94 protein-coding genes and 2 riboswitches (1 of these 96 only partly in view) are annotated in these 96,782 nt (G+C 74.1%); of the genes, 41 read left to right on the plus strand and 53 right to left on the minus strand.

Annotation, left to right across the window (positions count from 1 at the left end):
* Positions 1-739, plus strand: partial view of an alpha/beta hydrolase gene (locus SM418_RS28050; RefSeq protein WP_371944078.1) — the 3' portion only. It extends 296 nt beyond the left edge of the window; 739 of the gene's 1,035 nt are visible here — the last part of the coding sequence; the start codon falls outside the window, past its left edge; the stop codon is at positions 737-739.
* Positions 740-876: 137 nt separating this feature from the next.
* Here SM418_RS28050 and SM418_RS28055 read toward each other — a convergent pair whose 3' ends face one another.
* Positions 877-2,646: a glycoside hydrolase family 3 protein gene (locus SM418_RS28055; RefSeq protein WP_371944077.1), complete on the minus strand. Its 1,770-nt coding sequence runs from the start codon at positions 2,644-2,646 to the stop codon at positions 877-879.
* Between the two features lie 266 nt (positions 2,647-2,912).
* Entirely contained in the window at positions 2,913-4,109 is a 1,197-nt protein-coding gene (locus tag SM418_RS28060) for an AI-2E family transporter (protein WP_371944076.1), read from the minus strand.
* Between the two features lie 243 nt (positions 4,110-4,352).
* On the opposite strand from SM418_RS28060, the gene SM418_RS28065 reads away from it, so the two are divergent.
* Together SM418_RS28065 and SM418_RS28070 are read left to right on the plus strand one after the other, a co-directional pair.
* Entirely contained in the window at positions 4,353-4,769 is a 417-nt protein-coding gene (locus SM418_RS28065) for a YciI family protein (RefSeq protein WP_371944075.1), read from the plus strand.
* Between the two features lie 15 nt (positions 4,770-4,784).
* Positions 4,785-6,071 carry an RNA polymerase sigma factor gene (locus tag SM418_RS28070; protein ID WP_371944074.1) on the plus strand — a complete coding sequence of 429 codons (1,287 nt, stop codon included), beginning with the start codon at positions 4,785-4,787 and terminating at the stop codon, positions 6,069-6,071.
* Positions 6,072-6,123: 52 nt separating this feature from the next.
* Here SM418_RS28070 and SM418_RS28075 read toward each other — a convergent pair whose 3' ends face one another.
* The gene (locus SM418_RS28075; RefSeq protein ID WP_371944073.1) at positions 6,124-6,501 is read right to left on the minus strand and encodes a YybH family protein; all 378 of its coding nucleotides are present in this window, start codon (positions 6,499-6,501) and stop codon (positions 6,124-6,126) included.
* Between the two features lie 130 nt (positions 6,502-6,631).
* On the opposite strand from SM418_RS28075, the gene SM418_RS28080 reads away from it, so the two are divergent.
* Positions 6,632-7,069 (plus strand): acyl-CoA thioesterase, encoded by a 438-nt coding sequence (locus SM418_RS28080; RefSeq protein WP_371944072.1) that lies wholly within the window; start codon positions 6,632-6,634, stop codon positions 7,067-7,069.
* 33 nt (positions 7,070-7,102) lie between these two features.
* Here the strand turns inward: SM418_RS28080 and SM418_RS28085 are convergent, their stop codons facing one another.
* A complete protein-coding gene (locus tag SM418_RS28085) occupies positions 7,103-8,128 on the minus strand; it encodes an EamA family transporter (RefSeq protein WP_371944071.1) in 1,026 nt (341 codons plus the stop codon).
* Positions 8,129-8,243: 115 nt separating this feature from the next.
* On the opposite strand from SM418_RS28085, the gene SM418_RS28090 reads away from it, so the two are divergent.
* On the plus strand, positions 8,244-11,048 hold the full coding sequence (locus SM418_RS28090) for a hypothetical protein (protein WP_371944070.1): 2,805 nt from the start codon (positions 8,244-8,246) through the stop codon (positions 11,046-11,048).
* A 91-nt stretch (positions 11,049-11,139) separates the two neighbouring features.
* Positions 11,140-12,282 carry a helix-turn-helix transcriptional regulator gene (locus tag SM418_RS28095; RefSeq protein ID WP_371944069.1) on the plus strand — a complete coding sequence of 381 codons (1,143 nt, stop codon included), beginning with the start codon at positions 11,140-11,142 and terminating at the stop codon, positions 12,280-12,282.
* A 10-nt stretch (positions 12,283-12,292) separates the two neighbouring features.
* Here the strand turns inward: SM418_RS28095 and SM418_RS28100 are convergent, their stop codons facing one another.
* The 5 genes from SM418_RS28100 to SM418_RS28120 form a co-directional block, all read right to left on the minus strand.
* Positions 12,293-12,943 (minus strand): ATP-binding protein, encoded by a 651-nt coding sequence (locus tag SM418_RS28100; RefSeq protein ID WP_371944068.1) that lies wholly within the window; start codon positions 12,941-12,943, stop codon positions 12,293-12,295.
* Positions 12,944-13,328: 385 nt separating this feature from the next.
* Positions 13,329-13,529, minus strand: coding sequence for a DUF3040 domain-containing protein (locus tag SM418_RS28105; protein WP_371944067.1), 201 nt, complete (start codon positions 13,527-13,529; stop codon positions 13,329-13,331).
* Positions 13,530-13,586: 57 nt separating this feature from the next.
* Positions 13,587-15,161: a glycoside hydrolase family 10-like protein gene (locus SM418_RS28110; protein ID WP_371944066.1), complete on the minus strand. Its 1,575-nt coding sequence runs from the start codon at positions 15,159-15,161 to the stop codon at positions 13,587-13,589.
* A 196-nt stretch (positions 15,162-15,357) separates the two neighbouring features.
* Positions 15,358-16,308 carry a S1C family serine protease gene (locus SM418_RS28115; protein ID WP_371944065.1) on the minus strand — a complete coding sequence of 317 codons (951 nt, stop codon included), beginning with the start codon at positions 16,306-16,308 and terminating at the stop codon, positions 15,358-15,360.
* A gap of 170 nt (positions 16,309-16,478) precedes the next feature.
* Positions 16,479-17,279 (minus strand): SDR family NAD(P)-dependent oxidoreductase, encoded by an 801-nt coding sequence (locus tag SM418_RS28120; RefSeq protein ID WP_371944064.1) that lies wholly within the window; start codon positions 17,277-17,279, stop codon positions 16,479-16,481.
* A gap of 106 nt (positions 17,280-17,385) precedes the next feature.
* Between SM418_RS28120 and SM418_RS28125 the strand changes: the two genes are divergently transcribed.
* From SM418_RS28125 to SM418_RS28150, 6 genes are all read left to right on the plus strand, one after another.
* Entirely contained in the window at positions 17,386-18,066 is a 681-nt protein-coding gene (locus tag SM418_RS28125) for a spermine/spermidine synthase domain-containing protein (RefSeq protein ID WP_371944063.1), read from the plus strand.
* Positions 18,067-18,217: 151 nt separating this feature from the next.
* The gene (locus SM418_RS28130; RefSeq protein ID WP_371944062.1) at positions 18,218-18,805 is read left to right on the plus strand and encodes a biotin transporter BioY; all 588 of its coding nucleotides are present in this window, start codon (positions 18,218-18,220) and stop codon (positions 18,803-18,805) included.
* Between the two features lie 207 nt (positions 18,806-19,012).
* Entirely contained in the window at positions 19,013-20,248 is a 1,236-nt protein-coding gene (locus SM418_RS28135; protein WP_371944061.1) for an isochorismate synthase, read from the plus strand.
* Between the two features lie 22 nt (positions 20,249-20,270).
* The gene (locus SM418_RS28140; RefSeq protein WP_371944060.1) at positions 20,271-21,344 is read left to right on the plus strand and encodes a helix-turn-helix transcriptional regulator; all 1,074 of its coding nucleotides are present in this window, start codon (positions 20,271-20,273) and stop codon (positions 21,342-21,344) included.
* A gap of 84 nt (positions 21,345-21,428) precedes the next feature.
* On the plus strand, positions 21,429-21,911 hold the full coding sequence (locus SM418_RS28145) for a cation:proton antiporter regulatory subunit (protein ID WP_371944059.1): 483 nt from the start codon (positions 21,429-21,431) through the stop codon (positions 21,909-21,911).
* 11 nt (positions 21,912-21,922) lie between these two features.
* On the plus strand, positions 21,923-23,173 hold the full coding sequence (locus tag SM418_RS28150) for a cation:proton antiporter (RefSeq protein ID WP_371944058.1): 1,251 nt from the start codon (positions 21,923-21,925) through the stop codon (positions 23,171-23,173).
* A 39-nt stretch (positions 23,174-23,212) separates the two neighbouring features.
* Here the strand turns inward: SM418_RS28150 and SM418_RS28155 are convergent, their stop codons facing one another.
* Complete coding sequence (locus SM418_RS28155; protein ID WP_371944057.1) at positions 23,213-24,028, minus strand: Fpg/Nei family DNA glycosylase; 816 nt, start codon at positions 24,026-24,028, stop codon at positions 23,213-23,215.
* A 22-nt stretch (positions 24,029-24,050) separates the two neighbouring features.
* The gene (locus tag SM418_RS28160) at positions 24,051-25,100 is read right to left on the minus strand and encodes a fatty acid desaturase family protein (protein ID WP_371944056.1); all 1,050 of its coding nucleotides are present in this window, start codon (positions 25,098-25,100) and stop codon (positions 24,051-24,053) included.
* Between the two features lie 229 nt (positions 25,101-25,329).
* On the opposite strand from SM418_RS28160, the gene SM418_RS28165 reads away from it, so the two are divergent.
* Complete coding sequence (locus SM418_RS28165; protein WP_371944055.1) at positions 25,330-26,106, plus strand: tyrosine-protein phosphatase; 777 nt, start codon at positions 25,330-25,332, stop codon at positions 26,104-26,106.
* Positions 26,107-26,227: 121 nt separating this feature from the next.
* On the opposite strand, the gene menD is transcribed toward SM418_RS28165, so the two are convergent.
* The 3 genes from menD to SM418_RS28180 form a co-directional block, all read right to left on the minus strand.
* Positions 26,228-27,895 carry a 2-succinyl-5-enolpyruvyl-6-hydroxy-3-cyclohexene-1-carboxylic-acid synthase gene (gene menD, locus SM418_RS28170; protein ID WP_371944054.1) on the minus strand — a complete coding sequence of 556 codons (1,668 nt, stop codon included), beginning with the start codon at positions 27,893-27,895 and terminating at the stop codon, positions 26,228-26,230.
* A complete protein-coding gene (locus tag SM418_RS28175) occupies positions 27,892-28,845 on the minus strand; it encodes an o-succinylbenzoate synthase (RefSeq protein ID WP_371944053.1) in 954 nt (317 codons plus the stop codon). Before SM418_RS28175 ends, menD begins: the two co-directional genes overlap by 4 nt.
* A gap of 64 nt (positions 28,846-28,909) precedes the next feature.
* Positions 28,910-29,809, minus strand: a complete 900-nt coding sequence (locus tag SM418_RS28180; protein ID WP_371944052.1) for a 1,4-dihydroxy-2-naphthoyl-CoA synthase — start codon at positions 29,807-29,809, stop codon at positions 28,910-28,912.
* Positions 29,810-29,920: 111 nt separating this feature from the next.
* Between SM418_RS28180 and SM418_RS28185 the strand changes: the two genes are divergently transcribed.
* Together SM418_RS28185 and SM418_RS28190 are read left to right on the plus strand one after the other, a co-directional pair.
* Positions 29,921-31,084 (plus strand): AMP-binding protein, encoded by a 1,164-nt coding sequence (locus tag SM418_RS28185; protein WP_371944051.1) that lies wholly within the window; start codon positions 29,921-29,923, stop codon positions 31,082-31,084.
* Between the two features lie 259 nt (positions 31,085-31,343).
* Entirely contained in the window at positions 31,344-32,672 is a 1,329-nt protein-coding gene (locus SM418_RS28190) for an RNA polymerase sigma factor (RefSeq protein ID WP_371944050.1), read from the plus strand.
* A gap of 93 nt (positions 32,673-32,765) precedes the next feature.
* Here SM418_RS28190 and SM418_RS28195 read toward each other — a convergent pair whose 3' ends face one another.
* Together SM418_RS28195 and SM418_RS28200 are read right to left on the minus strand one after the other, a co-directional pair.
* On the minus strand, positions 32,766-33,659 hold the full coding sequence (locus SM418_RS28195; RefSeq protein ID WP_371944049.1) for an ABC transporter permease: 894 nt from the start codon (positions 33,657-33,659) through the stop codon (positions 32,766-32,768).
* A 2-nt stretch (positions 33,660-33,661) separates the two neighbouring features.
* Complete coding sequence (locus SM418_RS28200) at positions 33,662-34,645, minus strand: ATP-binding cassette domain-containing protein (RefSeq protein ID WP_371944048.1); 984 nt, start codon at positions 34,643-34,645, stop codon at positions 33,662-33,664.
* A 116-nt stretch (positions 34,646-34,761) separates the two neighbouring features.
* Here SM418_RS28200 and SM418_RS28205 point away from each other — a divergent pair, with 116 nt between their 5' ends.
* Positions 34,762-35,331: a MarR family winged helix-turn-helix transcriptional regulator gene (locus SM418_RS28205; protein ID WP_371944047.1), complete on the plus strand. Its 570-nt coding sequence runs from the start codon at positions 34,762-34,764 to the stop codon at positions 35,329-35,331.
* On the opposite strand, the gene SM418_RS28210 is transcribed toward SM418_RS28205, so the two are convergent.
* The 4 genes from SM418_RS28210 to SM418_RS28225 are packed head-to-tail and all read right to left on the minus strand — an operon-like array spanning position 35,283 to position 39,717.
* Positions 35,283-36,011 (minus strand): sirohydrochlorin chelatase, encoded by a 729-nt coding sequence (locus SM418_RS28210; protein WP_371944046.1) that lies wholly within the window; start codon positions 36,009-36,011, stop codon positions 35,283-35,285. The genes SM418_RS28205 and SM418_RS28210 overlap by 49 nt on opposite strands.
* On the minus strand, positions 36,004-37,194 hold the full coding sequence (locus tag SM418_RS28215) for a uroporphyrinogen-III synthase (RefSeq protein WP_371944045.1): 1,191 nt from the start codon (positions 37,192-37,194) through the stop codon (positions 36,004-36,006). Before SM418_RS28215 ends, SM418_RS28210 begins: the two co-directional genes overlap by 8 nt.
* Positions 37,178-37,570, minus strand: coding sequence for a nitrite reductase small subunit NirD (nirD, locus tag SM418_RS28220; protein WP_371944044.1), 393 nt, complete (start codon positions 37,568-37,570; stop codon positions 37,178-37,180). Before nirD ends, SM418_RS28215 begins: the two co-directional genes overlap by 17 nt.
* Before the next feature lie 56 nt (positions 37,571-37,626).
* A complete protein-coding gene (locus tag SM418_RS28225; protein ID WP_371944043.1) occupies positions 37,627-39,717 on the minus strand; it encodes a molybdopterin oxidoreductase family protein in 2,091 nt (696 codons plus the stop codon).
* 291 nt (positions 39,718-40,008) lie between these two features.
* Between SM418_RS28225 and SM418_RS28230 the strand changes: the two genes are divergently transcribed.
* Positions 40,009-40,506: an NUDIX domain-containing protein gene (locus tag SM418_RS28230; protein ID WP_371944042.1), complete on the plus strand. Its 498-nt coding sequence runs from the start codon at positions 40,009-40,011 to the stop codon at positions 40,504-40,506.
* Positions 40,507-40,578: 72 nt separating this feature from the next.
* Here the strand turns inward: SM418_RS28230 and SM418_RS28235 are convergent, their stop codons facing one another.
* The gene (locus SM418_RS28235) at positions 40,579-40,827 is read right to left on the minus strand and encodes a metallothionein (RefSeq protein ID WP_371944041.1); all 249 of its coding nucleotides are present in this window, start codon (positions 40,825-40,827) and stop codon (positions 40,579-40,581) included.
* A 188-nt stretch (positions 40,828-41,015) separates the two neighbouring features.
* Here SM418_RS28235 and SM418_RS28240 point away from each other — a divergent pair, with 188 nt between their 5' ends.
* On the plus strand, positions 41,016-42,389 hold the full coding sequence (locus SM418_RS28240) for a nitrate/nitrite transporter (RefSeq protein WP_371944040.1): 1,374 nt from the start codon (positions 41,016-41,018) through the stop codon (positions 42,387-42,389).
* On the opposite strand, the gene SM418_RS28245 is transcribed toward SM418_RS28240, so the two are convergent.
* Together SM418_RS28245 and SM418_RS28250 are read right to left on the minus strand one after the other, a co-directional pair.
* Complete coding sequence (locus SM418_RS28245; protein WP_371944039.1) at positions 42,350-43,048, minus strand: maleylpyruvate isomerase N-terminal domain-containing protein; 699 nt, start codon at positions 43,046-43,048, stop codon at positions 42,350-42,352. The two genes, SM418_RS28240 and SM418_RS28245, sit on opposite strands and share 40 nt — an antisense overlap.
* Before the next feature lie 167 nt (positions 43,049-43,215).
* Positions 43,216-43,632 carry a plectin gene (locus SM418_RS28250; RefSeq protein ID WP_371944038.1) on the minus strand — a complete coding sequence of 139 codons (417 nt, stop codon included), beginning with the start codon at positions 43,630-43,632 and terminating at the stop codon, positions 43,216-43,218.
* Between the two features lie 116 nt (positions 43,633-43,748).
* Between SM418_RS28250 and SM418_RS28255 the strand changes: the two genes are divergently transcribed.
* Positions 43,749-44,315: a TetR family transcriptional regulator gene (locus SM418_RS28255; protein WP_371944037.1), complete on the plus strand. Its 567-nt coding sequence runs from the start codon at positions 43,749-43,751 to the stop codon at positions 44,313-44,315.
* Between the two features lie 66 nt (positions 44,316-44,381).
* Here SM418_RS28255 and SM418_RS28260 read toward each other — a convergent pair whose 3' ends face one another.
* Genes SM418_RS28260 through SM418_RS28270 form a run of 3 tightly spaced genes read right to left on the minus strand, consistent with a single transcriptional unit; the run spans position 44,382 to position 47,193 of the window.
* Positions 44,382-45,023 (minus strand): LutC/YkgG family protein, encoded by a 642-nt coding sequence (locus SM418_RS28260; RefSeq protein WP_371944036.1) that lies wholly within the window; start codon positions 45,021-45,023, stop codon positions 44,382-44,384.
* Positions 45,020-46,429 carry a lactate utilization protein B gene (locus SM418_RS28265; RefSeq protein ID WP_371944120.1) on the minus strand — a complete coding sequence of 470 codons (1,410 nt, stop codon included), beginning with the start codon at positions 46,427-46,429 and terminating at the stop codon, positions 45,020-45,022. The genes SM418_RS28260 and SM418_RS28265 overlap by 4 nt, the downstream gene beginning before the upstream one ends.
* 35 nt (positions 46,430-46,464) lie before the next feature.
* Positions 46,465-47,193 (minus strand): (Fe-S)-binding protein, encoded by a 729-nt coding sequence (locus SM418_RS28270; protein WP_371944035.1) that lies wholly within the window; start codon positions 47,191-47,193, stop codon positions 46,465-46,467.
* Between the two features lie 274 nt (positions 47,194-47,467).
* Between SM418_RS28270 and SM418_RS28275 the strand changes: the two genes are divergently transcribed.
* Positions 47,468-47,671, plus strand: a complete 204-nt coding sequence (locus SM418_RS28275; protein ID WP_371944034.1) for a DUF5999 family protein — start codon at positions 47,468-47,470, stop codon at positions 47,669-47,671.
* A 96-nt stretch (positions 47,672-47,767) separates the two neighbouring features.
* Here SM418_RS28275 and SM418_RS28280 read toward each other — a convergent pair whose 3' ends face one another.
* The 3 genes from SM418_RS28280 to gcvP form a co-directional block, all read right to left on the minus strand.
* On the minus strand, positions 47,768-48,385 hold the full coding sequence (locus tag SM418_RS28280) for an alpha/beta hydrolase family protein (RefSeq protein ID WP_371944033.1): 618 nt from the start codon (positions 48,383-48,385) through the stop codon (positions 47,768-47,770).
* Between the two features lie 88 nt (positions 48,386-48,473).
* Positions 48,474-49,589, minus strand: a complete 1,116-nt coding sequence (locus tag SM418_RS28285; protein ID WP_371944032.1) for a tetratricopeptide repeat protein — start codon at positions 49,587-49,589, stop codon at positions 48,474-48,476.
* 215 nt (positions 49,590-49,804) lie between these two features.
* Entirely contained in the window at positions 49,805-52,675 is a 2,871-nt protein-coding gene (gene gcvP / locus SM418_RS28290; RefSeq protein WP_371944031.1) for an aminomethyl-transferring glycine dehydrogenase, read from the minus strand.
* A 61-nt stretch (positions 52,676-52,736) separates the two neighbouring features.
* A riboswitch (glycine riboswitch) is annotated at positions 52,737-52,848 on the minus strand.
* Positions 52,849-52,943, minus strand: a riboswitch (glycine riboswitch).
* Positions 52,944-53,223: 280 nt separating this feature from the next.
* Between gcvP and SM418_RS28295 the strand changes: the two genes are divergently transcribed.
* Entirely contained in the window at positions 53,224-55,701 is a 2,478-nt protein-coding gene (locus SM418_RS28295; protein ID WP_371944030.1) for a lysylphosphatidylglycerol synthase transmembrane domain-containing protein, read from the plus strand.
* Positions 55,702-55,704: 3 nt separating this feature from the next.
* Here SM418_RS28295 and SM418_RS28300 read toward each other — a convergent pair whose 3' ends face one another.
* The 8 genes from SM418_RS28300 to SM418_RS28335 all read right to left on the minus strand — a co-directional run bounded on the left by SM418_RS28300 (position 55,705) and on the right by SM418_RS28335 (position 61,662).
* Positions 55,705-56,301, minus strand: coding sequence for a MerR family transcriptional regulator (locus SM418_RS28300; RefSeq protein ID WP_371944029.1), 597 nt, complete (start codon positions 56,299-56,301; stop codon positions 55,705-55,707).
* A gap of 368 nt (positions 56,302-56,669) precedes the next feature.
* Positions 56,670-57,140, minus strand: coding sequence for a bifunctional nuclease family protein (locus SM418_RS28305; RefSeq protein WP_067886188.1), 471 nt, complete (start codon positions 57,138-57,140; stop codon positions 56,670-56,672).
* 142 nt (positions 57,141-57,282) lie between these two features.
* On the minus strand, positions 57,283-57,999 hold the full coding sequence (ftsR, locus tag SM418_RS28310) for a transcriptional regulator FtsR (protein ID WP_371944028.1): 717 nt from the start codon (positions 57,997-57,999) through the stop codon (positions 57,283-57,285).
* Positions 58,000-58,016: 17 nt separating this feature from the next.
* Positions 58,017-58,553 (minus strand): FHA domain-containing protein, encoded by a 537-nt coding sequence (locus SM418_RS28315; protein WP_371944027.1) that lies wholly within the window; start codon positions 58,551-58,553, stop codon positions 58,017-58,019.
* A gap of 312 nt (positions 58,554-58,865) precedes the next feature.
* A complete protein-coding gene (locus SM418_RS28320; protein WP_371944026.1) occupies positions 58,866-59,576 on the minus strand; it encodes a DUF881 domain-containing protein in 711 nt (236 codons plus the stop codon).
* Positions 59,573-59,905 (minus strand): small basic family protein, encoded by a 333-nt coding sequence (locus tag SM418_RS28325; RefSeq protein ID WP_371944025.1) that lies wholly within the window; start codon positions 59,903-59,905, stop codon positions 59,573-59,575. The genes SM418_RS28320 and SM418_RS28325 overlap by 4 nt, the downstream gene beginning before the upstream one ends.
* Before the next feature lie 132 nt (positions 59,906-60,037).
* The gene (locus SM418_RS28330; RefSeq protein WP_371944024.1) at positions 60,038-60,925 is read right to left on the minus strand and encodes a DUF881 domain-containing protein; all 888 of its coding nucleotides are present in this window, start codon (positions 60,923-60,925) and stop codon (positions 60,038-60,040) included.
* A 98-nt stretch (positions 60,926-61,023) separates the two neighbouring features.
* Entirely contained in the window at positions 61,024-61,662 is a 639-nt protein-coding gene (locus SM418_RS28335; RefSeq protein WP_371944023.1) for a LysE family translocator, read from the minus strand.
* 91 nt (positions 61,663-61,753) lie between these two features.
* On the opposite strand from SM418_RS28335, the gene SM418_RS28340 reads away from it, so the two are divergent.
* On the plus strand, positions 61,754-63,094 hold the full coding sequence (locus tag SM418_RS28340) for an aminotransferase-like domain-containing protein (protein WP_371944022.1): 1,341 nt from the start codon (positions 61,754-61,756) through the stop codon (positions 63,092-63,094).
* Positions 63,095-63,126: 32 nt separating this feature from the next.
* Here the strand turns inward: SM418_RS28340 and SM418_RS28345 are convergent, their stop codons facing one another.
* Together SM418_RS28345 and SM418_RS28350 are read right to left on the minus strand one after the other, a co-directional pair.
* On the minus strand, positions 63,127-65,625 hold the full coding sequence (locus tag SM418_RS28345) for a sugar phosphate nucleotidyltransferase (protein ID WP_371944021.1): 2,499 nt from the start codon (positions 65,623-65,625) through the stop codon (positions 63,127-63,129).
* Positions 65,622-66,308: a CDP-alcohol phosphatidyltransferase family protein gene (locus SM418_RS28350; RefSeq protein WP_371944119.1), complete on the minus strand. Its 687-nt coding sequence runs from the start codon at positions 66,306-66,308 to the stop codon at positions 65,622-65,624. Before SM418_RS28350 ends, SM418_RS28345 begins: the two co-directional genes overlap by 4 nt.
* Before the next feature lie 139 nt (positions 66,309-66,447).
* Here SM418_RS28350 and SM418_RS28355 point away from each other — a divergent pair, with 139 nt between their 5' ends.
* A complete protein-coding gene (locus SM418_RS28355; protein WP_371944020.1) occupies positions 66,448-66,969 on the plus strand; it encodes an NUDIX hydrolase in 522 nt (173 codons plus the stop codon).
* Here the strand turns inward: SM418_RS28355 and SM418_RS28360 are convergent.
* A complete protein-coding gene (locus SM418_RS28360; RefSeq protein WP_371944019.1) occupies positions 66,956-68,116 on the minus strand; it encodes a sensor histidine kinase in 1,161 nt (386 codons plus the stop codon). The two genes, SM418_RS28355 and SM418_RS28360, sit on opposite strands and share 14 nt — an antisense overlap.
* Before the next feature lie 88 nt (positions 68,117-68,204).
* The gene (gene tsaA / locus SM418_RS28365; RefSeq protein ID WP_371944018.1) at positions 68,205-68,627 is read right to left on the minus strand and encodes a tRNA (N6-threonylcarbamoyladenosine(37)-N6)-methyltransferase TrmO; all 423 of its coding nucleotides are present in this window, start codon (positions 68,625-68,627) and stop codon (positions 68,205-68,207) included.
* A 212-nt stretch (positions 68,628-68,839) separates the two neighbouring features.
* On the opposite strand from tsaA, the gene SM418_RS28370 reads away from it, so the two are divergent.
* A complete protein-coding gene (locus tag SM418_RS28370; RefSeq protein WP_371944017.1) occupies positions 68,840-69,421 on the plus strand; it encodes a TetR/AcrR family transcriptional regulator in 582 nt (193 codons plus the stop codon).
* A gap of 13 nt (positions 69,422-69,434) precedes the next feature.
* On the opposite strand, the gene SM418_RS28375 is transcribed toward SM418_RS28370, so the two are convergent.
* From SM418_RS28375 to SM418_RS28385, 3 genes are all read right to left on the minus strand, one after another.
* Positions 69,435-70,271: a metallophosphoesterase family protein gene (locus SM418_RS28375; protein ID WP_371944016.1), complete on the minus strand. Its 837-nt coding sequence runs from the start codon at positions 70,269-70,271 to the stop codon at positions 69,435-69,437.
* A 268-nt stretch (positions 70,272-70,539) separates the two neighbouring features.
* The gene (locus tag SM418_RS28380) at positions 70,540-71,043 is read right to left on the minus strand and encodes an anthrone oxygenase family protein (protein WP_371944015.1); all 504 of its coding nucleotides are present in this window, start codon (positions 71,041-71,043) and stop codon (positions 70,540-70,542) included.
* Positions 71,044-71,045: 2 nt separating this feature from the next.
* Positions 71,046-71,249, minus strand: a complete 204-nt coding sequence (locus tag SM418_RS28385; RefSeq protein ID WP_371944014.1) for a hypothetical protein — start codon at positions 71,247-71,249, stop codon at positions 71,046-71,048.
* A 45-nt stretch (positions 71,250-71,294) separates the two neighbouring features.
* Between SM418_RS28385 and SM418_RS28390 the strand changes: the two genes are divergently transcribed.
* Positions 71,295-72,230, plus strand: a complete 936-nt coding sequence (locus SM418_RS28390; protein ID WP_371944013.1) for an AraC family transcriptional regulator — start codon at positions 71,295-71,297, stop codon at positions 72,228-72,230.
* On the opposite strand, the gene SM418_RS28395 is transcribed toward SM418_RS28390, so the two are convergent.
* Complete coding sequence (locus SM418_RS28395) at positions 72,227-73,342, minus strand: carbohydrate kinase family protein (RefSeq protein WP_371944012.1); 1,116 nt, start codon at positions 73,340-73,342, stop codon at positions 72,227-72,229. The genes SM418_RS28390 and SM418_RS28395 overlap by 4 nt on opposite strands.
* Positions 73,343-73,660: 318 nt before the next feature.
* On the opposite strand from SM418_RS28395, the gene SM418_RS28400 reads away from it, so the two are divergent.
* The 6 genes from SM418_RS28400 to SM418_RS28425 all read left to right on the plus strand — a co-directional run bounded on the left by SM418_RS28400 (position 73,661) and on the right by SM418_RS28425 (position 77,782).
* A complete protein-coding gene (locus tag SM418_RS28400; protein WP_371944011.1) occupies positions 73,661-74,395 on the plus strand; it encodes a GntR family transcriptional regulator in 735 nt (244 codons plus the stop codon).
* Positions 74,396-74,407: 12 nt separating this feature from the next.
* Positions 74,408-75,847 (plus strand): PTS ascorbate transporter subunit IIC, encoded by a 1,440-nt coding sequence (gene ulaA, locus SM418_RS28405; protein WP_371944010.1) that lies wholly within the window; start codon positions 74,408-74,410, stop codon positions 75,845-75,847.
* 24 nt (positions 75,848-75,871) lie between these two features.
* Complete coding sequence (locus SM418_RS28410) at positions 75,872-76,174, plus strand: PTS sugar transporter subunit IIB (protein WP_371944009.1); 303 nt, start codon at positions 75,872-75,874, stop codon at positions 76,172-76,174.
* Entirely contained in the window at positions 76,171-76,608 is a 438-nt protein-coding gene (locus SM418_RS28415; RefSeq protein ID WP_371944008.1) for a PTS sugar transporter subunit IIA, read from the plus strand. The genes SM418_RS28410 and SM418_RS28415 overlap by 4 nt, the downstream gene beginning before the upstream one ends.
* A 112-nt stretch (positions 76,609-76,720) precedes the next feature.
* Positions 76,721-77,428 (plus strand): sugar isomerase domain-containing protein, encoded by a 708-nt coding sequence (locus SM418_RS28420; RefSeq protein ID WP_371966124.1) that lies wholly within the window; start codon positions 76,721-76,723, stop codon positions 77,426-77,428.
* A 96-nt stretch (positions 77,429-77,524) separates the two neighbouring features.
* A complete protein-coding gene (locus SM418_RS28425) occupies positions 77,525-77,782 on the plus strand; it encodes an EF-hand domain-containing protein (RefSeq protein ID WP_371944006.1) in 258 nt (85 codons plus the stop codon).
* Between the two features lie 52 nt (positions 77,783-77,834).
* Here the strand turns inward: SM418_RS28425 and pgi are convergent, their stop codons facing one another.
* On the minus strand, positions 77,835-79,481 hold the full coding sequence (pgi, locus tag SM418_RS28430; protein ID WP_371944005.1) for a glucose-6-phosphate isomerase: 1,647 nt from the start codon (positions 79,479-79,481) through the stop codon (positions 77,835-77,837).
* Between the two features lie 192 nt (positions 79,482-79,673).
* Here pgi and SM418_RS28435 point away from each other — a divergent pair, with 192 nt between their 5' ends.
* Together SM418_RS28435 and SM418_RS28440 are read left to right on the plus strand one after the other, a co-directional pair.
* Positions 79,674-80,474 carry an acyl-CoA thioesterase gene (locus SM418_RS28435; RefSeq protein ID WP_371944004.1) on the plus strand — a complete coding sequence of 267 codons (801 nt, stop codon included), beginning with the start codon at positions 79,674-79,676 and terminating at the stop codon, positions 80,472-80,474.
* Between the two features lie 93 nt (positions 80,475-80,567).
* Positions 80,568-81,947, plus strand: a complete 1,380-nt coding sequence (locus tag SM418_RS28440; RefSeq protein WP_371944003.1) for an NADP-dependent succinic semialdehyde dehydrogenase — start codon at positions 80,568-80,570, stop codon at positions 81,945-81,947.
* Between the two features lie 15 nt (positions 81,948-81,962).
* Here the strand turns inward: SM418_RS28440 and SM418_RS28445 are convergent, their stop codons facing one another.
* Together SM418_RS28445 and paaZ are read right to left on the minus strand one after the other, a co-directional pair.
* A complete protein-coding gene (locus tag SM418_RS28445; RefSeq protein WP_371944002.1) occupies positions 81,963-82,940 on the minus strand; it encodes an ornithine cyclodeaminase family protein in 978 nt (325 codons plus the stop codon).
* A gap of 105 nt (positions 82,941-83,045) precedes the next feature.
* A complete protein-coding gene (paaZ, locus tag SM418_RS28450; RefSeq protein WP_371944001.1) occupies positions 83,046-85,085 on the minus strand; it encodes a phenylacetic acid degradation bifunctional protein PaaZ in 2,040 nt (679 codons plus the stop codon).
* Between the two features lie 171 nt (positions 85,086-85,256).
* Here paaZ and SM418_RS28455 point away from each other — a divergent pair, with 171 nt between their 5' ends.
* The 4 genes from SM418_RS28455 to SM418_RS28470 all read left to right on the plus strand — a co-directional run bounded on the left by SM418_RS28455 (position 85,257) and on the right by SM418_RS28470 (position 88,769).
* Positions 85,257-86,816 carry an AMP-binding protein gene (locus tag SM418_RS28455; RefSeq protein WP_371944000.1) on the plus strand — a complete coding sequence of 520 codons (1,560 nt, stop codon included), beginning with the start codon at positions 85,257-85,259 and terminating at the stop codon, positions 86,814-86,816.
* Between the two features lie 13 nt (positions 86,817-86,829).
* Entirely contained in the window at positions 86,830-87,855 is a 1,026-nt protein-coding gene (gene mgrA / locus SM418_RS28460) for an L-glyceraldehyde 3-phosphate reductase (RefSeq protein ID WP_371943999.1), read from the plus strand.
* 67 nt (positions 87,856-87,922) lie between these two features.
* Complete coding sequence (locus tag SM418_RS28465; protein WP_371944118.1) at positions 87,923-88,426, plus strand: YbhB/YbcL family Raf kinase inhibitor-like protein; 504 nt, start codon at positions 87,923-87,925, stop codon at positions 88,424-88,426.
* Positions 88,427-88,430: 4 nt separating this feature from the next.
* A complete protein-coding gene (locus SM418_RS28470) occupies positions 88,431-88,769 on the plus strand; it encodes a DUF6343 family protein (RefSeq protein ID WP_371943998.1) in 339 nt (112 codons plus the stop codon).
* Positions 88,770-88,789: 20 nt separating this feature from the next.
* On the opposite strand, the gene SM418_RS28475 is transcribed toward SM418_RS28470, so the two are convergent.
* A complete protein-coding gene (locus SM418_RS28475) occupies positions 88,790-89,692 on the minus strand; it encodes a helix-turn-helix transcriptional regulator (protein WP_371944117.1) in 903 nt (300 codons plus the stop codon).
* 109 nt (positions 89,693-89,801) lie between these two features.
* On the opposite strand from SM418_RS28475, the gene SM418_RS28480 reads away from it, so the two are divergent.
* The 3 genes from SM418_RS28480 (at position 89,802) to SM418_RS28490 (ending at position 93,336) form a co-directional block, all read left to right on the plus strand.
* On the plus strand, positions 89,802-91,241 hold the full coding sequence (locus tag SM418_RS28480) for an MFS transporter (protein WP_371943997.1): 1,440 nt from the start codon (positions 89,802-89,804) through the stop codon (positions 91,239-91,241).
* 352 nt (positions 91,242-91,593) lie between these two features.
* Positions 91,594-92,604, plus strand: coding sequence for a glycosyltransferase family 9 protein (locus SM418_RS28485; protein ID WP_371943996.1), 1,011 nt, complete (start codon positions 91,594-91,596; stop codon positions 92,602-92,604).
* A 54-nt stretch (positions 92,605-92,658) separates the two neighbouring features.
* A complete protein-coding gene (locus SM418_RS28490; RefSeq protein ID WP_371943995.1) occupies positions 92,659-93,336 on the plus strand; it encodes an SDR family oxidoreductase in 678 nt (225 codons plus the stop codon).
* A gap of 55 nt (positions 93,337-93,391) precedes the next feature.
* Here SM418_RS28490 and SM418_RS28495 read toward each other — a convergent pair whose 3' ends face one another.
* From SM418_RS28495 to SM418_RS28510, 4 genes are all read right to left on the minus strand, one after another.
* Entirely contained in the window at positions 93,392-93,793 is a 402-nt protein-coding gene (locus SM418_RS28495; protein ID WP_371943994.1) for a DUF2267 domain-containing protein, read from the minus strand.
* Between the two features lie 326 nt (positions 93,794-94,119).
* Positions 94,120-94,485: a fluoride efflux transporter FluC gene (locus tag SM418_RS28500; RefSeq protein WP_371943993.1), complete on the minus strand. Its 366-nt coding sequence runs from the start codon at positions 94,483-94,485 to the stop codon at positions 94,120-94,122.
* The gene (locus SM418_RS28505; protein WP_371943992.1) at positions 94,482-94,958 is read right to left on the minus strand and encodes a fluoride efflux transporter FluC; all 477 of its coding nucleotides are present in this window, start codon (positions 94,956-94,958) and stop codon (positions 94,482-94,484) included. Before SM418_RS28505 ends, SM418_RS28500 begins: the two co-directional genes overlap by 4 nt.
* A 130-nt stretch (positions 94,959-95,088) precedes the next feature.
* Positions 95,089-95,583, minus strand: coding sequence for an SRPBCC family protein (locus tag SM418_RS28510; RefSeq protein WP_371943991.1), 495 nt, complete (start codon positions 95,581-95,583; stop codon positions 95,089-95,091).
* 160 nt (positions 95,584-95,743) lie between these two features.
* Between SM418_RS28510 and SM418_RS28515 the strand changes: the two genes are divergently transcribed.
* Positions 95,744-96,529 (plus strand): SigB/SigF/SigG family RNA polymerase sigma factor, encoded by a 786-nt coding sequence (locus SM418_RS28515; protein ID WP_371943990.1) that lies wholly within the window; start codon positions 95,744-95,746, stop codon positions 96,527-96,529.
* Positions 96,530-96,782 lie beyond the last annotated feature (253 nt).

The following is a 96,782-nucleotide window of genomic DNA, read 5'->3' on the forward strand; positions in this document are numbered from 1 at the left end:
GTACGCCTTCCACGGCGGCCAGGACGACTACACCTCGTGGACGAAGAACACCGACATCGAGGCGTGGGCGGCCAAGTACAACGTCATCGTCGTCATGCCCGAGGGGGAGAACGGCTCCTACACCGACTGGTACAACTACGGCAAGGGCGGGTCGCCCAAGTGGGAGACCTTCCACACCGCCGAGGTGCGCCAGCTGATGGAGCGCAACTACCACGCGGGCGCGCTGCGCGCGGCGATCGGGAACTCCTCCGGCGGGGCCGGAGCCCTGGCGTACGCGGCCCGGCATCCGGGGCTGTTCAAGTACGCGGCGTCGCTGAGCGGGATCGTGTCGATGCGCTCGATCGGGATCCCGGCGATGCTGATGTTCACCAACGCCAGCAACGGGCAGGACCCGTTCGCGATCTGGGGCGTCCCGTGGGCCGACGACGCCAACTGGCAGGCGCACGACCCCTACACGCTGGCGTCCCGGCTGCGCGGCACCGGGATCTTCTTCTCCGCCGGGACGACGGGCCGTCCGGGGCCGGGCGACCCGGACGTGGCGCCGTGGGACATCGGCCTGCTGAGCGAGATCGCCGTAGGCGCGAACAACAGGGACTTCCAGAAGCGGCTGGACGAGCTGAAGGTCCCCTACACGGCGCACATCTACGGCGACGGCCGCCACAACTGGCCCGCGTGGGTGCGGGAGTCGACGTTCGTCTGGCCGACGCTGATGAAGTCGATCGGCGCCCGGCGGGTGTGACGCGCACCTGATCGCGGGAAGCCTGGAGAGCACGGACCCGGCCCGGCCGGGGGACGGCAGCGGCTGCCGTCCCCCGGCCGGGCCGCCGTACGCAGAGGCCGTGCCCCTCGACGCCGTCCCCCCGGCGGCCGTCCCCCTCAGCCGCTGAGGCCGTGCCCGAACGGGTAGAGGACGGTGCCGGGCTCGTCGCGGACGGGGATGGTGACGGGCAGCCGGCCGCGCGGTTCCAGTTCCCCGAACAGGACCCCGGCGGCCGACCGCAGCGCCTCGGCGGTGTAGGAGTAGGTGGCCAGGTAGGTGGCGGCCTCGGGGAACCAGGCGATGTCGTAGGGGTCGCGGACGGCGATGACGACGACGGGTTTCCCGGTGGCGACGAGGGCGTTGACGAGGTTCATCTGCCCGGGACCGTTGTGGCCGGTTTCGCCGGAGATATCCCAGGCGCGGTTGGTGACGGCGACGACGAGGTCCTGGTCGCGCGCGGCGGCCACGGCCTCGTCGATCTGCGCCGGGCCCGGACTGAGGCCGGTCTGGCGGACGGTGGCGGTGGCGCCGCGCCGGGCGAACTCGGTGCCGATCGCGGCGGTGGTGGACACGCCCCATCCGGTGACCAGGACGTCGCGGGCTCCGGGCCGCACCGGCAGGACGCCCGCGTCGTTCTTGATCAGGGTGGTGGTGCGGTCGGCGGCGCGCTGCGCGGCGGCCAGGTGCGCGGGCGTCCCGACGACGTCGCCGACCCTGGACTCGTCGGCGTAGGGGTCGCGGAACAGGCCGCGCTTCTGCTTGAGCTCCAGGATCCGGTACACCGACGCGTCGATGCGCCGCTCGGTCAGCTCCCCGGACCTGACGGCGTTGACGACGGCGGCGAGCTGCCGAGGGAACACGCCGTTGCCGTCCTTGTCCGCGGGTGGTTTGAGCAGGACGTCCGCGCCGGCCTTGAGGGCGAGGACGGGGATGTTCTCGTCGCCGTACTTGTCGCGGACGCCCTGCATGTCGAGCGCGTCGGTGACGACGACGCCGCGGAAGCGCAGTTGCTCGCGCAGGATGCCGGTGAGGATGGGCCGCGACAGGGTGGCGGGGTCGCCGGACGGGTCCAGCGACGGCACGACGATGTGCGCGGTCATGATCGCCTCGGCGCCGTGGGCGATCGCGGCGCGGAACGGCGGCAGGTCCAGCCGTTCCCATTCGGCGCGGGTGTGGTCGATGTGCGGGACGCCGGTGTGGCTGTCGGTGCTGGTGTCGCCGTGCCCCGGGAAGTGCTTGACGGTGGCGGTCACTCCCCCGGACCGGTAGCCGCCGACCTGCGCGGTGACCATGGACGACACCAGACCGGGGTCGGAGCCGAAGGACCGGACGCCGATGACGGGGTTGGCGGGGTCGACGTTCACGTCGGCGTCGGGCGCGTAGTCCTGGTTGACGCCGATGGCGCGCAGTTCCCGCCCGGTGATGCGGGCGAGGGCGCGGGCGTCGCCGGTGCGGCGCCCGGCGGCCAGCGCCATGGCGCCGGGCGACTGGGTCGCGGGCGGCTGGACGCGGGCGACGATGCCGCCCTCCTGGTCGGTGGCGATCGTCGCGGGGACCGGGTGCGGGCGGGCCGCCGCGGCGCGCTGGATGCCGTTGGAGAACGCGGCGACCTGCCGCGGGTCGCGCACGTTGTCGGAGTAGTAGATGAACCCGCCGGGCTGGTAGCGGGCGACGACCTGGGCGGCGTTGTCCACCCCGTACAGCTTCCGGTTGGCGGCGACGGCCGCCGGGTCGGCGGTGTCGGCGGCGGTGCCGTAGACCTGCAGGACGAACAGCTGGGCGGCCTTCTCCTCAAGCGTCATCGACTTCAGGATCCGCAGCAGCGCCGGATCCGCGCCGTGCTCATCGTCCTCAGCGCGCGCGCCCGGCGCGTTCAGCGCGGTCATGGCGAGGATCCCCACGGTGAGGCCGGCGACCCACCGGCGGCGCCGGCCGGAAGGGGGACGGCGTGCATGTGAACGGCTTGTCTGCGGACGGGGCGTGCGGGCACGGTGCATGACGGCTCCCTCCGGCCCCCGAACTGCCCGGTGATCATGTTCCTTCCGGCACGCTAACCCGGCCGGGCGGACTCGTCCACGGCAAAGCTCGACGATGCGGCGGCGGGCCGCCGGCGCCGCCGGGGTCATGAGCGGCGGGGTCATGAGCGGCGGGGTCATGAGCGGCGCAGCCAGCGCCACCAGCGGGCGCCCTCCGGGTCGGGCACGGTGAGCGGATGGTCCTGCACCTCGTAGCGGCGGACGTAGGCGTCGGCGAACGCCTGCACGCTGGCGCCCAGCGGGACGCTCAGCAGCACCCCGACGGGCCCGGCGATCGCGGCGCCGGCGAGGACGAGCCCGAACGCGACCGCGGGATGCATGTCCAGGGCGCGGGCGGTGATGCGCGGATGCAGCAGATAGTTCTCCAGTTGCTGGTAGCCGAGGATGAACAGGAAGATCCACAGCGCCGTCGCCGGCGACACCGTCAGGGCGATCAGGATGGGGACGGCGCCCGCCAGGTAGGTGCCGATGGCGGGGATGAACTGCGACACCACGCCCACCCATACCGCGAGGATCGCCGCGTTGGGGACGCCGAACCCGGCCAGGGGGGCGTAGTGCGCTATGCCGGAGATGAGGGCGAGCAGGCCGCGCGAGTAGATGTAGCCGCCGGTCTTGTCGATGGCGATCTCCCAGGCGCGCAGCACCTCCCGCTGCCGCCGGGGCGGCAGCACGGAGCAGACCGTCCGGCGGAAGCGGGGCCCTTCGGCCGACAGGTAGAAGGTGAACAGCAGGACGCCGAGGCCTTTGAAGACGACGCCGAACGCGGTGGCGCCGATCCCCCATACGTTCTGGGCGAGGGACGACAGGTGCCGCGACAGGGCGCCGGTGACGGTGGGGAGCCGCTGGAAGAGGGTGTTCTGCGACAGGTGCGTCCCGAACGTGGCGTTGATCCATCCGATGAGCTCGTGGACGTATCCGGGGAACCCCTCGATGAGGTGGGTGGCCTGGGCGGCCAGCAGCGACCCGATGCCGCCGATGAACCCGGCGAGCAGCAGCCCGACGACCACGAACATCAGCCCGGTCGCGGCGCCGCGCCGCCACCCGTGCCGGGCCAGCCAGTTCACGGCGGGCTCGATCGCGAATGCCAGGAACAGCGAGATGAGCAGGAGCAGCAGCAGGCCCCGCAGCCGCGCCAGCAGCCACAGCACCGCCATGAACGCCAGGACGACCACGCCGGCCAGCATGAAGGCCTTGAGCAGCCAGGGCGGCATCCGCCGCGGCGGCCCGGCGCCGGGCCCCGCGGCGCCCGGGGCGGCGTCGGGCGGGACGTCGGCGGGCGCGTAGGCGGAGGTGTCGCCGGGCGGCTGCGGCATTCCCGCACGCTAACTGTCGCGCATCCCCCAATCCGGTCATCCCGCCCGCCCGGAGGGGCAACTTTTGCCGAGCCTTCACGGGCGCCGGGCGTTGAGGGTGCCGGGACGTTCACGGGTGCCGGACGTTCGGCCGACGCGGATCTCCGGAAAAAGTTCTGCGGGAGTGTTGATCCGCGGCGTCCTCGTTCGACCTGGGGATGAGAGGGTCCGGGACACGGGCCCGGACGACCAGGGAGCAGGACGATGAAGTACATGCTGATCATGCGCGCGACCGACGAGGCCTTCGCCGGGATGGCCGAGGTGGACGTCACCGAGATGATCGAGACGGTCGGCCGGTTCAACGAGGAGATGATCCGGGCCGGTGTGCTGCTGGCCGCCGAAGGCCTCGACGACGCGGCCGAGGGCGTGGTCGTCGACTACTCCGCCGAGCCGCCGGTGGTCACCGACGGCCCCTACGGGGAGACCAAGGAGCTGTTCGGCGGCTTCTACATCCTGAACGTGGCGTCCAAGGAGGAGGCCGTCGAGTGGGCCAAGCGGGCCCCGGCCGGACCCGGCTTCAAGACCGAGATCCGGCGGGTCACCACGATCGACGAGTTCCCGCAGGACAACGAGTGGATCAGGAAGGAGCGGGCGTGGCGCGAGGCCACCGGTCAGCTGTGACGGGAGTGGCCGAGGATGAGCGACCGGACCGGCCGTGAGGCCGTCGCCGCCGTGTGGCGGATCGAGTCGGCGCGGGTCGTGGGCGCGCTCGCCCGCTACACCGGCGACTTCGCGCTGGCCGAGGACCTGGCGCAGGAGGCCCTGGCGGAGGCGCTGGTGACGTGGCCGCGCGACGGGGTGCCCGCGAGTCCGTCGGGGTGGCTGCTGACCGTGGGGCGGCGCCGCGCGATCGACGCGTTCCGCCGCCGCTCGGCCCTCGACGACCGGTACGCCGCCCTCGCCCGCGGGCTGGGCGAGGGCGGCGCCGCCTCGGGGAACGTCCCCGCCGACCCGGCCCGCGACGGCGGGGACGTCCTGTGGGATCCCGACCGCATCGACGACGACGTGCTGGCGCTGATGTTCGTCTCCTGCCATCCGGTGCTGGCGCCGGAGGCGCGGGTGGCGCTGACGCTGCGCGTGGTCGGCGGCCTGACCAGCGACGAGATCGCCCGCGCGTTCCTGGTCCCGACCGCCACGGTGCAGGCGCGGATCACCAGGGCGAAGAAGACGCTGGGCGCGGCCCGGGTGCCGTTCGCGGTGCCGCCGGCCGGGGAGCGGGCCGCGCGGCTCGGCTCGGTGCTGAGCGTCATCTACCTGATCTTCACCGAGGGGTCGTCGGCCAGTTCCGGTGACGCGCTGATCCGCGCGGACCTTGCGGGCGAGGCGCAGCGCCTGGCGCGGGTGCTGGCGCGGCTGGTGCCGGACGAGCCGGAGGCGCACGGCCTGCTGGCGCTGCTGGAGCTGACCGCGGCGCGGTTCCCCGCCCGCACGGGGCCGGACGGCGAGCCGGTGCTGCTGGAGGACCAGGACCGGCGCCGCTGGGACCGGTCGGCGATCGGCCGGGGCCGGGCGGCGCTGGCCCGCGCGGAGAAGGCGGGCCGGGGCCTGGCCGCCTACGGGCTGCAGGCGGCGATCGCCGAGTGCCATGCCGTCGCCCCGTCGGCGGGGGCGACGGACTGGGACCGCATCGTGCTCCTGTACGAGGCGCTGGGCCGGCTGGCGCCGTCCCCGGTGGTCGAGCTGAACCGGGCGGTGGCGGTGTCGATGGCGCGGGGGCCGGGGGCGGCGCTGCCGATCGTGGACGGGCTGGCGGACGCGGGGGCGCTGGCGGGCTCGCACCTGCTGCCGACCGTCCGGGGGGAGCTGCTCACCCGCCTGGGCCGCACCGGCGAGGCGCGCGCCGAGCTGGAGCACGCGGCGGGCCTGTGCCGCAACGAGCGCGAGCGCGCGGTCCTGGAGCGCAAGCTCGCCGCCCTCCCCTGACCGCCCCGCCCGGCGACTCCGCCCGGCGACCCGGTCTGCCCGGCGGCCGCCGTCAGGCGGGGCCGCTGCCGGGCGGCGGGACGAATTCGGGCTGGTCCAGGACGCGGAGCCAGGCGCCGTCGGGCTGGCGGCGGACGACCTGGGCGCGGGCGCCGGCGCCGTCCCTGGGCGGGGTGGAGGTGAGCGCGAGGTCGCCGCTGATCAGGGTCGGCAGCGGCTCTTCGGGTTCGAAGCGGGGCCCGGCGGCCAGGACCTTCTCCCACATTTCGCGGATCGCGTCCCGCCCGACGGTCTGGGAGCCGGGCGGGTAGGCGAGCACGGCGCCGGGCTCGTAGAGGGCGGCGACGCCGGCGGCGTCGCCGGCGTTGGAGCGTTCGACGAACAGCCGCGTGATGTCCTCGGGCCGCATGGCCTTCTCGTATTCCGTCATGACTCTCCTCGTTTGTCCGGTCGTTTCACTCCATCGTGGTCGCCGTAACTCCAGAAGTCCAAGAGATAGAAATTCTCGGATACAGAAGCAACACTTATGCATACGTGCAGGATGAGGCAGGATGCCAGGTATGGGCGAGGTTTTCACGCATCGGCTGAGGGTGCGGTACAGCGAGTGCGACCAGCAGGGCGTGGTGTTCAACGGCCACTACCTGTTCTTCTACGACGTGGCGCTGACGGAGATGTGGCGCGCCCTGATCGGCGACTATGGGCAGATGGTGGAGCACGGCTACGACCTGGTGGTGGCGGAGGCGCGGATCCGCTACCGGGAGGGCGCGCGGTTCGACGACCTGCTGGACGTGTCGATGCCGGTCGCGCATCTGGGGACGACGAGCATGATCGTGCGGCCGGTGTTCCGGGTGGAGGGGCGTCTCATCGCCGACGGGGAGGTGCGGCACGTGTTCATCGACCCCGCGTCCAAGTCCAAGCGGGAGATGCCGGCGGAGGTCAGGTCGGCGCTGGAGCCCTGCCTGGACGGAACGGGGCAGGCCGCCGCCTCGCGGGGCTGAGTCCCCGCCGAGAAGGCCGCGGGCCCGCCCCGATCAGGGCGTCGCGAGCGGCAGAGGCGGCGGGGGTGTCTTGGGCGGGAGGGCGGGGCCGGGGATCGTGGCGCGCTGGGCGATGTAGGCGCCGGTCAGCACGATCGCGCCGCCGGTCATCTGCAGCGGGGTGAGGCGCTCGCCGAGCACGGCCCAGGCGATGAGGGCGGCGGCGACGGCCTCGGTGTAGCAGATCGCGCCGCCGACCTGCACCGACAGCCGCTGCAGGCCCGCGACGCCGGCGAGGTAGGCGAGGACGGTGCTGACGACCGCGATCCAGGCGACCAGGGTCCAGCCGGGCGCGGTGTGCCCGGCGACGGGGACCTGCGCGGGCAGGACGTCCCACGGCAGCGCCCAGGGGGCGGCGAGGCCGGCCAGCGCCAGCGCCGCGACGACGCTGCCGGCCGAGGTGATGGCGAGCGGGTCGACCCGCCCGGTGAGCCGTTCGACGATCAGGAAGTATCCGGCCTGGCAGGCGGCGGCTCCGAGCCCCGCGGCCAGGCCGACCGGGTCCAGGGACAGGCCCTCCCACACCCGCACGACCAGCGCCAGCCCGGTCATGGCGATCACGACGCCGGCGGCGGCCGCGGTGTGCACGGGGGCGCGGCGCACCACCCGCAGCCACCCCAGGACGATGACGGGTCCGCTGAACTCCAGCAGGATCGCCACGCCCACCGGCAGCCGGGACGCGGCGACGAAGAAGAGCGCCTGGCAGCCGGCGACGCCGGTCAGCCCGTAGAGGACCAGGGTGCGGGCGTGCGGCCGCAGTCCCCGCAGCATCGCGCGGCCCCGCAGGACCGCGGCGAGCGGGACCAGGACCAGCGCGGCGACCGTGATCCGCAGCCAGGCCGCCTGCAGCGGGCCGAGCCCGGCCTCGATGAGGGCCTTGCCGAACGGCCCGGACGTGCCGAAGCACACCGAGGAGACAACCGCGAGGCCGAGACCCGTCGCCCGGGTGCGCGCCGCGTCCATCGTCACCCCCGCCGCACGGTCCGCCCGCCCCGCGGCGAGCCATGACCATCCTGCCATAACAGTCATTACGGACGGAGTGGTGACCGGCGGCCGATAACCCCGATCGATTCGGGCCATCCGATTGATTCAGGCGATGCCGGACGGACCGCCCCGGGCGACTACTATTCGCCGGATGAGCTGGCAGGCGGCCGGGGCGGGGCCCGGCGGAACCGGAGGCGGCCCGAGCGGCGACCTGTTCGCCTCGGTCGAGGGCAACGTGCGCGAGCTGGTGGCCTCACCGTGGTGGCAGACCGCCCAGCCCGCCGACCGCGCGGCCCAGGTCGCCGCGCGGATGCTGTGGGGCGCCGGTGAATGGTGGCTCTACGGGGCGTGGGGCCGCTGGTACCGGTGCGGCCTGGACGGCGCCTGGCACCCCTGCCCGCCCCCGGCCGAGTTCGAGGACCGCCGCGTCGCCGTCCCCGCCCCCCGCGGCGCCGGGACCCCGCCCGTCCCGCCGCAGCTGTTCCCCACCGGCCCCGACCTGTCGGCCGGGCGGGTCGCGCCGCTGGGGTTCCTCGGGCCCGTCCCCGACACCGCCGTCGTCGCGCGCATCTCCCAGGCCCTCACCACCGCGCTGGCGGTCAACCCGCAGCAGTTCGCCCAGCGCGACCCGATGTTCCAGCCGGGCACGCCCAGCACCGTCGCCGCCGCGTGGGGCGCGCTGCTGTGGTGCGCCGGGTCCCCGGTGGCGCTGACCGAGCACCCGCTGATCGAGTCGTTCATCCCGTTCCTGACCACCTCCGCCGACCGGCTGCACTGGATGATGCCGCCCGACTTCGCCACCCTGGCCGGCTACTACGTGCACCGGCTCGGCGCCGGCGACGGCGGCGGCGCCGCCCACATCGCCCGCGTCATGTACGAGGTCGCCGCCGGGCTCCAGGCCGACCCCCGGTTCCGGCCCGGTGCCGACGCCCTCGCCGCCGTGACGGCCGCGTCGCTGCGGAGGGTCAACCAGGACATGGCGACCGTCCGGTACGGGCCCGACGCCGTCCTGCAGGAGTGGCGGCGCCGCTGCCCCGCCGAGTACGCCACCCCGATGCTCCGCGACACCGCGCCCGGCGAGTACCTGCGGCTGGCCCTGTACGACCTGCAGCAGATCGTCGCCGGGCTCACCGGTCCGCGCCCGGCCGCGCCCGGCCGCGGCCACGACGAGGTCCGCCGCGCCGGGATCGCGGTGCTGGCGGCCGACCTGCAGGCCGCGCCGGGCGCGCTGCCGGCGCTGCAGCGCTGGCTGGACCCCGACAGCGCCCGCACCCTGCAGGCCGTCCTGGCCGACCCGGCCAACCCGCTGCGGTCGCTGTGGCCGCGCGACGGGCGGCTGCCGGACGCGCTGCGCAGCGACGACGCCGACGCCCTCGCCGCCCTGCTGGCCACCACCTACACGCTCGGGCTGACGTGGTGCCGGCTGGCGCAGGTCCCGCCGCCGGCGAACGGGTTCGCGGTGCCGCAGGCGGTCGCCGCGGAGCTGACGTCCCCGGCGATGCACAGCCCACCGTCCACCGACGAGCTGTCGGCGTGGGACATCATCAAGGCCGCCCGCGCCCACATGGCCGCCGAGCGCGCCACGTCCGGCGCCGACCAGCCGGTCGCGCCGGTGCCCGAGCCCGCGCAGGACGCCCCCGGCCCGCCGCCCGCGGTGGCGCCCGTCCCGCCGCCCGCCGCGCCGGAGCCGTCCCACCGCGAGCAGCCCTCCCCTCCCCCAGCCCCCGCGCCGGCCGACCCGTTCGCCGCGGACGCGCCGCCGCCGAGGATCGCGCCCCCGCCTGCCCCTCCCGTGCCCGCTCCGGCGCCGCAACCGCAACCGGAGCCGGCGCCGGCGCCGCGGCTGGACGCGACGACCACCGACGCGCCGCCCGCTCCGGCGCACTACCCGCCTCCCGCGCCGGACCCGGTATGGCCGGTGGAGCCGCAGCACACGCAGCTGGACACCGACGCGTTCAAGACCCAGTTCGACCCCGGCCCGGCGTGGCCCGGTGCGGGCGCGCCCGCACCGCCGCCCGCGCCGGAACCGAGCTCCCGGCAGAGCGCAGCGCCGAACGTCCCGCCGGGTGCCGGACCGGCCCCGCACCCGGATCTGCCGCCCCCGCCGGCGCCGGTTCCCGAGCCGCCGCCCCCGCTGCCGGCCGCGCCCGTCTCCGAGCCGGACCCGCGGGTCGCCGAGGCCTACGGGATCCGGTTCCTGTGCGGCCCCGACGACATCGAGCGCGTCGTCACCGAGGTGCGGCGGCGCGGCAAGTGGGCGCGCCGGCTGCGCGGGCAGGAGGTGTCGAGCGCGTCGGCGCCGGCGCTGCTGCTGATCGGCGCCGCCTCCAGCGGACAGCGGCGGCTGGCCCGGATGGCCGCCCGCGCGCTGGCGGAGGTGGAGGCCTCCAGCGGCGAGGTCCACTCCGTCCACGCCGAGGACCTGCGCGAGCGCGGCCCCGACGGGCTGCGGGCCGCGCTGGAGGAGCACGCGGGCCACGTGCTGCTGCTGGACGGCCTGGACGGGCTGATCCTGGACGAGGCCGACGGCGCCGCTTACGCCTCGGTCCTGTACCGCACGCGGCTGGAGGGCGTCAACGACACCGCGCTGCTGGGCACGTGCGAGCCGGACCGCGTCGGGGAGCTGTCGGCGGCGTCGCCGGAGCTGACCGCGGACCTGCGCGCGGTGCGGCTGCCGGACCTGTCGGGCGCGGAGGCGCGGGCGGCGCTGGTGCGGCTGCTGGCCGGGGAGCGCAGCCTGCGGCTCGGCCCGGACGCGTGGGCGGTGGTGAACCGCGAGGTGGGGTCGCTGCGCCCGCGCGGGCGGCTGACCGGCGCCCGGCTCGTGGAGGCCTACCTGGACCGGGCCGCGACGCGGCATCTGGGCAGCGCGGAGGCGACGCAGGCGATCGGCAGCGCGCTGTCGCTGACGGCGGCCGACTTCGAGGGCCTGGCGGCGGAGCTGTCCGGCCGCTGACCGCCGCCCTCCCGGTTGTCGCCCGCGCGTAAGGGATTTGGGTCCCCGAGGCGCGGCGGAATGCCGGTGCCCCCGGGCCACGATGGGGGGCGTGGATCGCGTAGACCGGCTGCTGGCGCTCGTCGCCGAGCTTCGGGCGGCCTCCCCCGAGCCGCTGGACGCGGCCGTCCTCGCCGAGCGCCTGCGGGTCAGCGATCGGACCGTCCGCCGCGACCTGGAGCTGCTGACGCACGGCGGGCTGCCGGTGCGGGCCGAGCAGGGCCGCGGCTACGTCCTGCCGGCGCCGCCGGAGCCGGCGCCGCTGGGCGAGGTGGCGTCGCTGATGGGCCCGGTCCGCGGCACGCTCGCCGAGGCGGTCCGGACCCGCCGGATCGTCCGGCTGGCCTACACCGATCGGGCGGGGGCGCGCAGCTTCCGGGACGTGGAGGCGCACGGCCTGGTCATCGCGCCCTACGGGGAGTACCTGGTGGGGTGGTGCCGGATGCGGGACGGGCCGCGGATGTTCCGGCTGGACCGGATCGGCGCGGCGTTCCTGTCGGGCCGGGGCGCGGAGGTCCGTGATCTGGACGAGCTGCTGGCGGCGCTGCGGGTGCCGGTGCCGCGCCCGCCGGCGGAGCCGGGCCCGCGGGGCCCGGCCGATCCGGAGCGGGCTCGGGCGTGGACGCTGGACCGGCTGGAGTTCGTGCGGTCGCGGCTGCGCGACGCGGCCGCCGGGGCGCGCCGCCCGGCGGGTCAGCGCCGAGCGGGAGGGGGCGCGGGGGCGGCGGCGCTGCGCGGGGTGCTGGGGCATCTGGCGGAGTGGACGCGCTGGCAGGCGGCGGCGATCCGGTCGGCGGCGACGGGCGAGGAGCCGGTGCTGGCGGGGCGCCGCCCGGCGTTCCCGCCGGTGTTCGACCGGGAGCTGCCCTTCGACGCGCGGGAGCGGATGATCCAGGACGCGATGGCGCTGCGGTCGCTGGGGGAGGTGGCGCGCGACCTGGAGGAGGTGCTGGAGTCTGTGGGGCACTGGGCGGCGGGCTGCGACGACGCGCTGTGGGCTGAGGAGCTGCCCGACCCGCGGCCCTACGGCCCGCCGGGCCCGCCGCGGCCCCTGGCGGACCTGCTGGCGGGCTGGCGCGGGCCGCTCGCCCACATCGAGTGGCATCTGGACCGGCTCGGCGACGAGCCGCCGCTGCCGCCGGGCGACGACGAGGAGGGTGTCCGGGTCGTCGACCGCTGCCCCCTGCAGGCATGACGGCGCCGGGTCAGGGGGCGGGCGGGCCGCCCGGTTCGGCGGGCCGGGGCGCGGGCACTGCGGCGCCGTCCGTCGCAGTGTGGTCCGTCGCAGTGTGGTCCGTCGCGGTGTGGTCCGTCGCGGTGTGGTCCGTCGCGGCGCGGTCCATTGGGCTCTCGTCCCGTGGGAGGCCGGGTGAGGGTCGGCGGGCGACACGGCGGGTGAACCAGACGGTCTTGCCGGGTGGCCGCGGGCGGGCGCCGAAGCCGGTGGCGAGGGCGGCGACCAGGAGCAGGCCGCGGCCGGCCTCGGACCAGTCCAGGACGCGGGGCGGGCCGCCGGGGACGGCGGGTGCTGCGGGGTCGGCGTCGCTCACCTCGGCGGTGAGGAGGGGCCCGTCCAGGCGCAGGGCGAGGCGGACGGGCCCGGTGCCGTGGACGACGGCGTTGGTGACGAGTTCGTCGACCATGAGGACGATGTCGCCGGTGTCGGCGGGGTCGGTGACGTGCCAGTGCCGCAGGGTCCGGGCGGTGAGGTCGCGGGCGCGGGACGCGGCGCGGGCCTGGGCGGGCAGGTCCCACGCCGCCGCGGGGCCGCCCGCGCCGCCGTCCGTCCCGTCTTCCGCGCGGTCTGTGGTCGCGGTTTCTTCGGGCCGTTTGGTCCCGGTCCCGGTGCTCCTCATGGTGCTCTCCCCCGTTTCGTGTGGCTTGCCCGGCGTGCGGTCATAGTCAGGGACGCCTCTGGCCGTGGGGCGGTGCACGGGCGAAGGGAACCCTCACCCGGGGGTGAGGTGAACGCCACTCGCGGGGTGGCGGTGGAGGAGGCACCCGCCGGGAGCCGTTACAGTGGACGGGTCGGTGTGGCATGTGTCCCCCGGGCTCTACCTGACGCCTTCGGGGAATACCGCCGGTCCCATGCGGTCCGGGCTGGAGCTTCGTTGTGCCTTTCGCCGTGAGGCGACCACCACACCGGCTTGAACGCCGAGGCCCCGGCGAGATCTTCTCTCGCCGGGGCCTCGGCGTTCGCGTGCCGGGAGGGCGGGGGGACGGGGTGTTACAGGACGGCTGTTACAGGACGGCCGCAGCGACGCCGGCGCCGATGGCGGCGAGGACGATGATGACGGCGGCGGCGGTGAGGACGATGGTGCGGGCGCGGCGCCCGTGGGGGGTGCCGTGGCGGGCGAAGCGCTGGGCCAGCCGCGGGTCGTCCTCGCTCAGGCGGACCTCGATCTGCGTGAGGATCCGCTGCTCCTCCATCGACAGCGCCATGCTTCATACCTCCGGGGGGTGGTCAGATGACTGGTTCCTCCCCGCAGACCATGATCGTTATCCCTTCGGGGCGTCGACCGTTGCGCCGCGTCCGGGGGCGCTCTGGTGGTGTAGGCGGTCCAGGGCGGTGACGTAGTAGGTGTAGGCGCGGCGGGGTTCGGCGGCCGGGTCGAGGATGCCGCCGCCGCGGACGTCGGCGATGAGGCGGCCGGGGTCGACGGGGGCGCAGCCGGGGCCGGCGCCGTCCACGCGGTAGACGGCGTAGGAGGCGGCGCCCTGCGAGGGCCGCCAGGTGACGCGGACGCCCTTGCCGTCCCGGACGGCGGTGGTGCCCTGGACGGCCGGGGGCGCGGTGCCGCCGGGGCCGCCGGAGACGGGCCGCAGGGCCGGGCGCCGGTAGTGGTCGCCGCGCAGCCGGGCGGCGAACCCGCGGCGGTTGGCGGCGATGTCGGAGGCGCTGAAGAAGACGTCGCCGCGGACCTGCGGGTACTTGGCGTTCAGGGTGAGATGCCGCGACAGCTCGGCGGGGTTCTTCCAGGCGGCGTCGGCGCCGACGCGGTAGGCGGCCTGCCCGATCGTGAGCTGCACGGAGGTGCCCTTGACCTGCCCGGCCCACCAGGCGACGAGGCCGGCGTAGTCGGCGCGGGGGTCGCCGATCGGCCAGTACAGCTGGGGGGTGATGTAGTCGACCCACCCCTCCTTGATCCATTTGCGGGTGTCGGCGTAGATGTCGTCGTAGCTCTGCAGGGCGCGGGTGGGCGATCCGGCGGGGTCGTTGCTCTTGTTGCGCCAGACGCCGAAGGGGCTGATGCCGAACCGCACCCACGGCTTGGCGGCGTGGATCCTCTGCGACAGCGACTCGACGAGGGTGTCGACGTTCTTGCGGCGCCAGTCGCCGCGGTTCATGCCGTTCCCGTAGGTCTTGTAGGTGGCCTTGTCGGGGAACTCGCCGCCCTCGGGGTAGGGGTAGAAGTAGTCGTCGAAGTGGACGGCGTCGATGTCGTACTTGGTGACGACGTCCATGACGGCCTTGGTGGCCAGGTCCCGGACCTGCGGCAGGCCCGGGTCGTACCACAGGCCGGCGCCGTACTTGCGGACCCAGTCGGGGTGCTTGCGGGCGGGGCTCTTGGGCGACAGCTTCTTCAGGTCGTCCTGGCGCGACACGCGGTAGGGGTTGAACCAGGCGTGGAACTCCAGGTTGCGGGCGTGGGCCTCCTTCAGCATGAACGCCAGGACGTCGTAGCCGGGGTCCTTGCCCTGCTTGCCGGTGATCCACTGCGACCACGGCTCGTACGGCGAGTCGTAGAACGCGTCGGAGTTCGGGCGGATCTGGACGAACACCGCGTTCATGTTCATCGCGACGGCGGTGTCGAGGAGCTTGACGAACTCCTTCCGCTGCCCGTCGACGGAGCCGCCGGCGTCCTTGGGCCAGTCGATGCCGCCGACGGTGGCGATCCACATGGCGCGCAGCTGCCGGTCCCCGGAGTCGCCGGGCGCGGCGATCTGGGGGCATTCGGCCTTGGCGCCGGGCGGCACGGCCCCCCGCCCGCCGTCCTCCCGCTCCCCGAAGGCGGGGATGCCGCACGCGGCGAGCGCGCCCGCCGACACTCCCGCCGTGAGCGCCGCCGCCATTGCCCGGATCCTGGATCGCGATGCCATAGCGGCCCATTGTTACGCACCCGTTGCGATGCTCGCGCCAGAACACTGATGCCCGTGTGATCCCTATCCGTCCCCGTTCGTCCTGGTCCCCTTTCGTCCCTCCCCGCACCCTCCTGTGTCGGCGCCCCTGGGAGCGGAGCCGGAGGGCGGTTCGGAGGGCGGTGGACGGTCAGGCGGGTTCGGGGTCCAGTTCGACCGGCTCGGCTATGACGTCGACCATCGCGCCGTTGCGCAGGACCGTGATGGGCAGCGGACGGCCGATCGCCTCGGCGAACATCAGCTTCTGCAGCGACTGGGCCTGGGAGACCGGGGCGCCCCCGGCGGTGAGGACCAGGTCGCCGCGCCGCAGCCCGGCGCGGTCGGCGGGACTGCCGGGCACGACCTCGGCGACGCGCAGCGCGTCGTCCTGCCCGGTGCGGGCGCGCAGCGACGCCGGGACCGGGACGGGCGCGGCGGCCAGGCCGAGGAACGCGCGGCGCACCCGCCCGTCGCGGATCAGCGCGGCGATGATGCGGCGCGTGGTGGCGTTGATCGGGACGGCGAGACCGAGGCCCAGCCCGGCAACGGCGGTGCTGACGCCGACGACGCGGCCGCGGGAGTCGGCGAGCGCGCCGCCGGAGTTGCCGGGGTTGAGGGCGGCGTCGGTCTGGATGACGTCCTCGATGACGCGGACGGCGGTGCCCGCGCGGGTGGGCTGCGAGGTCGGCAGGGACCGGCCGAGCGCCGACACGACCCCGGCGGTGACCGACCCGGTGAGGCCGAGCGGGTTGCCGACGGCGACGACGAGCTGCCCGACGACCAGGGCGTCGGCGTCGCCGAGGGTGACCGGGCCGGGGACCCGGGCGTCGGCGCGGACGACGGCAAGGTCCGACAGGGGGTCGGTGCCGACGACGGTGAAGTCCGCGGTGGCGCCGCCGCCGAACGCGGCCTGCCCGCCGGGCGCGCCGCCGACGACGTGGGCGTTGGTGAGCAGGAACCCGTCGCCGGTGAACGCCACCGCCGAGCCGGTTCCCTCGCCGCGGCGGTGCCGGACGCGCAGCGCCGCCACGCGCGGGGTCAGCTCGCGCGCCACGGCCGACACCACGCGGGAGTAGGCGTCCAGCGGCTCGGTCTCCTCCATGACACCTCCCGGACGATTACATCGTTACACGGTAACCATCCGGGGTGAAGGGGTGTTCCCGGTCACGGCCGCGGGGCGCCCGGACCGCACGAGCCACAGCCACAGCAGCAACACAGCCGCACGTGATAGCTCACGGATGCCCGGCGCAGGGGCCCGCACCCCGGCCCGGTTCAGCGAAGGGTGGACAGGCCCCCGTCGACGTGGACGACCTGCCCGGTCACGTAGGACGCGCGGTCCGACAGCAGGAACACCGCCACGTCCGCGACCTCCCACGCCGTCCCCTGCCGGTGCATCGGGATGAGCCGCGCGACCCGGTCGCGGGCCTCGCTGCCGGCCGAGGCGTCCCGCCCCATCACCGTGTCGATCAGGCCCGGCGCCACCACGTTCGCGCGGATCCCGCGCGGCGCACCCTCCGCGGCGATGTGCCGCACCAGCCCCGTCAGGCCCGCCTTGGACGCGTCATAGGACGGGGACCGCGATCCCGGCTTCGTTCCGGCCAGGGAGCCGACGAACACCAGCGACCCGCCCGCATCCAGCGCCGGCATCGCCGCCTTGCCCACCAGGAACGGCGCCCGCAGGTTGACGTGCAGGACCCGGTCCCAGTCGGCCAGCGCCGTGCCCGCCAGCCCGTACCCGATCCCGATCCCGGCGTTGAACACCACCCCGTCCAGCCCGCCGAGCCCCTCCGCCGCCTGCGTCACCACGCGGTCGCACGACGCCGGGTCGGTGACGTCGGCCACGACCGTGCACGCCCGCCCGCCCTCGCCGGCGATCATCGCGGCGGTCTGCCCCGCAGCGTGCTCGTCGACGTCCGCGCACGCCACCGCCGCGCCCTCCCGCGCGGCCGACACCGCGATCGCGCGGCCGTTGCCGACCGGCGCGGCGGGATCGGCGCTGGGCCGCGTCCCCGCGCCGACGACCAGGATCCGGCGTCCGGCCAGCAGCCCGCCGGAGGGGCGAAGATCGGGCATGACCGGCACCGTAGCCGACACGCCGCCCAGCCCGCCACGACGTCCATAACAGCGGCCACTACAGCGGCCGCCACGGCGTCCGCTGCGGCGGGCTAGGGTGCGGGGCATGGGAACCGCCGCAGCCGGTGAACCGGTCGTGATCGAGCGCGCCCCCGGCGTCGGCGGCGAGCTGGTGCTGCGCCGCGCCGGCGACGACTACGAGATCATCAGCAACGGCGTGTTCCTCATGGACACCCGCAACGGCGAGTCCGAGCGGCTGCTGGTCCGCGCCTGCGTCCGGGGACTGGACGGCCCGGTGCGGCTGCTCATCGGCGGCCTCGGCGTCGGGTTCTCCCTCGCCGAGGCCCTCACGCTCCCCGGCGTGGCGCACATCACCCTCGTCGAACGCGAACACGCCGTCATCGGCTGGCACGCCTCGGCGCTGCGGCCCTGGTCGGGGGGCGCGCTCGACGACCCCCGCGTCACCGTCCGGTGCGCCGACCTCCTGGACGTCGTCGCCGATCCCGCCATCGGCCGCTTCGACGCCCTCTGCCTGGACATCGACAACGGCCCCGACTGGACCGTCACCCCCCGCAACGCCCGCCTCTACGCGCCCACCGGCCTGGACCTGCTCACGCGCCTGCTGACACCGCGCGGCGTCCTGGCCGTCTGGAGCGCGAACGCCGCGCCGGCGTTCGAGGCCCTGCTGCGCCGGCGGTTCGCCCGGGTGGAGGTCCACCCGGTGCCGGTGCCGCGCGGCGAACCCGACGTGATCTACCTCGCCGCGCGCCCCCGCCCCGCCGAGTGACCCTGGCACGGAACGGGCCGTCCCGGCCCTCCAGCGGCGTCCGGGAGGGGGCCGTACAAAGCGGGACGGGCCGTTTCTGTAGCCCGGGTGAAGCTCGCCGTAACCCCAGTTCGCTAAGTTTCGGCCTGACAACACCATTTTGGGAGGATCTGTGGCTACTGCCCACGCAACCCAGCGGCGCCCCGCCGTCCTGGGCGACCTGCTGCCCGGTTCCCTGGCCCGCGACGCCGCCCTCGTCGCCGGCGCCGCCGCGTTCGTCGGCGTCGCCGCGCAGATCGCCGTCCCGCTGCCCGGCACCCCCGTCCCGGTCACCGGTCAGACCTTCGCCGTCCTGCTCGCCGGCGCCGCGCTCGGCACCGGCCGCGCCGCCCTCGGCATGCTCGTCTACCTGCTCGCCGGGATGGCGGGCGTCCCCTGGTTCACCGACGGCACCTCCGGCGCCGGATTCCCGACCCTCGGCTACGTCATCGGATTCGTGGCGGCCGCCGCCGTCGTCGGGCGCCTCGCGCAGCTCGGCGGCGACCGCACCCCGCTGCGCACCATCGGCACCATGCTCGTCGGAACCGTCATCATGTACGCCGCCGGCGTCCCCTACCTGATGGCCGCCCTCGGCGTCGACCTCGCCAAGGCGATCGATCTCGGCATGACGCCGTTCCTCGCGGGCGACGCGCTGAAGGTCCTGCTGGCGGCAGGACTGCTGCCCGCCGCCTGGAAGCTCACCGGCGCCGCCCGCCGCTGAACCGCCGCACCCGCCCGTCCCGCCCCCGGCGCCCGCGCATGGGGACGGGACGGGCGGGCATAGGTGCCCGCACACGAGCGTCCCGTCATGCGCCGTCCCCATGCGCCGTCCACGGGCAGGCCGTGCGGGAGCGCTGTGGCGCACACCTCACCCCGCGCCTGCGCCCCAGTCGTTTGAACAGGTTCAAATCTGGCGTACAGTGGCCGTGTGAAGCTCGCCGTGACAGCACCGGACCGACTCACCGTCCGCACCGTCCCGATCCCCGACCCGGGCGACCTCGTCGCGCGGCTTCCGCACCCCTCCGCGCTCGCCTGGGTCCGCCACGGCCAGGGCATCGTCGGCTGGGGCGAGGCCGCCCGCCTCACCCTCCCCGGCGGCGACGACCGCTTCACCGCGGCCGCCCGCATCCTGCGCGACCTGTTCGGCGCCGCCGACGTCGACGACCCCGTCGCCGTGCCCGGCACCGGACCCGTCGCCTTCGGATCCTTCGGCTTCGACCCCAAATCCCCCGACTCCACCCTCATCGTCCCCCGCCGCGTCCTCGGCCGCCGCGACGGCCGGGCCTGGCTCACCACCATCGGCGACGACGCCGACCCGCTCACCCTCGCCAACCCGCCCCGGCCCCCCGCCGGCCTGCGCTGGAGCGACGGCGTCCTCCCCGAACGCGACTGGGCCGAAGCCGTCGCCACCGCCGTCGACCGCATCCGCGCCGGCCGCCTCGGCAAGGTCGTCCTCGCCCGCGACATCACCGCCCGCGCCACCGCCCCCATCGACGCCCGCGTCCTCCTCCAGCGCCTCGCCGCACGCTTCCCCGCCTGCTACACCTTCTCCTGCGCCGGCCTCGTCGGCGCCACCCCCGAACTCCTCATCCGCCGCACCGGGGACGACATCGAATCCCTCGTCCTCGCCGGCACCACCGCCCGCGGCGACACCCCCGCCGACGACCACGCCCGCGCCGCCCGCCTCTTCGGCTCCGCCAAGGACCGCGAAGAACACCGCTACGCCGCCGAAATGGTCCGCGACGCCCTCGCCCCCCTCTGCGCGCGGCTCACCGTCCCCGACCAGCCCGAACTCCTCACCCTCCCGAACGTCCTGCACCTCGCCTCCCCCATCCGCGGGCGCCTGGCCGCCGACCGCTCCGTCCTCGACGTCGTCGCCGCCCTGCACCCCACCCCCGCCGTCTGCGGCACCCCCACCGACATCGCCCTCGACCTCATCCGCGAGCTCGAAGGCATGGACCGCGGCCGCTACGCCGGCCCCGTCGGATGGGTCGACGCCCGCGGCGACGGCGAATGGGGCATCGCCCTGCGCTGCGCCGAGATCGACGGCACCCGCGCCCGCCTCTTCGCCGGCTGCGGCATCGTCGCCGACTCCGACCCCGACGCCGAACTCGCCGAAGCCCGCGCCAAGTTCCGCCCCATGCAGTACGCACTCCACGGCTGACCCCACCCGGCACACTGGGACCATGCGCGCGAGCCGGCTGCTGTCCCTCCTGCTGCTCCTGCAGACCCGCGAACGCATGACCGCCCGCGAACTCGCCGCCGAACTCGAAGTCTCCATCCGCACCGTCTACCGCGACGTCGAATCCCTCAGCGCCGCCGGCGTACCCGTCTACGCCGACCGCGGCCCCGACGGCGGCTACCGCCTCCTCGGCGGCTACCGCACCCGACTCACCGGCCTCACCGAAGCCGAAGCCGCCTCCCTCCCCCTGTCCGGCATCCCCGGCCCCGCCACCCAGCTCGGCCTCGGCGACGTCCTCGCCGCCGAACTCAAACTCCTCGCCGCCCTGCCGCCCGCGCTCCGCGACCGAGCCACCAGCATCCGCGAACGCTTCCACCTGGACGCGCCCGGCTGGTTCCGCACCCCCGACGACGTCCCCCACCTGCACGCCATCGCCGACGCCGTCTGGAACCAGCACCGCATCGAGGTCCGCTACCGCCGCTGGCAGCACCCCCAGCAGGTCACCCGCGTCCTCGACCCCCTCGGCGTCGTCCTCAAGGCCGGCTCCTGGTACCTCATCGCCCGACCCGGCACCCGACCCGAAACCCGGCCCGAAACCCGGCCCGACGGCGACCGGCCCGGCACCCCCGGCCCTCCGGCACCTGCCGCCCCCGCCGACCTGCGCACCTACCGGATCTCCCGCGTGCTCACCCTCCACACCCGCCCCGAGCGCTTCGAGCGGCCCGCCGGATTCGACCTCGCCGCCTACTGGACCGCCTACACCGAACGCTTCGAAGCCGACTCCTACCCCGAGCACGCCATCGTCAGGCTGTCACCCGACGGCCTCACCCGCGCCCCCGTCCTGCTCCCGCCCGCCATGGCCCGCGCCGCCCTCGACGGCGCCGCCGCACCCGGCCCCGACGGCTGGACCGAGGTCACCCTCCCCATCGAATCCGTCCGCCACGCCCACGTCGAATTCCTCAAACTCGGCGCCGACGTCGAGGTCCTCGCTCCACCCGAACTCCGCCGAATGATCACCGCGACCGTTCGCGCCCTCGCCACCCGCTACCACCCCGAATCCCCCCATCTGCGAGGATGACCCGCTGTACCCGGCATTACGCACCCGCGTGGCCCCGGTACCGTGACGAAAGACCCAGCACAGTGAGACGGAGGACGAAGCACCGTGGACGTCGAACGGACCGCTTTGCCCGGAATCGGCCTGCAGCACGTCATGACCACCGGCCGCGGCCGCCAACTCGGCGTCATCTCCCACCGCACCGGCCGCCGCGACCTGGTCATCTACGACAAAGAAGACCCCGACAGCTGCATCGCCACCGTCGCCCTCACCGCCGAAGAGGCCAACGCCATCGCCGAACTCCTCGGCACCGGACGCATCGTCGAACACCTCGCCGAACTCCACCGCCAGGTCGAAGGCCTCGTCACCGAACAGGTCCCCATCCCCGCGGGCTCCCCCTACGACGGACGCCCCCTCGGCGACACCCGCGCCCGCACCCGCACCGGCGCCTCCATCGTCGCCGTCGTCCGCGAAGGCGAGGTCCTCGCCAGCCCCCGCCCCGACTTCACCTTCACCGCCGGAGACACCGTCGTCGTCGTCGGCACCGGAGAAGGCACCGCCGCGGTCGCCCAGATCCTCACCAACGGCTGACCCGACCGCGCATGCACTCAGCCGTACAGCTCATCGAACTCGGCACCATCATCCTCGTCCTCGGACTCCTCGGCGCCGCCTCCGTCCGCTTCTCCATCTCCCCCATCCCCCTCTACCTCATCGCCGGCCTCGCCTTCGGCTCCGGCGGCATCCTCCCCCTCACCACCAGCGAGGAATTCGTCGCCATCGGCGCCGAAGTCGGCGTCATCCTCCTGCTGTTCAGCCTCGGCCTCGAATACACCGCCGGCGAACTCGTCGGCACCCTGCGCACCTCCGCACCCACCGGCTTCGCCGACCTCGCCCTCAACGCCGCCCCCGGCGTCGCCGCCGCCCTCCTCCTCGGCTGGGGCCCCATCGCCGCCGTCGCCATGGGCGGCATCACCTACGTCACCTCCTCCGGCATCACCGCCAAAGTCATCGGCGACCTCGGCTGGCTCGGCAACCGCGAAACCCCCGCCCTGCTCTCGGTCCTCGTCTTCGAAGACCTCACCATGGCCGCCTACCTGCCCATCCTCACCACCCTCCTTGCCGGCGCCGGACTCCTCGGCGGCGCCACCGCCCTCGCCATCGCCGCCGCCACCATCACCGTCATCCTCTACATCGCCCTCCGCCACGGAAAACTCGTCGAACGCTTCGTCGCCAGCCCCAGCGAAGAAGTCCTCCTCCTCAAAGTCCTCGGCCTCACCCTCCTCGTCGCCGGCGTCGCCCAGCAACTCCAGGTCTCCGCCGCCGTCGGCGCCTTCCTCGTCGGCATCGCCCTGTCCGGCTCCCTCGCCCACACCGCCCAGAAAGTCCTCGCACCCCTCCGCGACCTCTTCGCCGCCGTCTTCTTCGTCTTCTTCGGCCTCCACACCGACCCCGGCGCCCTGCCCCCCGTCCTCGGCATCGCCGCACTCCTCGCCGCCGCCGGCGTCCTCACCAAGATGGGCACCGGCTGGATCGCCGCCCGCCGCGCCGGCGTCGCCACCACCGGACGCCTGCGCGCCGGCGCCGCCCTCGTCCCCCGCGGCGAATTCAGCATCGTCATCGCCGGCCTCGCCGTCAGCGCCGGAACCAACGCCCGCCTCGGCCCCCTCGCCGCCGCCTACGTCCTCATCCTCGCCGTCGTCGGGCCCGTCCTCGCCCGCGGCACGGAACCCCTCGCCGCCAGACTCCGCTCGCGCCGCGCACAGCGCCGCGCCCCGCAGACCGACGACGACGTGCCGCTCCTCCCCAAACCCGCCCACACCGGCGACACCGATTCCGTTCCCACCATCACCTGACCGCCGAACGAGCACCCGGCAGACAGCACACGGCGGACGTCACACGGCGGACGGCTGGCACCCCGGACACCAGAACAGGTTCCGGGACGCCACCTCCGCCACCGCGACCGGCGTCCCGCAGAGCAGGCACGCCTGCCCCGCACGCCGGTACACGTACACCTCACCACCATGATCGTCCACCCGCGGCGAACGCCCCATCGCCTCCGGCGTGTGCTCCGGACGCACCGTATCGATCCGCCCCACCCGCACACCCTCCGCCATCAGCAGCACCAGATCGTCCCAGATCGCCGCCCACTGCCCCGCCGTCAGCCGCCGCCCCGGCAACCGCGGATCGATCCCCTGCCGGAACAGCACCTCCGCCCGGTAGATGTTCCCCGGCCCCGCCACCACCGACTGATCCATCAACAGCACCGCGATCGGCGTCCGCGCCCGGCTGATCCGCCGCCACGCCACCTCCGGATCGGCGTCCGCCCGCAGCGGATCCGGCCCCAGCCGGTCACGCAGCAGCTTCACCTCACCCGGCTCGAGCACCTCGCACGTGTTGGGACCCCGCAGATCCGCGAAATGCTCCCCGCCCGCCAACCGCAACCGCACCAGACCCACCGGCGCCGGCGCCGGCAGCGCCCCGAACCCGAACTTGCCGTAGATCCCCAGATGGACGTGCAACGTCAGGTCATCGTCGAACCCGAGCAGCAGATGCTTGCCATGCGCGTCCGCCTCCACCAGCACCCGCCCGTCCAACCGCAGCGCCCCCTCCGCGAAACGCCCCTGCGGGCTCGTGGCGGCGACGGCGAGACCGCCGAACATCCGCTGATGCTCGGCGGCCAGGCGATGAATCGTGTGTCCCTCGGGCATGGCCCGGAGCATAGTCCCGCCGCTACCGCAGCGGCTTCCCGATCTCCCGCATGTGACCAAGAGCCTGCCGGTACGACGCGACCAGCCCCGTCTCGGTGTAGCGCACGCCCACCGCCGCGCAGTGCTCCATCACCAGCGGTCTCACCCGCCGCAGGCTGCACCGCGGTATACCCGGGAACAGGTGATGCTCGATCTGGTAGTTCAGCCCGCCCATCAGCCAGTCGGTGACCACCCCGCCCCGCACGTTCCGCGACGTCAGCACCTGCCGGCGCAGATGCCCCCACCGCTCCCCCGGCCCCGGCATTGCCATCCCCTTGTGGTTCGGCGCGAACACCGCACCCAGATGCACACCGAACAGCGCGTGCTGAACCGCGATCAACGCCACCGCCTGCCCCACCGGGAGCAGCGTGAACGCCAACGCCAGATACCCCACCACGTGCGCCAGCAGCAACCCGCCCTCGACCAGCCGGTCACGCCGCGACCGGCCCCGCAGGAACAGCACGCTCCCCACCTTGAGGTTGACGCCCTCCAGCGTCAGCAGCGGGAAGAACAGCGCCGCCTGATGCCGCGCCACCCAGCGCAGCACGCCCCGCTTCCGCCCGGCCTGCTCCCGCGTCCACGCCAGCACGCCCTCCCCCACGTCCGGATCCTTGTCCACATGGTTCGGACTCGCGTGATGCCGGTTGTGCTTGTCGCTCCACCACCCATGCCCCATCCCGAGCAGCAGATTGCCCAGCAGCAGCCCGAGCCACCGGTTCCCCCGGGCACTCCGCGCGATCTGCCGGTGACCCGCGTCATGCCCGAGGAACGCCGTCCGCGCCGCCAGGACGGCGAGGGGAACGCCCAGCAGGACCGTCCACCAGCCGTCGCCCGCCCACGCGACCGCGGCCCACACCGCGGCGGTCGCGGCCAGGTTCAGCCCGATCGCCCGCGCGTAGTACCCGCGGCGGCGCTCCAGCAGCCCGCTCTCGCGGACCCGCCGCGCCAGCGGCGCGAAGTCGCTGCCGGAAGAACGCCCCGACGCTGCAGGCGAAACAGAGGGGGCGGACGGGGCGTGCAGGGTCGCGGGCATGGAGCCTCCATGGCGAGCAGAGGGAAACGACGAAACGACTACTCGAAAGCTACGGAGCTTAAGACCGGATGGTCGCCACGCTGCGGAGCCAACCCCGCTCTAGCTCGCAGGTCCCGGGTCCCCGCCGCCCCGGCCGGCGCATCACACCTCTCAGCCCACCGGAACGAGACCACCGCGACAGGGCCCTGCGTGGGAGAGCAGGAGCCACCGCCCTGTAAGGTCATAAGTCATGGACGATGGCACGCGGTGGATCGAATTGGACGGTGCGGTCAACGCCCGAGACCTCGGTGGGCTCCCCACCGCCGACGGCCGGACCACCCGGCGGGGGCGCGTGCTCCGCTCCGACAATCTTCAGGATCTCTCGGTCTCCGACGTCCGCCTCCTCCTCGACGACTACGCGCTGAAGAACGTCATCGACCTGCGCAGCGACGCCGAGGTGCGCCTCGAAGGCCCCGGCCCCCTCGCACGCACCCCGTCCGTGACCGTCCACCAGCTGTCGCTGTTCCCCGAAGGCGGCCGCCACACCGACGTCGCCGCGGACGTGGCCGCCGACGTCGACAAGGCGCTCCCCTGGCAGGACCGTTCCACCGGCCACTACCTCGGCTATCTCACCGACCGCGGCGACTCCATCGTCGCGGCCCTGCGCGTCATGACCCGCACCGACGGTTCGTCACTGGTCCACTGCGCGGCCGGCAAGGACCGCACGGGCGTCGTCTGCGCCCTCGCCCTGGACGTCGTCGGCGTCACCCGCGAGGCCATCGTCGCCGACTACGCCCAGACCGGCGAACGCCTGGAGGCCATCCTGCGCCGGCTGCGCGCCAGCGACACCTATGCCGCCGACCTCGACTCCCGTCCCCCCGACACCCACCGGCCCCACGCCGCGCTGATGGAGAAACTCCTCGCGCGGGTCGACGAGCAGTTCGGCGGGACGCTCGGCTGGCTGTCCGGCCATGGCTGGACGCCCGAGGACTCCGACGCCCTGCGCGAGCGTTTCCTCTCCGCCTGAGCCCTTCAGCTTGGCTGAAGGTTGTTGGTTGTTCGAGGGGTGGGTAGTGCTCAAACCCACCGCCTTTACGTTGTAAATTGAAAGCTGAAGTACAACGTGCCGGAGCCCGGCGCTTGCCGGTTCAGGTCAGGGTCGCGCGGACGGCCGCCTGCGCGGCCTTGCGGATGTCGGCGTGCAGGGACGCGTTCGCCTCCCTGTCGGTGCGGGCCTCGATGATCCGCAGCCCCTCCCCCGCCATCGCCTTCGGCAGGTCGCCCGCGGCCTCGAGCCGCCGGTACGGGACGCCGTGCGCGGCGGCGACCGTCTCCACGTCCACCCGGTGCGGAGTGCCGAAGACCCGCTCGAACGGGCCGTGCAGCGCCGCCTGCGGCAGCAGCGAGAAGATCCCGCCGCCCTGGTTGTTCACCACCACGATCGCCAGGTCGGGACGCCGGTCGTACGGGCCGACGATCAGCCCGTTCTGGTCGTGCAGGAAGGCAAGGTCGCCGAGCAGGGCGTAGGAGCGGCCGCTGTGCGCCAGGGCGGCGCCCATCGCCGTCGAGATCAGGCCGTCGATGCCGCTCGCGCCCCGGTTCGCCATGATCCGGATGCCGCGACGCGGGCGCATCACCTGGTCCAGGTCCCGGATCGGCATGCTCGCCGCGGCGAACAGCAACGACCCGCCCGGCAGCCCGGCGACCAGGTCACGGGCCAGCCGCGGCTCGCTCACCTCCGGCACCGCGTCCAGCACGGCGTCGACCGCCGCCGCGGCCGCCAGGTCCGCGGACCGCCACGATTTCAGCCACGCGTCGTCGCCCGACACCACCGGGATCTCCACCTCGGGAGCCACCTGCGTCGCCGACCGGACGGGGTCGGGCCAGTGCGCCAGATCCGGCGCCAGCACGATGTGCTCTTCCGCGCGGCGCAGCAGCGACAGCAGCGGGCGCGACAGCCCCGGCTTGCCCAGCGTCACCACCACCTCGGGACGGTGCCGCTCCACGAACTCCGGGACGCCCAGCAGGAAATGGTGCGACGACAGGGCGTGGTCGCCGTAGCGGGCGTTGCCGTTCGGCTCGGCGAGCACGGGCCAGCCGGCCATCGACGCCGCCGCCACGTACCGCTTGACGTTCGTGGCCCCGTCCCCGACCACGAGGACGCCGCGGCGGGTCGGCGGGACGTGCAGCACCGACCCGGGCGTCGCCGGGCGCACCTTCGTCCACGCGCCCGTCGCGTCCCCGTCCAGGGGCTCGCACCAGGTCTCGTCGCCGTCCGGGATCAGCGGCTCGCGGAACGCCGCGTTCAGGTGCACCGGCCCCGGCGAGGGCGCCCGCGCCGCCCCCCACGCCCGGCTGATCAGCGACCGCCAGTACGCCACCATGCCGGGACGGTTCTCCGGAACGCCGACCTCGGTGCTCCACCGCACCGCCGTCCCGTACAGCTTCACCTGGTCGATCGTCTGGTTCGCGCCGGTGTCGCGCAGCTCCGGCGGACGGTCGGCGGTCAGCACGATCAGCGGGACGCCCGACTCGTGCGCCTCGATCACCGCCGGATGGAAGTTCGCCGCCGCCGTCCCCGACGTGCACACCAGCGCCACCGGGCGGCCCGACCGCTTCGCCAGGCCGAGCCCGAGGAACGACGCCGACCGCTCGTCGATCCGCACGTGCAGCCGGACCCGCCCCGCCTCCTCGGCGGCGTGCAGCGCCAGCGCCAGCGGCGCCGACCGGGACCCCGGCGCCAGCACCGCGTCGGTCATCCCGCAGCGCACCAGCTCGTCGACCAGGACGGTCGCCAGCGCGGTCGCCGGGTTCACGGCGCCACCCCGATCACCGCCGGGCCGCCCAGCCGCTCCTGCGCGGCGATGGCCCGGCCCCGCCACCCGCCGGCGTCCGGCGCCTCCCAGCGGCGCAGCGCCTCCTCGTCCACCGCGGGCCGCCGCACCTCGATCTCGCCCGCCACCGGACGCAGCGGATCATGGACGACGTCGCCCTCCAGCAGCGACAGCGTCCCCAGCCCGCACGCGTACCGCAGCTCCGGCAGCGCGGCGGCCAGCGCCACCCCTGCGGCCAGCCCCACCGACGTCTCCACCGCGCTCGACACCACCACCGGCAGCCCGCACGCCTCCGCGACCCGCAGCGCCGCCGCGACCCCGCCGAGCGGCTGCACCTTCAGCACCGCCACGTCGGCGGCGCCGGCGGCCCGCACCTTCAGCGGATCCTCCGCGCGGCGGATCGACTCGTCCGCCGCGATCGGCACGTCCACCCGCAGCCGCACCCGCGCCAGCTCCTCCAGCGTCGCGCAGGGCTGCTCGGCGTACTCCAGCTCCCAGCGGTCCAGCGACCGGATCATCCGGGCCGCGTGGTCGACGTCCCAGCCGCCGTTCACGTCGATCCGCACACGACCGTCCGGCCCGATCGCGTCGCGGACGGCCTCGACCCGCGCCATGTCGTCGGCGTCGCTCTGCCCGCGCTCGGCGACCTTCACCTTCGCGGTGCGGCAGCCGGACTCCTTGGTCATCGCGAACGCCCGCTCCGGGCCGACCGCCGGGATCGTCACGTTCACCGGGATCCGGTCGCGGACGGGCTCGGGCCAGCCGTCGCGAGCGGCCTCCCGGGCGGCCGCCAGCCAGCGGGCGCACTCGGCCGGACCGTACTCGGCGAACGGCGAGAACTCCCCCCATCCGGCGGTGCCCTGGATCAGGACGCCCTCCCGCCGCGTCACACCGCGGAACCGCGTCCGCATCGGGATGGAGTAGACCCGCACCCGCTGACCCCCTGACCTGCCCGCCTAATCACGGTATTCCGGACGACACCGTGCCTTGGGTCCATTAGTAGTACCACGGGAAACGCGACCAATCGGGGTCGCGCTTCTCCAGGAACGAGTCCCGCCCCTCGGCGGCCTCGTCGGTGCCGTAGGCGAGGCGCGTCGCCTCGCCCGCGAACACCTGCTGCCCGACGAGCCCGTCGTCGATCAGGTTGAACGCGTATTTCAGCATCCGCTGCGCGGTGGGGCTCTTGCCGTTGACCTTCCGCGCCCACTCCAGCGCCGTCGCCTCCAGCTCGGCGTGCGGGACGACGGCGTTGACCATGCCCATCCGGTGCGCGGCCTCGGCGTCGTAGGCGTCGCCGAGGAAGAAGATCTCCCGGGCGAACTTCTGCCCGACCTGCCGCGCCAGGTACGCCGACCCGAACCCGCCGTCGAAGCTCGCCACGTCCGCGTCGGTCTGCTTGAAGCGGGCGTGCTCCCGGCTCGCGATCGTGAGATCGCACACCACGTGCAGGCTGTGCCCACCGCCCGCGGCCCAGCCCGGCACCACGCAGATGACGACCTTGCCCATCATCCGGATCAGCCGCTGCACCTCCAGGATGTGCAGCCGTCCGGCCCGCGCCGGGTCGATCGTCTCCGACGTCTCGCCCTCGGCGTACTTGTAGCCGTCCTTGCCGCGGATGCGCTGGTCGCCGCCCGAGCAGAACGCCCGGACGCCGTCCCTCGGCGACGGCCCGTTCCCGGTCAGGAGCACGCACCCGATGTCGCTGGACATCCGCGCGTGGTCCAGCGCCCGGTACAGCTCGTCCACCGTGTGGGGACGGAACGCGTTGCGCACCTCCGGGCGGTTGAACGCGATCCGCACCGTGCCCTGGTCGACGGCGCGGTGGTAGGTGATGTCGGTGAAGCCGAACCCCTCGATCTCTTTCCAGGCGTCCGCGTCGAACAGCTCCGAGACCATGTGTTCCTCTCCCTGAAGCGACCGCGTCGGCCGGGTCGCGGGCGGTCGTGACCCATTCAACCGCTCCCGTGTTTGAACGCGTTCAGCGGGGTCGTCTAGGCTGATGAGATCATGGATCGCCCACTGCACGCCGTCGTCCTGCCGCCCGGCCCCCGCCTGCTGCGGGCTCTGGCGGACGCCCTCGACGGCGGCCCCGCGATCTGCCCGCTCTCCCCCGATCTGCCGGAACCGGCCCTCCGGGATCTGCTGGACGCGCTGGCCCCCGACGCGGTCGAGACGCCGGACGGCATCGTCCCGCACTCCCCCCGCGAGGGGCACGCGCCCGTCGGCGCCGGCACCGCCGTGCTCATCGCCACCTCCGGCTCCACCGGCGCGCCCAAGTTCGTCGAACTGTCCGCCGGCGCGCTGCGGCATTCCGCCGCCGGCACCCTGGCGCGCATCGAGGCCGCGCCCGGCGACCGTTGGCTGTGCTGCCTGCCCACCAGCCACATCTCCGGCGTCCAGGTCCTCGTCCGCTCCCTCGTCGCCGGAACCCGCCCGGTCATCGCGCCGCGCTTCGACGCCGCGGCGGTCGCGGAGGCGGACGGCTTCCACGTCTCGCTCGTCCCGACGCAGCTGCGCCGCCTGCTGGACGAGGGCGCCGACCTGTCGCGGCTCGGCGCCGTCGTCCTCGGCGGCGCAGCCGCCGCGCCCGGCCTGCTCGCCGAGGCCCGCGACCGCGGCGCGCGCGTGTTCACCACCTACGGCATGAGCGAGACGTGCGGCGGCTGCGTCTACGACGGGACGCCGCTGCCCGGCATGCGGGTCGCACTCGGCGACGGCGGCCGGATCCGCCTGGCCGGCCCCTCCTTGTTCACCGGGTACCGACTGCGGCCCGAGCTGACCGCCGGGGCCAGGGACGGCGGCTGGTTCGTCACCCAGGACCTCGGCGTCGTCGAGGACGGCCGGCTCCGGGTCCGCGGCCGGCTCGACGACGTGATCAACACCGGCGGGGAGAAGGTCGTGGCCGGCGAGGTCGCCGCCGCGCTGTCGCGGCACCCGGCGGTCCGCGACGTCGTCGTGGTCGGACGGCCCGATCCCGAGTGGGGCGAACGCGTCACCGCCGTCGTCGTCCCCGCGGCCTCCGCCGCACCGGAGCTGCCGGACCTGCGCGCCTTCGTCCGCGAGACGATGCCCGCCTACGCGGCCCCCCGCGAGCTGGAGCTGGTGGAGGCCATCCCGCTGCTGGCCTCCGGGAAACCCGACCGTGCCCGCCTGCGCTCCGCGGCGCGCTGATGTCTGTGCTCTTCGTCACGCTGCTCTGGCCGGGCACCTTTACGCAGTAAGGTCGGGTCGGGACACTCCAGAGGTATGAAACGGTCCATTGCGGGCACCAGGGTCTTCTGGATCGTTCCTCCGCGATCCCCCGGGCGGGCCGCCCGTCCAACGGCGCCGGGAACAATGACCCGACCGTGCGACGTTCCGTTAAGTGCGTGCGCCAACAGCGAACACAATCCGCGCCGCAGTCACACACCGAAGGGAGGGGGGTGTCCCCATGCCGCGAAGCGCCGTCGAGACCCCGCTCACGGAGGCGGCGGGCCCCGCGCTCAACGAGCTCCTGGAGCGCGGCCGTGCCCAAGGGCGCCTCTCGCTCGACGAGGTGCGGGGGGCCTTCGAGAGCGCCGGGCTCAGCCCGGCCCAAGGCCGTTCCATCCTGCGCGAGCTCTCCGAGGCCGGCATCCGCCTGGCCGGCGAATCCGACACCGTCCGCAAGATGGCCGCGGCCGCCGACCACGACGGCGGCGAGACCGCCCAGGCGACGGCCCGTCCCGCCAGGAAGCGTGCCTCCCGCAAGCCGGCGGGCAAGGCCTCCGGCGAGGCCGCGACGCCCGCCGCGGACGCGTCCGCGGACGACGAGTTCGAGGTCACCGAGGTCGAGGCCGCCGAGACCCCGGCGGACCTGGACGACCAGTCGACCGCCATGGGCGACTCCGTCCACACCTACCTCAAGGCCATCGGACGCCGGCAGCTGCTCACCGCCGAGCAGGAGGTCGACCTCGCCAAGCGCATCGAGGCCGGGCTGTACGCCGAGCACAAGCTGGAGACCGCGAACCTCTCCCCCCGCATGCGCGCCGACTTGGAATGGGTCGCCGCCGACGGCCGCCGGGCCAAGGCCCACATGCTCGAGGCCAACCTCCGGCTCGTGGTGTCGGTCGCCAAGAAGTACTCCGACCGCGGCCTGTCGCTCCTGGACGTCGTCCAGGAGGGCAACCTCGGCCTGATCCGCGCCGTGGAGAAGTTCGACTACTCCAAGGGCTACAAGTTCTCCACGTACGCGATGTGGTGGATCCGCCAGGCCATACAGCGCGGCTTCGCCGACTCGGCCCGCACGATCCGGCTGCCCGTGCACGTGCTGGAGATGCTCAGCAAGCTGAGCCGCGTCGAGCGGGACATGCACCAGCGCCTCGGCCGCGAGCCCACCCCGGAGGAGCTGGCCGTCGAGCTGGACAAGAGCCCCGAGCAGGTCCGCGAGCTGCTGCGCACCAGCCGCCAGCCGATCAGCCTCGACTCCACCATCGGCGAGGACGGCGAGACCCGCATCGGCGACCTCATCGAGGACACCGACAGCCCCGAGGCGTCCGAGCTGGTCGACCGCCAGCTGATGGCCGACCAGCTGCGCCGCACCCTCGACATCCTGTCCCCGCGCGAAGCCAAGATCATGGCGATGCGGTTCGGGCTGTACGACGGGACGCCGCGCACCCTGGACGAGATCGGCAAGGCCCTCGGGCTGACCCGCGAGCGGATCCGCCAGCTGGAGAAGGAGTCGCTGTCCAAGCTGCGGCACCCCAGCAACGCCCGCCCGCTGCTGGACTTCGCCGTCTGATCCGTCCCGCACGGAGAAAGGCCCGCCCGACCGTCACGGTCGGGCGGGCCTTTCTCCGTCGCGCCTCGGTCGCGGCGGAGAAGTCGCCGGGCGTCAGTCGGCGCGGCGGAACTCCATGATGGCCACCGCCATCAGGCCGAACCCCATCCCCAGGATGATGACGATCTCCAGCCAGATCGGCACCGTCCAGCCGCCCCACGTGACGCCCGGGTCGAACGTGCGCAGCAACCGCGGCGGGACGTCCAGGTGCGAGAACACGACGTGCCGCATCGGGTCGACCGCGTAGGTGAGCGGATTGAACCGGGTCAGGACGCTCAGCCACGTCGGCAGTCCGTTCAGGGGGTACAGGGCGCCCGACAGGAACATCATCGGCATCATCGCCATCTGCATGAGGCCGAAGAACGCCTGCATCTGGGTGATCCGCGCCGCCATCATCACCCCGAACCCCGTCAGCGCGAACGCCCCGATGAACATCAGGCCGATCAACTGCAGCATCAGCATCGGGTTGTAAGGGACACCGGCGAGGGGCGCGAGCATCACGATCACCACGCCCTGCAGGGTCGCCACGAGCGCGCCGCCGATGCACTTGCCGATCACGAGGGCGCTGCGGCTCACGGGCGCCACGAGCATCTCGCGCAGGAACCCGAACTCCCGGTCCCACACGATCGACCCGGCGGAGAACATCGCGGTGAACATCACCGACATCGCGCACACGCCGGGATAGATGAACGTCTTCAGGTCGACGCTCCCGGCCGAGCCCCCGCCGCTGGTCACCAGGTTGGACAGGCCGGTGCCCATGACCAGCAGCCACAGCACCGGCTGGACCAGACCGGACACCATCCGCAGCTTGTCCCGCCAGAACCGGATCAGCTCCCGGTGCAGGACGATCTTCACGGCGCGCAGGTCCCGCCGCAGACCGCGCTCGGGCACCCGTACCCGGACGACCTCGGCGGCCGCGGCCTCCTCCTTCTCCGCCGTCCGCACCATCCTCACCTCCTCATCGCCCGCATGGCGACGCGCATCCGGTCGCTCCCCGAGGCCTCGGCGTCCCGGATCGTGGAACCGGTGAAGGACATGAACACGTCGTCCAGCGACGGGCGCGCCACGTTCACCGACCGGATCGGGACGCCCAGCTCGGCGAACAGCCGCGGCACGAACGCCTCGCCGGAGGCGACCGAGAACGTCACGGCGCCCTCCGAGACGACGGCCGCCAGGTCGAACCGGTCCTTGATCGCGGCGATGGCGGCCTCGTCGTCGTCGGTCTGGATCCGGATCCGGTCCTTGCCGACGCCGGCCTTGAGCGCCTCGGGCGTGTCGAGCGCGACGATCCGCCCCGAGTCCATGATCGCGATGCGCTCGCAGAACTCGGCCTCGTCCATGTAGTGCGTCGTCATGAAGATCGTGATCTCCTCCGCCGCCTGCAGCTGGCGGATGTACTCCCAGATCGACGCGCGGGTCTGCGGGTCCAGGCCGACGGTCGGCTCGTCCAGGAACAGCACCCGCGGCGAGTGCAGCAGACCGCGCGCGATCTCCAGCCGGCGCTTCATGCCGCCGGAGAAGGTCTGCACGAGGTCGCGGCGCCGGTCCCACAGATTGACCATCTCCAGCACCTGCCGGATGCGGTCGCCCGTCACCGAGCGCGGCACCCCGTACAGCTCGGCGTGGAAGCGCAGGTTCTGCTCCCCCGACAGGTAGCCGTCGAGCGTCGGATCCTGGAACACGAGCCCGATGTTGCGGCGCACGCTGTCGCGCTCGGCGACCACGTCGTGCCCCGCGACCCGCGCGCTGCCCGCGGTGGGGCGCAGCAGCGTGCAGAGCATGTTGATCGTCGTGGACTTGCCCGCGCCGTTCGGGCCGAGGAAACCGAAGATCTCCCCCGGCCGCACGGTGAAGTCGATCCCCCGCACGGCCTCCACGTCGCCGAACCTCTTGATCAGGCCGTCGACCTCGACGGCGGGTCCCCCGTCCGGCATCGGGCCTCCCTCCGCATGGAGTACACACCCATATTTTGGGCCATGCAACGGTAGGAGTACCCTATCTCTCACGTCAAGAGAGATAGGAAGCACCAAGCGACTCCGAGGAGCCGGACGTGACGGACCAGTCCGACCCGATGTTCGACTCGCCCACCTACCTGATGTTCGAGACGGTGCGGCTCGTCCGGCGGACCTCTGCGCGGATGTTCCCCGGCCAGCCGCGGCTACCCCACCTGCTCGTCCTGTGGTGCGTGGCGCGGTCCGGGCCGCTCTCGCAGCGCGAGGTCGCCGAGCGGCTCAGCATCGACCCCGGCGACCTGGTCGGCATCGTGGACGCGCTGGAGGAGGCCGGCCACGTCGAGCGCCGCCGCGACCCCGAGGACCGGCGCCGGTACGCGCTGGACGCCACCGAGGCCGGCCGGCTGTTCCTCGGCGAGAGCCTCGACGCGCGCGTCCGCCTCAACGAGCTCCTCTTCGAGCCGCTGTCCCCGCACGAGCGGCGGCTCTTCAGGGAGATGCTGCTGCGCGTCCTGGCCCACCACGACGACCGGTTCGCCGCGGCGCGCCGGCACACCGCCACGCGTCAGCGCGCGGAGGCACCGCAGGGTACGGAGGCTCGTCCGCGTACCGGGACGCGTCAGCGCACGGAGACGGGCTCGCTCATGCGCGACCGCGCCTCGTCGTAGCGGCCCAGGACGAGGCGGGCCGCCGCGTCGTGCGCCCCGATCGGCGCGGTCACCGCGTCGGCGCCGCACGATCGCATCCGGTCCAGGAACCGGCCGGGCGCCAGCAGGTACGACGCGACGACCACGCGTCCGGCGCCCTGCCGCCGCCGCTCCGCGACGGCCTCCTCCAGCGCGGGACCGCCCGCGGCGACGAATCCGTGCGTGACGGGCCGCCGCAGCCGCCGCGCCAGCAGCTGGACGGCGGCCCGCACGTCGGCGGCCCCCGCCGGATCGGCGGATCCCGCCGCGCCGAGGACGACGGCGTCCGTGCGGCGGGGCGGGACCCGGGTCTGCGCGCACTCCCCCAGGCGACGGGCCAGAGCCTCGGCCAGCAGCCGGTCGGGACCGAGCGGCCGGGCCGTCACCGCGCCGGGCAGCAGCCGCGCGGCGCGGTCCGGGATGTCGATCAGCGCGTGGTAGCCGCGCGCCAGCATCAGCGGCACGACGACCACGGGCCCGCCGCCCAGCCCGGCCGCGGCCTGCTCCAGCGAGGGCTCCGACAGCTCGCCGTACGCCTCCGCGACCGCCAGCCCGGGCCGCATCGCCCGGACCCGGTCGAGGAGGGCGCCGACGGCGGCGGGCCCGGCCGGGGCCCGCGTCCCGTGCGCGACGGCCAGCAGCGCCGGACGCGGGTCAGCCACCCGCGCCCGCCGCGAGCCGGTCGACGAGCCGCGGATCGCACGCCAGCCGGTAGCCGCGCTTGACGACGGTCTCCACGATCCCCGGCCTGCCGAGGCCGCGCCGCAGCCGCGCCACCGCCATCTCCACCGCGTGCTCGTCGGCCTGCGGCCGCGCCTCCCGGCCCCGGGGCACACCGTTCCCGGCCGGACGGCTCGGCAGCGCGCCGCACAGCTCCGCCCGCGACACCACGTGCCCGGGGCGCCGTGCGAGCGCTCGCAGGATCGCCATCGGCGCGGGCGCGATCGGCCGCAGCTGCCCGTCCAGCACGACGGCGTGCCCGCGCAGCTCCAGCGACGTCCCGCGCACCGACAACCGCCGCGACCGGCGCCGCGGCAGGTCCGTCACCAGGGCGCGGACGAGCGCGCCGAGCCGGGCGCGCTCCGGCTGGACGGTCGGGACGCCGTGCTCGGTGAGCGCCCGAGCGGTCACGGGCCCGACGCACGCCGCCACGACGTGGGTGCGCATGGCCTCCAGCAGGGCCTCCTCCAGCCCGTCCTCGGCGGCGACGGCCAGCGTCGCGGCGACCGCGGGCGCGCTGGTGAACGTGATCGCGTCGATCGTGCCCGCGACGGCCTGGCCGGCGAGCCGGCGCAGCGGCGACGGGTCCTCGATGCGCGACCACCGGTACACCGGGATCTCGATCACCTCGGCGCCCGCGGCGCGCAGCGCGCCGGTCAGCTCCGGCTGCCGCTCCCCGTACAGCTGGACGGCGACCCGCGCGCCCGCCAGGTCCTTGCCCAGCAGGTGCCGGGTCACCTCGGCGCAGCCCTCGGACTCCGGCGACCACGCCTCCCGGAGCCCGGCGGAGCGGATCGCGCCGCGCGCCTTCGGCCCGCGCGCCACGATCTCGGCCCCGGCGAGCCGGCCGACGAGGGCGTCCCGCAGCCCGTGCCCGTCCGCCGCCTCCAGCCACGCCCGGAACCCGATCCCCGTCGTGGCGACGACGTGGTCCAGCGGCCCTTCGGTGCACGCCCGGGTGGCCTCCAGCAGCTCGGCGTCGTCGGCGAGCGGGACCAGCCGGATGGCGGGCGCGAGCACGACCCGGGCGCCGCGCCGCTCCAGCAGCGTCGCGAGCTCCTCGTGCCGGCGGGCCGCCGTCACGCCGACGGCGAACCCGGCCAGCGGCTCACTGCCGGTGCTCATCGGGGAGCGCCACCTCCACCCGGTCCCCTGCGCGGCGGACCGGGAAGGCCGGCAGCGCCACCCTCGGATCGTCCAGGCACACCCCGGTCCGCAGGTCGAACACCTGCTTGTACATGGGGGAGGCCACGGTCGGCGTCCCGTCGCGGGTGCCGAGGATCCCGCGCGACAGCACGTAGGCGCCGCTGAACGGGTCGAGGTTCGACAGCGCGTACAGGGCGCCGTCGAAGACGCGGAAGACCGCGACCTGCGTTCCGTCCACCATCGCGCAGACACCGCGCTCGGGGATCAATCCGGCGTAGGAGCAGATGTCGAACCAGCGGGCCGCCGCCCGGCCCGCCCGGTCCCTGGCGATCGTCGCTTCGGGTGTCGTGGTCATGGTCAGATCCTCGGCACCGGCGGTTTCGCGGCTGGGTCCCCTTTGTCACCGGCGTGTTAAAAGGGACTCACTCCCACCCGGACGGCGCAGACCTTGAACTCCGGCATCCGCGACACCGGGTCCAGGGCCGGGTTCGTGAGCAGGTTCGCCCGTCCATCCCCCGCCCAGTGGAACGGCATGAAGACGGTGTCGCTGCGGATCGCGTCGGTCAGCCGCGCCCGCACGGTCACCGCGCCCCGGCGGCTCTCCACCCGCACCTCGGCGCCGTCCTCGATGCCGAGACGCTCGGCCAGGTCGGGATGCAGCTCGACGAACGGCCCCGGCGCGGCCTCCGCCAGCGCCCGCACCCGCCGGGTCTGCGCGCCCGACTGGTACTGCGCGAGGACCCGCCCGGTGGTCAGGTACAGCGGGTGGTCTTCGTCCACGTCCTCGGCCGGGCCGTGGTGCTCGGCCGGGACGAACCGGGCCCGCCCGTCCGGCGTGGGGAAACGGTCCAGGTAGGGGCGCGGAGTGCCCGGGTGGTCCGGGGACGGGCAGGGCCAGAACACCCCGCCCTCCGCCTCGATCCGCGCGTAGGTGATGCCGGAGTAGTCGGCGACGCCGCCCGCGCTCGCCCGGCGCAGCTCGCCGAACACCGTCTCCGGATCGGTGCTCCACTCCCCCGGCGCCTTCAGCCGCTCCGCGAGCGCCCCGATGATCTCCAGGTCGGTGCGGACCCCGGCGGGCGGGCGGGCGGCCCGGCGGCGGCGCAGCACGCGGCCCTCCAGGTTCGTCATCGTCCCCGACTCCTCGGCCCACTGCGCGGTCGGCAGCACGACGTCGGCGCGCCGCGCGGTCTCCGACGGGACGAAGTCGGCCACCACCAGCAGGTCCAGGGCGTCGAGCCGCTCCTCCACCTGCGCGGCGCGCGGCGCCGACACCACCGGGTTGGACCCGAACAGCAGCAGCGCCCTCGGCCCGCCGGCGGTGCCGAGCGCCGACAGCAGCTCGTGCGCCGACCGCCCCGGACCGGGCAGCACCTCCGGGTCGACGCCCCACACGGCCGCCACGTGCGCGCGGGCCGCCGGGTCGTCGATCTTGCGGTAGCCGGGGAGCTGGTCGGCCTTCTGCCCGTGCTCGCGACCGCCCTGCCCATTGCCCTGCCCGGTCAGGCACCCGTATCCGGAGCCCTCGCGGCCGGGCAGCCCGAGCACGAGCGCCAGGTTGATGAACACGCCGACCATGTCGGTGCCGCGCGCGTGCTGCTCGGCGCCCCGCGCGGTCAGCACGTGCGCGCGGCCGGCCCGGGCCAGCAGCCGGACCGCCTCCCGCATCGCGGGGACGGGGACGCCGGTGATCCGCTCGACGCGGTCCGGCCAGTACGCGTTGGCGACCGTCCGGACGGCGTCGAACCCGGTGGTCCGGGCGGCGATGTAGTCCTCGTCGGCCAGGCCCTCGGCGAGCGCCAGGTGCAGCAGCCCGTTCGCGAGGGCGATGTCGGTGCCGGGCACCGGCTGAAGGTGGAGGTCGGCCTGGCGGGCGGTGGCGGTGCGGCGCGGGTCCACCACGATGAGGGCTCCGCCGGCGTCCCGCATCTGCGCCAGGTGCCGCATGAACGGCGGCATCGTCTCGGCGGGGTTCCCGCCCGCGAGCAGGACGGCGCCGGACGCGGCCAGGTCGGTGACGGGCCCGGGCAGCCCGCGGTCCATGCCGAACGCCCGGCCGGACGCCGCCGCGGCCGACGACATGCAGAACCGCCCGTTGTAGTCGATCTGGGACGTGCCGAGCGCCAGCCGGGCGAACTTGCCGAGCTGGTAGGCCTTCTCGTTGGTCAGCCCGCCGCCGCCGAAGACCGCGACGGAGTCCGCGCCGTGCAGCGCCCGCAGCCGGGCGGCCTCGCTGGTGACGCGGTCGAGCGCCTCGTCCCAGGTGCAGGGCTCCAGCGGCGCGCCCCGGTCGCACCGCATCATCGGCGCTGTCAGCCGGTCGGGGACGGTCAGCAGCTCCGCGGCCGTCCAGCCCTTCTGGCACAACCCGCCGCGGTTGGCGGGCACGTCGTCGCGCGGCTCGATCCGCACGGCGCCCGCATCGGTGCCCGCATCGGCCTTGTGCAGGGTCATGCCGCACTGGAGGGCGCAATACGGGCAGTGCGTGGGAGTCCCGGTCATGCGCCGAGAGTCGGGGGGCGCCGTTTCGCTTGCGAGTCCCCGGTGTGACCCGGGCGTTAAATGCGCTTCACGCGGCGCGTCCACCGAGGTCAGGCCGCTGGACGGCGCACCGCTCCGAAGAATCTTGACGCGCGCGTGTCAAGCGTTGTCGATCCCTGTCATGCCCTATTCGTCATTTTTTATCCGATTACCGAACGGATTCGTGGTGGCCCGGGGATCTCACGGACGGATGCGGCCCCCGCCCCACTCCGGCCCCGATCGCCCCCCGGTGATCACGCCTAACCTCGGTACATGCCCGACCTTGCTTACTACGCCTCCCTGCCGCGCGCCCGCGGCGCCGCGGCGGCCCTGCTCCTGGACGATCTCGGGCGGGTCCTGCTGGTCAAGCCCACCTACAGCGAGGGCTGGTACCTGCCCGGCGGGGTCATCGAGGCCGACGAGTCCCCGCTGTCGGCGTGCGTGCGCGAGTGCGAGGAGGAACTCGGCCTCGTCCCGCGGCTGGACGGCCTGGCCTGCGTCGACTGGGGCTCGCCGCGCGACGACGGCGTCGACGCCGTCAACGTGTTCGTCTTCGGCGGCACGATCACCGGCGCGGAGATAGCGGCGATCCGGCTGCCGCCCGAGGAACTGTCCGACCACGTCCTCGTGGCGCCGGAGAAGATCCCCGAACTGGCCCCGCCGCACGTCTCCCGCCGGATGGACCCCAGCCTGCGGGCCATGGCCGACGGCCGCGCCGTCTACCTGGAGGACGGTCGCGCGCCGCGGTTCGGCATACCCCTCAGAACCTGACCGTCTCCCTCCTCAACCGGGACCCCTCCTGGGCCCCTCCTCAACCGGGACCCCTCCTATTCGGGGCCCCTCCTATACCGGGACCGCGTCCTGGATCTGGCGCGCGCCCTCCGGATCGGCGGCGCGTGCGCAGTGCGCGCAGCAGAAGAAGTGCCCGCCCACGTCCACGCCGTGCCCCATGATCCGGCACTGGCAGTGCTCGCAGATCGGCGCCATCTTCGTGACCGCGCACTCGAACGAGTCGAACGTGTGCACCTGGCCCTGCGCGTGCACTTCGAAGGCCATCGCGTAGTCGTTGCCGCAGACCTCACAGGTCGCCATCGGTCTCGCTCCGTTTCCCCCGCCGCTCGCGCTCACCTGCCTACCCGGCCTGCCCGGGTCTACCCCGCCTCACAGCCAGCGGGACGCGCTGTGCGGCGGAGTTATCACCGGCGTATGACCGGCCACACGCGCCCGAAACCCCGCCCTCCTACGTTCGCCTCGTCCGAACCGACCAGGGAGAGCGCCTGATGACCGTCACCACCGAAGCCGCGCGCGGGGACCGCGCCCGCCCGCCGAAGGGCCGCTGGATCGAGGACTGGCGGCCCGAGGACCCCGACTTCTGGGCGGCCGGCGGCGCGCGCGTCGCCCGCCGCAACCTGATCTACTCGATCTTCTCCGAGCACATCGGGTTCTCGGTGTGGACGCTGTGGTCGGTCCTCGTGCTGTTCCTCGGCCCCGCCTACGGCGTCGACCCGGCCGGCAAGTTCACCCTCACCGCCGTCCCCGCCCTCGTCGGCGGGGCGCTGCGCATCCCGTACACGTTCGCCGTGGCCCGGTTCGGCGGCCGCAACTGGACGATCTTCAGCGCGGCGCTGCTGCTCGTCCCGTCGGGGCTCGCCGCGTTCCTGGTCGAGCCCGGCGTCTCGTACACCACGCTGCTCGTCCTCGCGGCCGTCGCGGGCGTCGGCGGCGGCAACTTCGCGTCCTCGATGGCCAACATCAACGCGTTCTACCCGCAGCGGCTCAAGGGCTGGGCGCTCGGGATCAACGCCGGAGGCGGCAACCTCGGCGTCGCCGTCGTCCAGCTCGTCGGGCTCCTCGTCCTCGCCACCGCCGGCAAGAACCACCCCGGACTCGTCGCCGGCGTCTACATACCGCTGATCGTGCTGGCCGCCCTCGGGGCCTGGCTCCGCATGGACAACCTGGCGCACGCGCGCAACGACCGGCGGGCCATGCGGGCCGTCTGCAAGGACGCCCACACCTGGATCATGTCGGTGCTCTACATCGGCACCTTCGGGTCGTTCATCGGGTTCGGCTTCGCGTTCGGGCAGGTCCTGCAGGTGCAGTTCGCGGACGACTTCGACACCCCCGTCAAGGCCGCCTACCTGACGTTCCTCGGCCCGGCGCTCGGCTCGCTGATCCGCCCGGCCGGCGGACGGCTCGCCGACCGGCTCGGCGGCGCCGCCGTCACCTTCTGGACGTTCGTCGCGATGGCCGCGTCGGCCGGCCTCGTACTGGCCGCGTCCCTGCGCGGGTCACTGCCGCTGTTCCTCACCGGGTTCATCCTGCTGTTCGCGTTCAGCGGCGTCGGCAACGGCTCCACCTACAAGATGATCCCCGCCATATTCCGGGCCAAGGCCCGGCACGGCATCGCCGGCGGCCTCGACCCGGAGGCGGCCGAGCACGAGGCACGCCGCCTGTCCGGGGCGCTGATCGGCATCGCCGGCGCCGTCGGGGCGTTCGGCGGCGTCCTGGTCAACATCGCCTTCCGGCAGTCGTTCCTGAGCTCGGGGACCGGCGACGGCGCCTACCTCGCGTTCATCGCCTTCTACGCCGTGTGCTGCGCCCTCACCTGGCTGGTCTACCTGCGGGACCGCCCGGGGAGGCCGGAAGGCGTCTGACGGCCGGCCCGCCGCCTCGCCCGGCCGGGCCGGTCGTCGGGCTCCGGCCAGCGCGGCGACCGGCCCGAGGAGCGCAGCACCGCCTCCCACGAGTCCCCCGCCGCGAGCGGCAGGTGCGGGACGCCCCAGTGCCACGCCGAGACCAGCAGGTCGGGGTCGCGCGGCCGGTAGTCGGCGCCGGACGCGCGGGCCATGTCCCAGGCGTGCAGATGCCACTCCACGCACGCCGCGCCCGCGTGGTCGCCCACGGTGTACTTCGTGCCCCGGTAGATCAGATGGGTGCGGTCCCACATGTCCGGCAGCAGGTCGGCGTACGCCCCGGCCGACACCCCGAACGCCATGATGCGGTCGGGGCCCGGCTCGGGCGGCAGCACCGCGAGCTCGGTCGCGTTCTGCCGCGCCTGCTGCCGGATCAGCACCGCCGACGCCGCCTCCTGCGCGAACAGCGTCGCCAGCCGGCTGTCCGGCGCGTCCTGGAGGTACTCCAGGAAGTTCTCCGCGACGCACCGCAGGTGCCCGGCGAGATCGATCAGCCGCCAGTCGGCGCAGGGCGTCGGCACGTCCCAGTCGCCGGCGCCCTCCGCCAGCGCGCGGATCGCCTTCACGCCGTCCTGGTAGGAATCGAGTACGCGGCACCGGTCCGGCGGCGTGCGCTCCACGTGACATCCCCCAACGTCCAGAGCACCGTGTGCCCTCTCCGCCGGGACGCGTCCGCGCACGCAGTGGCGGCGGGCGGCGTCCCCGGCGTTCCCCGAGACGGCAGACTGTCAAAGTTCGGTGGCCGGTGCCACCCGGTGACGCTGTGTCGTCACACGTGCGGGACGGCTCAGCCGAGCGGGGCCGGAACCGTCTTGAAGCTCAGCCGGTGCGCCTCGCGGGCCGTGCGCAGCCGGTCGACCTCCTCGGTCCACGGGCGCACCGCCGGGCGCGCCTTCGCCTTGCGGTAGGCGATCTCGGCGGCGCGCCGCGCCTTGGCGTCCTGCGCGTCGGCCGAGTAGACCTTCGGGCCCATCGCGACCCGCTCGGACGCCTCGGCGGCGGCGAGCACCGAGGTCATCGCCCTGTCGAACGCGACCGTCAGCGCACGCAGCTCCGGCCCGGCGACGTCCGCGGCCTGCGCCTTGCGCAGCGCCCGCTCGGCGTCGCCGGCCGCCGCGAGCCGGTCCTCGTACTCGGCGGCCAGCCGCTGGTCGGCCTCGTACGGCTCCGCGACGTCCTTGCTCACCCGGCGGCCCAGCGGCATGGTGGTACTCCCTCGACGGTCTTCAATGCCTGATCCAGGTAAGCGTACGCGGGGTTCCGGCGTGTCGCGGCGGCGGACACCCGGCTTCGACCCTTTACGTAGTAAGGTCACGTCTCATGGTCCGGCAGCCCAGCATCAACGCCCAGCACCGCCCGCCGCTGTCCACCGAGCGGATCATCGAGGCGGCCCTGCAGATCGTGGACGGCCAGGGACTCGGCCGCCTCACGATGCGCCGCCTCGGAGACTCCCTCGAGGTCGAGGCGATGGCGATCTACCACCACCTCCCCCGCGGCAAGGAGCAGCTCCTGGACGGCCTCGTCGCGCACGTCGCCTCCGCCCCCGCCGAGGACACGCCGTCCCGGCCCTGGCAGGACGTCCTGCGCGGGTGGGCCGGCGACTACCGGGGACGCCTGATGGCGCACGCCGGGGTGCTCCCCCTCGTCGTCACCCGCCGCAACCCCGCCGCGCTCACCACCACGGTCGCGTCCCTGCGCGAGGTCATGCGGCGGGGCGGCATCGCCGAAGGCGCGGCCGCCGCTGCCGCGCACACCCTGCTCGGCTACGTGATCGGCCACACCGCCCTGGAAGTGCGCGGCACCAACGAGGACGGCGCCGACCGCGTCGTGGACTGGGAGGCGCGGTTCACCGCCGGGCTCGATCTCGTCATCGGCGGGGTGCGCTAGCCGTACTGCCCTGACTCAGCCGTCCGCTCAGCCGCCGTCCGCCCAGTCCTCCGCCCAGTCCTCCGCTCAGTCCTCCACGATGAGGATCTCCAGATGGAGGGGGCCGTGCACTCCCTCCACCCGGGCCGCCTCGATGCCGTGGGTCGCGGACGGGCCGCTGATCCAGGTGAGCGGCCGCGCCGGGTCCAGGCGCGTGACCGCCTCCGGGACCGTTCCCACGATCTGGTCGGCGTGGACCACGCACAGGTGGAAGCCGGGCACGAGCGTGAGCGCCCGCCGTCCCTGCGCGCGGCCGCCGTCCAGGACGACCGTGCCCGTCCGCGCCACCGCCACGGCGCAGCCGGTCACCACGCCGTCCACGGCCGCGAGGGCGTCGGCGTCGAGCGCCGGAGGGTCGGCGAGCACCCGGACGCCGTCCAGCTCGGCGAGCCACCCGAACGGCAGGTCCGCCGGGACGACGATCTGCTTGGCCTCCCGGCCCCACAGCGCGGCGGCCACCGCGGTGCCCAGCTCGTCCGCGCCGACGTGCCGCACCGCCGCCCGGTTGTCGGCCACCCGCTCGGTGAACAGGGCGAGGACGTCCGCCCGCGTCTGCGCCTCCGCCTCCGGCAGCCGGCGCGCGTAGCCGCGCGGCACCGGCGGATGCGTGCCGCGGGACCCGCCGAGCGCCTCGCGCACCCGCCGCAGCGTCTCCTCCCGCGCGGTCACGTCCGGCGCCCGTTCCACCAGGCGCGAAAGCTCTCCGCCGGCGGCGCCGGCAGGTCGCGGGCCTCGGTCCACTTGCCGAGCAGGCCGGGCAGCCGGCGGATCCGCCCGCCCCGCGACAGCAGCCGCGCCCACCGGGTGCCGCGCCGCAGCGCCGCCTCGTGCCGGCGCGGGTCGCCCATCGTCCAGGCCAGGCCGCGCATCAGCACCATCTCCGGCGTCGGGACCGGGCGCCGCCGCCGCGACTCGACCACCGCGCCGCGCAGGTGGACCAGCACCTCCGGAATGTCGATCTTCACCGGGCAGACGTCCGCGCAGGCGCCGCAGAGCGTGGACGCGTACGGCAGCGAGGCCATGGCCGCGCTCTCCACTCCGCGCAGCTGCGGGGTGAGGATCGCGCCGATCGGCCCCGGGTACACCGGCCCGTACGGCCGCCCGCCCGTGCGCTCGTACACGGGGCAGACGTTCAGGCAGGCCGAGCAGCGGATGCAGCGCAGCGCGGCGCGCCCGACCTCGTCGGCGAGCGCTCGGGTGCGGCCGTTGTCGAGCAGGACGAGATGGAACGCGCGCGGCCCGTCGCCCGGCGTCACTCCCGTCCAGGACGAGACGTACGGGGTCATCCGGTCGCCGGACGACGCGCGCGGAAGGAGCTGAAGGAACACCTCCATGTCATCCCACGTCGGGACGACCTTGTCGATGCCCGCGACGCAGATCAGCGTCTCCGGCAGCGTGAGGCACATCCGCGCGTTGCCCTCGGACTCCACCACCACGGCCGTGCCGGACTCGGCCACCAGGAAGTTCGCGCCGATGATCGCGACGCGGGCGCGCAGGAAACGCTCGCGCAGATGGGCGCGGGCCGCCGCGGCGAGGGCCTCGGGGTCGTCGGCCAGATCCGGCCCGGCGGCGGGCATCACGCGGCGGAACAGCTCCCTGATCTGGGCGCGGTCGCGGTGCGCGGCCGGTGACAGCAGGTGGGACGGCTCGTCCTCGCCGAGCTGGACGATCAGGTCGGCGAGCGCGGTCTCCCAGGCGGTCACGCCCATCCGGGCCAGCGCGCGGTCCAGGCCGATCTCCCGGACCGCCAGCGACGCCGACTTCACGACCTCCGTCACGTCGGCCGCCCGGACCAGGCCCGTGACGACGCGGCGCGCCTCGGCCGCGTCCGCGGCCCAGTGCACGGTGCCGCCCGCCTCGGTGACGGCCCGTTCCAGCTCCTCGAGATGGATGTCGAGGTTGCGGAGCGCGTCGTCCCCGATGGCGCGGCCGGCCTCCCGCAGGTCCTCCCAGTCGGCGGGCTCGCCGGACGCCGCGGCGGCCCGCTCGCGGAACGCCGCGGTCGCGCCGCGCAGGTTGCGGCGCAGGCCGGTGTCGGCCAGCGCGGGCCGGGCGGCGTCGGCGAACTTCGGCATCGGCAGCGGGACCGGCCCGCCCGGCGGGGCGCCGGTCACGAGGGCCCCGTCGCGGCGAGGATCTCCGCCAGGTGCATGGTCCGGACGCCGGCGCGCAGCCGGGACAGCGCCCCGCCGATGTGGGCGAGGCAGGAGTCGTCGACCGCGCACACCACGTCCGCGCCCGTGCCGCGGATGTGCCGCACCTTGTCGGCGACCATCGCGACCGACACGTCCGCGTTCTTCATCGCGAACGCGCCGCCGAACCCGCAGCACTCCCCCGCCGCGGGTAATTCGGCCAGGTCCAGGCCCCGCACCGCGCGCAGCAGCCGCCGGGGCCGGTCGCCGACCCCGAGCGTTCGGAGCGACTGGCAGGACGGGTGGTAGGTGACCCGGTGCGGGAAGTAGGCGCCGACATCGGTGACGCCCAGGACGTCGACGAGGAACTCGGTCAGCTCGTAGACGGCGATGCCCTCTGCGGCGCGGGCCAGGCCGGGGTCGCGGGACGCCCGCGCGATCCTCGGGTAGGCGTCCCGGACGGCGGCGGCGCAGGACGCCGACGGCGCGACCACGACGTCGCCGCCCTCGAACGCCCTGGTGTAGGAGCGGGCGAGGTCGGCCGCCTCGCGGTGGTAGCCGGCCGTCCAGTGGATCTGGCCGCAGCACGTCTGCCCGGGCGGGAATACCACTTCGTGGCCAAGACGTTCCAATAGGACGGTCACGGCCCTCCCCGTCTCGGGGAACAGCGCGTCATCGAAGCACGCGACGGACAACGCGACCCGCATCGGCCTCACTCCCCCTACGCCGCGACGGCGTTCCCCGCCCGCCATCGTAGGGCTTTCGCGCCCGTCGGCGTGTCGTTCTCCGGCCGATATCGCGTTGGAGGGACCCTGAGCCTGACACCTCGGAGTGAGGGTGATCACACCGTTCCGGTACTCCGGTACCAACGGACAACCGTCCCAACGGGCTATGGCCGGTCGGGGCGAACCACTCCACACTGGGGTGCGTCATTAAAGGAAAGAACCACGACCGACCAGTAGTTGAGACCGGAGGCACACGATGTGCCCGCACCAGCCGCCCTGTCCCTCGCACGACGCACCCGACCGCGACGCCGCCCGGACGCTGGCCGCCCACCCCGAGCAGGGGTGGAGCCTGCTGTGCAACGGCGTCGTGCTCTTCGAGGACACCGGTGAGCTGCTGCCCGACGGGGAAGTCATCGCGCCGCACCGGCCGACGGACCTGCAGGCGCCGTCCGCCGCTTGAGCGGTCTCCACGGGGGACTAGTTCAAACGGGTGATCATCCTCGGGGGCAACGCTCACTCCGCCCTTGACCTCTGGGCCCGCCGGGCCCAGAGGCACCTACACGAGGCCCGTCCGAACCGGACGGGCCGTCCACTTCCTCAGCCACGGCTCCGCCGCCCGGCCGACCGCGGCGGGGTCCTTGTTCAGGTCGTGCCGCTCCCCCGGCAGGACGGTCACCTGCGCCGCGTCCGCCGCGTCCGGCACGCCGAACGGGTCGCGGCCGCCGTTGACGACGAGGACCTCCACGCCCGCCGACCGCAGCTCGTCAGCCCGCGTCCTCTCCGGGTTGCGGGGCGGGTGGAGCGGGAACGCCAGCGCGACCACGCCCACCGCTCCGGCCGCCCGCGCCGTCCGGCACGCGACCCGCGCGCCGTTGCTCCGGCCGCCCTGGACGAGCGGGACGTCCCCGAACCGGTCCCGCAGCTTCCCGACGATCTCCAGCCACGCCGCGTCCTGCCTGGCGGGCGAGCCGGGCGCGCGGCGGCCCGCGAGCCGGAACGGCTGCGTGACCCGCGCGACGGCGCCGCCGAGCCCGAGCGCGGCCTCCCGGACGGCGAGCAGGTCGGGCGCTTCCACGCTCCCGTTCGACCCGTGCGTCAGGACCAGCAGGAACGCCGGGTCGTCCACCTGGTCGAGCGTCACCTCGGCGGGCCCCTGCGCCGTCACGACCTCCATGCGCCCACCGTAACCGCCCCCATCGATGATCTTTGCGGCGGCCCGGCCGCATCGCCCGCCTCACCGAGGTGATCGCGGCACGCGCCGGCTAGCCCTCCGGCCAGTTCGCGACGGTCGTGCCCATCGCCATGCGGAGCCGCTCGGCGAAGCTCTCGTGCAGGAGCGGGCCCCACGGGTAGCCGCTCGGGACCCGGACCGCCTCGCCGAGCATCTCGTGGGTCTCGTCCGACCGGCGCTCGGCGTACCGGACGGCGAGCAGCGCGTACATGTGGTCGAGGGCGCCGAACGCCTCGCCGGTGAGCGTGGGGAGCGTCCCCTCCGACACGGCCTGCTCGACGACCGGCTCCCACCACAGGTCGGCGTCGCCGTCCTCCTCGCCGAAGTCGCGGCGGAGCCTCGCCCGCACCTGCGGCGCGATGCCTGCGTCGGCCAGCCCGCGCCGCCACACCTCGCCCGCCTCGCCGCCGCGTCCCCGCAGCGGCAGCGTCCGGGCCAGCAGTTCGGTGGCCAGCGGACCGGCCTCCGGGTCGGACGGCTCCTCCGCCAGCGCCGCACCGAACGCGCCGATCGCCTGGTCGAGGTAGGAGATGCCGAGCGCGACGGCGAGCCGCGCGTAGGCGTGGGGAGCCGCGTCGCGGTCGATCAGCCGGAGCCCGGCGGCCAGGATCCGCTGGGCCCGCGCCGGGTCGCCGCGCTCCAGCAGCCGTTGCGCCAGGTCGTGCGCCGCGAGCGGCCCGTACTCGGCGTCCCCCGTCCCGATCGCGGCCTCCCAGTGCTCCCGCGCGGCCTCGAAGTCGCCGGCGTCGTCGGCGATCCGGGCGAGGGCCAGGTGGGCGGGCGGCAGGTAGGCGGGGCTGCCGAAGTCGACCACCGCGCCCCAGGCGGGCGCCGCCCGCTCCGGATCGCCGGCCCGCTCGTGCGTGAGCGCGAGATGGTAGGCGGCGCGGGGCCCGTACTCGGGGTCGGCGGTGGCGATCGCGGCCCGGTCGGCCTCCCTGGCCCGCTCCACCTCCCCGGCGTCGTCGAGGACGACGGCGAGCCCGAGGGCCGCCTGCGCCCGGCAGGGCGTCTCGCCCATGGCGAGCACCTTCTCGAACAGCGCCGCCGCCGGCCCGGCCTCACCGTTCTCGGCGAGGTTCCGGGCCTCCTCGCACATCTGCGCCGGGTCGTCGGATACGGACGTCTCGTCCGGCAACTCGCTCATCGGCCTCTGCCCTCACCCGGGTTCCTCGGAGTCCGCACAGAGCCTAGCGACGCACCACCCCGCCGTCCCGCGACGACACCCCGAAACCCCCACCAAGATCACATATCCATCCTCCGGCCGGCTGCCGCCCGGCCCGCTCGCCGGCCTCGCGAGGCGCACGTCCGAGATCCCGGCCGGCGGCGCCCCGGCTCAGCCGGCCGCGGACCTCGGACCGCTCAGTCCTCGAAGGCCTCGGGGGGAGGGCAGGAGCAGACCAGGTTGCGGTCGCCGTAGGCCTGGTCGATGCGCCGGACCGGCGGCCAGTACTTGTTCTCGCGCAGCGACGGGACGGGGTAGGCGGCCTCGTCGCGGGTGTACGGGTGCTTCCAGTCGTCGGACACCAGGCAGGCGGCGGTGTGCGGGGCGTTCTTCAGCGGGTTGTCCTCGCGGTCGTAGGCTCCGTCGGCGACCCGCTGGATCTCCCGGCGGATCTCGATCATGGCGTCGCAGAAGCGGTCGAGTTCGGCGAGGTCCTCGGACTCCGTCGGCTCGATCATCAGGGTGCCGGCCACCGGGAACGACAGGGTCGGGGCGTGGAAGCCGTAGTCGATGAGGCGCTTGGCGACGTCCTCGGCGGTGATCCCCGTCTCCTTGGTGATCTTGCGGAGGTCGGCGATGCACTCGTGCGCGACGAGGCCGTTCCGGCCGGTGTAGAGGATCGGGTAGTGCGGGCCGAGCCGGGCGGCGAGGTAGTTGGCGCCGATGATGGCGCCCTCGGTGGCGGCGCGCAGGCCGTCCGGGCCCATCATCGCGATGTAGGCCCAGGAGATCGGCAGGATGCCCGCCGAACCCCACGGCGCCGCGGAGATCGGGCCGACGCCGGTGTCCGGGCCGGCCTCCGCGCGCAGCGGGTGGTTCGGCAGGAACGGGGCGAGGTGCTCGCGGACGCCGATCGGGCCGACGCCGGGGCCGCCGCCGCCGTGCGGGATGCAGAAGGTCTTGTGCAGGTTGAGATGCGAGACGTCCGAGCCGAACTCGCCCGGACGGGCCAGGCCGACGAGCGCGTTGAGGTTGGCGCCGTCGACGTAGACCTGGCCGCCCGCCTCGTGCACGGCCGCGCACACCTCGGTGATCGAGTCCTCGAAGACGCCGTGCGTCGAGGGGTAGGTCACCATGATCGCGGCGAGCCGGTCACCGTGCTCGGCGATCTTCGCGTGCAGGTCGTCCAGCGCGACGTTGCCGCCCTCGTCGCACTTGACGACGACGACGCGCATCCCCGCCATGACGGCGCTGGCGGCGTTGGTGCCGTGCGCGGACGACGGGATCAGGCAGACGTCGCGGTGCTCCTCCCCCCGGGACGCGTGGTAGCCGCGGATGGCGAGCAGGCCGGCCAGCTCGCCCTGCGAACCGGCGTTCGGCTGGACCGACACCTTCGCGTAGCCGGTGATCTCGGCGAGGGCGTCCTCCAGCTCGCCGATCAGCTCGACGTAGCCGGCGGCCTGGTCGAGCGGCGCGAACGGGTGGAGGTTCGCGAACTGCGGCCAGGTGATCGGCTCCATCTCGGCGGTGGCGTTCAGCTTCATCGTGCAGGAACCGAGCGGGATCATGGAGCGGTCGAGCGCGATGTCCCTGTCCTGGAGGCGGCGCAGGTAGCGCAGCATCGCGGTCTCGGAGCGGTGCGCGTGGAAGACCGGGTGGGTCAGGTAGGGGCTCTCGCGGCGCAGCCCGTCCGGGATCGCCTCGGCCGCGCCGGCGGCGGGCGCGGCGCCGAACGAGGCCAGGACGGCGGTGACGTGCTCGGGCAGCGTCGTCTCGTCGCAGGCGATGCCGACCCGGTCGGGGCCGTCCGGACGCAGGTTGACGCCGCGCTCGCGGGCCGCCGCGACGACCTCGGCGGCCCGGCCGGGCACGCGGGCGAGGACGGTGTCGAAGAAGGCGTCGTGCACGACCTCGATCCCGCCGGCGCGCAGCCCGGCGGCGATCTCGGCGGCCCTGCGGTGCGCGCGCTGCGCGATCGCGGCCAGCCCCTCGGGGCCGTGGTAGACCGCGTACATGCTCGCCATCACGGCAAGGAGGACCTGGGCCGTGCAGATGTTGCTGGTCGCCTTCTCGCGGCGGATGTGCTGCTCGCGGGTCTGCAGCGCGAGCCGGTAGGCGGTCTCGCCGTCCGCGTCGACGGACACGCCGACGAGACGTCCGGGAAGCTGGCGCTGGATGCCCTCGCCGACCGCCATGTAGCCGGCGTGCGGGCCGCCGAACCCGTAGGGGACGCCGAACCGCTGCGCGGACCCCACCGCGATGTCGGCGCCGGCCTCCCCCGGCGGGCGCAGCAGCGTCAGCGCGAGCAGGTCGGCGGCCACGACCGCCTTGGCGCCGCGCCCGTGCGCCTGCGCGATGACGGGCGCCAGGTCGCGGACGGCCCCGGACGCGCCCGGGTACTGCAGCAGCACGCCGAAGAAGTCGCCGTCCGGCAGCCCGCCGGACAGGTCGGCGGTGACCACCTCGATGCCGAGCGGGATCGCCCGCGTCCGGACGACCTCGATCGTCTGCGGGAGCGTGTCGGCGTCGACGAGGAACGTCCCCGGCTCCCTGCGCTTGGACACGCGGTGCGCGAGGGCCATCGCCTCGGCCGCGGCGGTCCCCTCGTCCAGCATGGACGCGTTCGCGACGGGCAGCCCGGTCAGGTCGCCGACCACGGTCTGGAAGTTCAGCAGGGCCTCCAGGCGCCCCTGGGAGATCTCGGGCTGGTAGGGCGTGTACGCGGTGTACCAGCCGGGGTTCTCCAGGACGTTCCGCAGGATCACGCCCGGGGTGATCGTCCCGTGGTAGCCGAGCCCGATCATGGACGTCAGCACGGTGTTGCGGGACGCCAACTCGCGGAGCCGGTCCAGCGCGGCGGTCTCGCTCAGGGCGGGCGGCAGGTCCAGGGGGCGGGCCGTGCGGATCGAGGCGGGGACCGCGGCGTCGATCAGCGCCTCGGCGCCGGAGTAGCCGATGGCGGCCAGCATCCGGGCCTGCTCGTGCGGGGCGGGGCCGATGTGCCGGTCGGCGAACGCCGAGCGCGGGTGCTGCGGCGAGGCCACGGGGGCGTAGAACTGGGCGGTCATGGAGAGCCTCCTGGCTGCTGCGGTCGCTCAGGGCCACCGCCGGCACGCGGGCCGGCGGCCGGTCTCCCCCTCTGTCATCGGCACCTGAGAGCTTCACCCGCGCGGCGGGATTTCCCCTTCGGTGAGCCGCCTTTCCCCGCGCGCGGGGTTCGACGCCTGCTTTCCAGAGGTGCCTCGCCCGAGCGGTCCTTTTGCCTGAGAGGTTCCGGGGAGGTTGCCCCTTCGGCGCCCCACGCTGGCGGCGTGGGATCTCTCCCGCACAGGGTCGACGGCATGTCCTGGGACGAACCCTACCCAAAGCCGGGTCCGGACGATCGTCCCGGCCCCGGCCCGCGCCCGGACACGGGACCGATCCGACGACGCCGGACCCGTACCGGCCGGTACGATGTGCTCACTCACCTGGGAGAAGACGACCTCGGGCCTTGGGGGCGCGGATGGGGCTGCGGGGGGTGCACGCGACCGGCCGGACGCCGGAAGGGCACTCGACGGCGCGCCGCCGGTTCTGGGACGCTGATCACGATGACGGATGGCCGGGGCGGCGGTACGGCGTGACACGGACCCACGACGGCACGGTGCGCCCGCGGCACCGCGCGGGCGGCGGCGTGCCCGTCGACGAGCCCGCCCAGCCGGACCGGATCCGCCGGCCGTCCGACGCGATCAGGTTCGCGGGCTCGGTGGTCGGGCTGGCCGCAGTGATGCTGCTGGTGTCGATCGCGCAGCAGACCACGCACGGCCTGGAGAACGACATCGCGGAGGGCACCGCGCACGCGCCCCGGATGCTGCTCACGCTGGCGACGCTGGTGTCGAGCTTCGGGGTGCTGGCCGTCCCCATCGCGTTCGCCGTCGAACGGCTGTTGCGCAAGGACGGGACGCGCGTCGCGATCGCCCTGCTGGCCGCCGTGATCGCGTTCGGGATCACGGTGGGGCTGGACGACCTGGTGGTGCGGGCCGCGCCCGGCGGCGTGCTGGACTCGCTGATCTGGGGCGGCACGGAGACCGCCCCCGTGCACACCGACATCGCCCCCGTGATCGCGTTCGTCAGCGCGGTCGGGATGGCGGGGCGCACCCGCTGGCAGGCCGCGACCTGGACCATGATCGGGCTGGCGGCGCTGACCGGGCTCACCGCGTCCTACGCCTCCGTCGCCGCGCTCGCGGCCACCTACTTCCTCGGCCGCGCCATCGGCCACGGCACCCTGTACGCCGTCGGCACGCCGAACCCGCGGCCGCCGGGGGCGGCGGTCGTCGCGGCGCTGGAACGCCTCGGGCTGCGGCCGCAGCGGGGCGCGCGGCTGGACGAGCCCGCCGACGACACCGAGGACGGCCGCCGCTACGGCGTCGTCCTCACCGCCCGCGCCGACGAGGGATACGGAGCCCGGATCCCGGCGGGACGGGGCGCGCACGGCGACTGGGACCTGGAGGTCCGGGTCCTGGACCGCGACCAGCAGACCGCCGGGCTGCTCTACCGGATCTGGCGGCTGCTGCGCGTGCGCGCCGCGACGACCGGGCGGACGCTGCGCTCGCTTCGCCGGTCCCTGGAGCAGGAGTCGCTGATGGCGTACGCGGTGGAGGCGGCGGGCGTCCGGACCCCCCGGCTGGCCGGGACCTGCGAGGTCGGCACGGAGGCGGCGCTGCTGGCCTACGAGCACGTGCCCGGCCGGCGGCTCGGCGACGTCCCCGACGACGAGATCACCGACGGGCTGCTGACCGACGTCTGGCGGCAGTTCCGGTCGTTGCAGGGCGGCCGGCTCGCACACCGGAGGCTGCAGGACGAGGCGCTGCTGATCGGCGAGGACGGTCTCGCCTACGTCGTCGACCTGCGCACCGGGGAGACGGCGGCGGGCGACCTGGCGCTCCGGCTCGACCTCGCGCAGCTCCTCACCACGCTGGCGCTGCGGACCGGGCCCGAGCGTGCGGTGCGGACCGCCGCGTCCGTGCTGGGCGAGGAGGCGCTGGGCGGCGCGGTGCCGCTGCTGCAGCGGGTCGCGCTGTCGCGGGCGACGCGGCAGGCGCTGCGCCGCGACCGGGAGCTGCTGACCCGCATCCGGGAGCAGATCGTCCGGCTGAAGCCGGAGGTCGAGGCGGCGCCGGCCAGGCTGGAACGGTTCCGCCCCCGGACGATCTTCAGCATGGTGGCGCTGTCGGTCGCCGCGTACATCGTCATCCCGCAGGTGACCAGCCTGGACGTCGGCTACCTGGTGGCCACGGCGAGCTGGCACTGGGTCGTCGCCGCCGTCGGCGCGGCGGCCCTGACCTTCGTCGCCGCCGCGTTCATGCTGATGGGGTTCGTCCCGGAACGGCTGCCGCTGGGGCGGACCGTCCTGGTGCAGGTCGCCGCGTCGTTCGTGAAGCTGGTGGCGCCCGCCGCGGTCGGCGGCGTCGCCGTCAACACCCGCTACCTGCAGCGCTCGGGGGTGCGTCCCACCCTGGCGGTGGCGAGCGTCGGCGCGTCCCAGCTGGTCGGGATGGTCACGCACATCCTGCTGCTGGTCCTGTTCGGGTTCCTGACGGGTTCGACGGCGAAGGCGACACAGGATCTGGCGCCGTCGCGCACGGTCGTGATCGCGGTGCTGGCGCTGGGCCTGGTGGCCGGGCTGGCGCTGACGGTCCCGCGCGTCCGCCGGGTCGTCACCGCGCGGCTGAAGAGCATGTTCTCGGGCGTGGTGCCCCGCCTGGTGGACGTCCTGCAGTCGCCGAAGAAGCTGTGCACCGGCATCGGCGGCACGCTCCTGCTGACGCTGGCGTTCGTGCTCTGCCTGGACGCGTCGATCCGCGCGTTCGGCGGGTCGCTGCCGTGGACGACGGTGGTGCTGGTGTTCCTCACCGCGAACGCGGTGGGGTCGGCGGCGCCGACGCCGGGCGGTCTCGGCGCGGTCGAGGGCGCGCTGACGCTCGCGTTGACGATCTCGGGGCTGTCCGCGGAGACGGCGACGTCCGCGGTCCTGCTCTACCGGCTGTTCACCCTGTGGCTGCCGGTTCTGCCCGGCTGGGGGGCGTTCACCTACCTGCAGCGCAAGAAGGCGCTCTGAACGTCAGCCGGTGCGGCGGGCCCGCCGCCGGTTGGCGAGCTCATCGTGGGGGTGGCCGGGAGGGTCCGTGGCGGCCCGCTCACCGGGGAGCTCCGCGAGGCTGCCCTCCACCTCCTGCCACACGCGCCCGAGCGCTATGCCGAACACGCCCTGCCCGCCCTGGAGCAGGTCGACGACCTCGTCCGCCGAGGTGCACTCGTAGACGCTGACGCCGTCGCTCATCAACGTGATCTGCGCGAGGTCCTGCACACCGCGATCACGCAGATGCGTCACGGCGGTGCGGATCTGCTGCAGCGAGACGCCCGTGTCCAGCAGCCGCTTCACGACCTTCAGCACGAGGATGTCGCGGAAGCTGTACAGCCGCTGGCTGCCCGACCCGTGCGCCGCGCGCACGCTCGGCTCGACCAGCTTCGTCCGCGCCCAGTAGTCGAGCTGCCGGTAGGTGATCCCCGCCGCGGCGCACGCCGTCGGGCCGCGGTAGCCGACATCCTCCGGCGGCGCGGACACCTGCGTGTCGAAGAGCAGGCCCTGCTCTCCGGCACGGCGGGACGCCACGTGCCTGTCGGGGGTCGCCTTGCCCTCGCCGCTGCTCACCGCCACGCGGACCTCCGGCTTCTATCACCCCGTGGCGCTTCGTCAAGGGGGTTTGACGAATTACACCACGGGTGTTCCACCAGCACGGTAGGTGCCGGTCAGGGTGTGGTCAACGTTCACCGTCGGCGCGTCGCATGCCCGGATGAACCGGCTTCACGTGGGCAAACTGCGCACCTCCGCCACCCACCGAGTCCTACCCCGCAGCCCGCCCGCCAAAAACCACCAGGTCCAGGACATGCGGCATCAATTTACAACCCATCCCGCATTCCGCCCCACCGTCCCGCCGCGACCTGCCACGAGACGGTGGCGAGCACGGGACACGCGAGATCGTGGAAGTGGCTTGCCACGACCATACGTCTCCCGGGCACCGGAACCTATCCGGCGCGGCCGAAGTCCTCCGGGGAGATCGTGTCGAGGAACTCGCGGAACTTCTCGACCTCGTCCTCCTGCTCGTCGGGGATGGCGACGCCGGCCTCTTCGAGGACGTCCTCGCTGGCGAAGATCGTGGCGCCGGTGCGCAGGGCCAGGGCGATGGAGTCGGACGGGCGGGCGCTGACCTCGACGCCGTTGGAGAAGACCAGGTCGGCGAAGAAGATGCCCTCGCGCAGGGCCGTGATGTTCACGGTGCGGAGCTGGACGCTGAGGGCGTCCAGGACGTCGCGGAACAGGTCGTGGGTGAGCGGCCGCGCGGGCAGCACCCCCTGCTGCGCGAAGGCGATCGCGGTCGCCTCGACCGCCCCGATCCAGATGGGCAGGTAGCGATCGCCCTCCGTCTCCTTCAACAGGACGATCGGCTGATTGGAGGGCATCTCGACCCGGACGCCGACGACCTCCATCTGCTTCACTGCGGCTCCCTGCTGGTTCTCGCTGTCTCGATCACCACGTGCAGCGGATCGATTCCTGACCGAACCATGTAGCCAACGTACACCCAGGCTCGGACAGCTCGTCGCGCCGCGGGTGCGGGAAAATCCTCCGCGGCGCCCATGATCAGTGGTCGAGGCTTTCGCGGAGACCCGCGCTGACCAGGGCGGAGTGGAGTCTGACCGACAGCGCGGCGATCTCCCGGGCGGTCTCGGCGGCCTCCTCGTGCGCGCCGCGGCTGCGGCGGCGCAGCTGCGGCGCGACCATCTGCTCGATCAGCCCGACCTGCCGGTCGGCGGCGGCCTTGACGGCGCGCAGGTGCCGGACCTCGAAGCCGAACTCGCCGAGCGCGGCGGCGATCCGGCAGATGCCGAGCGCCTCACCCTCGTAGTGCGAGCCCCTGCGGCGGACGAGGCCGTACTCCTCCAGGCGGGCGAGGAGCGCCTCGTCGATGCCGGCGCCGTCCAGCAGCTGGCGGCGGGTGAGCCGGACGGCGGGGTCGGCCGCGGTGGTGTCGGCGGCCACCAGCGTGCGGGGGCGGCGCCGCGGCGGCTCGGCGGCGCCGAGCGGCGGGACGTTCTCGCCCCGGTCCCGGGCCTCCAGGTGCTGCCTGATCACGCGCAGCGGCATGTAGTGGTCGCGCTGCGCGCACAGGACGAACCGGAGCCGCTCCACGTCGGCGGCGCCGAACTTGCGGTACCCGGAGGGGCTGCGCTGCGGCTCGACCAGGCCCTCGGACTCCAGGAACCTGATCTTGGAGATGGTGACGTCGGGGAACTCGGGCCGCAACTGCCCGAGCACGTCCCCGATCGTCATCAGGGGCCGGGCCGGCTCCGCGCTCAACGCCCCTCCCGCCCCCGTCAGCCGTGCGCCGGGTTGGTCAGGAACACCAGCCGGAACTTGCCGATCTGCACCTCGTCGCCGCCGGACAGGCCGGCCTGGTCGATCCGCTGCCGGTTGACGTAGGTGCCGTTGAGGCTGCCGACGTCGCGGACGGAGAAGGTGCCGCCCTGGCGGGCGAACTCGGCGTGCCGGCGGGACACGGTGACGTCGTCCAGGAAGATGTCGCTCTCGGGGTGCCGCCCGGCGGACGTGCGGTCCTTGTCGAGGAGGAAGCGGCTGCCCGCGTTCGGGCCGCGCTTGACGACGAGCAGCGCGGTGCCCGGGGGCAGCGCCTCCATCGCCATCTGGTCGGGACCCGCAGGCTCCTCGGCGCCCGTGTCGGTGTCCAGTGCCTCGAACCCGCCGATGGAGATCGTGGACGTGGACTCGCCGGGCGACTCGCGGTACGGCGGCGGCGCGGACGAACTCCGGGTCAGCGGAGTGCCGCAGTTCGAGCAGAAGCGGGCATCATCCGGGTTGGCGTGACCGCACTGCGTGCAGTAGACGCTCGGCATCGATCGGCTCGGCCTCCTACCATCGGCGTGCCGCACGCGGACGCCCCGCCGCAGCGGGAGCCGCCTGCGCCACGCGCATCCTTCACCCAACCCCACGCCGGGGACCCGCCCCCGGCCACGGTCCAACTCACCGCCCGCTTTCACGACGGTCGCCGCAACTTACGCGGGTATCACCCGAGGGGTCAACTGGAACGGCGAGCCGGCTGGACCAAACTACATTCGCCGATGATCGCAGGTCTACGCCGCCGCGCGGACCGCCGCGATCCGCGGCACAGGAGCCGGTCGCCCGGTTCACCGTTCCCCCCGTTCCCTCTAGGGAGACCGTACCGCGCCGACGGTCACTTTCGCGCGCGGGGTGATCAGGACGGTCGCCCCCGCGCCCCGCAGCGTCCTGACGAGGCCGCCGGGGATGTTGAGCGCGGTGGTCATCGTGTGCGCGTCGCCGATGGCCAGGAACCGGTACGGGGCCGACAGGGGCCGCCCGTCGACCCGGACGCCGTCCCGGTCGTCCAGGAAGTAGGTGTCGACGCCGACGCGAACATCGTTGACCTGGACGACCTCGGCGCCCGCGTCGCGGAGCTCCTGCAGGGCGTCCAGGAGGTTGATCGCCTTGACGCCGTCCCTGGGGTCGCCGATCAGCATTTCGATGCCGGGGCCCTCGGCGGGGAGCGTCCCGGCGAGCAGGCCGTAGGTGGTCGCTCGTTCCCGCGCGTCCTCCAGGGCGGTGCCGCCCTCGGCGTCCCGCTCCAGCCGGCTCCTGGTGGCCTCCAGGTTGCGCAGGTCGGTCCGCAGCCGCTCGGACCGCTGGCCCAGATCGGCCAGGATCCCGACGAGCTCGTCCTGCCGCGCGGTGGCGAACGTGGTGTCCCGCTTCGTCGACTGGACCTGCACGGCGACCGCGAAGCCGAGCACGAGGCACAGCAGGCCGCCGGCGAGCTGGCCGGCGCCGGCACGCGGGCGCAGCAGCCCGAGGAGCGCGCGCAGCCCCGCCGGGCGCTCCTCCTCGCGCTCGTCGCCGGTCACGCGCCGAACAGCTTCCGCCGGATTCCGGCCACGTTGGAGAAGATCCGGATGCCGAGCACGACCACGACGCCGGTGGACAGCTGCGACCCGACGCCGAGCTGGTCGCCGAGCAGGACGATCAGCGCGGCGATGACGGTGTTGCCGACGAAGGAGACCACGAAGACCTTCTCGTCGAAGATTCCCTCCAGCCGGGCCCGGACGCCGCCGAACATGGCGTCGAGCGCCGCCACGATCGCGATCGGCAGGTAGGGCTGGAGCCAGAGCGGCACGTCCGGCTGCAGCATGAGGCCCAGCGCCACGCCGATGACGAGGCCGATCAGCGCGATCACCCTCGGGTCACCTCCCCGCTCGTCGGCCGTCCGGCCGCCTGCTCGTTTGACCGCCCGCTCATTGCCGCCTGCTCATTGACCGGCTACTCACTGGCCGTCCGCTCACTGGCCGTCCGCTCACTGGCCGTCCGCTCACTGGCCGTCCTCCTGGCGGGGGACCGCGTAGCGCAGGCCGTGTGCGCCCGCTGCGGGCAGCCGCGCCCTGGCCGAGCGCCGCACGTCGTACCGGATCCCGAACCGCTCGCGCAGCGCGGTGAGCCGCCGGTCGGCGGCCGAGCCTGCGAGGGCGTCCCGCAGGCGGTCCGGGTCGCCGAGCGCCGTGACCGCGTAGGGGCCGTTCAGCGGCCGGTAGTCGACCATGATCGCCTCGCCGGCCGTGCGGATCGCGGTGGTCGGCGCGAGCCGCTGCCCGTTGACGCCGATGGCCGCGGCGCCCGCCGCCCAGAGCCCGTTCACCAGGACCTGGAGGTCCTGATCATAGACCCGGCCGCCCTCGGCGGCGGGTCCGCCGGGGCGCGGGGCGTCGGCGAGCGTGACCACGATCCCGGCGCCGGCGGCCGGCAGGGCGGCCGCGGCCGCGGCGGCCCGGGCCAGCCCCTGCCGGACGCGGCGCCCCTCGTCGCTGCGGGCGAGCGCACCGGCCCGGCGCCGTTCGGTGTCGGACCGCAGCCGGTCGAGGCGGCGCTGGAGGCCGTCCGTCTCGGCGGTGCGGGCGTCGATCTCCTCGATCAGCCGGGACCGCTGCCCGGCCGCCACGGGCTCGGCGCGGCGGGCCTGCGACCCGGCGACGGCGATCAGCGTCCCGGCGAGGAGGAGGACGAGCAGGACGCCCGCGCCCCGGAGCCGCCCGCGCGGGGACGCGGCCTCACCGGCGGCGGCGCGGCGCGCCGCGGCCTCGGCGTAGCCGTGGTCGAGGAGCTTCCCGGCGAACAGGTCGGCGAGCAGCGACATCGAGGCGTCGGGCCGCCGCCATCCGGGCGGACGGCGGCGGTCACCGGGGTCGTCCCGTCGTGCGATCACCGCTCCATCATGGCAAGTCCCGGCCGCGCGGCCCGTCGCGGTGTGGTCGCGGTGCCGCCGCGGGTTCCCGTCGCGGCGTTCCCGTCAGGCGGTTCGCTTCAGGCGGTGGCCGGACGGTAAAGGCCGATCTGGAGGGCGAGCGCGGCGAGGACCGAGCCCATGAGGTAGCGCTGGGCGCGCTGCCAGCCGGGCCGGCGCGCCAGGAAGGCGGCGATCGCGCCGGCGCCGAGCACGAGGAGGAGGTTGACGGTGAGCGCGATGGCGATCTGGAGAAGGCCGAGCAGCAGGATCTGGGCGGCCATGCTCCCGCGTTCCGGGTCGGCGAACTGCGGCAGCAGCGACACGTACAGGATCGCGATCTTCGGGTTGAGCAGGTTGGTGACCAGGCCCATCGTGAAGAGGCGGCGCGGCGGGTCGGCGGGCAGCTCCCTCGGCGCGAACGCGGTCGTCCCGCCCGGCCGCAGCGCCTGCCAGGCCAGCCAGAGCAGGTAGGCCGCGCCGCCCACCTTGATCACCATGTAGAGGGCCGGGACGAGGGTGAAGACGGCGGTGAGGCCGGCGGTGGCGGCGGCGACGTAGACGAGGAATCCGGCGGCGACCCCGCCGAGCGAGACGAGCCCGGCGCGGCGGCCCTGCGTCACCGACCGCGACACCAGATAGACCATGTTGGGGCCGGGGGTGAGGACGAGCCCGAGGGCGAAGGCGGCGACGGCCGCGGCGGCGGTCAGCGAGATCATTGCACTCCCAGATCGAGGGAATTCGATGCTAGAGCTCCACGACTTCTCGGTGCAATAATCCGAATTGCACTCGGTGCAATTGGAGGGACGCATGGAGGACTTCCGCCGGATCGCGGACGAGGTGGCCGCCGGCATCGCGGCGGGACGGCTGCGGCCTGGCGACCGGCTGCCGCCGCAGCGCGCCTTCGCCCGCGAGCACGGCATCGCCGCCTCCACGGCGAGCCGCGTGTATCGGGAGCTGGGGAGACGCGGTCTCGTGGCCGGCGAGGTCGGGCGCGGCACCTTCGTCCGCGCGGCCGGGCCCGCGCCCGCTCCCGCGCTCGCGGAGCCGGCCGGGGCGCGCGTCGACCTGGAGCTGAGCCAGCCGCTCGTCCCGGAGCAGAACGCGCTGCTGGCCGCCGGGGTGGCGCGGCTGCTGCGTCCGGACGTCCTGGACGCGGCGCTCGGGCCGGTGGGCGTCGCGGGGACCGCCGCCGCCCGGGAGGCCGCGGCGGCGCTGCTGGCCGCGCCCGGCCTGCGCCCCGACCCGTCCCGGGTGCTGTTCGCGGGCAACGGCCGGCAGGCGATCGCGGGCGCCGTGGCGGCGCTCGTCCCGCCGGGCGGGCGGCTCGCCGTCGAGGCGCTGACCTACCCGGTGATCAAGGGCGTCGCGGCCCGGCTCGGCGTCACCCTCGTCCCGGTCGCGGCCGACGAGCACGGCCTGCGCCCCGACGCCCTCGCCGACGCGCACCGCGTCTCCCCCCTCGGCGCGCTCTACCTCCAGCCGACGCTGCACAACCCCAGCGGGACGACGATGCCGTGGCGGCGCCGCGCCGAGATCGCCGCGCTGCTGGAACGGCTCGGCCTCAACGCGATCGAGGACCGCGTCTGGGCGTTCCTCCAGGAGGACGGGCCGCAGCCGCTCGCGAGCCTGGCCGCGCGGCGCACCGTGCTCGTCGACAGCCTGTCCAAGCGCCTCGCGCCCGGCCTGACCCTCGGGTTCGCCGTCCCGCCCGCCGAACTGTCCGGGCGCGTCGCCGCCGCGCTGCGCTCGGGCGCCTGGGGCCCGACGCGCTTCGCGCTGGAGGCGGCCACCGGCTGGATCACCGACGGGACCCTCGACGCGGTCACCCGCGCCAAACGCGCGGACGCCGCGGCACGGTGGCGGATCGCCGCCGAACGCCTCGCGAGCGCCGGCGTCCGGTCCGGGCCGTGCTCGTACTTCTGCTGGTGGGATCTGCCGCCGCAGTGGCGCGCGGAGACGTTCGTGGCGGCGGCCGCGCGCCGCGGGATCGCCGTCACCCCCGCCGCCGCCTTCGTCGCCGGGACGGGCGCCGCCCCCCGCGCGGTCCGCGTCGGGCTCGCCTCACCGCCCCTGGAGACGCTGTCGCGCGCCCTGGACGTCCTCGCGGAGATCGCGGCCGGCACCCCCGACGACCTCCCCGTCGACTGACCGGGAGCACCGGTCCGGCGGCGGTGCGGCGGTCAGGAGCCCGCGCGCTCGACCACGATCGCCCATTCCTCCAGGAGCGCCTGGGCGGCGTCGGCGTCGGGGCCCTCGGCCCACAGGTGGGTGACGGCCTCCGCCGGATCGGGGAGGACGAGCACCCAGCGGCCGTCCTCCTCCACCACGCGGACGCCGTCGGTGGTGTCGATCGTGCGGCCCGCGGCGGCCTCCACGACGTGGCGCATCACGCTGCCCTTGGCGGCCCACGGCGTCGGGACGGAACGGCGCAGCAGGTGCGCGTCGGGGATGCGGCGGTCGATCTGGGACAGCGTCAGCCGCGTCCGCGCGACGAGCCCGACGAGCCGGACGAACGCCGCGATCCCGTCGACCGTCCCGCTGAACTCGGGCATCAGGAAGCCGCCGCGGCCGTCCCCCGCGAAGATCACGCTGGGCTGCGCGGCGGCCTTGGTGAGGACGTCCTGCGACGTGGACGTCCACTCGACCTGCACGCCGTGGAAGCGGCACACCTGCTCGGCGACCCGCGTCGTCGTCACCGGCAGCGCCACCTTGCCGCCGCGCCGCTCGGCCGCGACCAGGTCGAGCATCACCAGCAGGGCGCGGTCGTCGCCGACCAGCTCGCCGTTCTCGTCCACCAGGGAGATCCGCTCCCCCACCGGGTCGAAGCGGACGCCGAACGCGGCCCGCGAGGAGGAGACGAGGTCGCCGAGCCGCTCCAGGTCGCGCATCCGCTCGGCGAGCGTCTCGGTCGGGTTGGCCTCGTCCAGCCCGGCGTTGCGGGTGAGGACCTCCACCCCGACCTTGCCGAGCAGGTTCGGCAGGACGAGCGAGGCGACGCCGCCCGCGCAGTCCAGGACGATCTTCAGCCCGGCCTCGCGGACGCCGCGGATGTCGACCCGGCGCAGCAGGTCGCGGGTGTAGGTCTCCACGACGCGCGGCGGGTAGGTCAGCTCGGCGATCTCGCCGGGGAACGCGCGGCGGTACTCCTGGCGGCCGAAGACGCGCTCCAGCTTGCGCTGCGCGGCCTGGGACAGGTCGGCGCCGCCCGCGTCGAGGAACAGGATGTCGACACCCTGCGGGTCGCCGAGCGTGGTGCGGATGTAGATGCCGCCGACGGCGTCCTCGCGGCCGGTCTCGAACCGGGCGACGGTCAGCGGGGTCGCCTCCAGGTCGGTGACGTTGATGGCGCCGGCGGTCAGCGCGCTGTTCACGGCGCGCTTCAGGGTGCGGGCCGCGCGGGAGACGTCCCGGCCGGTGACGACCGTCGTGCCCTTCTTCAGCGTCGTCGCGTAGGCGCTCGCGAGCCGCACCGCCAGCTCCGGTGTGATCTCCACGTTGACCAGCCCGGACACCCCGCGCGGCCCGAACAGGTTGCGCTGCCCGCGCGACTCCCAGATCACGCTGGTGTTGACGACCGCGCCTGCCTCGATGGTCTTGAACGGGTAGACCTTCACGCCACTGGAGACGTACGCCTCCGCTTCGATGACGCACTCGTCCCCGATGACCGCGCCCTCCTCGACGCGCGCGCCGGCCATGATGTCGGTGTTCTTGCCGACGACGCAGCCGCGCAGGTTCGTGGACGGCGCGACGAACACGTTGTCGTGGACGATGGCCCGGTGCAGGAACGCGCCCTCCTTCACGACGACGTTGCTGCCGAGGACGGTGTACTCGCGCAGTTCGACGCCCGCCTCGACCTTCGCGTAGTCGCCGATGTAGAGCGGGCCCTTGAGGACGGCCTCGGCGTCCACCTCGGCGCCTTCGGCGACCCAGACGCCCGGCGACATCTCGAAGCCGTCCAGATCGATGCCGACCTGGCCCGACAGCATGTCGGCCTGGGCTTTGAGGTAGTTCTCGTGGGTGCCGACGTCCTCCCAGTAGCAGTCGGCGACGTACCCGAACAGGCGGGCGCCTTCGGCGAGGAGTTTCGGGAACACGTCCCCGGACCAGTCGACCGACTCGCCCTCGGCGACGTGTTCGAGGACCTCGGGCTCCATCACGTAGATGCCGGTGTTGACGGTGTCGGAGAACACCTGCCCCCAGGTGGGCTTCTCCAGGAACCGCTGCACGCGGCCCTTGTCGTCCACGATGATGATGCCGAATTCGAGAGGGTTCGGGACCCGCTTCAGCCCGATGGTGACGAGCGCGTCGTTCTCCTCGTGGAACCGCACCATGTCGGTCAGGTCGATGTCGGTGAGCGCGTCTCCCGAGATCACGAGGAACCGGTCGTCGCGCAGCGCCTCCTCGGCGTTCTTGACGCTGCCGGCGGTGCCGAGCGGGATCTCCTCGGTGGCGTAGCTCAGCGACATGCCGAGCTCCTCGCCGTCGCCGAAGTAGTTGCGGATCAGCGCGGCCAGGAACTGGACGGTGACGACGGTCTCGGTGAACCCGTGCCGTTTCAGCAGCCGGAGCACGTGCTCCATGATCGGCCGGTTGACGAGCGGCAGCAGCGGCTTGGGCTGGTTGGCGGTCATCGGACGCAGCCGCGTCCCCTCGCCTCCCGCCATCACGACGGCCTTCATCGGGGGGTCTCAGCTCCCTTCTGGTCGCCGGCCGGCGGTTCCGCGCCCGGATCGCCCCGATCACCCGGATCGCTCCGGCCCCCCCGATCGTCCGGTCCGACCCGATGATGTGGATCTGGCGCGGGGTCCGGCCCCGGATCCGCTCCGGAGGCCGGGGGCGAGCCGCGGCCGGCCAGCACCAGTTGCCGCGTCTGCGCCCAGTAGAGGACGGCCGCCCACCAGTACAGGCCCGTCCCCCAGATGGCGAAGGACCATCCGGTGACCTTCGCCGCGGTCGCCGCGCCGCCGCCATGGTCGCCCAGCAGCAGCAGCGGGAAGGCGTACAGCAGGCACATGGTGCCCGCCTTGCCGATGAAATGGACGGGAAGCGTGCCGCCGTACCCGAGCCGCCGCACGATCGGCGCGATCGGCAGGATCGCGAACTCCCGGGCGACCAGCAGGACCACCAGCCACAGCGGGATGATGTCGCGGATGGTGAGCCCGACGAGCGTGGCGAGGATGTAGAGCCGGTCGGCGGCCGGGTCGAGCACCGTCCCGAGCTTGCTGGTCTGGTCCAGCGCGCGCGCCAGCTTGCCGTCCAGCCAGTCGGACAGGCCGGCGAACACCAGCAGGCCGAGCGCCCACCAGTCCGCCTCGACGAGGACGAGCCACAGGAACAGCGGGACGCCCACCAGCCGCGCCATGCTCAGGATGTTCGGCACCGTGAGGATCCGGTCCTGCGGGGCCTCCTGCAGTGTGCTCACCGACGTGTTCGCCTCCCCTGGGTCCCCTTGATCCTGACCCTACCGGTAAGGGTTTGAAAGCCCCCGATAGCGTCCATCCATGCGATGGACGGTGCACGGGGAGAGGTCGGTCTACGACAGCCCCTGGATGGACGTGCGGCTGGCCGATGTCGAACTCCCGGACGGGCGCCGGTTCGACCATCATCTCCTGCGGCTGCGGCCCGCGGCGGGCGTGGCGGCGGTCGACGGGGACCGCCGGGTGCTGCTCATCTGGCGGCACCGGTTCATCGTCGACCGGTGGGGTTGGGAGATTCCCGGCGGACGGGTCGAGCCGGGCGAAGACCCCGGCGAGGCGGCCGCGCGGGAGCTGGTCGAGGAGACCGGGTACCGCGCGGGGCCCCTCCGGCATCTGCTCGACGTCCGGCCCTCACCCGGCGTTCACGATGGCGTTCATCACATCTACCGGGCGGGCGGCGCCGAGCGGATCGGCGAGCCGACCGACGTGGAGGCCGAGCGGATCGAGTGGGTTCCGCTGGCGTCGGTCCCCGCCCTCGCCGCGCGCGGGGAGATCGGCTCTGCGTCCTCGTTGTCGGGCCTGCTCTATCTCCTCAACGCGGGCTGACGGCGTCCGCGAACGGGAGGACGGCGGTGACGACGAACCCGCCGCTCTCCCCCGGGCCCGCGTCCAGCGTGCCGCCGACGCTGCGCGCCCGCTCGATCATCCCGAGGATCCCGAACCCCTCGGGGGCGTCGCCGGACGGCCCGCGCCCGTCGTCGGCGACCCGCACGACGAGCCCGCCGCCGTCCCGCCCGAGGCGCACCGACACGCGCTTCGCCGCGGCGTGCTTGACAACGTTGGTCAGGGCCTCCTGGACGATCCGGTACGCGGCGACGCCGATCTCCGGCGGCAGCGTCCCGAGGCCGCCCTCCGACAGGTCCACCTCCAGCCCGCCGCCGCGCGCGGCGGCCACGAGGTCGCCGATGCCGTCCGGGCCGGGCAGCGCCCCGGGCGCCTCCGCGCCGGTGCCGCGCAGCACCTGCAGGGTGCCGTGCAGCTCTGTCCGGGCGTCCCGGCACGTGCCCGCGATCGAGGCGAGCGCGTCGGCGAGCTCCGCCCGGTCGAGCGGCCGTTCGCCGCGCACCAGATGGGCCGCGGCGCCCGCCTGCACGCCGATCAGCGTGATGCTGTGCGCGAGGAGGTCGTGCAGGTCACGGGCGATCCGCAGCCGCTCCTCGGCGACCCGCCGCCGCGCCTCCTCCTCGCGCGTGCGCTCGGCCCGCTCGGCCCGCTCGGTGATCGTCGCGAGGCGCGCCCGGTGCACCCGCCACACCAGGACGGCGATCACGACGGCCACCACGGCCTCGATGACGGCGATCTGCTCGCGGACCGAGCTGCCGCCCGCCCGCATCGCCATGCCGATCACGCACACGGCCAGCAGGAACGCGGCGGCGCCGAGGACGATCCGCACCCGGCGCCCGAGGACCGCGTAGGCGAACAGCGCGATCACCTCGGCGGGCACCAGCGCGTGGTGCTGGTACTGCGCCAGGTGGTAGGGCAGCACGACGACGACCAGGGCCGCCAGCCCCGGCGCCGGCCACCGCCGGATCACCGCGAGCGGCACGTGCGCCGCGACCAGCAGCACGAGCCCGGCGGCGTCCAGGTCGCGGACGCCGGGCCACATCACCGCCACCAGCGCCGCGATCACCGCCAGCAGCGCCGCGTGCAGGGCGTCCTTCGCCGTCACACCGATCCGGGGCACCGTCACCACCCGCCCATCCTCCCCGAAGCCCGCGATCACCGCACACCACCCCCGCACCGGGTGGCGCCGGAAGAGCGGCGGCCCCGGCGGGCCGCCGCTAGGCGCCGGGCTCGCCGGGCAGGATCGGCTTCACGTCCAGGACCGGGGTGTTGTCCAAGGCCTCCAGACCGCGGACGCGGACGCGGCGGCCGGCGACCTCCAGGATCTCCACCGGGTGGAGCCCGATCGGGTTCGGGCGGTCCGGCGAGCGGGTCGCGAACACTCCGCGCAGCGGGGTGGACTGATCGTCGCGCGGATGGACGCGCAGGACGTCGCGGGGCGACAGGTGCAGCCAGGTCAGCACGAAGACCCGGTCGCCCGGACGGAGGCCGTCCAGCGCCGGGACGACCACCGGTTCGAAGATCAGCCACGCCTCCGGCGCGCCCTCCGTCCCCTGCTTGGGCGCGGACGCCCGGTCGGTCAGCGTGGACGACACGTGGCCGACCGGGGTGAGCGTGAACTCCTGGTGAGAGTCGGGCATGTCCCGATCATCTCAGGCCGCCGCGCGGGCGCGCTCCGCCCCGGCGCCCGAGGGGATTCCGCAGGTCGGCGCGGGCCCGCTCCGGCGAGGCGGGTAGCCCCGGGGAGGGCCCGGATGCCCGCCGCGGCTACTATCGAAGGACCGTTCCAAAGCCGCGGATCCCCCCGAATCACCCGCAGGCCCGTACCCGCCGGGAAGGACCGACGACCCACGTGACCAGCGACGACACGCCGAAGGCGCCCGCTCGCGCGGTCCGCGCCGACGTGCGCCGCAACCGGGCGCGGCTGCTCGCCGCGGCCCGCGAGATGTTCGAGCGCGACGGGGCGGACGCGTCCCTGGAGGGTGTCGCCCGGCTCGCCGGGGTCGGCATCGGGACGCTCTACCGCCACTTCCCGACCCGCCAGCACCTCCTGGAGGCGCTGCTCGCCGACGCCTACGCGGAACTGGCCGGGGCGGCGCGCGACCTCCTGGTCTCCCCCGCGCCCGGTGAGGCGCTGATGACGTGGCTGCGGGCGTTCGTGTCGCAGGTGACGGTGTTCCGCGGGCTGGCGGCCTCGGCCGTGGTTTCGCTGCGGGACGAGCGGACGGGGTCCGACTCCCGCCGGGCGATGTGCGAGGCGGGCGAGGCGCTGCTCGCCCGCGCGCAGCGGGCCGGGGACGCGCCCGAGGGGGCCGCGTTCACCGACGTCCTGTGGCTCACCGGCGCGATCGCGACGGCCGCCGAGCGGGAACCGGAGGCCGCCGGGCGGCTGCTGTCCCTCGCCGCCGCCGGGATGGCGCCGGGCAAGCGGTGACCCCGCCGGCCCGTCAGCCCTTCGCCGGGACGGGCAGGACGCGGCGCGGGCCGCGCGGCGCCTCGCCCCGCCTGCGCCACTCGCGCGGGTAGCCGACCGACACCTCGACGTGCGGGACGTCGCCGGTCCAGATCGTCCGCGGGATGTGCAGGTGCCCGTACACGACCGACACCGCGCCGAACCTGCCGTGCCAGTCGGCGGTGCGCTCCGTGCCGCACCACTGCGCGAACTCCGGGTACCACAGGACGCGGGTGGGCTCGCGGACGAGCGGCCAGTGGTTGACGAGCACGGTCCGCGTCCCCGGCGCGAGCGCCGCCAAGCGTTCCTCGGTGTAGGCGATGCGTGCGTCGCACCAGGCGTCCCGCGTCGGGTGCGGGTCCGGATGCAGGTAGACCTCGTCGGTGCACACGACGCCCGCCTCGTGCGCGACCTTCAGGGCCTCCTCCTTGGTGGACGTCCCGTCCGGCCGGAACGTGTAGTCGTAGAGGATGAACAGCGGCGCGATCGTCACCGGACCGTCCTGCCCGTCCCAGACGGGGTACGGGTCCTCCGGGGTGAGCACGCCCAGGCCGCGGCACATGTCGACGAGCCGCCGGTACCGGGCCTCACCGCGCAGCTGGACGGGATCGTCCTTGATCGTCCACAGCTCGTGGTTGCCGGGGACCCAGATCACGGTGGCGAAGCGGTCGCGGAGGGTGCGCAGCGTCCACTCGACGTCGGCGAACCGCTCGGCGACGTCGCCCGCGACGATCAGCCAGTCGTCCCCGGACGCGGGCCGCAGCCCCTCGGTGAACGCGCGGTTCTCGGCAAATCCCACATGCAGGTCGCTGATCGCGTAGACACCGGCCATGCAGAGATCGTAAGCCCGGGCCGGGTTCGGCCGTCCTCGGCGGGCGGGGCACGCCGGACGGCGCGTCCTCCCGGAGGTGCGCGTCCTCCCGGCGGTGCGCGTCCTCCCGGCGGTGCGCGTCCTCCCGGCGGTGCGCGTGCTCGTGCCGGAGCGTCCGCCGCGTTCGTGCCGTGGGCGCCGCACTGGGGCCTGCTCCTCCCCTGGATCGCGACGAGGTCCGCACTCCGGAATGGAGCGCGGGCCTCTTCGGCGTCCCGTCCTCGGCGCCTCAGTTGCTCCTGCCCCAGAGATAGACGCCGAGGCTCATCGCGAGGAGGCTCGCCCAGCCGGACACCGCCCTGAGGTTGTTCCAGGCGGTCCAGCGGCCGGAGTAGTCCGACCAGATCCTCGCCGCCTCGGCCGCGTCCTTCGGGATCGTCACGGCGTCCAGGTCGTTGTTCATCGGGATGTTCACGGCGAAGCTCGGCACCAGCGCGCCCACGAAGTACACGGCGGCCGCAACGAAGAACAGGACCGCCGCCTGCTTGTGGCCGAGCGTCAGCAGCAGCACGCCCGCCGCGGCCGCCAGCACCGGGACCAGCAGGAACACCGCGATGAACACCGGGTTCTGGATCTTCTGGTTGATGCCCTGCATCGCGTCGATCGCCGACTGCGGCTTCGCCGCGTCCAGGCCCGGCATCACGCCGGTCGAGAAGCCGAAGAACGTCCCGGCCATGCCGGCCGCCATGATGAGGGAGAGCGTCACCGAGACTCCCGCCAGCGCGTTTCTCATCGTCACTCCGTCTCGTTCCAGATGCCGCTGGCCGCGGCGTCGCGTGCGTATTCGGCGAAGTCGCGGGGCGCCCGGCCGAGCGCCCGCAGGACACCGTCGGCGGGCTTCGCGTTGCGGACTGGGAGGACGAGGCCACCTGGGCGCCCGTCCTGGCTTCCGTGTTCGTCATGCCCTTGAGTCAACAGCGGAGCGCTTCCAGCGACCATCGTTGAGAAGCTCGCCTCCATACGCGAGCGTCTAGGCTGGCCGTCGTGGACGCTCTCACCGACCTCCTCGACGGGCCGCGCGCCAGGGGAGCGTTCCTGCTCCGCTCCACCCTCACGCCGCCCTGGTCGATCCGCATCCAGGACGAGGCGCCGCTGACGCTGCTCTCCATGGTCAGGGACGAGGCGTGGCTGATTCCCGACGAGGGAGAAGCGCAGCGCGTCGGCCCCGGCGACATGGTCATCTTCCGCGGGCCCGACCCCTACACGGTCAGCGACGACCCGGCCACCGAGCCGCAGATCGTCATCCATCCCGGCCAGCGCTGCACCACCCCGGACGGGACGAGCCTGTCGGAGGCGATGGACCTCGGCGTCCGCGCCTGGGGCAACGACCCCTACGGGACGGCGGTCATGCTGATCGGCACCTACCAGATGCGCGGCGCCGTCACCCGGCGGCTGCTGTCCGCGCTGCCGCCGATCGCGATCGTCCGCGGCGACACCTGGAAGTCGCCGCTCGTCGAGGTGCTCGGCGAGGAGATCGGCAAGGACGAACCCGGCCAGGACGTCGTCCTCGACCGGCTCCTCGACCTGCTGCTCATCGCGACGCTGCGCGCCTGGTTCTCCCGGCGGGACGCCGAGGCGCCCGGTTGGTACCGCGCCCACGGCGACCCCGTGGCCGGGCCCGCGCTGCGGCTCCTGCACGACGACCTCTCGCACCCGTGGACCGTCGCGGATCTGGCCGCCAGGGTCGGAGCGTCCCGCGCGGCGCTCGCACAGCGGTTCGCGAAGCTGATCGGCGAGCCGCCCATGGCGTACCTGACCGGCATCCGGCTCGCGCAGGCCGCCGACCTGCTGCGCGAGAGCGACGCGACACTGGACGCCGTCGCCCGCCAGGTCGGCTACGGCACCGCGTTCGCGCTGAGCACCGCGTTCAAGCGGGAGCGCGGCGTCAGCCCGCAGGAGTACCGCGCCGGCCGAGGCTAGTGCTGCTTGCGCAGCGTGGGCTCCGCGCGGACGACCGAGTCGCCCGCCGCGTCCGGGATGAAGGGGATCACGAACGCGTACTCGGCCAGCACCGCCTCGGGGAGCTCCGCCGACTCGCCGAACGCGGCGATCTCCCCCCAGCAGGGCGAGCCCAGGGAGCCGCTGCGGTGCCGCACCGACAGCCCGGCGCACAGGTTCGCGAACCGGAGCCGCTCCGCGAGCGGCAGCCCGGCGAGCGTGCCGAACACGAACCCGGCGGCGAACACGTCGCCCGCGCCCGTCGGGTCGAGGGCCTCCACCGGGAGGGCGCCGACCTCGGCGCGCTCCCCCGCCCGCGAGTCGATCGCGATGGCGCCGTCCCCGCCGCGCTTCACCACGACCACGGGGACGCGCTCGGCGAGCGCCTCGGCCGCCTCCGCCGGGGAGCCGGTGCGGGTGTAGGCCATCGCCTCGGCGGCGTTCGGCAGGAAGACGTCCACGTGCGCGAGGCGTTCGAGGACTTCGGCGGGCCAGGCGCCGGTCTGGTCCCAGCCGAGGTCGCCGAACACCAGGGAGCCCCGCGCGCGCATCTCGGCCGCCCATGGCGGCAGCGGGCGGTCGACGTCCACGAAGCACGCCCGCGCGTCCGGCGGCGGCGCGCCGAGGTCGTCCAGCGGGGACGGGACGGGGCTCACGAACGTCACCATGCTGCGGTCGGAGTCGTAGGCCATCGAGACGGTGACGGGCGTCGACCAGCCCCGCACCCGCCGCGACAAGGCGAGGTCGACGCCCTCCTGCTCGGCGAGGGTGCGCCACAGGTAGGCGCCGAACATGTCGTCGCCGAACGGCGCCGCCAGCCCGACCCGCAGCCCGAGCCGGCTCATCGCGACCGCGATGTTGGCAACGCCGCCGGGCGCCGAGCCGAGCCCGTCGGTGACGATCTCGGTGCCGGGCGGCGGCAGCCCCGGCAGCCCGGTGAAGATCATGTCCATGAACACCTGGCCGGACAGGAACACGTCCAGCCCCAGGCCGTGCCCGCCGGCCCGCAGCCGCTCCCCCGCCGGCTCCCGCGCCGCGCAGGGGTCGGCGAGGGACGGCTCGGGCGCCCGGCCCGTCGCGGTCTGCTGTGTCACGAGGCCCCCCGTGGCGAGGCTTGGGCACGTCCCTGCGAACCCTAGCCCGCGCCTCCGACGTTCTGGTTCACCTCGGAACGTACATGCGTATGTCGTCCACCTGCGCACTTCCCTCGTAGAAGTTCATGTGCGACGAACGCCGGGACCAGCGGCAGCGCCGTCGCCAGGGCGCGGCGGGCGAGATTCCTCATGGCGCGACCGTAGATCGGGCCATCGGCCCGCGACCACGGCGAACATCGCCAAAGTGGTATTGACCACTCCTCATATTCGGACATACGGTGTGCAGCCTCAGGAACAACCACATAGGAGGTGAACGGTGTGACATTCGCCGGTGAGCGCCGGTCCGGGAGCACGAAACGGCAGGCGGTGCGCCGCGAGCTGCTCTCGATGCTGGACGGCCTGGACGTGGGGGACGTCCTGCCGTCCGAGCGCCGGCTCGCCGAGGAGCTCGGCGTCTCCCGGCCGACGCTGCGCCAGGCCGTCGACGGCCTGGTCGCCGAGGGACTGCTCGACCGGCGGCACGGCAGCGGCACCTACGTGGCCGAACCCCGGATCGCGGTGTCGCTGACGATGACGTCCTTCTCCGAGGACATGACAAGGCGCGGGATGAAGCCGGGCGGCCGGGTCCTGTCGTTCCGCACCGAGACCGCGGGGGCGCGGATCGGCAGGCGGCTCGCCCTTCCGCCCGAGGAAGAGGTATTTACCATTCGCCGGCTCCGGCTGGCCGACGAGGCGACCATGGCCATCGAGACCCTCTACCTGCCGCGGGCCCTGCTGCCCGGCCTGCGGCGGCACGACCTGGAGGAGCGGTCGTTCTACGACCTGCTGCGCGGCCGGGGAATCGTGATCGCCTCGGGCACCGAGACGATCGAGCCGACCGTCACCACCGCCGAGGAGGCCGCCGAACTCCGGGTGCCGGTGCACACGCCGGCGTTCCTGTTCGAGCGGATCACCAGGGACCCGGGCGGGCGGCCTCTGGAGTACGTCCGGTCCGTCTACCGCGGCGACCGGTACCGCCTGGAACTCGACCTGCGACCACCCCCCGGGAAGTGAGGCGACTTCACCATGGACGTCATCAAGGACACCCTCACCTTCCTGGCCGACAACGTCTTCGGCCAGGTCCCCATCCTCATCGGGCTGATCACCCTGATCGGGCTGATCCTGCAGCGCAAGCGGTTCGAGGACGTCCTCGCCGGCGCGCTGCGCGCCACGATCGGCGTCGTCATCCTGTTCATCGGCGTGGAGGTGTTCACCGGCGGCCTGACGAGCTTCCAGACCGTCCTCGCCAGCGCGATGGACACCACGCCGCCGACGGCCGGCAACACCCTCGCCGACTTCCTCACCGAGCAGGGCGGCACGGTCGCGCTCGTCATCACGGTCGCCTTCCTCGTGCACGTGCTGGTCGTCCGGCTGTTCCCGGCGGCCCGCTACCTGTACCTGACCGGGCATCTGATGTTCTGGATCAGCACGGTGACGGTCGCGTCGCTGGTGACGATCGCGCCGGGCGCCGACCAGCTCACGCTGGTGCTGTGCGGGGCCGGGTTCGTCGCCGCCTACTGGACGGTCCAGCCGCTGTGGATGCGCCCGCTGATGCGCCGCGTCATGCCGGACGACCGGTTCGGGTTCGCGCACACCAGCTCGCTCGCCTGCCTGGTCACGGGGTACGCGGCGCGCCCGCTCGGCAGCCGCGAGCGGCACGACACCGAAAAGCTGAGGCTGCCCCGCCATCTGTCGTTCTTCAAGGACGTCAACGTCAGCACGGCGCTCATCATCACCGTGATCATGCTGGTGGGGGTCGCGCTCGCCGACGACGGCGTGGTGACCAAGGCGGCGGCGGAGATGGACGACAAACTGTCCCCGTGGGTGTGGGCGGTCCTGGTCGGCCTCCGGTTCGCCGGCGGCATCGCGATCCTGCTGTTCGGCGTGCGGATGTTCCTCGGCGAGATCGTCCCGGCGTTCAAGGGGTTCAGCGACCGGGTCATCCCCGGCACCCGTCCCGCACTGGACGCGCCGACCGTGTTCCCCGTCGCGCCGACCGCCGTCATGGTCGGCTTCGTCGCCTCCACCGCGGTGTTCCTGGTCTGCCTGGGCGCGTTCGCCGCGGCCGGCTGGTTCACCCTCGCCCCGCCCATGATCATGCTGTTCTTCGTCGGCGGCGCCGCCGCGCTGTTCGGCAACGTGGTCGCGGGCTGGCGCGGCGCCGTCCTCGGCGGCGTGCTCACCGGCCTGATCCTCGCGGTCGGGCAGGCCGTCACCTGGGACCTGTACGAGAGGACCGCGCCCGAGCTCGCCACCCTCGCCGACCCCGACTGGTACGCGATCGCGTGGCTGCTGAAGGCCGTGGAGCCGGTCGCCGGCGGCGAGGCGATCTGGCTCGTCCCCGCCGTCGCGCTCGCCGCGATGGTCGCGACGCTGCTGCTCCTCGGCCGCGCCGACCGGCGCCGGGCGGCGGACGCCCCGCCCGACGACTCCGCGCCCGAGGGCACGGCTCCCGCGAAGGCCTGACCGACTCACGAGGAGGGGACCGAGATGGCACTGGACCGGCAACTGGAGATCCTCGCGGTCTGCGGCGTCGGCATGGGCTCCAGCCTGATGCTGAAGATGACCGCCGAGGACGCGCTGCGCTCGCTCGGCGTGGACGCGCGGGTGGAGAACACCGACCTGTCCACGGCGCGCGGGATGTCGCCCGACGTGGTGATCGGCCAGGGCATGCACACGGGTGAGATCGCCGACCTCGCGCCCGTCGTGATCACCATCAGCGACTTCCTCGACAAGGAGGGTCTCGAAGCGCAGCTCAGGGAGCGGCTGGCCGAGCAGGGCTGGTTTTCATGACGGTCGTCGCGGCGGCCGGCGGCGTCACCGCGGACGGCTGGCGGGAGGCCGTCCGCAAGGCGGCCGCCGTGCTGGTCGACGCGGGCGCGGCGGGCGAGGGCTATATCGACGCGTGCGTCCGGGTGGTCGAGGAGAACGGCCCCTACATCGTGCTGACCAAGGGCCTGGCGCTCGTCCACGCGCGCCCCGAGGAGGGCGGGCTGGCCGTCGGCGTCGGCGTGACCCGGCTGGCGGCGCCGGTCGAGTTCGGTCATCCTGACAACGACCCCGTCGACCTGCTCCTCGCCTTCTGCACGCCCGACCCCGACGCGCACGTCGGCGTCCTGTCCGGGCTGGCGCGCGCCCTGTCCGGCGGCCTGGCCGACCGGCTGCGCGCGGCGCCCGGAGAGGACGACATGGCCCGCACCCTGAAGGAGGCTCTGCCCGATGCCTGAAAGGGCGTCCTCGGGGGGACAGTCGCCAGACCCCCGCGGTGCGGGATCAGCCGATCCTCGCGCCGCCGGGTCGCCGCGGTCCCGCGACCCGGGGCCGGCCTTCCCCGGCCGGGTGCGGGCCTTGCTGGACGACCTGGACGCGGTCTCGGGCGAGGCGATCGACGCCGCCGCCGCGCTGGTCCTGGAGTCGGTCGAGGCCGGCGGGATCGTGCACGTCGCCGGGGCCGGGCACTCGCTGGCGATGGTGTTCGAGACGTTCTACCGGGCCGGCGGCCTCGCCGCCGTCCGCCCGATCTGGGACCCGGGGGTGTTCCCGCTCGACGACGCGGTGCGCAGCACCCGTGTCGAGCGGGAGGCGGGGATCGGGCGCGCCGTGGTCCGGGAGGCGGCGCCGGCCCCGCCCGACGTGGCGGTGGTGTTCTCCACCAGCGGCCGCAACCCGTACCCGGTCGAGGTCGCGGCGGAGTGCCGGGCGCGGGGGGTGCCGGTCATCGCGGTGACGTCGGCGCGGGCGTCGCGGGGCGCGGCGGCGCGGACGCGGACGCCCCTCGCCGGTCATGCCGAGATCGTGCTGGACACGCGCGTCCCGCCCGGCGACGTGCTGCATCCGGCGGTGGAGCCGCGCACCGCCGCGGTGTCCACGATCCTCGCCGCGTACGCGTGGTCGCGGGTGCTGGCCGCCCTGGACGACCTCGCGGCGGCGCGCGGCGCGGACCCGCCGCGGTGGACGAGCGCGAACGTCCCCGGCGGCGACGAGACGAACGCCGCGCTGCTCGCGCGCTACCGGCACCGCGTCCCCGAGCTGACCGGGGATGAATAGCCGCAAACCCGGGCTCTTCCTGCGGCGTTTCGCGATGGCCGGGCTCGCTCCCTATGACATGATGCGTGGCTACCATCGGAGAGAACGAGGAGCGAGATGACGACACGACCGACCGAGGACGACCTTCTCGCGCTGTTCACGCAGGCGGACCTCGGCGGCGACCAGAAGCTCGACCTGATGGAGTTCACGCTCGTCCTGGACGAGCTCGGGCTCGCCTGGACGCGCGCCGAGACGCAGGACAGGTTCGAGAGGGCGGACGGCAACCTCGACGGGTTCATCTCCTTCGAGGAGTTCCGCGCCATCATGGAGTCCCAGGGCTGGGCCGAGAGGCCGCTGCCGGGCGCCCGCGCCTGATCGCGGCCGTGACCGGGCCCGCCGGCGCGCCGGCGGGCCCTTCGCGCGCGGGTCAGACCCGCCGGCCGCGCAGCTCCCGGTACCGGCGGACGAGCGCGGCCGTGGACGGGTCGGGCGCCCGCGAGGGCGGCTCGGCGGAGGTGAGCGCGGGCGCGAGGTCCATCGCCATGACCTTGCCGAGTTCGACGCCCCACTGGTCGAAGGAGTCGATGCCCCAGATCGTCCCCTCGACGAACACGATGTGCTCGTAGAGCGCGACGAGCGATCCGAGGGTCTTCGGGGTGAGCTTCGGCACCAGGATCGTGCTGGTCGGCCGGTTGCCCGGCATGACCTTGTGCGGGACGACCGCGGCGGGCGCGCCCTCGGCGGCGATCTCCTCGGCGGTTCTGCCGAACGCGAGCGCCGACGCCTGCGCGAGCATGTTCGCGGTGAGCAGGTCGTGCATCCCGGCCGGCCCGTCGACGGCGGGCTCCTCGAACGGCTCGGCGAAGCCGATGAAATCGGCGGGGACGAGCCGGGTGCCCTGGTGCAGCAGCTGGTAGAAGGCGTGCTGGCCGTTCGTGCCGGGCTCGCCCCAGAAGATCTCGCCGGTCTGCGCGACGACGGGCGCCCCGTCGGCCCGCACCGACTTGCCGTTGGACTCCATCGTGAGCTGCTGGAGGTAGGCGGGGAAGCGGGACAGCCGCTGGCTGTAGGGGAGCACCGCCCGGGTCTGCGCGCCGAAGAAGTCGGTGTACCAGATGCCGAGCAGGCCCATCAGCACCGGCATGTTCGCCTCGAACGGCGCCCGGCGGAAGTGCTCGTCGATCTCCCGGAAGCCGGCGAGCATCTCGCGGAACGCCTCGCCGCCGATCGCGATCACCAGGGAGAGGCCGATGGCGCCGTCGAAGGAGTACCGCCCGCCGACCCAGTCCCAGAAGCCGAACATGTTCGCGGTGTCGATCCCGAAGGCGGCGACGCGCTCGGCGTTGGTCGACACGGCGACGAAGTGCCGGGAGACGGCCTTGTCGTCGCCGAGCCGCTCGACGAGCCACTGCCGCGCGGCCTTGGCGTTGGTGAGGGTCTCCAGCGTCCCGAACGTCTTGGAGCTGATGACGAACAGCGTCTTCTCGGGGTCGAGTCCGGCGAGCTTCCCGACGATGTCGGCGGGGTCGATGTTGGAGACGAACCGGCAGGAGATCCCGGCGTCGGCGAAGTCGTGGAGGGCCTCGTAGGCCATGGCGGGGCCGAGGTCGGAACCGCCGATGCCGATGTTGACGACGGTCGTGATGCGCTTGCCGGTGAAGCCGGTCCACTCCCCCGAGCGCACCCGTCCGGCGAAGTCGGCCATCTTGTCCAGGACGGCGTGCACGTCTCCCGCGACGTCCTGCCCGTCCACGGTGAGGGCCTCGCCGGGCGGGAGCCGCAGCGCCGTGTGCAGGACGGCGCGGTCCTCGCTGACGTTGATGTGCTCCCCGGTGAACATCGCCTCGATCCGGGCGCGCAGGCCGGCCCGCTCGGCGAGCGCCACGAGGAGCGTGAGCGTCTCGCCGGTGGCGCGGTGCTTGGAGTAGTCCAGGTGGAGGTCCCCCGCGGTCACCGTCATGCGGTCGACGCGTCCCGGATCGTCCGCGAACAGGTCGCGCAGGTGCCGGCCGGCGAGCGCGGCGTGGTGCTCGGCCAGCGCGGACCATTCCGGCGACTCGGTGATATCAGCCATTGCCTCTCTCATCTCCTCGCGGGGCGGGCGCCGAATCCCCCGGGCGCCGTCCCCACGGCGATCATAGGTCGACCGCGCGTGACCGTATCAGGGTCGCCGCGCGCTGCGCAGGCGACCGCCCCGGATGCGCGGGCCCGTCCCGCCGCCGAGTAGGGTCACCGCCACGGCGCGGGTTGCGGGAGGTGCACGGGGATGAGCGGCAGCGAGCCGGACGTCACGCGGATGTTCGACCTGGACCCGCTCGGCGAGGACTCCTTCCAGGCCACCTCGCCGCCCGTGGGACGGCCGAGGCTGTTCGGCGGGCAGGTCGCCGGGCAGAGCCTGCGCGCCGCCTGCCTCACCGCCGGCGGGCGCCCGCCGCATTCCCTGCACGCCTACTTCATCCGCCCGGGGTCGCCCGACGAACCGCTGACGTTCGACGTGGCCCGCACCCGCGACGGCCGCTCGTTCTCGACCAGGCACGTCACCGCGAGCCAGGGCGGCAAGCCGATCCTGGAGCTGATCGCCTCGTTCCACGACCCGGAGGACGGCTTCGACTGGCAGCCGGATCCGCCGTCCGGCGTGCCGGGGCCGGAGGGGCTGAGCGAGCCGGTCCTCCCGTCGTTCTTCAAGCATCCGGCGGGCTTCGACATCCGGGTGGTGAACCCGCCCGGCGGCGACGAGTTCCCGCTGGCGCACCCGTTCTGGATCAGGACGTCCGCGCCGGTCGGCGACGACCCCGCCCTGCACGCGTGCCTCGTCACCTACCTGTCGGACATGGCCGTGGTCAGCAGCGCCCGCGCGCCCGGCTCGCCGAGGCGCCTCGTCACCGCGGTCACGCTGGACCACGCGATGTGGTTCCACCGCCCGCAGCGCGTCGACGAGTGGCTGCTCTACTCGGTGGTCCCGGTCACCAACCACGGCGCTCGCGGCCTGGCCCGCGGAACGCTCCACTCCGCGGACGGCACGCTCCTCGTCTCGGTCGCCCAGGAGGCGCTCCTGCGTCCGGGGTGAGGTGTGCGCGATCCCGGCCTGACCGGCGTTTCCCGCGGGGGCTCCCGGGCACGTCCCGGTCAGATAGGCCGGACAATCAGGGAGTATCCCGACATGACGACGATCGCCATGACCAACCCCGCGACCGGGGAGGTCGAGCAGACCTTCGACTCGCTGACCGGCGAGGAGGTCGACCGGCGGATCGCGCGGGCCGCGCAGACGTTCGCCTCCTACCGGAACACGCCGCTGGAGCAGCGGGCGGAATGGATGAACGCCGCGGCGGACATCCTGGCCCGGGAGGCCGACCAGATCGGCGCCATGCTGACGGCGGAGATGGGCAAGACGCTGAAGTCCGCCGTGGCGGAGGCCCACAAGTGCGCGAAGGCGTGCCGGTTCTACGCCGAGCACGCGGCGGAGTTCCTGGCCGACCGGCGCCCCGCCGAGCCGGGGGACGTCGGGGCGTCCGACGCCTACGTCCGCTACCAGCCGCTCGGGCCGGTGCTGGCGGTCATGCCGTGGAACTTCCCGCTCTGGCAGGTGATCAGGTTCGCGGCTCCCGGCCTGATGGCGGGGAACGTGGGGCTGCTGAAGCACTCCTCGAACGTCCCGCGGACGGCGCTGTTCCTGGAGGAGCTGTTCCGCCGCGCCGGGTTCCCCGAGGGGGCGTTCCAGACGCTGCTGATCGGCTCGGCCGAGGTCGAGCGGGTGCTGCGCGACCCGCGGGTGAAGGCGGCGACGCTGACCGGCAGCGAACCCGCCGGGCGGTCGGTCGCGTCGATCGCCGGCGACGAGATCAAGCCGACGGTGTTGGAGCTCGGCGGCAGCGACCCGTTCGTGGTGATGCCGTCCGCCGACATCGAGGAGGCGGCGCGGACGGCGGCGGAGTCGCGGTGCCTCAACAACGGGCAGAGCTGCATCTCGGCGAAGCGCTTCATCGCCGACATCGGCTGCGCCGACGAGTTCGAGCGGCTCTTCGTCGCGAACATGCGCACGCAGAAGGTCGGCGACCCGATGGACGACTCGACCGACGTCGGCCCGCTCGTCAGCGAGGACGCGCGCGCCGGCGTCGAGGAACTGGTGGCGGACGCGGTGGCGAAGGGCGCGACGGTGCTGTGCGGCGGGGAGCGCCCGGACGGGCCGGGCTGGTTCTACCCGCCGACCGTGATCTCCGGGGTGACGCCGGAGATGCGCATGTACCACGAGGAGGTCTTCGGGCCGGTCGCGTCGCTGTTCCGGGTCCGCGGGGTGTCGGAGGCGGTGGAGGTCGCGAACGCGACGGGCTTCGGGCTGGGCTCGAACGCCTGGACGCGGGACGAGACCGAGCGGGAGCGGTTCGTCCGGGAGCTCGACGCCGGGCAGGTCTTCGTCAACGGCAAGACGACGTCGTACCCGGAGCTGCCGTTCGGCGGCGTGAAGCGGTCCGGCTACGGCCGCGAGCTGTCGGCGGACGGCCTGCTGGCGTTCTGCAACGCCAAGACGGTGTGGGTCGGCTGACCCTCTCGCCCCCCGTCACAGTTCCACGTGCCGGCCGACGCCGGCCTCGCGGGCGCGTTCGACGATGACCGAGGCCGCGGCCGTGTCCTGCACTCCGACGCCGACGCTGTTGTAGAAGACGATGTCGCCAGGGGCCCTCCGGCCGGCGGCCAGGCCGGCGACGATGGGCCCGAGGGGCCGCACCTCCTCCGGGCTCAGGTGCCCGGCGCGGACCGCGGCCACGACGGGACCGGCGTGCTCCAGCGCCGTGGGCACGTCGTCCACCACGACGGACGCGGCGCGGGTGAGGACCTCGTCGTCGACCTCCGTCCGGTCCGGGGCGAAGGATCCGACGCTGAGGACGGTGCAGCCGGGGGCGAGCCACGCGCCGAGCACGACCGGTTCGACGCTCGTGGTGGCGGTGACGACGATCTGCGCGCCCTCGACCGCCTCGCGGACGGACGCCGCCCGCTCGACCGGCGTCCCCAGCTCGTCCGACAGCTCGGCGGCGGCGGTGCAGGTGTCCGGGTGGCGGCAGGCCAGAGCCACCCGGCCGATGGGACGGACCGCCGCCATCGCCGGGACGTGCGCGCGGCCCTGGACGCCGCAGCCGACGACCGCGAGCCGGGACGAGTCCGGCGCCGCGAGATGGTCGGCGGCCACCGCGCTCGCCGCCGACGTGCGCAGCGTCGTGACGGCCTCGCCCTCGATGATCGCGATGGGCCGCCCGTCGGCCGGGTCCTGGACGGTCACGAGCGCGGCGACCGTCGGCAGCCCGCGCGCCGCGTTGCCGGGGTTGACGCTGCCGAACCTGGCGACGGCGCCGGTGCCGGGGAGCCGGGAGACGTAGCAGAAGGCGACGTCTCCCTCCGGGCCGTCCAGCAGCAGCCGCGGCGCGAGCCGCGCCTCCCTGCGGCCGAGCGCGCCGAACGCGGCCCGCTGCGAGGCGATCGCCGCCGGAAGGTCGAACACCGCGCGCACGTCGGACCCGGAGAGCAGCAGGACATCGGCCATGGGGCGATCTTCGCGAGCCCGCCGCCGCCCTGTCGAGGGGGGAAGGGCAAGCGCCGCCTATCGATCAGTGAATGAGATCGCATGCTCGCCCGGCGGGAGCGGCGGTCAGTCGTGCCTCGGCCGTTTGGCCACCAGCGTCAGCACGTCGTACTTGGCGACCGAGGCCCCCTCCTGGTTGGTGACGTCGGTGTCCCAGCGGACCTCGCCGTAGTCGGCCCCCTCCCGCGGCGTGATCTGCTTGGCGGTGAGAGTGACGGTCAGCTCGTCACCGGGCTTGACCGGCGTGAGGAACCGCAGGTTCTCCAGCCCGTAGTTGGCCAGGACGGGCCCGGGGGCGGGCTCCACGAACAGCCCCGCCGCGAACGACACGACGAGGTAGCCGTGCGCGACGCGCCCGCCGAAGAACGGGTTCGCCCTGGCGGCGTCCTCGTCCATGTGGGCGTAGAAGGTGTCGCCGGTGAACTCCGCGAAGTGCTCGACGTCGTCGAGGGTGACCGTGCGGGGGCCGCCGACGGCGGTGTCGCCGACGCGCAGGTCCTCCAGGTGCCTGCGGAACGGGTGCTCGTCGGTGACGGTCCGGTCGGTGCCGGGGACCCAGCGCCCGGTGATCGAGGTGAGCATCGCGGGCCCGGACTGGACGGCGGTGCGCCGCATGTGGTGCACCACCCCGCGGATCCCGCCCATCTCCTCGCCGCCGCCGGCGCGGCCGGGGCCGCCGTGGACGAGCGGCGGCAGCGGGGACCCGTGCCCGGTGGACTCCTTGGCGTCCTCGGAGTTCAGCACGAGCAGGCGCCCGTGCCAGGGCGCGGCGCCGAGGACGACGTCCCGGGCGAAGTCCGGGTCGCCGGTCACCACCGACCCGGCGAGACTGCCGCGTCCCCGCGCGGCCAGCTCGACCGCCTCGTGCACGCCCTCGTACGGGAGCAGCGTGCTGACCGGCCCGAACGCCTCGACCTCGTGCGGCTCGGCGCGGGCGGCGTCGTCGGCGCGCAACAGCACCGGCGACATGAACGCGCCGCGCTCGGCGTCCGCGCCGACGACCTCGACGCGCTCGGGGTCGCCGAAGACGGCCCGGCCGGCGTCCATGAGCGCCTTGAGGGAGCGCCGCACCTCCTCGCGCTGGTCGAGGGTGGCGAGGGCGCCCATCCGCACCTGCGGATCGGCGGGGTTACCGACCGTGACCTCCGACAGCCGGTCGCGGACGGCCTCGGTCACGTCGTCGATGAGCGCGGCGGGGACGAGGGCGCGCCGGATCGCGGTGCACTTCTGCCCCGCCTTCACGGTCATCTCCGTGACGAGCTGCCTGACGTAGAGGTCGAACTCCTTGGTGCCGGGCACGGCGTCCGGGCCGAGGATCGAGCAGTTCAGCGAGTCGGCCTCGGCGTTGAACCGCACCGCGTTGCCGACGATCGCCGGATGGGTGCGCAGCAGCCGGGCCGTGGACGCCGACCCGGTGAACCCGACGATGTCCTGCTCGGTGAGGTGGTCGAGCAGGTCGCCCGGGTCGCCGCAGACCATCTGCACGGTGCCCTCGGGCAGGATGCCCGACTCGACGATCAGCTCGACCAGCCGGGCCGTCAGGTACGCGGTCTGGCTCGCCGGCTTGATCAGGCTCGGCACCCCGGCGAGGAACGCCGGCGCGAGCTTCTCCAGCGGTCCCCAGACCGGGAAGTTGAACGCGTTGATCTGCACCGCGACGCCCCGCGACGGCGTGCACAGATGCTGCCCGACGAACGTCCCGCCCCTGCCGAGCGGCTCGACGTCCCCCTCGATCAGCACCCTGTCGTTCGGCAGTTCCCGCTTCCCCTTGCTCGCATAGCCGAGCAGGACCCCGATGCCGCCGTCCACGTCGAACTTCGCATCGTTCAGCGTCGCGCCCGTCCGGGCCGACAACGCGTACAGCTCCTCGCGGTGCTCTCGCAGATGCGAGGCGAGCGCCTTCAGCAGCGCCGCGCGCTGGTGGAACGTCAGCTCCCGCAGCACCGGACCGCCGGTCGCCCGCCCGTACCGCAGCGCGGCGCCCATGTCGACCCCCGCCGACGAGATCCGGGCCACCTCCTCCCCCGTGACGGCGTCGTGCAACGGCACGCCCTCGTCCTCCGGGGCACGCCATGAACCCGACACATAACTGCGCAGCACGACCACCGGGACCTCCTCGTCCTCATCTCCTGAGTCTTCTTGCCACCTTCGAGCCTCGTTCACGCATCGCAGACATGACAGCCGGGGGCGGTTCCGTTTGTGTACTCGTGGGTCCGGCGGGCGAATCAGAGGGACAATTCTTGTGGATCTGTTCCACTGTTCACTACGCTGCCGCGCATGCTCCTCCGCACCCGGATCATCGCCGAGCTGACCGCGCTGCGCGCCGCCGCGCGGGCCGGGATGATCGGCCCGATGGCGCCGAGGGCGCTCGCCGCGACGGCACGGGCGCTGCGCGCCTACGGGCCGCTCGGCGCCGCCACGGCCCTGCCCGCGCACCGCTTCCCCGACCGCACCGGACTGGTCGACGACCGCGGGAGCCTCACGTTCGGCGAGCTGGACCGCCGCTGCAACGCCCTCGCCAACGCCCTGCGCTCGCGCGGCATAGGCGCCGGCGCCACGGTCGGGGTCCTGTGCCGCAACCACCGCGGCCTGCTGGAGGCGATGTCGGGGACGGCGAAGACGGGCGCGTCCATCCTGTTCCTGAACACCGACTTCGCCGCGCCGCAGCTCCGCGACGCCGTGGTGCGCGAAGGCGTCACCGCGCTGCTCCACGACGACGAGTTCTCCCCCGTCGTGGACGGCCTGGACCTGCCGTGCTTCACCGAGTCGGACATGGACGACCTCATCCGCGGCGTGGACGACGCGCCGCCGCCCGCCCCGTCCCAGCACGGCTCCCTGGTGATCCTCACCAGCGGCACCTCCGGACGGCCGAAGGGCGCGCCGCGCGCGCAGCCGCGGTCGCTGGCGCTGCCGGGCGGGATCCTGTCGAAGGTGCCGTTCCGCGGCGGTGAGGCGATGTTCGTCGGCCCGCCCCTGTTCCACGGCTTCGGCCTCACCTCGGCCCTGCTCGCGCTGGGGCTCGGGTCGACGCTCGTCCTGCGCCGCCGCTTCGACGCCGAACAGGTGCTGGACGACCTTGAAAGGCACGGCTGCACATCGTTCGTCGCCGTCCCGGTGATGCTCAACCGCGTCCTGGCCGCGCCCGGCCTGCGGGCCCGCGACCTGTCCCGGCTCAAGGTGATCATGACGGGCGGCGCGCGCCTCGACGCCGGGCTCGGCGAGCGCGCGGCCGCGGCGTTCGGGCCGTCCCTCTACAACTTCTACGGCTCCACCGAGGCGTCCTGCATCACGATCGCCACCCCGGACGACCTCGCCGCCGCGCCCGGCTGCGTCGGCCGCCCGCCCGCCGGCACGACCGTCGCGATCCTCGGCGACGACGACCGCCCCGTCCCGCCGGGCGCCACCGGGCGGATCTTCGTGGACACGCCCGCGCGGTTCGGCGGGTACACCGGCGGGGGCGGCAAGGACGAGGTCGGCGCCCTGATGGCGGTCGGCGACCTCGGCCACCTCGACGCGGCCGGCCGCCTCCACGTCGACGGCCGCGCCGACGACATGATCGTGTCCGGTGGCGAGAACGTCCACCCGGGCGAGGTCGAGGACCTGCTCGCCGCCCACCCCGCCATCGACGAGGCCGCCGTCGTCGGCGTCCCCGACGAGGAGTTCGGCCAGCGCCTCCGCGCCTACGTCGTGGCCGCCGGCCTCACCGGGGACGACGTCCGGGGCCACGTCGCCGCGAACCTCGCCCGCCACAAGGTCCCCCGCGACGTGGTCTTCCTGGACGCACTCCCCCGCAACCCGGCCGGCAAGGTCCTCAAGCACGCACTGGACCGGTCCTGAGATACTCGCGGCCATGACCTATGTGGCGGACGGCGCACGGTACGAGCGGATCCCCTACCGGCGGTGCGGGCGCAGCGGGCTGCGGCTGCCGGCGATCTCGCTCGGGCTGTGGCACAACTTCGGCGACGACCGCCCGCTGGACGTCCAGCGGGCGATCCTGCGGCGGGCGTTCGACCTCGGCGTCACGCACTTCGACCTGGCCAACAACTACGGGCCGCCGTACGGGTCCGCGGAGATCAACTTCGGCCGGATCCTGCACGAGGACCTCGCCCCGTACCGGGACGAGATCGTCATCTCGACGAAGGCCGGATACGACATGTGGCCCGGCCCGTACGGTGAGTGGGGGTCGCGCAAATACCTGCTCTCCAGCCTCGACCAGTCGCTGCGCCGGATGGGCGTCGACTACGTCGACATCTTCTACAGCCACCGGTTCGACCCGGAGACGCCGCTGGAGGAGACGATGGGCGCGCTCGACCGGGCCGTCCGCTCGGGGAAGGCGCTGTACGCGGGGATCTCGTCGTACTCGCCCGAGCGCACGGCCGAGGCCGCGGCGATCCTGCGGGACATGGGGACGCCGCTGCTGATCCACCAGCCGTCCTACTCGATGCTCAACCGGTGGATCGAGGGCGGGCTGCTCGACACGCTCGGCCGGGAGGGCGTCGGCTGCATCGCGTTCTCGCCGCTCGCGCAGGGCATGCTGACCGACAAGTACCTGGACGGTATCCCGCGGGGGTCGCGGGCCAGCAAGGGCACGTCGTTCGCGTCCAGCCTGCTCAGCGAGGAGAACCTGCGGCACGTCCGTACCCTCGACGAGATCGCGAAGGGGCGCGGGCAGACCCTCGCCCAGCTCGCGCTGGCCTGGTCGCTGCGGGACGGGCGGGTCACCTCCGCGCTGATCGGGGCGAGCAGCGTCCGGCAACTGGAGGAGAACCTCGCGGCCCTGGACCGGCTCGACTTCACCGCCGACGAGCTCGCCGCGATCGACCAGGACGCCGTGGAGGCGGGCATCAACATCTGGGCGGCCTCCAGCGCCGGCTGATGCCCCGCCGGTGATCAGGGGCCGGTGATCAGGGGCCCGGTGAGCCCGGGCCGATGGTTCCCGCGTGATGTTCATGGGCCGGCCGCATCGACGCGGCGCGACCGGGCACGACCAGCGCATGGAAGAGATGATGCTGCGGAGCGCCGCGTTCGACGATCACACGCTCATGCCGTCGGAGTACTCGCACGACAGCGGGGACCTCTCGCCGCCGCTGGAGTGGTCGCCGGCCCCCGAGGAGGTGGTGGAGCTGGCGCTGGCCTGCGAGGACCCGGACGCGCCCACCGGCACCTTCGCGCACTGGCTGCTCGCCGGCATCGACCCCGTGACCACCGGGCTCGACGCCGGGGAGCGGCCGGCGGAGGCCGTCGTCGGCCGCAACGACTTCGGCACCGGCGGGTACGGCGGGCCGAAGCCGCCGGCCGGCGACGGCCCGCACCGGTACTTCTTCCGGCTCTACGGGCTGTCGGAGCCGTCCGGCCTCCGCGACGGCTTCACCGCCGAGGACCTGGGCGACGCCCTCCAGGACAAGATCGTGGCGTCCGGCACGCTCGTCGGCACGTTCGCGAGGTGATCCCGTGGGCGCCCCCGACCGGCCCGAACCCGAGCGTCCCGAGCGTCCCGAGCCGGGACGGCGCGAGCGCGAACCCTACGGCCCCGACTGGCACGGGCCGGGCTCGCACGGGCCCTACCCGCACGAGCAGCCGCGCGGCAGCGAGCCGCTGAACGCGCGCAGCCCGCTGCTGCTCCGGGCGATCCTGTCCGGGATCGCGCTGGTCGTCTCGGTCGCCGCCGCGATCGTGTTCGCGGTGGCCGCACGGGGGGACGGGTCCGCGGCGGCGGCCGGCATCTGCGCGGCCGTCGCCGTCGTCGCCGCGATCGACCTGGTCGTGATCGCGAGGCGCGCCCGGACCTGACCGTCAGCGGCCCCTGACGCTCAATGGCGGTGGTCCGCGGCGGCGGCCTCGGGGTTGGCGAGCAGCCAGGCGATCCGCTCGCGGCTCTCCTCGTCGGTCGGCGTGTAGGTGATCAGCCGCGCGCCCGGCGAGGCGCTGACGTCCAGGTTCATGGTCCGGGTCCGGATCTCGCCGGCGGCGTGGGGCCTGAAGACCTTGGTGCTCGACCCCGGCAGCGCGACGTCGTGGGACGCCCACAGCCGCGCGAACTCCGGGCTGACCGCCTGCAGCCGCCGGACGAGGTCCTTCCAGCCGGGCTCGTCCAGGTGGCGGCTGTAGCGGTGCCGGAAATTCGCGACGAGCCCGGGCGCCGTCTCCGCGAGGTTCGTGACCGGGTTGCAGCACGGCGGCAGCGTGAACGCCATCCACATCGAGTTGCGCTCGCACGGCCGTACGTTCTGGACGACCGGGAAGATCGCTGCGTAGGCCGCGTTCCAGGCGAGGATGTCGGACCGGGCGTTGACGACCGAGGCGGGCATCGGCACGAGCGCGTCCAGGACCGCCTGGAGGTCCTCCGGCAGGCCGCGGACCTCGTCGTCCGCCGTGGCGCCCGGCACGTCGGCGAGGCGGTACAGGTGCTCGCGTTCGGCGCCGTCCAGCCGCAGGGTGCGCGCCACCGCGTCCAGCACCTGCGTGCTGGCGTTGATCGGACGGCCCTGCTCCAGCCACGTGTACCAGGTCACGCCGACCCCGGCGAGCTGCGCGACCTCCTCGCGGCGCAGTCCCGGCGTGCGCCGCCGGGGCCCCGGCGGCATCCCCACGTCCTCGGGCGTGATCCGCTCCCGCCTGCTGCGCAGGAACGCCGCCAGCTCGGTGCGGCGGCGCGGACTCCTGCCGGTCCGGGCTCGCGCCGCCCCGCCGGTGGTGGTCTCCGCACTCGTCATCGTCACGCCCCCCAGCCTGCCCCCGGTCGGCGGCGCCTGCCAGGTGCTGTCAGTACCAGTATCGACAGGCTCTCGTTACGGGTACCGGCACCGCCGCACGCTGGGACCCATGACACAGACAACCGATCTGCGCGGGATCGTTCCCGAACGGGGGGCGCGGAACGGGTCCGGCCGCCTCGTGCTCGGCTTCATCCTGCTCGGCCAGTTCATGGGCATCCTCGACACGAGCATCGTCAACGTCGCGCTCCCGACGATGCGCGCGGACCTGCACGCCTCCGCGGCGGGGCTGCAGCTCGTCGTGGCCGGCTACATCATCTCCTACGCCGTCCTGCTGATCACCGGCGCGCGGCTCGGCGCCCTCGCCGGTCACCGCCGCATGTTCCACCTCGGGCTCGCCGGGTTCACGGCGGCGTCGCTGGCGTGCGGGCTGGCGCCGTCCACCGGCTCCCTGGTGGCGTTCCGGTTCCTGCAGGGCGCCGCCGCCGCGCTGCTGACGCCGCAGGTCATGTCGATGATCCAGCGGAACTTCACCGGCGCCGCCCGCGCCCGCGCCCTCGGCCTCTACGCGGCCGTGATCGCCGGCGCGATCGTGGCCGGGCAGGCCGCCGGGGGCCTGCTGGTCAGCGCCGACCTGTTCGGCACCGGCTGGCGGACGGTCTTCCTCGTCAACGTGCCGATCGGGATCGCGCTGCTGCTCGCCGGGCCGCGCGTCCTGCCCCGCGACGAGGAACCGCCCGGCGGCGGGAGCATCCGCGGCCGGCTGGACCTGCCGGGGCTGGTGACGCTCGCCGCCGCGGTGCTGCTGTTCGTCGTCCCGCTGATCATGGGCCACGAGCTGGGCTGGCCGGCGTGGGGCTGGGCGTCGGTGGCCGCGAGCGCCGCGCTCCTCGCCGCCTTCGTCGCCGTGGAACGCCGGGTCGCCGCCGGTGGCGGGCGGCCGCTGATCCCCGCGCGGGTGCTGCGCGCGCCGCTGCTCGTGCCGGCCTGCGTCGCGATCGTGTTCGGGCCGGGCAGCTGGGCGTCGTTCCTGTTCACCACCACCCTGCACCTGCAGGGCGACCTGCGGATGTCGCCGCTGGAGTCGGGCCTCGCGTTCGTGCCGTGCGTGACCGCGTTCGCGCTGGTCGGGCTGAACTGGCAGCGGCTGCCCGCCCGCTGGCACCGCCGGGTGATCCCGGCCGGGTTCGCGATCGCCGCGGCCGGCTACCTGTGCGTCGGCCCGCTCGCCGGCGGCGGCGCGGCCTACGAGACGCTCACCGCGGTCATCGGGCTCGGCCTCGGCGTGATGCCGATCATCATGACGACCGCGCTGCGGCACGTGCCCGCCGAGGACGCCGCCGACGCCAGCGGGCTGCTGCTCACGCTGATGCAGCTGGCCCAGGTGATCGGCATCGCCACCGTCGGCACGCTGTTCCTCGGCCTGACCGAGGCCGGCGGCTCCACCCGGCACGCCGAGTACGGCACCGGATGGGCGCTCGCCGCCGCGGCCCTGCTCGGCGCCCTCTGCGCCCTGTTCCTCGCCCGCGGGCACACCCCGTCCCGGACCTGACCGCTCAGACGGCGGCACCGCGGTCGGCCGGCACTCCGTCAGCGGCGGCTTTCCTGACTTGAGCGTTTAGGTCCACCGCTATCGGCAATGCCCCGAATCACCTAGAGGTGATCCACTCCCTACGAGACCGCCAGGAGCCGATGTCTGGGACGAAGCCATCGGCACACCACCGGAAGCTGCGCCGAAACGGGGCTCTCATGCGCGTGCTCGGGAATCAATGCGATCTTTCACGACGGAGGACGGCTCGGCGGCATCGCGGGACGCGAGCGGCTCCGGCCGATCGCCCCGACGGCGGGTCCGGGGCGCGCCCCCGAGATCCGCGACGCGCCGGCCCCGGCGGAAGGCGGCGCCGATGAGGGTCCTCCTCGCGCGCCAGGACGGCATCGGCGAAGTGCTGCTCGCCGGGCCCGCCGTGCGGGCGGTCGCCGAGCGCGCCGACGAGGTCGTGCTGCTGTGCGGGCCGCGCGGGCGCGCCGCCGCCGACCTGCTGCCGGGCGTCGGCCACGTCATCGAGTGGCGCGCGCCCTGGATCGACCCTGACCACGTGCCCGTCGAGCGGGCCGCGGTCGACGCGCTCGTCCGCAGGCTCCGCGGTTTCGACAAGGCCCTGATCCTGACCTCGTTCCACCAGTCGCCGCTTCCGCTGGCGCTGCTGCTGCGGCTCGCCGGGACGCCCTGGATCGGCGGCATCGGCGCGGAGGACCCGGGATCGCTGCTCGACCTGCGGCACCGGCCCGACACCGACGTCCCCGAGCCGCTGCGGATGCTGGCGCTCGCGGAGGACGCCGGGTTCCCGTCCCCGGCCGACACCCGGTTGCGGGTCCGCGGGCCGCTGCCCGACACCGACCACCTCACCGGCGGGCCCGGCTACGTGGTGGTGCATCCGGGGACGTCCGTGCCCGCGCGCGCCTGGCCGCCGCGACGCTGCGCCGACGCGGTGCGGCTGCTGCGGGCGGCGGGCCGCCGGGTGGTCGTCACCGGCCACGGGGACGAGAAGGAGCTGACCGCGCTCGTCGCCGCCGAGGACGGTCTCGACCTCGGCGGCCGCACGTCCCTGCCGGAGCTGGCGTCGGTGCTGGCGGCGGCGTCCGCCGTCGTCGCCTGCAACACCGGCCCGGCGCACCTGGCGGCGGCCGTGGGCACCCCGGTCGTGTCGCTGTTCGCGCCGACCGTGCCCGCCGCCCGGTGGGCGCCGTTCGGCGTCCCGCTGGCGCTGCTCGGCGACCAGCGGGCGCCCTGCAAGGACAGCCGCGCCCGCGAGTGCCCGGTCGACGGCCACCCCTGCCTCTCCTCCGTCACCGCCGACGAGGTCGCCGCCGCCGTGGAGATCGTGGCGTCGGTGGAGGAGGGCGACGCCCGATGAGAATCGCGATCGAGAGGCCGCCCGGCGGTTGTCGATCTTGAAGGGAGACCCGTCATGAACGTCCTCATCACCGGTGGCGCCTCCGGACTCGGCGCGGCCGTCGCGCGGAAGGTCGCCGACGACGGCGGGCGCCCGCTCATCCTCGACCGGCACCCGCCGAAGGACGACTTCGAGCACATGCAGGCCGACCTCGCCGACCGGCGCTGCGCGGAACGCGCCGTGCACGGCCTGGCGCGCGCGGCGGGCGGGCTGAACGCCGTGGTCACCGCCGCCGGCATCGACGCGTGCGGGGCGCTCAACGACGTCCCCGCCGAGGACTGGGAGCGGGTCGTCCAGGTCAACCTGCTCGGCACCGCCGCCGTCGCCCGCGCCGCGATCCCCTACCTGGAGAACGAGCCGCACGGGCGGATCGTGACCGTCGCGTCCACACTCGGGCTCCGCGCTGCGCGGGACGCCACCGCCTACTGCGCGGCCGGCTTCGGGATCGTCGGGTTCAGCCGGGCGCTCGCCGCCGAGCTGGCCGGGAAGGTCGCCGTCACGATGATCGCGCCCGGCGGGATGGACACCGCGTTCTTCGACGACCGCCCCGACCGGTACAAGCCCGGCCCGGACGTCAGCCTGAACCGGCCCGAGGACGTGGCGGCGGCCGTCGCGTTCGCACTCTCCCAGCCCGCCGGCTGCGAGGTGCGGGAACTCGTCGTCTGCCCCTCCGAGGAACCGTCCTGGCCGTGACGGCCCGCCGGGAGGAGATCACGAGGCATCCGCGCGCCGCCGTCCGGCAGGGGCCTCAGCCGGAGCTGCCCGCCGACACCAGTTCCCGGATGTCGGCCGGAAGCGCGCCGCGCACCTTCGTGGTGATCGAGCCCTGGGTGGCGTCGTCCACCACCTCCAGGACGGTCCGTGCGAGGAAGGCGGCGCGCGCCTCGTTGGTCCCGGCGCGGACGGCGACGCGTTCGATGAAGTCGTGCTTGTCGAACCGCTCCCCGCTGCCCGCGCCACCGTAGACCTCGGTACGGCGCAGGTGCTCGCCGATCTCGTGCGGCAGTTGCGCCGCGAGGTTGTCGGCGAGGCCCTCTGGGACCCGCTCCCCCAGCGTCTCCAGGGTCGCCCGGGACGCCCGCTCCGCGTCGCCCCAGCCCGGCAGGCGGGCGCGGTCCTGGACCTGTCCGATGAACTCCTCATGCCGCATGACGGACGCTCCTTCCAACGTCTGAAATGCGGAAACTTCCCGATATATGGGCGCTTTAACGCGCGCCGAGCACGTCCAGAACCCCCCTACCACGGCGGCGCTGACCACCGCGGCGCGGCGGCGAGAACCCATCACCCGGACAGCAGGTTGCTCTGCCTGGCACGTGACACTTCAGACACCTTCCGGTTTACGGACACGGCCTTATGGGCAGAGACACCTCGCGGCCCACTCGCGAGCTCGGAGCCAAGTGCCCTGAACTACGAGCCTGGGCCGCACCACTTTTCACCCCGTCTCCCACCCCGCCGAGCGGTTCACAGGGCGGGCGCTCACATGGCGGGCAGCGCCTCGGCGACGATCATGCCGCAGTAGGCGGCCCCCAGCCCCGCGGCGATGCTGGCCGCGGCGTTGAGCAGCGCGTAGGAACGAGCGCCGTCCTCGGCCAGCCGCAGCGTCTCGTAGCCGAACGTGGAGTACGTGCTCAGTGCGCCGCAGAAACCCGTTCCGGCGAAGGCCATCACCCCGCCGTCCGCCGGGAGTGCCGTCAGGAGGCCCAGCAGGAACGACCCCGCGACGTTGACGGTGAACGTCCCCCAGGGGAACACCGAGTCGTGCCCGGCCTGGACCGCACGGTCGGTCAGGTAGCGCACCGGAGCACCGAACGCGGCGCCCAGCACGATCAGCAGGATCGTCACTCGGCTTCCTCCGCGGCCCGGCGGCGGACGAGCGACCTGGTCACCCGCACACCTGCGAAGACGGCGCCGAGCGCGGCGGCGAACGTCAGCGTCAGATACGCCAGCCCCACCCGCGGTGCGCCGTGCTCCACCGCGCGCAGGATGTCCACGGAGTAGGTCGAGAACGTGGTGTACCCGCCGAGCACGCCCACCCCGAGGAACGGCCTGACCAGCCGGTGCGCCCGCCACACCTCGGTGATCAGCACCATCAGCACGCCGATGAGCAGGCAGCCCGAGACGTTCACCCAGAAGACGGGCCACGGGAACTCTCCCGGCCCGTACGGGAACGCGCTGCTCAGCCCGTACCGCGCGAGCGCCCCGAGTGCGCCGCCCGCCGAGATCGCCCCGAGCGTCTCCCACGGCGCCCGGCGCAGCTCGGCGCGCTGCTCCGGAACGTGCAGATCGACATCCGGGTCCACGGGAGGGCCGGGCATGGCGTGCTCCTACCAGTAGCGACAAGCGTTCACCGGTAGGGACCGTTGGCGGACGTCGTCCGCGGTTCGCCCATGCCGGGCGCGGCGGGCCCCACCGCCGCGGCCCCGGCCTGCCGGGGCGTCCCCGAGTCTACCGGCGATCGGCGGCCGGGACGGTCGGCCCGGCCGCGCCGGCCGGCGGCCGGAGGCCGGGCCGGACGCCGGGCCGGACGCCGCGCGCCTCGACGAAGGTCTTGAAGCGCCGCAGGTCGCCGCGCACGCGGTGCGTCAGCGCGCCGGCCCCGCCCCCGGCCTTACGGGCGAAGCCCTCCGGGTCGATCTCCAGCTGCGCGGTGACGCGGGTGGTGGTCTCGTCCAGCCGGCGGAACGTCACCACGCCGGCGTGGGTCGGACCGTCCAGGGACCTCCAGGCGACGCGTTCGCCGGGGAGCTGCTCGGTGATGCGCGCGTGGAACTCCCGCGTGACGCCGGCGACCCGCGTCCTCCAGTGCAGGGTCGTGGCGTCGAGCCGGCGGACCTCCTCGACGCCGTCCATGAAACGCGGGAACGTCTCGAACCGCGTCCACTGGTCGTAGGCGGTGCCGATCGGAACGGTGACGTTGACCGATTCGGTGATCGTTGCCACGGCCGCACCTCCTGCCTCACCGCCCGGTTACCCGCCTGACGTGCGTCTATCCGCGCGGCCCCCGGGTGCGCCGTGTGATCTTTTGCCCAATGGGTACGGGCACGGCACCGAGCGATAGCCCCTGCCCTCGCCGGCCTCGTCCGCAAAGGAGAGCACCCTCATGACGTCGGCGCAGACCACCCGGTTCGATGACGGACAGGCCGAAGAACTGCTGGCGGAGATGAACCGGCTCGGGGCGGAGGATCCCCGGAGGGAGCGGCTGCGGACGCGCATCGTCGACCTGCACGCCCCGCTGGTCCGCGGGGTGGCGCGCCGGTACGCCAATCGCGGCGAGCCCCTGGACGATCTCCAGCAGGTCGCCTACCTGGGGCTGGTCAAGGCCATCAACCGGTTCGACCCGGGGATCGGCGACCGCTTCGTCACCTATGCCTACCCGGTGGTGACCGGCGAGGTGAAGCGGCACTTCCGGGACAAGACCTGGGGCATCCGGGTGTCGCGGCGCATCCAGGAGCTGCGCCCGATCCTGCAGCACACCGTGCAGGAGTACACCCGCGAGCACGGCCGCTCGCCCACGACCGCGGAGATCTCCTCGCTCATGGACATCACGGAGGAGGAGACGGTCGAGGTCATCATCGCCTGCGACGCCTACCGGCCGCTGTCCCTGGAGGCGCCGGCCGACGGGTCGCCGGCCGGCGAGAACGGCTCGGTGGGCGAGTACCTCGGCTCCGACGACCCCGCGCTGGACGCCTTCCTCGACGGCCACGCGCTGGGGCCGCTGATCGACGAGCTGCCCGAACGCGAGCGGACGATCCTGCTGCTGCGCTTCTTCGGCAACAAGACGCAGACGCAGATCGCCGAGCAGATCGGGCTGTCGCAGATGCACGTCTCGCGGCTACTCCGCGCCACCCTCGACCGGCTCCGGATGGGCCTGCTGACCGAAGGATGAGCACCGTGCCGGCGGGAGCGGCCTCCCGCCGGTGAGCGGCCTGTCACCGGCGGGCGCCGATCATCTCCGATCCGGCGGGAAGGACCGCGCAGCCCTCTAGTCCACGTCCACCCAGCCGTAGGTGCGCTCGACGGCCTTCTTCCAGCCGGCGTAGCCGGTTTCGCGCTGGTGTTCGTCCCAGGTGGGTTGCCAGCGTTTGTCTTCGTTCCAGTTCTGGCGGAGTTCGTCGGTGTTGTTCCAGAAGCCGACGGCG

This window comes from Actinomadura chokoriensis (assembly GCF_041463665.1).
GTDB lineage: Bacteria > Actinomycetota > Actinomycetes > Streptosporangiales > Streptosporangiaceae > Spirillospora > Spirillospora chokoriensis_A.

Coding starts and splice junctions, on each gene's coding strand:
- SM418_RS28055 (WP_371944077.1), bottom strand. CDS start 2,646: ATGACCGCGCTGAACGCGCCGGGCGCGCGCGCTGAGGACGATGAGCAC.
- SM418_RS28150 (WP_371944058.1), top strand. CDS start 21,923: ATGCACTCAGCCGTACAGCTCATCGAACTCGGCACCATCATCCTCGTC.
- SM418_RS28385 (WP_371944014.1), bottom strand. CDS start 71,249: ATGGTCGCTGGAAGCGCTCCGCTGTTGACTCAAGGGCATGACGAACAC.
- SM418_RS28265 (WP_371944120.1), bottom strand. CDS start 46,429: ATGCCGAAGTTCGCCGACGCCGCCCGGCCCGCGCTGGCCGACACCGGC.
- SM418_RS28105 (WP_371944067.1), bottom strand. CDS start 13,529: ATGGCGCTGTCGATGGAGGAGCAGCGGATCCTCACGCAGATCGAGGTC.
- SM418_RS28465 (WP_371944118.1), top strand. CDS start 87,923: ATGTTCATGGGCCGGCCGCATCGACGCGGCGCGACCGGGCACGACCAG.
- SM418_RS28060 (WP_371944076.1), bottom strand. CDS start 4,109: ATGCCGCAGCCGCCCGGCGACACCTCCGCCTACGCGCCCGCCGACGTC.
- SM418_RS28410 (WP_371944009.1), top strand. CDS start 75,872: ATGGCACTGGACCGGCAACTGGAGATCCTCGCGGTCTGCGGCGTCGGC.
- SM418_RS28155 (WP_371944057.1), bottom strand. CDS start 24,028: ATGCCCGAGGGACACACGATTCATCGCCTGGCCGCCGAGCATCAGCGG.
- nirD (WP_371944044.1), bottom strand. CDS start 37,570: ATGACCACGACACCCGAAGCGACGATCGCCAGGGACCGGGCGGGCCGG.
- pgi (WP_371944005.1), bottom strand. CDS start 79,481: ATGGCTGATATCACCGAGTCGCCGGAATGGTCCGCGCTGGCCGAGCAC.
- SM418_RS28100 (WP_371944068.1), bottom strand. CDS start 12,943: ATGAGGAGCACCGGGACCGGGACCAAACGGCCCGAAGAAACCGCGACC.
- SM418_RS28380 (WP_371944015.1), bottom strand. CDS start 71,043: ATGAGAAACGCGCTGGCGGGAGTCTCGGTGACGCTCTCCCTCATCATG.
- SM418_RS28475 (WP_371944117.1), bottom strand. CDS start 89,692: ATGACGAGTGCGGAGACCACCACCGGCGGGGCGGCGCGAGCCCGGACC.
- SM418_RS28490 (WP_371943995.1), top strand. CDS start 92,659: ATGAACGTCCTCATCACCGGTGGCGCCTCCGGACTCGGCGCGGCCGTC.
- SM418_RS28165 (WP_371944055.1), top strand. CDS start 25,330: ATGGACGATGGCACGCGGTGGATCGAATTGGACGGTGCGGTCAACGCC.
- SM418_RS28080 (WP_371944072.1), top strand. CDS start 6,632: ATGGGCGAGGTTTTCACGCATCGGCTGAGGGTGCGGTACAGCGAGTGC.
- SM418_RS28355 (WP_371944020.1), top strand. CDS start 66,448: ATGCGATGGACGGTGCACGGGGAGAGGTCGGTCTACGACAGCCCCTGG.
- SM418_RS28275 (WP_371944034.1), top strand. CDS start 47,468: ATGTGCCCGCACCAGCCGCCCTGTCCCTCGCACGACGCACCCGACCGC.
- SM418_RS28090 (WP_371944070.1), top strand. CDS start 8,244: ATGAGCTGGCAGGCGGCCGGGGCGGGGCCCGGCGGAACCGGAGGCGGC.
- SM418_RS28485 (WP_371943996.1), top strand. CDS start 91,594: ATGAGGGTCCTCCTCGCGCGCCAGGACGGCATCGGCGAAGTGCTGCTC.
- SM418_RS28140 (WP_371944060.1), top strand. CDS start 20,271: ATGCGCGCGAGCCGGCTGCTGTCCCTCCTGCTGCTCCTGCAGACCCGC.
- SM418_RS28425 (WP_371944006.1), top strand. CDS start 77,525: ATGACGACACGACCGACCGAGGACGACCTTCTCGCGCTGTTCACGCAG.
- SM418_RS28250 (WP_371944038.1), bottom strand. CDS start 43,632: ATGCCGCTGGGCCGCCGGGTGAGCAAGGACGTCGCGGAGCCGTACGAG.
- SM418_RS28190 (WP_371944050.1), top strand. CDS start 31,344: ATGCCGCGAAGCGCCGTCGAGACCCCGCTCACGGAGGCGGCGGGCCCC.
- SM418_RS28280 (WP_371944033.1), bottom strand. CDS start 48,385: ATGGAGGTCGTGACGGCGCAGGGGCCCGCCGAGGTGACGCTCGACCAG.
- SM418_RS28075 (WP_371944073.1), bottom strand. CDS start 6,501: ATGACGGAATACGAGAAGGCCATGCGGCCCGAGGACATCACGCGGCTG.
- SM418_RS28335 (WP_371944023.1), bottom strand. CDS start 61,662: ATGATCTCGCTGACCGCCGCCGCGGCCGTCGCCGCCTTCGCCCTCGGG.
- gcvP (WP_371944031.1), bottom strand. CDS start 52,675: ATGACCGCCCAGTTCTACGCCCCCGTGGCCTCGCCGCAGCACCCGCGC.
- SM418_RS28160 (WP_371944056.1), bottom strand. CDS start 25,100: ATGCCCGCGACCCTGCACGCCCCGTCCGCCCCCTCTGTTTCGCCTGCA.
- SM418_RS28195 (WP_371944049.1), bottom strand. CDS start 33,659: ATGGTGCGGACGGCGGAGAAGGAGGAGGCCGCGGCCGCCGAGGTCGTC.
- SM418_RS28255 (WP_371944037.1), top strand. CDS start 43,749: ATGGTCCGGCAGCCCAGCATCAACGCCCAGCACCGCCCGCCGCTGTCC.
- SM418_RS28340 (WP_371944022.1), top strand. CDS start 61,754: ATGGAGGACTTCCGCCGGATCGCGGACGAGGTGGCCGCCGGCATCGCG.
- mgrA (WP_371943999.1), top strand. CDS start 86,830: ATGACCTATGTGGCGGACGGCGCACGGTACGAGCGGATCCCCTACCGG.
- SM418_RS28120 (WP_371944064.1), bottom strand. CDS start 17,279: ATGCCCGATCTTCGCCCCTCCGGCGGGCTGCTGGCCGGACGCCGGATC.
- SM418_RS28375 (WP_371944016.1), bottom strand. CDS start 70,271: ATGGCCGGTGTCTACGCGATCAGCGACCTGCATGTGGGATTTGCCGAG.
- SM418_RS28455 (WP_371944000.1), top strand. CDS start 85,257: ATGCTCCTCCGCACCCGGATCATCGCCGAGCTGACCGCGCTGCGCGCC.
- SM418_RS28505 (WP_371943992.1), bottom strand. CDS start 94,958: ATGCCCGGCCCTCCCGTGGACCCGGATGTCGATCTGCACGTTCCGGAG.
- ulaA (WP_371944010.1), top strand. CDS start 74,408: ATGGACGTCATCAAGGACACCCTCACCTTCCTGGCCGACAACGTCTTC.
- tsaA (WP_371944018.1), bottom strand. CDS start 68,627: ATGCCCGACTCTCACCAGGAGTTCACGCTCACCCCGGTCGGCCACGTG.
- SM418_RS28225 (WP_371944043.1), bottom strand. CDS start 39,717: ATGACCGGGACTCCCACGCACTGCCCGTATTGCGCCCTCCAGTGCGGC.
- SM418_RS28285 (WP_371944032.1), bottom strand. CDS start 49,589: ATGAGCGAGTTGCCGGACGAGACGTCCGTATCCGACGACCCGGCGCAG.
- SM418_RS28345 (WP_371944021.1), bottom strand. CDS start 65,625: ATGAAGGCCGTCGTGATGGCGGGAGGCGAGGGGACGCGGCTGCGTCCG.
- SM418_RS28070 (WP_371944074.1), top strand. CDS start 4,785: ATGAGCGACCGGACCGGCCGTGAGGCCGTCGCCGCCGTGTGGCGGATC.
- SM418_RS28415 (WP_371944008.1), top strand. CDS start 76,171: ATGACGGTCGTCGCGGCGGCCGGCGGCGTCACCGCGGACGGCTGGCGG.
- SM418_RS28230 (WP_371944042.1), top strand. CDS start 40,009: ATGCCCGACCTTGCTTACTACGCCTCCCTGCCGCGCGCCCGCGGCGCC.
- SM418_RS28515 (WP_371943990.1), top strand. CDS start 95,744: ATGACGTCGGCGCAGACCACCCGGTTCGATGACGGACAGGCCGAAGAA.
- SM418_RS28350 (WP_371944119.1), bottom strand. CDS start 66,308: ATGGCGCGGCTGGTGGGCGTCCCGCTGTTCCTGTGGCTCGTCCTCGTC.
- SM418_RS28315 (WP_371944027.1), bottom strand. CDS start 58,553: ATGCCGAGCGTCTACTGCACGCAGTGCGGTCACGCCAACCCGGATGAT.
- SM418_RS28440 (WP_371944003.1), top strand. CDS start 80,568: ATGACGACGATCGCCATGACCAACCCCGCGACCGGGGAGGTCGAGCAG.
- SM418_RS28480 (WP_371943997.1), top strand. CDS start 89,802: ATGACACAGACAACCGATCTGCGCGGGATCGTTCCCGAACGGGGGGCG.
- SM418_RS28115 (WP_371944065.1), bottom strand. CDS start 16,308: ATGGAGGAGACCGAGCCGCTGGACGCCTACTCCCGCGTGGTGTCGGCC.
- SM418_RS28435 (WP_371944004.1), top strand. CDS start 79,674: ATGAGCGGCAGCGAGCCGGACGTCACGCGGATGTTCGACCTGGACCCG.
- SM418_RS28200 (WP_371944048.1), bottom strand. CDS start 34,645: ATGCCGGACGGGGGACCCGCCGTCGAGGTCGACGGCCTGATCAAGAGG.
- SM418_RS28065 (WP_371944075.1), top strand. CDS start 4,353: ATGAAGTACATGCTGATCATGCGCGCGACCGACGAGGCCTTCGCCGGG.
- SM418_RS28185 (WP_371944051.1), top strand. CDS start 29,921: ATGGATCGCCCACTGCACGCCGTCGTCCTGCCGCCCGGCCCCCGCCTG.
- SM418_RS28240 (WP_371944040.1), top strand. CDS start 41,016: ATGACCGTCACCACCGAAGCCGCGCGCGGGGACCGCGCCCGCCCGCCG.
- SM418_RS28495 (WP_371943994.1), bottom strand. CDS start 93,793: ATGCGGCATGAGGAGTTCATCGGACAGGTCCAGGACCGCGCCCGCCTG.
- SM418_RS28110 (WP_371944066.1), bottom strand. CDS start 15,161: ATGGCGGCGGCGCTCACGGCGGGAGTGTCGGCGGGCGCGCTCGCCGCG.
- SM418_RS28445 (WP_371944002.1), bottom strand. CDS start 82,940: ATGGCCGATGTCCTGCTGCTCTCCGGGTCCGACGTGCGCGCGGTGTTC.
- SM418_RS28085 (WP_371944071.1), bottom strand. CDS start 8,128: ATGGCAGGATGGTCATGGCTCGCCGCGGGGCGGGCGGACCGTGCGGCG.
- SM418_RS28180 (WP_371944052.1), bottom strand. CDS start 29,809: ATGGTCTCGGAGCTGTTCGACGCGGACGCCTGGAAAGAGATCGAGGGG.
- SM418_RS28215 (WP_371944045.1), bottom strand. CDS start 37,194: ATGAGCACCGGCAGTGAGCCGCTGGCCGGGTTCGCCGTCGGCGTGACG.
- SM418_RS28235 (WP_371944041.1), bottom strand. CDS start 40,827: ATGGCGACCTGTGAGGTCTGCGGCAACGACTACGCGATGGCCTTCGAA.
- SM418_RS28125 (WP_371944063.1), top strand. CDS start 17,386: ATGGGAACCGCCGCAGCCGGTGAACCGGTCGTGATCGAGCGCGCCCCC.
- SM418_RS28270 (WP_371944035.1), bottom strand. CDS start 47,193: ATGCGGGTCGCGTTGTCCGTCGCGTGCTTCGATGACGCGCTGTTCCCC.